Genomic DNA, 115,343 nt, shown 5'->3' on the forward strand with positions numbered 1-115,343 from the left:
CCCGCCGCTGTTTTTATAGCCCCACCCACTCCTATTGCGACTTCTACTATCATAATATGGGTCTTAAAGGCGACATTCACTTTTCCTTCCAAACTCAATTTCAAATCATTCTTATTACCGGCGTCAAAAGTCCACTGCTTTTGTTTATAAGCGGCACCCAATTGAAAGGACAGATTGCATGTCAAAATAATGCAACATTCCAGATCTAAATAGTTTTTATCATTTGAATTCCTGCGGGCCAGCGCCTTCCTGAATTTGGCTGCCACCTTCTCTATCTTGCAATACGCCGCCCCCATTTGAATGAGATCCAGCTTTGCCGTCATCCCCAAAAAAGGAGCGGCACTGAAACCCAAAAAATGGGTACGGTCATCCATCGAAGTGGTTCGGTCATAAGCATAAGCCAGTCCAATATTGATGGGGTCCACTTTGAGCTCAAGCAGTTGGTAGCTGCGGGTGCCTTTTGAATCCGGATCAGGCGCCAGGTATTCTTTGGTATAACCCAACAGTTTTTCCACCCGATTGATAGCCTCTAAATTGGGCAGGGTTTTCCTCACCTTATTCACTTCCGCAAACTTCGCCGAGTAATCCATATCCTGAACCGTTAAAGCGTATTCGACGTTAATGGCCGTCTGTCGGGTCAGATAAAATGGGTCCGTATGGGTTGTCCATCCACTGCGCAGTTTATTGCCATTTTTAGGCTTGACATTTTCCATCGCCTGACGCGCTTTTTTCTGTTCATCACGCCGCTCCTTTACAGAACGTTCTCCGTGGGAAAAATCAAAGCTCAATCCAACCGAAACCATAAAACTGACCGACGGATAAACCGCTATCGTCGCGTACTGTTGACTATCCAGACAACCCTGGGTTATTAACTTATAATAACGCGGCTCACTGTACATATCTGTCGGGTTGGCAAGATTAGATAAATAAAACCAGACACTTTCCAAGTCACTTTCAATCTCAGCGTCTTTTAGCTGATCTTTATAAAATAATGTCACCTCCTGTGGCGCATTAAATTCTAGCGTTTTCTCTTTCTGCCCCCCCGTTAGCACCGCATGATGTTTATCCGCATTATTACATTTACCTTCAATCTGTATCATCCCTTTTTGACCTTTTCCATCATCAATCAGGCCCATCTTAATTACCGGCTTTTCAGGCCAGACCTGAGTATTCTGACCAAAAGTGACGCTGATTTTATAAATACAGGGGTCCGGGTTGTCGCATGTCATGCAAGCAACACCGGCACGGGATGAAATAGTTTGCTCTACCATATCAATTACCTTTTAATTACCTAATCGGGGATAAAACCCAATTCGCTTTTTAATAATGTTTCCATCCGATAATAACCCGGCCACTGGGTGTCTCTGAGCGCGGTTAACCATGCCAGCGGGATTTGCTCAAACTGATTGATATGTCTCGCCATCAGCAAATAGAGAAACCCGCCAATGGCGCGTTCATCAGTGATTTCATTATCACGACAAAAATAAAAACAATCCTCCGCTAAGGTTTTATGTTGAATAAATGTCTCCTCATCCATATAGGCGGGAGAATAATGTGTATCAGGGAGCGTGTTTTTCAATACCCGGTCTGAATGTGCCGACAGGGAATCGTATGGCAGATCTATGGTACCGGCACCATTATGGTAATTGACTTCATTAATAAATCGCGTCAGTTTATTAATATATCGTTGTTCGAATAGCTCATTTAACTGAGCATATTGCTTTGTTGTGATCCGCAACATCTTTTGTCTGGAGCCAGCCTCCGCGGGAAATTGTTTTCTGACCGCGTGAAAATTATCCTCATGTTTAACACCCATCAGAGAAGTGCTAATTTTATTTATCGGCCCCATGAAACAGTGAATTTCCCAGTCACTGAGGACACTGAGAAACTCCCAGATATTACGCGGATCGTAAAACCGGAAAAATACCGGTTTATCTTGATCGGGTAATAATACTTGAAGATATTTGCGTAAATGCTGACGCAATGTTTTCATATCCGCTTTTGAGTGAAGACAAATTCCCCAACATGTTTGCCATTCCTCTAAATACAGTCCGACTTTTTCTGTCACCTCCACCAAGTAAGGCGCCACCTTAAGCAGTTCAGGTGATAAAGATTCGTCATAAAGACAAACCGCAGGGGGATTAAAATTTTCCAAGATAAAAAACAATCGGTATTCAATCGCACCGTCAATGACGACATAATATTTTTCAGCGGCCATCAGTCGTTATCCTCCTTCGGACAGTGTGCAACAAACAAGGAACCGGCATTGGCGGCAGCTTGCAAAATGACCGGATTCGCCGGGCGCAATAAATCCCCGGGACTTCCCCCAGAGTTCAGATTAATAGATGGACCTTTGATATCGACACCATCAGCATGAATAACGATAAAGCTATTACCTACTTTCAGACTGATTTTGTTGCCACCCTGCACCGTAATATCACCATTGGTATCGATACTGAGCATACCCTGAATTTTCTGTGCCACATTGCCGCCGGCCTGCAACGTTTTGTCACCCTCAACCTGAACAACATAGTTCCCGATGGTTTTATGTTCCTGTTGCCCATCAACAGTGACTTTACGGTTATTGGCAATCACCAGTTCGTCATCATGGCCAATGCTGGTTGTACGGTTGTAATTAATTCGTTCATCCCGGGAATTCAGCACCTGAATCGCCAGATTCTTCTGAGCATGAATAAATATCTCTTCCCGATCTTTTTCATCTTCAAATCTCAGTTCATTAAAACCTTCCCCTTTATGGGTTTTTGAGCGAATTGACATCTGAGTTTTTGCTATCGGCAGACGGTTAGGCACAACGTTAGTGGCATGATAGGTACGCCCAATAATAATTGGCTGATCTGGATCGCCATGCAGAAAATCCACCAGCACTTCCTGCCCCACTCGGGGGATAGCAATCATGCCCCAGCGATTACCAGCCCAAGCCTGACTGACTCTGATCCAACAAGAACTGTGGTCATTGAATTTGCCATATTGATCCCAGGCAAACTGCACCCGCACACGCCCGTATTCATCACAAAAGATCTCTTCCCCCTCCGGGCCAACCACTGTCGCAATTTGCAGGCCGTCAATGCGCGGTTTGGGATAAGGCGAGGGACGCCATACCCGGTTGCGATCGCCAAAGGTGAAGCTGTTCGTTAAGGTCGTCCCCATTTCACCGAAACGGGATTCATCCGCCTGCGGCTGTCTACCGTAATGGCTGATTTTAATCACCAGCCACAGGGTATTAAATTGCTCTTTCGGATGATCAGTAAGCGCAAACCCTGATGCCGGCGCCAGAGCAAAACAGTCACTTTGTGCACGGCCAAACATAGCGTCAGTGCGGAGCGCTTCCAGACGATATTGACTCAGGCGCTCGCCACGCTCATCTTTAAAGCGCCCGGGAAAATCATAGTAAGTGTAACTGGGTAAATCTGAACGCTGGTGATTAATTTGGCGTTCGTGATAGTAACAGTCAGCCCCCCACCGCGGATTTTTAAAAGTACGATCCTTCAACACAATGTTGGCAATCCCGACCTGTTCACGCCAACTGAATCGATTGATGCTGCATTGACTTCCTGTAGCATCCAATTCTGGGTGATAAGGCAATGAAAATTTGTTATTTATCCGATGAGAATCAATGAAAATAATTATCGGTTCACCTCGCTCCTCAGTGAAATCGAAATAATAAAACATCCCTTCATCAGCCAATAAACGATGGAGAAACGCCAGATCACTCTCATCATATTGCACACAAAATTCTCGTTCAGGATGTTCATAACGCAATTGGCAATAGAAGTTTCTAACGCCATTTTCTTTCAATAATATGTCAATAATCTCAGTCACAGATTGATGCTGAAAAATACGGGAATTAACCCGTAATCCCGCACGCCATAAAGCAGGTTGAATGGTCAAGGAATAATGACTGCGATGACGACCTGTCCTGCTTTGTTCAAACTGAGTCACAATCCCAGTTATACTGCGCTCAGGTTTTCCATCACGATAAACGGTCAATGTCGCAAAATTATCAAGAACATCAGCGAAATTAATATCCGGATCAGCACTGGTTAATATCGCCTCCAGACAAAATAACTCTGACAGCGCTTCATCTAGAGTAAACTCCACCACAGCAAAAGTTTTCTCCGGGAGAGAGCCCGCAGTAAGTGTAAAAACCAGCCCTGAATCTGCCATTACATTCCTCCTGATTGCAGGAGGTTGAGACTCGGGAAATTAAATAGATCATGTAAAACAACCATAATTTCACCCTCTTTTACTTAAATGATTACCGAACATATTCACCGGTAGATTCATTAACCAAACTTTTCCCTGTTCAACATATGAACGGGAGGGTAGAAGATGGAAGAAATAATCAACTTATTTTTTTGAAATAACGATATTTTATTCTAATCAAAAAGGCGGCTTTTGGTGGGAAATTTTAATATATTGAATGAGTTACGTTAAAATGAGTTATAATGATTTTATTAACCAAAATTGCTGGCCAGAATCAGTAATAAAAATATTGATAAGAGTAAATTCACTAAAAACAGAAAACAGGATTATCTAATTGAGAAAATCGCTGGCCCGAAAACCAGCGATTAAAATAAATAAGGAAAATCAAATTAACGAAATATCTCAAACAACGACATGCCTTTCATATCAACAAATGTCTTATATGATGCTTGAAGTACGGCTTGTTGTTGATAATAATTCGAAATAGCTGAGTTCCATTCTACGTCAACCAGTTGACTCAAACGGCTTTTATTCGCCAGGCTGCGTTCTGCCCCCAAGCTATCTAAGTCTTCTATTTCTCTCAGTTGTAAACCCAATACCGATTCCACCGAAGAGATATTATTCAACGCGTTGCGAGCGCCGCGGTTAGCCTTATTCAACAATTCCAGCGCATCATCACGACTCTTTTGATCTGCTTCGACAAATGGTGTTTTCAATGACTGAATCGCCATGTCTATGGTTTTAAATATATCAGATTCACTCGGGCTGCCATCCGGCTCTTTTATCGGATTACTGGTAGACGAGAGAAAGACTTGTTCCCCGGTATGCCCAATAATCATAGAGCGGTTGCTATCCACTTTCTGAGTCATTTCCTCAGAACCACCTCGATAGCTAACTGTACCGCTTGTACTCTCATCAAAAGGTTTCACATCCGTTTTATAACCGGCAAAAATATAGCGTCCATTACCATCGGTGGTATTACCCAAATTCACCAGTTGTTCTTTAAACCCTGTCAGTTGAATAGCCAGCGAGTTACGATCTTCGTCACTCAATACACCGTTTACTGTGGCTACCAAACTTTCATGAATATCTTGAACCACACCAACAGCTTTGGATACCACACTTAATTGCATGGAAATCGCGTTTTTAGCAAACGAGCGAGCCGTTATATATTGCTGGTTCTGAGCTTCAGCTTGAGCGACCATGACACCCTGAGATGCCGCCATCGGATCATCAGATGGATTTATCACCCGCTGACCACTGGATAGCTGTGTTCCCTGCTGCATCCATTTCGACTGAGCTGTAGTGATACTCGTCATTTTCTGGTCGTACAATATATTGGTACTTACGCGCACAATTTCATTCCTTTTAAATATTCAGCTAAATGCCTAAGATGTCTCAGGCTATTTTTTATTAAATGGCACGTTTATTAGCGACGGAGTTCCAAAATAGCATTAAATAGCGTTGTGGCAGTCTGGATAACTTGCGCATTCGCCAGATAATATTGCTGTAAGTTTTGTAATGCGCCATATTCTTCATCTACGTTGACGCCGGAAACCGACTGCTGTTCAGCGTAAAGTTGTTTAGTAATATTATTCTGAGTTTCTAAATCAACATTCGCTGTGCTGGTCTGGTTACCAATGGTACTGACCATTGAAGCATAAGCACCAGAAAATGACGCTTTACCCTCTACCAATTTTTTGTTCTGCAATTCAATGAGTTTTTTGGCATTGACGTTATCACTCGCTCCACCATCTTTAGTACCGGCAGCCGCCAATTTCGACGCATCTTTAATATTAACCGCCATATTGCCAATAACACCGCCGACCGTTTTCAGTGTATATCGGTCATGTTCTTTTGCATTGGTTGGATCAATGTCAACTTTTAATCCATCAAATTCCAGTGTATTACCTGTTATTTTGGCAGCAATATCCGCCTTATCAGAGGCACGCTGGATTTTCCAATTAGCCCCATCGTAGCTAATATGATAATCACTGGCTTTTACCACTGAGGTATCTGTATATTCCACGCTAAAATCAGCAGAACCTTTATTTCTACTATTGGCAACCACATCCGGGTTATTAAATGTGAAGAAATCTTCACCCGGTTTGCCTTTTAAATCAAAACCAGCACGGTGAACCTGATTAAATTGATCGCCCAATACCAACGCTAATTGGTTTAACTGATTACGGGAATTATCCAGCACTTCACTACGCGCCCTCAATGTGCCGCTTAATTCCCCTTTATCAATGAATTTTTCATCAATTTCAACAACATCACCAAAACCACGATCATAACCTAATGTAATGCGACTGCTGTCCGCATTGGATGAAATCGCTTCTACTCGGTAAGCGGTTGTTCCCTGAACCAGTGTCAATCCCCCCGCAAAAGTGACATTGTAAGAATCACTATCCTGCTGGATCACACTCACGCCAACCAATTTATTCAGTTCATTGACCAATTGATCACGCTGATCCAGTAAAGCATTCGGCTCAGCACTGCCACCGCCTTTCATACGGGTAATTTCACCATTGAGTTTAGCAATTTGCTGCGCATAGTTATTAATAGACTCAGCCGAATTAGCTATTCCCCGATTAATGTTATTTTCCATTTTACGCAGGAAGGCATCCGCACTTTGCAACTGGTTTACCAGCCCTTTTGATTTACCAATCGCTGTCGTTCTGGCTGCATCATCTTCCGCATTACTGACAACATTTTGTAAGCTGGTAAAGAAGTCATCAATGGTGTTTGACAGGTTATTCGCTTTGTCTGCCAGCAAATTATCAATCTGGGAAATTTGCTGAGAATAAGTGGTTAATGTACCTTGTTTCGCCCGAGCCTCAGACAGTTGTTGATTAATGAATTCATTATATTGACGGTTAATACTAGTGACAGTAACACCATTTCCGATAAAGCCAACGGACGTCATTGTGCCGCCGTTTTGATTGACAACTGTCGATTGCCGGTTATAACCAGGAACTTTAGAATTTGCGAGGTTATTACCCACGGTTCCCAGAGCAATTTGAGCAGCTTGCAGGCCACTCATCGCGGTATTAATAAGACTGTTGGACATCAGAAGATCCTTTTACGTTTTATTTCTGTCTCCGCTAGTGGGTGGCGGCAAACAATCTTTCAGCTAAAAACAAAGTCTGAACTGCTTTAATTTATCGGCTGAACTCAATAAAACTTGAGCAAAATAAAGATCAGAATAGTTTACTCAAATCGTAGGTATACGCTTTCACCGCCTGTTCTCCCGCACCTTTTAGCTGTTGAATAACTGAGACCAGTTTTTTCGCATATCCGGGATCGGTCGCATAACCTGCCTGTTGTAAGGAATAAGCCCCTTGTTCCGCGGTAGCAGAGCGGGCAACGTTGGCGTAACGGGGACTCTCTGTCAGTAATTTGACGTAATCCTCAATCGCTTCCACGTAAGAACCATAAACACGGAAGTTATCCTTCATTTTCTGAGGCTCACCGTTGATATATTCTGTGGTCAGGATATGGGTTACTGGCCCTTTCCAACCTTTGCCCGCTTTAATACCAAACAGATTATGGCTTGGCTTACCATCAGCGGTCAGAATCTCTCTTTGTCCCCAACCAGACTCTAATGCGGCCTGAGCAATAATCAGCAAATGAGGAATACCACTGCGTTGGCTAGCTATCCGGGCAGGAGTCGAGAGCGTGGATACAAAATTCGTACTGTTCAGCGGCAGCGGTTTAGGCGCCGTCTCGGGTTTCGGTACCGTTCGACGTATAAATTGCTCAAGCGCCTGCCTTGGCAAGGTTTGCAAAACTTCGTTATCCAGCGTCACGGGGACTTTACCCACCATTTCGCTAGGGGCAATTTTGTTGTTAGCAAGCTGCTTGAGCATCATATCGGCAAAACCTAAACCCTTCTGAGCAATATTCTGCGCGATTTGCTGATCGTATATCGAAGTATAGAGGCGTGTCTGTTCACTGCTCAACATGCCATCTTTAGGCAGAGATGAACGCATACTTTTCAGCATCATCTGAACAAAAAGCCCTTCCATTTGTTGGGCTACTTGCCGTAGCCCCTGTTGTGGATCTTTTGCCAGATTGGATTTTAATGTGTTAACCGACTGTACATCATAAGCCGCACCGGGCAGGGTTAAAAAATCATTCATCAAATGATCTCCAGTTTCGCCCGCAGACAACCTGCACTTTCCATTGCCTGTAAGATTGACATTAAATCATTCGGTGTCGCACCCAATGCATTCAATGCTTGAATAACATGGCTCAAACTTGCACTGGCGTTAACCTGCTGCAACGCGCCATTTTGTTCACGAACAGCAACAGCGGGATTACGGGTAACAACGGTACTGCCACCGGCTAACGGTGTATTTGGCTGACTAACAACCACCTGATTATCAACAATGACAGAAAGATTCCCTTGAGCAACCGCGCAGCTATCCAGCATGACATTGCGGTTCATCACGACAGAGCCGGTGCGAGAGTTGATAATCACTTTGGCATCACCGACATCAACGCGAAGAGTCAAATTCTGCACATGAGAAAGGAATTTAACCTGCTCGCTTTTATCTCTCGGCATACGCAATTGTACTGTGCGGGCATCCAGCGGCGTTGCCGTTCCCGTTTTCCCCGCACGATTGATGGTATCGCTGATCTGCTGCGCCAGTGTGAAGTCTTCGTTATTTAATTGAAGATTCAGTATGCCATTTTCACCAAATTGCGTAGGCAATTCGCGTTCAATCACTGCACCGTTACTAATCCGACCACCCGCGAGCTGATTGACTTTTACACTGCTTCCCCCCGCGCTGGCGCCGGCGCCGCCGACCAAAATATTCCCCTGCGCCAGAGCATAGACCTGATTATCAACACCTTTTAGTGGCGTCATCAGCAAAGTACCGCCACGTAAGCTTTTAGCGTTCCCCAGTGAGGAAACCACTACGTCAATATTCTGCCCGGCACGGCCAAACGGCGGTAGTTTCGCAGTGACCATCACGGCAGCCACGTTTTTCAACTGCATATTGGTTCCCGGCGGAACGGTAATCCCCAATTGGGATAACATGTTGCTTAAACTTTGGGTAGTAAATGGCGTCTGAGTCGTCTGGTCGCCGGTTCCATCCAATCCAACCACTAATCCATAACCAATCAACGCATTTTCCCGTACTCCTTGAACCGTGGTGAGATCACGGATACGTTCTGCGGATACTGTCGTTGTCACCAGAGCCAGCAATACAAGAAGAAGGCTGACAGCAAATTGTTTTATCATAACCATCCCCTGTTAAAATGGTGCGACATTCAGGAAGAAACGCTGTAACCACCCCATGTGCTGCGCTTCATTAATATAGCCATTGCCCACATATTCAATGCGGGCGTCCGCGACCTGATTGGAGCTGACGGTATTATTAGCATTAATTGTCCGTGGGTTAACGACACCGGAGAAACGGATAAACTCGGTTCCCTGATTGATAGCAATCTGCTTTTCACCGACCACATGTAAGTTACCATTTGCCAGTAACTGATCGACCGTCACGGTAATCGTTCCTCTGAAAGTGTTATTCGCATTAGCGCCGCCTTTCCCACCAAAAGTATTATCGGCTTCCATATCCAGATCGGTTTTATCTCCGCCAATTAACCCTTTCAGGAAACGGGGAGTCAGTGCTGCGGAAAATGTGTTTTTTCCATTACGGCTGGCATTAGCCGAAGAGTTCTTACTGGCGCTGACATTTTCCTGCAATGTAATCGTCAGGGTATCGCCAATATTTCGGGGTCGGCGATCTTCAAATAGCGGCTGATAACCATAATAAACCGGCTGTACTACTTGAAAAATAGCGCCATTAGGGACTGGCGCGGTTGCCGCAGAAGGTGCTGCGGTGGTTGCTCCCTCAACCAGGGATTTTTGCGGTATATACGCACAGCCCGTTAGTGACAATACCGCCAGTGCTATACTACAACGCCATTTATGCGCCACATTTTTCCGTAAATGGCGGAACTGACAAACGGCGCTGGTCTCGGCAACAGCCATTGTATCCATCTTCGATACTCTTTATTTATCCCTGAATAACGGGGAAACTGAGTGTTTCCCCGCGGTTCTGATTGACGATTAGGTTATAACTGAGTCAGTTTTTGTAGCATCTGATCAGACGTCGACACCGCCTTAGTGTTAACTTCATAAGCACGCTGAGTCTGAATCATGTTGACCAATTCTTCCGCAATATTGACGTTAGATGTTTCAACATATTTATGCTGGAGCAACCCTGCGCCATTGATTCCCGGTGTATTTTCAATCGGTACGCCAGAGCTGCTAGTCTCTACATACAGGTTTTCACCAATACTCTCTAACCCACTCTCATTGATAAAAGTTGTCAGGGTAAATTGACCTATTTGCTGAGATGCGGATTGCCCCTGTACTTTCACACTGACAATACCATCACTGCTTATGGCGAGGTCCGTCGCATTATCAGGAATAGTAATGGTAGGGAAGATCAAAAAACCGCTAGCGGTCGTCAACTGCCCGTTTTGATCTTCCTGAAATGAACCGTCACGGGTATAGGCGCTGGTGCCATCAGGTAACTGAACCTGAAAGAAACCCTTTCCTCTAATAGCAACATTATGGCTGTTATTAGTTTCAGATAAGTTTCCCTGACTATGTATACGTTCTGTTGCTACCGGGCGCACCCCAGTACCTATCTGTAAACCAGAAGGCAGGCGGGTTTGCTCCGATGACATCGCCCCTGGTTGACGAATGTTCTGGTAAAGCAGATCTTCAAAAATGGCACGCTGGCGTTTAAAACCATTGGTGCTGACGTTTGCCAGGTTGTTGGCAATCACATCCATATTAGTTTGCTGAGCATCCAGCCCAGTTTTAGCAATCCATAATGATCGGATCATCGGTTTTATCCTCTGTGTCTAAATCAACTTATTGCTAATAGCTGATTAGCACGTTGTGCATTTTCATCTGAGCTATGGATGACTTTCATCTGCATTTCAAAACGGCGGGCATTAGCAATCATACTCACCATGCTTTCCATTGGGTTGACGTTACTTCCTTCAAGCACACCGGGCATTAATTTCATCTCATCACTGGCTGGCAAGACATCACCCTGCAACCCTTGCGCCTGTTCCGTCATGTGAAAAAGGCCATCATCGCCGCGGACTAGCTGATCGCTCTCCGGTTTCACCATTTTCAATCTGCCAAGTTGCCCTAACTGTGTTGGCGGATCGCCAGGAATCAGTGCAGATATAGAACCATCCGTCGCCAGGGTTAACTCAGCCTGTGGCGGAATATTGATCGGGCCGTTGTCGCCCATCAACAAGTTACCTTGGACGGTTAACTGACCTTCCGCTGAAATCTGAATGCTACCGTTACGTGTATAAGCCTCAGAACCATCTTCAAGCTGAACCGCCAGATATCCCCCCTGCCCAATCGCCACATCCAACGGACGAGAGGTATAGTTCATCGGCCCCTGACGATTGTCAGAACCCGGCGTTGAAGCCACAACCAAAGTGCGAGTATTAAAGGCAGCCCCTTCAACAGGCACCGCTCGCAAAGCAGCCAGTTGCGCCTTAAAACCCGGTGTCGATGCATTAGCCAGGTTATTCGCCGTCACTGCTTGATGTTCTAGTGTCTGACGAGCACCGCCCATTGCGGTATAAATGACATGATCCATAATGCTATCCTGAAACTATCAGCGCAGGCTGACCAGCGTTTGTAGGATCTGATCTTGAGTTTTAATGGTTTGCGCACTGGATTGATAGTTGCGCTGCGCCACGATCATATTAACCAGTTCCTGGCTCATATCGACGTTGGATGCTTCCAGCGAACCACTGAGCAATTTGCCAAAACCGCCAGAATCCGCAATGCCAACAACAGGGTTACCAGAAGCCCCCGTCTCTACCCAAACGTTGTCCCCCTGCGCTGACATCCCCTCTGGGTTAGCAAAATTAGCCAGAACGATCTGCCCCAATAACTGGGATTGTTTATTGGAATAGGTGCCGACAACGCGGCCATCTGACTCAATACGGTAGCCACTGAATTCACCTGCGGCATAACCGTCTGCCTTGAGTGTCGATATGCTATCAGCATCAATTTTCTGCTGCTTACTGCCATTAAAATCAATAGTGATATCAGAGGCATTTGAACCATTCAGAGAGGGAACATTAAATGTAAACTGATTATTGTCACCAATCAGTTTACCGTTGCCATCAAATTTCAACGTCCCCAACGAAGCGGCTTTAGCGCCCTCTACCGCACTATCCTGAGCATGAACCTGCCATTCGTTATCGTTCGTTTTCACAAAGAAAACCTTGATATTATGTGGGTTACCCAAGCTATCAAAAGTGGTAACAGTGGTAGGGTAGTTATAAGAATCCTTATTTTCCGGCGAGAAAGCCTCTGTCGGTTTTTTATGCATCGAATTAAGGTTGGTTGTCATCGTCACCTTAGTTGTTGCCTTAGCCGCCAACATACCTTGAGGTATTGTAATCGGCTCTGGGTTAGCCCCTTTCTGAATCTCCGGCGTGCCACCATTGACACTGGCGGCGGGATAGCCGGTCAATTTCATGCCTTGCATGTTGATAATATTGCGGTTCTCATCCATCTTGAATTGACCGTTACGGGAATAGTAGATCTTACCATCACCGCCTTGCATACGGAAAAAACCGCTTTGAGTGATCGCCAAATCAAGTGGGCGATTGGTCGTCGTCGGCGTACCATCTTTAAAATTCTGATTAACACCCGATATTTTCACCCCCAGCCCCACCTGAGAACCGGCAAAAATGTCAGAAAAAGCAACCGTGCTGGATTTAAAACCATATGTCGCCGCGTTAGCGATATTATTACCAATAACATCCAAATTACCTGCCGCGGCATTCAAACCACTTACTGCTTGTGAAAAAGCCATATTATTCTCCGTTAAAATTCTTGCTGGTTAAAGAATCTGACGTATTTGATCCATAGTGACGGCACCAATCCGCCCTAAATCTAACTTAGCGCCATCCGCGTCACGAGTAACACCCTTCACCTCCGCGTGCCTCAGTTGCTGAAATACGCTCGGATAGCCTTGATAGCTGGCTGTAATGGTGAATTTATAAGCGGATTCCTCAGCTACAGCACCATCTTCTTTTATGCCATCCCAAGTGAAATTATGAACACCCGCTTCCAAGGCACCGAGATCAATTTGGCGTACAACCCCGCCTTGCTTATCAGTGATGGTGACTTTTACACTATCTGCCGGTCTTGCCAGTTCAATACCATATTGTGACGTGCTGATGCTTCCATTTTCCTTTGAACCCACCAGGATGGTATCCCCTGGGATCATCACGCCTCGCCCAATCAGAGCCGATGCCTGTACAGACTGATTATTATTTATCTGACCGACAATAGACCCCAGTGTGGTATTCAGCTTTTCGATCCCCGCCAAGGTGTTAATCTGCGCCAAATGGGAAGTCAGCTCATTGTTCTTCATCGGGTTAGTTGGATCTTGATTTTTCATTTGCGCGACCAGCAATTTCATGAAGTTGCTATTCAGCTCTTCACTATTCTTTTTCTTGCCGTTCGATGCTAACTCACCAACAGTCATGTTATTCAGTGATTCATTCACTGAACCGGTAATAGCCATGAGTCACTCCTGTTACTGACCTAACGTCAATGTTTTCAACATTATCGATTTAGTTGTATTAAGCACTTCAACGTTGGCTTGATAACTACGGGAAGCAGAAATGGTGTTAATCATTTCTCCGACCACATCAACGTTTGGCATCCGCACATACCCCTTTTCATCAGCCAATGGGTGACCTGGCTGATACTCAAGGCGGAAAGGAGTGGGATCATCAACAATTTCACTGACTCTGACGCCGCCGGTTTCTTGCCCTGCCGGTGCGGCAACACGGAAAACAACTTGTTTAGCCCGATATGGCTGACCATCAGGCCCCGCAACGCTATCGGCATTTGCCATATTGCTGGCGCTGACATTTAATCGTTGGGATTGAGCTGATAATGCCGAACTGGCAATATCAAAAACACTGAGTAAAGACATTGCCCTTATCCTTGCTGTAAGACTGACATCATGCTTTTAACCTGAGAGCTGGTCGCAGTCAGTTCAGCCTGATATTTCAAGCTGTTATCCATAAAATTGCTGCGTTCCATATCCATATCTACCGTGTTGCCATCCATCGCTGGCTGATAAGGCACCCGATACAGTAAGTCCATCTCCATTCTCTTCTGAGGCTGAATAGGAATATGCCGATCGGATGTCAGCGTCAGCCCGATCCCGTTTCCGGTGACCCGACCGTGTGCAATGGTTTTTTTCAGTTGTGTGGCGAAATCAATATCCCGCGCTTGATAACCGGGCGTATCCGCATTAGCGATATTAGCGGACAATATTTCTTGCCGCCGAGATCGCAATGACAGGGCTTCCTGCTGAAAATGAAAGGCTGCATCTAATTTATCGAGCATATTCCTCCCTCTGATGTGACTGACCTGTGTTGTGAACTTTTAATCGCGCTTTTCACGATCGCGAAATTCGCAGTAAACAGAATAAACGCAGAAGGAAAAGCCTATCGGGTGAATAGACGCTAATTGGATTGCTATTTATCCCATTGACTGATATTCGATGCAGGTACACTTACACGCGACTAAATATACGCGACTAAACAGCAGCGTATTGACCGACAGAAATAATGAGAGCGAGAAGATGCATGCTATAAACATTATCGGGCTGTTCGCATTTTTCTTTATCACTTCGATGGCATGGGGCAATAATTTACCCCAAGTTATAGAGCACTATTTCCAGCAAATACATAAGGCTAACCATCACAAAGTTTCTGTTAACATCAGAACCCCTGAACAACAATGGCCCCAGTGTGAACGGCCAGAAATTCAACCCGCTATTGGTGGTCAAAACTGGGGAAATCTCTCCTTACCTGTTATCTGCCATCAACAACGCAAATTCATTCAAGTCGCTGTCAGTGTGACAGGAAATTATCTGGTTACCCGCCGAACCATCTCACGTAATGATGTTTTATCAGAGGACGATTTTCAGGTCAGAAGCGGATTACTGGAAAAATTACCCCATGATCTGGTTATTAACAAAAATGAAATAAAAAACAGCATTACAATACGTAACATCCCAGCGGGGCAAGTCATTACACGTAATATGTTACGCCGCCCGTGGGCGATACGGTCAGGCCAGAGTGTGGTGGTGATCATTCAGGGGAATGGCTTTCAGATACGGAATGAAGGGAAAGCTATTAATAACGCCGCCATTTCTGATAAAGTCAGGGTTCGAATGAATTCAGGACATGTTATAACCGGCCAGGCATTAGAAAACGGCAGTGTAAAAATCATGTTATAAGTTCCTAAAGTTTTCTTTCTCTGTGCCGATATAACCAGCAGAGCACGATTTGCAGGTATGCAAATGGCATATAACCTGCTCCGATCCATAGGTGAACCTATGCCTGGCCATAAAGGATAATAATTATGAGTATCGAACGCACTCACCCCTTATTAGCTATCGCTGCTGTTCAACAGCGACCAACTAATGAAAGCGCCCAAGGCACCCGCAAAACCTCCGGCGTTACCTTACAAAGCAGCGATGCACAAGTAAAACTGAGCGAAGCACAAGCAAAACTGGTTCAACCAAGCAGCCAGGATATCAATATCCAAAAGGTGCAAAAGTTGAAAGAAGCTATTGCTCAAGGAACTTTAAAAATGAACAGCGGTAAAATCGCAGATGCTTTGCTCAAAGAAGCCGCCGAAAACTTTCAGTACGATAAGAAATAATTGAACCCGCTATGGAAGCACTACAACAATTACTCGAACAGCAAGTGACCTATTTGACCTCGCTGACCCAAACTATGGCGGAAGAACAGCGTATTTTATGCGAGGGTTTTATTGAAGCACGAGATTTGCACCAGATAACAGAACGAAAAAATTTTTTGTTATCTGCGCTTAGCCATTCAGAACAGCAACGTCTTAATTTGAGCAAGACATTAAACATCATTGCACCTTATGATAAACAACCTATGCTTGCCACGTTATGGCAACAGATCGGCAAAGCTGTCACCCAAATTCGTGATCTAAATACCCATAACGGCCTGCTATTAACTCAACATCTTGAACTAAATAGTCAAGCTATCGCTTTTCTAAAAAGCCACCATAGCCCTTCTCTTTATGGCTCAGACGGCCAAGCTGCCCGTCACTCTGCGCTTTCCGGCCATAGAGCTCAAGTTTAATTCAGCGCATTACCGCCTATTGCGGTAGTGCTGCTTTTTATTGTTTTGATCGTATTTGTAAGCACCACCTTCCTGTTCAAACCGAGCTTCGTATCTGCTCACAGAGTCCTCAAGCATGAATAATTCAAACGAAATGTACTGTGAAATGGTTGTTGCAATCAGGGGAGAACGGATTGGCAAAAATCACTGTTTGTAAGCTAACGTAACAATTGCGAAACAATAACGTTTTGCGTGTTGCAAAAATATACTGCAAAATAGGAATAAGCAACAACGGGGAGATTATCAAAAATCAGGCTAATGGATTAACAGCGAGAACACCCTTCATTTCATTGATCTATCTTGGGAATAACACATTGATGCACAAGAAATTAAAAAAAAGCAAATCTAGCGGACAGCAGATGCCAAAAACGCCTCAGCAACAATTCAAAGCTTACTGGACGTCCATCGAAAAATACCAGTTGAAGATCGCCAAGCTACAACAGCAGCAAGACGAACTGTTCATGCGCTTTCAACAAGAGGTCTTACCGGTAGAGCATCAATATATGCAGTCCAGATACGATAAAGCGGCGCGGTTGCTTTCATTTGCCGATAAAAAATCGTTGGGGAAAAACCAACGAAGAGAACTATTTTCCTGGATAGAAGAAGAGCTTGCTGAGTTATGTACTTACCCCTTTAACGAAAACCTTGATCTCAATAAGTTGACCGATCACTTTTCCAATCTTCATGCGTTTAAAGAAGAGGAAATTCCGACACCAGAACAGATGGCTGATATCCGGCAGACTTTTGGTGAATATTTTGATTTTAATGAAGAAATATCTGATGAAGAATTACTTGATATGATAAAAAATCCCGAAAAAATGCGTGCCACCATAGAACAGCGTTTTCAACGGGAATCAGAACATTTCTACGATGAATATGATGCAGAAGAGACCTCTGACTTCGACCCTGCGGCAGAAGACCAGAAAAAACTAGATTCTTTGTTTAAATCGCAGGAAGTGAGCCAAATGTATAGAAAAATAGCCAAGGTACTGCATCCGGATCGTGAACCGGATTTAGATGAGAAAAAGAAAAAAAACCAATTGATGGTACAGTTATCGCAAGCTAAGAAAGATAATGATGTCTGGACGATAATAAACATGTACCACAAGTACATTGATCCAACTTTCAGTTTTAACAGCCAGGATATATCCGACATCAATAAATTGCTCAAAGCACGTATAGACATATTAGCCAATGAGCTTAATCAGCTAAAACAATCTGATTCATTACCGGGCATGATTTGGCGCACACTGGGAGGTAATACATCGAAGGCAATAGAGAATAACCTCCGCGAACATTGCAAAAAATTGCGACAAAATATAGAAAACGAAATCCAACTGCGCGAAAGCCTACGCTCACTGACTGTACTAAAAAGCTACCTGGCAGAACGACGTGATGCCTTTGCCTTTGAAATTGAACAGGAAATGATCGACTATTTTTTCAGACAATATTGAATCCGCTGAGTCTGACAGAAATTTCAGCGGCTTACTTATATAGTTTACCGACCATTAGCCGCGCACTGTGTCAGAGCATTACCACCCATTGTGGTAGTCCCATTTCCTTGTAATATATACAAAAAATGGGGCTATCCTAGATTAGACCATCATTTGATATTCTCAAAAACATAAACTGCACCGGCTTTGGATTTAGAATCAACACTTTCTGACGTTGCCCCAACAGCCAAACTCGTCCCCGCCTTATTCAGGCAGGCAACCTTACCAAGACCCTTGAAATAGTCTGGAGGACCTGAAGGGTCCAGAATCTCAATAGGTGTTTCCATATTCCATTTATTATTCAGACAGGTATATACATACACACTGGAAGCCGCCCACACTACCAGACGATTTCCCACACCATTCAGTTCGATAGCGCTGCCAAAATACGTTACGCCGCTAGGAGCCGAAAACGTAATGGGATTTTCTTTATCCCAGATCCCATTTGTGCGCATATGTACACCAACCCTCTTTTCGGAACTATTGGCCCCACTACCTACCAACGCCAAGCAACCTCCCGCCGTATCCAGACAGATCAGACATCCCATGAAAATCACCCAACAACTATGCGATCTCTATCCACTCCCACCTCGATAAACTGAAAAAATCTGTAAAACAAAGCAGTACAGGGGACATCAGAAAATACTAAAATCGACGCTTTTCATATGATGGTCTGACATCAACTTGGTATACAACCAAACCAAACAACAGTCAGTACCAAAGCAAAAATTTCATTTGCAATCATTGCAAGCCCGTACTGATGGAATGCGAACCGTTACAACTTGTGTATTTAGCATACCTTAATTTATTCTCAACTAAATAGAATAGTATTACTCATCAACTATAACATGATAATAGTTTTATTAACTATGATATCACATATTTAATTATTTAAAATGTTATTAAAAGATATTTAAAATAATGAACAAGAAAGTAGCTATTGATTTTCATTCAATAATCGCGTTCTTTAACAAAAATACACTTTAAATTTATCAAAAAGGTTTTTTATGTCTAATTTTAATTTCGGCCCTGTTATTCCCCTTGGCAGTGTTTTTCCTCCGGGAAGTACAATCAATCATGGAAATGGCTGGACAACAACGACAACCCCCGTTTTTCCTGGGGTTCCGGGTGGAGGGCATAGCATTACTCATTATACAGGTATCTATAATAAACCAACACAGCCTCCAACCTATAATTGGACACCCCCCATTAATAGACCCTGGGGACAACCTGGAACTCCTTATAAAGACGTAGACCATTACTTTAGAGAAAACGATCTTGAAGTTATTGATAAAAAATTAACCAATGTAACAAAAGAATTAGAAGATTCTGAGAAAAACGTTTCTTATGATTTTGACGACTCTCTTCTAAAAGCGGAAATGTTGTTGGTCATATTAAATAAATTGGCTTCTGAGAATTCTTCCGAAGCACTAAAAACAAATGTTGTTGATTTCAAGTTATTGATTGAGCAAAAGAATAATTTAAAAAAATATATTGAAAATCAAGAGTCTTTTAGACAAGAAAAAATAAAAGATCTGGCTATTAAAAAGATGTCTTTTAATGGTCGGAATATGGGAAACTTTCTAAAATATGCAAACTCTAATAGGAAAGATATTTTTACGCTTGCATTCATTGAAAGTGCAAAAGCCGTGCTTGGATATCAGGGAGATTGGACCGGGGTTTGGAATGAATACGTTGTAGCACCAGCGATGGATTTATATAATGCAAAACATGAACTCATTAATGTATTAAATAAAATAACACCGGCAAAAGAAGAGATCAAAACAAATACTAAAAAATTATTGACTACAGATAATAGCATGAGTGGATTGGGAATGTTTTTTCATTTTACAGGAAAATCAGGTCGAGAACTCACTCTCTCTGAAATCGGTGTGCATGATAGAATTCGTGTATTAATGCAGAAGCCAGGTGCATTTGGCAGAACAGAAGGCAGTATTCAATCTCGTTTTATTTCACAAATTCAGAATGGTGAACGAATTGATTTTAAAAATGGTTATGATTTTGCTAAGGAATCAAAAATACCAGGTATCGACCCTCTGTGGGCTATTGGAGGTGCAACGATTAGTGGAAATTTGATAAATATTAAGGCAGAAAACTCAGGTGATAAATATAATATATCCGGTGTAATAAATTATAAACTATATGATAATTTTACTGATCCATATGATACATTTAACTGGAAGACGGAAGATATTAATTGGGGTGGAGAGCCATTTGAAATCACTGGGGAATGGAAGGAAAATGTAAATTTTCAGATCGATAAAAATATTTATGAAAATAAAATCAAACCATTAATTCAACAGAATAAACAATAATATTCTTAAGGTCGCGCATTAAATGCGCGACCTTATACCAAATACCCAATTAAAAAAAGTACTGATAAATAACCTGAGGAAAAACGTGACTGAATATTGCAATAACAGTCATTAGCAATGATATCAATATAGTTTTTTTAAAATTTCTTCCTAGTATAAAAAAATAATTAACCAACATAGATAACATAAAAAAAATAACAAATATCGATAAAAAAAGAGCAACCAGCATTTTATATACACTCAGTTTAAAAACTTTCTGTAATATTATCATAAATAAGATTTATTCTCAGTGCTGAGAACATGATCAATTCTAAATATTCAATAAATGTGAGATTTATCGCAAAAAAGTAGGATTTGAGTTGAAAGCCTACCTCTTAAAGATTTATTTGCTGTTATGAATGATCTGGTTCCTGACTCATTAGCCAATTCTTCGCAAAAAACGCGATAACAACGGGAATGGTGCATGCGTGATCAGGCACATTCAACTTAGAACTTAGTATTAACAATTATGGCCATCAATTGATATTTTCAAAGATATAAACTGCACCGGCTTTGAGCTTAAAATCGACACTCTCTGACGTTGCGCTAACAACCAAACTCGTCCCCGCCTTATTCAGGCCGATAGGCCCACCAAAACCATTTAAATTATCTGAATTGCCTGAAGGGTTCAAAATCTCCATAGGTGTTTCCATATTCCACTTATCATTCAGACAGGTATACACATACACCCGGGAAGCCGCCCCCACTGCCAGACGATCCCCCGCAGCATTCAGTTCGAGAAAATCGCCAAAATATACGTCACTTGTAGGAGCCGAAAACTTAATGGGGTTTTCTCTATCCCAGACCCCATTCATGCGCGTATACAGATAAATCTCCCTAACAACATTAGTGGATTGATAAGAACTTGAACCCACCACCAGACGATCTCCCTCTGCATTCAGGCTAAAAACCTTGGTAAAACGACGTAATTCATCTTTAGGGGCCATAAACTTAATAGGGTTTTCGCTATCCCAGATCCCATTCGTGCGTGTATACACATAAATCGTGCTTATTGTGAAATCATCGTAACCATGCACCGCCAGACAGTTTCCTGCGGCACTCAGGCGGACAGCCTTGCCAAATTCATAAGAACTCGAAGGGACCGGAAACTTAATGGGATTTTCGCTATCCCAGATCCCGTTCGTGCGTGTAAACATATGGAACGTAGAATGTAACGCAGATTTGAATTCGCACCCAGTCACCAGACAATCTCCCGCTGCGCTCAAGCTGACACCCAGGCCAAAGAATTCAATGCGGCTCGGAGCCGGAAACCAAACGGGCTTTCTTACATTCCAGACGCCATTTGCACGCATATGTACACCAACCCTCTGTCTGAACCTATTTGCCAACGCTAGGCAATCTCCCGCCGCATTCAGACTGACATCCCATGAAGAATCACTTTGATAAGACTCAAGCACAATAGGCGTGCTTGTATTCCACTCACCACTCTTCCGGCGCGTATATATACAGATTTTAGTATTCATCCCAACCGCTAAACGGTCTCCCACCGCATTCAAGCTAACAGAATAGCCAAAAAATTCACGCGCCTCGGGAGAGAGAGTGGTAGAAACAATACGCGTCATCATGGTGCGTTTCAAACCCAATACCCGCGTGATCTCTATCCGTTCCCGCCGCGATAAACTGAAAAAATCCGCAAACTGAACCTGCTGATCAGCATCCAATTTCAGATACCCTCCCCCATCAAAAGAGAGTCCACCTTCTGGTTTCAATGATAGCGCCAAAGCCCCTTGTTCAAGGTTTAACCCACCAGAATGGTGAGTGTTGAGGGCCAGTTTTCCTTTACCATCCCGTTTCAACCCTGCGGTCAGGCCATCACCCTGAGCGCCATCAATGATTTCATATGCTTTATATGCTTCATCAATCAAATGAGAAAAGGCTTCTGGCATAAGCCGAACGCCAGACTTAAAACTCGCTTTCAATGAGTCAACAGTACTAATTTCTTTATCAGTCATCATATGTCCTCAAAAGCCGTATGAGACAATCACTGCCATCTGCCTTCTGTCATCCGTTTTCTGTCTTCTGTCCTCTATTTGATATCCTCAAAAACATAAACTGCACCAGCTTGGGATTTAGAATCGACACTCTCTGACTTTGAACCAACTGCCAAAATCGTCCCCGCCTTATTCAGGCTGACAGATCTACCAAAAGAACCTGAATTGCCAGAAGGGTCCAAAATCTCCGTAGGTGTTTCCATATTCCACTTATTATTCAGGCAGGTATACACATACACTCTGGCAGCCGCTCCCACTACCAGACGATCTCCCGCAGCATTCAGATCGAGAGAACGACCAAAATACGGTACGTCACTTGCAGGAGCCAGAAACTTAATAGGATTTTCTGTATCCCAGATCCCATTCGTGCTCGTATACAGATAAACCTTACTATTAGTAATGGGTAACTCATTACCCCCCCCCACCGCCAGGCGATCTCCCTCTGCATTCAGGCTAAAAACCTGGCCGAAATTAGATGATCGACCGTCAGGTTGACTAAACCTAATAGGGTTTTCTGTATCCCAGATCCCATTCGTGCGTGTATACACATAAACCACCGTACTTAATGTGAAATTATGGTCATCATGCACCGCCAGACAGTTTCCCGCAGCACTCAGGTCAACAGCCGTGCCAAACCGATAAGAACCCGAAGGGAGCGGAAACTTAATGGGATTTTCTCGATCCCAGATCCCGTTCGTGCGTGTATACATATGAACCGTAGTGGATTCTTCGCTTCCAGCTACCAGGCAGTCTCCCGCTGCGTTCACGCTAATACTCGCACCAAAGATTTCATAGCTGTTCGGGTCCGGAAACCAAACGGCCTTTCTCGCATCCCAGACGCCATTTGTGCGCATATGTACACCAACCCGCCTGCGGAAATCATCGGGCCTACTATTTGCCAATCCCAGGCAATCTCCCGCCGCATTCAGACTGACATTCCATGACGTGGTACTATAATGACGTTCAAAAGAATCAATCACAATAGGCGTGCTTGTACCCCACTCACCACGATTCCGGCGCATATATACATAGACTTTATCAGCCATCCCAACCGCTAAGCAGTCTCCCGCCGCATTCAGGCTAACAGAATAACCCAAGGACTCATACTCTTCGGGAGAGGGAGAAACAATACGCGTCACTATGGTGCGTTTTAAACCCAATAACTGCGCGATCTCCATCCGCTCCTGCCGCGATAAACTGAAAAAATCCGCAAACTGAACCTGCCGATCGGCAACCAATTTCAGATACCCTCCCCCACCAAAAGAGAGCCCACCTTCTGGCTTCAATGATAGCGCCAAAGCACCTTGATTAGGGTTCAACCCGCCAGAATGGTGAGTGTTGAGGGCCAGTTTTCCTTTGCTATCTCGTTTCAGCCCTGCGATCGGGCCATCACCCTGAGCGCCATCAATGATTTCATATGCCTTATATGCCTCATCAATCAAGTGGGAAAAGGCTTCAGGCATAAGTCGCACACCAGACTTAAAACTCACTTTCAATGAGTCAACAGTACTAATTTCTTTATCAGTCATAATATGTCCTCAAAAGCCGTATTAGACAGTCACCGTCATCTGTTCTCTGTCCTCCGTTTTCTGTCCTCTGTCTTCATTTGACATTCTCAAAGATACAAACTGCACCAGCTTCAGGCGCAGAACCAACCTTGGTTAAAACCGCACCAACCGCCAAACTCGTCCCTAACTTATTCAAACTGACAGCCTTACCAAAACCATTTACATTATCTAAATTGCCTGAAGGGTCCAAAATCTCGATAGGTGTTTCCATATTCCATTTACCATTCAGATAGGTATACACATACACCCGGGAAGCCGCCCCCACTGCCAGACGGTCTCCCGCATCATTCAGTTTGATAGCGCAGCCAAAATACGTTACGCCACTTGCAGGAGCCGAAAATTTAATGGGATTTTGTGTATCCCAGATCCCATTCGTGCGCGTATACAGATAAACCTTCCCATTAATAATGGGTGAATCATCATCCGCCCCCACCGCCAAACGATCTCCCTCTGCATTCAGGCTAAAAACCTTGCCAAAACCGGGTGAGCTATCTCCAGGGGGATGGAACCTAATGTAGCTTTCACCCCAAGTCCCATTCGTGCGTGTATACACATAAACCGTGCTTCGTGCGGGATGATAAGAATAGTTTCCATACACTGCCAGGCAGTTTCCCGAGGCACTCAGACAAATCGTGGTAACCCCGTTACCAACATCCGTAAAACGAAGCTGAATGGGGTTTTCTTTGTCCCAAATCCCATTTGTGCGTGTATACACATAGAACGTATAGTCCCCCATTACCACCAGACAGTTTCCTGCTGCACTCAAGCTGACACTCACACCATAGTTTCCATAAGAACGCGCGATCGGAAACACAATGGGATTTTTTGTATCCCAGATACCATTCGTGCGCGTATACACACAAACCTCCACTTTTTGATTACCAGTTTCATCTGAGTATCCCACTGCCAGGTTATCTCCCTCCGCATCCAGACTGACATTCCATGAAGCACTGCGATATTTATCACCATAAGCCTCAAACACAATGGGCGTGCTTGTATTCCACCACTCATCCTTCCGGCACATATACAAATAGAGTACTTTCCCCATCCCAACCACTAAGCAATCTCCCGCCGCGTTCAAGCTAACAGAAGTGCCAAAGCGTTCATTCTCTTTAGGGGAAGGAGCAACAATACGCGTCATCTTGGTGTTGGTACTGCGTTTCAAACCCAACAACTGTGCGATCTCCATCCGCTCCCGCCGCGATAAACTGAAAAAATCGGCAAACTGAACTTGCCGATCGGCATCCAATTTCAGACGCCTTCCTCCATCAAAAGAAAACCCACCGTCTGGCTTTAGTGACAACGCCAAAGCCCTCTGTTCAAGGTTTAACCCGCCAGAATGGTGAGTGTTGAGGGCCAGTTTTCCTTTGTCATCTCGTTTCAGCCCTGCGGTCGGGCCATCACCCTTATCACCATCAATGATTTCATATGCCTTATATGCCTCATCAATCAAGAGGGAAAATGCTTCAGGCGTGGGCGGAACACCGGACTTAAAACTCGCTTTCAATGAGTCAACAGAACTAATTTCTTTATCAGTCATAATATTTCCTCAAAAGCCGTATTAGACAGTCACCGTCATCTGTTTTCTGTTCCCTGTTTTCTGCCTTTTGTCTCAGCATTCAATAACAACCCGGCAATTTGTTTCCGTGTCTCCTCAGGAAGCAATTTAAAAGCTTGTGCTGAAACCGCTACAGTACCATCCACCGACAACGCCCCAGATTTATCCAACATCAATCCCCCATTGGGCTGTAGCCTTAACGCAAGCCCTCCCGGTTCCACCGCGATGCCATCTCCAGTCTTAACCGCCAAACGGTTATCGATAATCTGCAATCCGACCCCCGGATGATAAGCTTGATCACCATCCTGCCAACCAAAAAGCTGTCGCCACAATGTGGCCCAATCAATCAGTGAATAAAATGCCGCCTCAGTCGGGATCTTGCCAGGGGCGAAGTGGGTACTAAGCTGGCTGACCGTTTCATCTGTTATCTCTTTCGCCATCGTCTTTTCCTCATTTAGCTAGTCGTAAAGGTAAACTTTCCCTTCTCCACTTTTCCAGCCACTGGCGCCAATCGCCAACGTATTGCCGTCACCGCTAAGACAAACACCGGCGCCAAATTTATGGTTTGATTCCCCATCCAGCTCCAGTAACCTGCCCTGCATAATCCATTGTTCATCCTGATAGCTAAACCACCATACCGCACCGGTTTGCACACCTGTGTCATTTTTACCAACAGGTGTTGACACCACCAGTATCTGGCCGTCACTACTCAAAGACAGCTCGCTGCCAAACCTTTCTCCGGCTGTCACCGCTTCTCTCAGTATCCCTATAACTTGCCATCCATTACGATGACGCTGGTACAAATAAACCGCACCAATATTGCCCTTCTCTCCCGGACACCCCACCGCCAAAATGTCGCCGCTATCGCTCAGGCTGAGACTGGTGCCAAAATCGTCATTGCTGATGGTTAAAGGCGAAGTCAGCGAATTGAGTGGCAGTTGCGGCTGCCAGTATTCCCCATGACGATGAAATATCGTCACTTCACCATTACCATTACGCCCCGTTGCCGCCACTGCCAAGGTTGAACCATCCGCACTCAAGCTTAGTTTGCCGCCAAACATATCGCCCTGTGCCGGAGAAGCTAAGGTCAGACGCTCACCAAGCTGTGACCATTTCTTCCCGTCATACTGATAAAGATACACTGCGCCGCAGTTAGCCAATAAACCCGATCTCCAGCCATAAGAGCCTACCGCTAATAGTGTGCCATCCGCGCTCAAGCTCACAGCGCAACCGAAATGCTGCTGAACGTTCGCCTCACTAAGCCAAAGTTTGGCCGATTTTTCCCACGCGCCATTTGCCAATCTGTGATAAACGAACACTGAGCCATGCCCGCCATCACTGTTTCGGTTATCAATACCCACCGCGAGAACATTACCATTTCGATTCAGACTTAGCGCTCTGCCGCCATAACCACTGACGTAATCAGCGAATTGCTGCCGCCAACCGTTATCGGTATAAGAAAATAGATATACAGGTTCCTTAGCCTCTGCCCCACTAAGCGCGATAGTTTTCCCATCGCCGCTGACACTGACAACAGCGCCAAGGTTTTTATTGTTACCATTAGTCGGCAAATCAAACGCGGGCAATTGCACCTTACTGGCTGCCATCTCCTCAGCATGAATCAGCCAACGGTAAAGTTCTCGTTGTTGTTCCTCTGTAAAACTCTCAAACAATTCCAGCGACAATTTAAAGTCAGGGCGTAACCCCAATTCGCTATTAATAAACTGTAAGCCGCTGTCCTTATCAATATTGACCGCAATTTCACGGTCTTCCCCGATATGCATCCCTTCTCCGGGATTCACTAAGAGTAAATTCACCTCATCCAGATCTCGGTTTAATCCTGCCCCTGGATTATTATCGACCTGACTAGGGTCCAGCCCGGCCAAACGCCGACCTTCCGCCGCTATTTGCACCAATTGAGTATAATTTTCACTTTTCGGCAAAGAATATAATTTAAACCAGGACTTAACTTCTTCTTTATCCAACAAATTATTTTCGCTGGATGTAGATATCTTATTGTGAGCCATTGATACCTCCAATGCAGAATGACAGATAAATTAACGTTGCCACACCTCGTTCTATTCTTTTACTTTCGAGATAAACAATATTCTGCCTTTATCCCCCACTTGACGTTTCTCTTCATTCTAACTGGCCGCTTTACCGATAAACTTTGCCGAATCGTCTGGCATAGCGATATATTTACCCCCCGAACCGGGCATTCCTTCTCTTGGTACAAACAGTACTTCTGCGGCTTTTAGCTGTTCGTAGTCTTTCTTACTCCAGAAAAGCTCTTTATCGGCAAACTTCGCCAAATCATCGGGCGTGGCAACATGTTTAATCCCCACACCGCGTATTTTTTCTGCTGGTATAAACAACACCCTCACAGCTTCCATCTGTTTGTAGGTTTTCTCATTCCAGTAACCTTCTTCATCGACAAACTTCGCCAAATTATCGGGTGTAGCGACATGTTTAACGCCCAGACCAGGTGGAGTTTCTCCCGCGGGTGTAAACAACACTTCCGCAGTTTTCATCTGTTCATAGGTTTTTTCATTCCAGAAGAGTGATTGATCGGCAAACTTCGCCAAATCACTGGGTGTGGCAACATGTATCACGACAATATCTTCTTGATATAGCGGCGGTTCAGTGGACATAATGTTTCCCCCATTAATAAAATCAAACCTTGGCTATTTATAACTGAAACTGCCCTCGGCAGACTCGCTTCCGATAACACTTATTTAATATTTAACTTGCCTACGTTTTTCGTTTTTCGTTTTTCGTACGAGAAAATCATCTATATTTAAGCATTATAGAAAAGTGAATTTTTGCCAGCTATTTAATAAGATTTTAATTTCTTTTTTTTAAAAATATCACATAAAAAGATATCGTTTAAACAATATTACACTGGTATCGCAACAACTATTAATTTAATTAGATTTAAACTAATCAACCAAAGGTTTTATTAGAGCAAACATAATAATCAATGACACTTATAAATGTTACATATTTATGCCGGACTATTTCATTGCTACATAATAAAAACATTTTACGAATTAAACCAAATACAATAATTAAAACTGATTTTTTAATATAAATTTAAATCCATTTAAATGGAGAAATTTATAGATAATTATAAAAATTAAAAATATAGAAACTTAAAACTAATAAAATATAAAAATAGAACTAACCCTCCAGATTTATATATTTGACAATAGGATTGGTAATATGGAGCATGAGAGTTACCTGGCGTTTTATTTAAGATTTCAAACCCATACCAAAACCGGTAACTCTCAATTTTTCAAGGTGCTGTATCAGCTCAAGTTGCGCTTAATACATACTAAATTAATTTAATCGATTATTTTCCAAATATCTTGGTTTTAGCTGGTATTCCATCTGAAAATTTTGTACCACTCCAGTCTATCTGATTAGGCGGTATGCCGAACTTTTTCCATGTCAAATTAACGGGTACTCCAAGTATACATGCAGCAATAAATCGATGCTGACCATCCATGATATGGGTAAGCCCCGTCCGGCTATTGTGCCAGACAACGATTGATATTGGATTTCCATTTGTGTTGAAGCTTGCTATTTTTTCGTCAACAACTTTTTGAAAAACTTCTGCTTGAGCGGGTAGTGGTGCGAAATTCCCAATATCCCTTCGTCCTACAGGGCTGCCTTTTAATATTGATGTGTCATATGTCCCCTCATTTCCTTTTAGTTGAGGTCCGTTTGCTGTTTTTCTTAATGTTACGGGATTTAACATATTTTTATACATATTTAACTCTCATCCTTTTGAATTGTTTAGGGCATCCGATATTACTGAATTTTCCTTTTTCGTCACCCAATTTTGTGTATTATTTTTTATCTTTCCTTTATCATTCTTTTATTCAACATTCGACTATTTGGCCCGTTATTTATTATTCTCGCTCCGTATGATTTGATCTGTTTTTGAGCTATTCAGAAATTTTTTTAATATCAGCCAGAATATAAAATCATCACTTGGATTCACATAATAAGTGCAACATCGTTAATCCGGAAGTAAACATGTTCGTATTCCTTTAAACAAGTAAAATCGCCTGGAACAGCTTCCTACTCTATTTTATCAGCCGATGCTTTTTCAGCTGCTACTCCTGTTCCAGCAATTAAAGATAAAAACAATCCTGCAAGAACACTCACTTTTTTATTTATCATAACAACCCCTTATTCATATTAATTAACTTTGCCAAACTTCTGCTAGATATTACCTATGCAATATCCGTTCAGCCATATTAAAATAAGGAAAATACTGATAACTTAACTCAATCAGAAGGAGACCATAAAAATCAATTAATAATGATTAGAAAAGTGATAATTATCACAATGAGATTTTAGTTAATTATTTTATTAAGCCTATTTATCCACTTCTAATTTTGCCTCTGTCATAATTAAGCTAATATTAAACTAGGGGAACCCGGCATTGATATTATTAATTTTTATGAATAAAAATAACTATTAATATCGAAAGATGATGATAGCAGGCCATTTGGGAATAAAATGGCCTGCTATTCTATTGATACCGCTATCCATTACCACCAATGGTCGCTGTCATACGAATTTGACGGTTATCGCTGATTTCAAGATTAGATAAAACCACTAATTGAGGCAAAGTTCTACGCAAGAAACGTGATAACAGCGGGCGTAATGTATGATTGACCAACAGTACCGGAGGCGCACCCAACATTTCCTGGCGTTGCAGTGCTTCCGTCGCCTGCCGTTGTAAGTTATCCGCCAATCCGGGCTCCAGACCTCCGCCATTTTGCAATGCCTGAATTAACAAACGCTCAAGACCCGCATCCAATCCGATTACCTGAATTTCCTGTGCGCTGGGGAACCACTGTTGAGCAATTGCCCGGCCAAGCGCGATTCTAACCAAAGATGTCAATTCATAAGGATCAGTTTGTCCAGGCGCATGTTCAGCCAAAGTTTCAATAATCGTCCGCATATCCCGGATGGGTACTTGTTCGGACAACAGATTTTGCAGCACTTTATGCAAGGTTGTCAGATTAACAACATCAGGAATAAAGTCTTCCGTCAGTTTCGGCATCTCCTGACTGACTCGCTCAAACAGTTGTTGCGCTTCCTGACGACCAAATAACTCATTCGCATATTGCGTCAACAGGTGATTCATATGGGTCGCAACCACCGTACTGGCGGCAACCACCGTGTATCCCTGAACCTGAGCTTGTTCTCTGAGGCTGTCATCAATCCAAACCGCAGACAGACCAAAAGCGGGATCTTTTGTGATATCACCTTGCAATTCCCCTACGGCGCCACCGGGATTAATCGCCAGCCAACGTCCCGGATGCGCTTCACCGCGACCAATTTCTACCCCTTTCATCAGAATACGGTAGCCCGCCGGAGCCAGTTCAAGGTTGTCTCGGATATGAACAACCGGCGGTAAGTATCCCATCTCTTGGGCAAATTTCTTACGAATGCCGCTGATTCGCCCCAATAACTCACCATTCTGCCGAAAATCAACCATCGGGATCAGGCGATATCCCACTTCCATACCCAAAGGATCTTCAAGCTGAACATCAGACCATGAAGCCTCCGATGCCTGTTGTTGCTCTTCTATTTTCGGTTTTTCTGTGTTTATTACCGGCGCATCAGCGCGACGATATAGATACCAGCCAAGACCTGCCAACGCCACAGTAAATAACAGGAAAACAAAGTTCGGCATTCCCGGCACCATACCCAATAATCCGAGAACACCCGCACTCAACATCATTACTCTGGGATTGTTGAACAGTTGAGTCACCATCTGCTGACCAACATCCTGATCCGTTGCTACACGGGTAACAATCACACCGGCCGCAGTAGAAATAATCAGCGCAGGCAACTGTGCAACCAGACCATCACCAATGGTTAACAGGGTATAAGTCTCTCCCGCATCCCCCAGACTCATACCGTGTTGTGCCACACCGACAATTAAGCCGCCGACGACGTTGATAACTAAAATCATTAATCCGGCAATCGCGTCGCCGCGCACAAACTTACTGGCGCCATCCATCGAACCATAAAAATCCGATTCTTGGGTCACTTCCGCCCGGCGTTTCTTCGCTTCGTCTTCACCAATTAATCCGGCATTCAAATCGGCATCAATTGCCATCTGTTTACCTGGCATGCCATCCAACACAAAACGGGCGCCCACTTCGGCAATCCGCCCTGCACCTTTAGTAATGACCATAAAGTTAATCAATACCAAGATGATAAATACCACAATACCGATAGCGAAGTTGCCACCAACCAGAAAATGACCAAATGCCTCTACAACGTGCCCCGCTGCCGCAGAACCCGTATGCCCTTCCAATAAAATGATACGGGTTGAAGCTACGTTAAGAGATAAGCGCAATAACGTGGAGAACAGCAAAATGGTCGGAAATGCGGCAAAATCCAGCGTACGCCGGGTAAACATCGCCACCAGCAACACCATGATTGATAACGCTATGTTAAATGTAAACAGCAAATCAAGCATGAATGGCGGCAATGGCAATACCATCATCGACAAAATCAAGAGGATCAATACCGGTCCAGCAAGCATTTGCCATTGCGAACCTTTCATATTGCCCGGTAAACGAAGTATAGAGGCCAGATTAGCCATGACGATTATTTTCTCCAGCAAAATCCAGTGCTGGCGGCACTGGCAGATTTTCAGGTTTCTTCGGCTTCAAGCCGCCTTCCCGTTTCCAACGTTTCAATTGATAAACCCAGGCAATGACTTCCGCGACTGCTGCATAAAGTGTCGCGGGAATATGCCCGCCGACTTCACTATGGCGATAAAGCGCTCTGGCAAGCGGCGGCGCCTCAAGTAATGGAATGCGGTTTTCTGTACCGATTTCCTTAATACGTAAAGCAATTAACCCCGCCCCTTTCGCCAATACTTTTGGCGCACTCATCGCTTTTTCGTCATATTTCAACGCAACAGCATAGTGAGTTGGGTTGGTGATAATCACATCCGCTTTCGGTACATCCGCCATCATTCGCTGACGGGCAGCCGCCCGCTGTTGCTGACGGATACGCGCTTTAACATGTGGGTCCCCCTCTTGTTCTTTAAACTCATCCTTTATTTCCTGCCGGGTCATTCTTAGTTTTTTCAAATGGCTGTATATCTGATAAACAACATCGAAAGCCACCATCGGTATCAACATGAAAACCACCACATAACCGGCGAATATCAGCATTTGCATAGCGTCATCCAGCGCCAACAATGGCGGTTGAGCTATAAGCCGTAACATGGCAGGCCAGTTCATCCAAAGGAACAAAGCAGCACCAATACCGACAAATCCCGCTTTAAGCAGTGCTTTGAATAATTCCGCCAACGCATTCATTGAAAAAATACGTTTCAAGCCAGAAATGGGATTCAATTTTTTCGGATCAAATTTGATGGATTTAGTACTGAACACTAACCCACCCAACAGCGCCGGGGCACTTAATGCAACTAACACTAATCCAGCAAAAACTGGCAGCAGAGCCAAAACAGCCTGTTGCAGCAACCTGCCAATCTGTTGCACCATCTGCTTATCATTGCTGACCATACTGTGATCAAAGCTAAACCCTTCAAATACCATCAACGACAATTCATGCGTCATTGACTGACCACTCATCCAGAGCAAACTTAAACCACTGGTCAACATCAAGATAGAACTCAGCTCTCTGGAGCGGACTATCTGCCCCTCTTTTCGGGCTTTTTCCCGCTTATGAGGCGTGGGTTCTTCTGTTTTCTCAAGATCGCTATCTTCAGCCACGGCTTTCCTTGTCAGATTTTCAAACGCTATCGATCAGAAAATATGGAATCAAATGGCGGTTAGCATGACAAAAGAGAAAAAATCCGATGGCTGGAACAATGAGAAATTTGACCGGGTATTTGCGGGATAGAGCTAGCCGCAAAAAATTCGATTTTATTTTCATTAATTTCTGAACTTTTCTATATCTCTTTAACTCAAATATATTGCATTACCGATCAATTATTACCTTTTAAGTTGTAACGATACGGTAATTATTTTAGTTAAACAAAAGATTAATGTGGTTAGTCAAAGGGGAAGTGAAGCAGATGGCAATAGGGTATTACCTGCTCGTTGGTGACAAAACCACCTGTGGCGGACAGATTATTACGGGTGATCACACCATGACATTTAACGGGCGAGCAACTGCGCGTGAAGGGGATAAAGTTACCTGTGGTAAACATCCCGGTACTTACACGATTGTCGGCGGCATATCCGACATGTTTGATATGGGGCAACGATTAGCTGGCACATTGGATAGTGTCAGCACCTGCCCTTGCCGGGCCCGGTTTATTAACTCAGTTATGGACAGCTACGAGAAGCAGGAACAGCCTCGTCAACAAGCGGTAACGCCTGCTTATATGGCGACGCAAAACTTCTCATCACCAATGAAGGAAGCAACAATAGTTCAGCCCAATCCTCCACCGGTGACACAAGCGCCGCCTCCACCGATCCCGGTATTTGCTAAATCTCGTCAACGGGGCAAAGGCTGTACCGACGCCGGTACGGAGACTGAACCGGCAGATAATTTCGGTAGAATGGGGATATATCAGGTTCTATCATCGCCCGCTCCTGTCACGGAATCAAAGCCTGAACAGCCTCCGCAAGGCAAGAAACACCCGCCAGAACCGGATAAGCCACAGGATAAAAAATTACCGTGGTATAAACGGTGGTTTAACGACAGCAAAGGTAAGGCCGAAGCCGCTGCAACTGTTGTAGCTGCAACGACCCGTAGCGCGGTAGCGGATGGCGAAGCGCTGGTGATGCGTTTCATTGGTGGTGGCGTTACCAGTGCCGGACGTTGGCTGGCGGCGCCGAATCCGTTGACAGTCGGGTTAATGGGGTTGTTTTATTCATCGGGGTTAAATGAAGGCGAAGAAGATTACTTAAACCAATATCATCTTAGTGAAATTGCCAGTCAGTATGGTAAAGCACCGACCCGTGTCCGTTTTCGCTGGATCAGAGATGAAAAAAGCGGCAGGATGACAGTTCAGGGGTATCACGTCAGCCCAGAAAGTGGTCTGGATAAAGTGCCGGTTCATATGATGAAACTGAATCCAGTCACCGGTAATTATGAGTTCTGGGAACCAGGAGAATACCGGCCGACGATTTTATGGACACCAAACGAGCAGGAATTCAAAGTTCCACCCCATACCGGGAATGAGGAACAGCCGTTTATTCCGTCGCAGATAACCGTATTGCCGATCCCGGATAAAGTCGGCAGCGATATTGAATCGTTGCCAATACCGGAAGAGAAGGATTTTCGGGATTATATTCTGGTCTTTCCCGCCGGTTCAGGAATGAAACCAGTTTATGTGATGTTTAATACTCCTCGGAACCAACCGGGAGTGGTAACTGGCCAAGGACAAAGAGTTGAAGGTAATTGGTTAAGTCTCGCAGGACAAGATATGGGGGCACCCATCCCTAGCCAGATAGCGGATAAGTTACGAGGGAGGAGATTTAATAACTTTGATGATTTCAGAAGGGCATTTTGGAAAGAGGTTGGTAATGATCCTGAGTTGTCTCAGCAATTTAATTCACATAATAAAGAGTTTTTAAAAAAGAGTTACTCTCCATATTCACCACAACAGGAACACATTGGAAATCGAGAAAAATATGAGATCCATCATGTTAAATTTATTAAAGACGGTGGTGAAGTCTATAATCTCGATAACCTTCGTGTAACAACACCAAAAAGGCATATCGAAATTCATTCAAGCAAAGGTGGAATAAAATGAAGTTAAATAAAAAGTTAGAAGATTATACAGAAGCTGAGTTTTTAGAATTTGCCAGAAAAGTATGCAATGCAGACTATGCGACGGAAGATGAAGCTAATGTTGCAGTTCAAGATTTTATCCGTTTATCAGAGCATCCAGATGGTACTGATATCCTTTTTTACCCATCGTCTGGTCAGGATGATTCTCCTGAAGGAATAGTGAAGCAAATCAAAGAATGGCGAGCCAAAAGCGGTAAACCTGGCTTTAAAAAATAGCAATTAAGTCAGTGATAAAAAGGATTTTTATAATCCTTTTTATCACGGTTAAGTAAGGTTAATACCTCACACAGCTATCATATTGGTATTGAATCGCTGACGATGCCGGAAGAGAAGGATTTTCGGGATTATATTCTGATACTCCCCATCCCGAATATGCCACCGGTGTATGTGTATTTGAGTAAGCCGCCGGTGAAATTGTTTGAGGTGGATTTTTGCGGGGAGACTGAGGAATGGAACACATGCAGATCATATGCCTTCAGATGCTGCGGTTCAGGCTTACTGGAAAAACCTTTATCCAGAACTGAAACCCAAGCAACTGGAAAGATTATCGAAAAATGTAGCAGCTATAATTATTCCTGCTGATGTCCATAGAAAACTCAGTGCGACCTATGATCTATCAGAGCGCGTTAAAGAAGTGACATTTCTACCCACCTCAGAAGTACGTTGGTGGTAGTCAAAAAGAGGAGATTTTCCTGAGAGCCAATTCATTAATCAACAGCTTAAAAGGTTAAATTGAAAATAAATTGGCTTAATTGAGAAAAGAGGTTATATACTCAAGATACTTCAAAGTGCATGTTTGAAAAACGATTATGTTGTTGAATTTAAATGTTTTTATGTCTGACGGCTCAAGCATCTTGAAGTTCATTCGGTATATAAATAATGGCGATAAATATTGAAGCATTGATTAATTGTTTGGATAAATCTTATCAGGAAATTTTTGATGAAGGGTTAATCCCTTATAAGACTAAGCCAACAGGATACCCAGGAGATCCTGATATCACTTTAGATATGATTAAAGAAGAGATGTATTTGGCTTTCAAGAGGGAAGGCAAGATTCTGTTTGCTATAGAACTTATTTTTCTTGATCAGAAAAAAACTCACTGATAGTTGGCATTTGTAATGACCTGAGAAACAATGATTCACCAATCATATAATACTATTTACCGTAGCACTAAGATTGGCACTACTCAACCATTTTGTCCCAAAGAGAACAACGTCACTGAATATTTCCTGCTTAGAAATGGATATGTTAGTAACGGCTTAACCAGAACTCAGGTTATTTAAATTAATTTCAATTCGAAAACTCATTACCACCATTCATTGAAATTATTTTCCAATTTAAATGTTAGGTTAAAGTAATTTCAATCGTTATTTCCACCTTTATTATTACAATAGCATATTATCTCTAATATATTTCTCCATTTTATTTCCAGTAAATCTAATGTTTCATAGGCTAGTACCTGATCCCCTTCATAAGATGCCCATATTATATTAATTGAAAAAATCTTATATCATCCTTTTATCACTCCAATGACTTATCCTGATTTGTAATTATCTTTATGAATATAATATCTGGCAGAATATCATGGCATTCTCGCAACTCACCAAGCACTAGCATATGCTTAATTCAATTTATCCCAAGTTAAACCTTTAATTCTTCTGGGGTTCCTTCTCTATATGGCACCAGCGTCGTCCTATCTTGCGAATCAACCGCACAATGATTATTACCGACAACCAGCATAACCAAATCGCTAGTTGCTTTAATCGCGTGATCTATTTGTCCATTCACAAAATAACAAACTCCAGGTTCTATTTTATGCTTTTCACCCGCATAAATAACATAACCCGTTCCTGAGAGGACAAATAAGATATGATGACCTAAGTGAGTATGATTCTGCATCCCTTCATCTTTGCTGAAACGAATTAGATCAGCACCAAAGCCATCAAACGAAACTAATCCCTCGCCCGTTCCCATGCTGTTTACCATTTTATGACTTCTAGCCATTGTATCGACAACGAGATGTTCACCGTTCCAGTGACAAAATCTATTTTTAATAAATTCCATATTACTTTCCTTTTATCTCTATAAATAAGATTTTATTTTAAAGTAACTATCATCTCTCTTTATTAATTGAAATAACACTATCTCTCTATCAAATAAATAATATTTCCCAGTAAAATTTCAATCATCACCAAATTATATCGATAAAGAAACTAACTGGTTATTAACAATATATCAAACAGAAATATGTAATTCCATAGTAGTATTTTACAAATATTCACTTTGTGATAACAATCACTGAAAAACGATTATTTTAAATATCTTTGTAGAAGATAACCTAAGTTTAAAATAATACCAACCAAAAGTTAGGTTAATTACATTATTAAGCCAGGACAATAATGAAACTAATTAAATTAACCTTAACTCTCACTAAAAATAACTATTTTAAAGATGTATAAACGCCATTTCTTTATTTTAGTACAGCAACTAAAATATTCATTATAAAAATACCCTTTAACTGCTTGAGCATCGTTTTAATTAAATTAAATACTAATTTCTTAGCCAAATCCGCCGAGGCTCCTCTTTCAATGCAAATCGGAACATAAGACAAACAAAACAAACCCCACAACCTCTTACGAGATTGTGGGGTTTCCACCATGCTCTTTGACTTTCCTGTTCCGCTTCACTCTCTACTGTTTTGCAACCACAGATTCATTGTGAGGCAACCAATAATGCCGATGTTCAAAAGCATATTTAGGCAATCGAATACGCAACGGTTTCTGCCCGGAAGGCCAGCAGGTACGCCAATCTATATCCTGACCTTGCAACCATAAGAATCGAGAATCATCCTCTGCCATATGCAGCTGATCTTCTTTGGTTGAAGCAGACGACGCAAAATCTCGTAGCTGCCTGAGTAGATCCTGCCGTGATGTTGCAACAAATAATGCCCGATAAGATAACGCTGCCCTGCCAAACTGTAATGTCCAGCTAACCGCTGGCAGCTCAATGTTTTCATCGTTCTCAATAAAATCCCCTAGCATAGCCACCATTTTTTGTAACGATGCCTGGCTATTAGCCGAGATGGGATAATAATACCCCTCCAAATTGGCTTTAATCTGTTGCGGCGCTTGCGTTGGCGCCTCCTCCAGAATGACGTGGGAATTGCTGCCACCCAATCCGAACGAGCTGAGTCCAGCGAAACGCTTTTGTCCTGCCCCCACCCGCCAAGGATTTTCCTCTGTAGCCAGTTGTAAGCGCGAATCCACACTATCAATTTCAGGATTCAAACGCTGAAACGCGGCACAAGGCACAATGGATTTATGCTGCAACATTAATAAAACTTTAACGATACCCGCTAACCCCGCAGCACCTTCTAAATGCCCAATGTTGGCTTTTACTGAGCCGATATAACAAGGTTGTCGCGTTTCTCTTGATTCATCGCGATTAAAGATCTCATTAAGCGCATTGAACTCTATGGGATCACCCAATGAGGTTCCTGTTCCATGTGCTTCAAGGTAACTGATTTGCTCCGCAGAGACGCCAGCCTGTTGCAAGCAATCCTTGACCAACGCAATTTGCTGTTCAGGATTAGGTGAAGTCAGTGAATTAGCACGCCCGCCATGATTGACCGCCGATGCCCGAACGTATCCATAAATAGGATCTCGATCCTCTAATGCCTGTTTTTGCGTTTTCAAGAACAGACACACGGCCCCTTCACCACGGACAAAACCATTAGCATCTGCGTCAAAAACCCTGCAACAACCATCTTTAGATAACATTCCCGCTCGGTAATAAGCAGCCATGTTGAATGTGTTGCTCAATAGGTTAACACTGCCAACGATCGCCTGTTGGCACTCCCCAGAACGCAATGAATTCACCGCGAGTGTCAGTGCTGTCAATCCACTTGAACACGCAGTATCAATTTGTAAACTCGGACCAATAAAGTTGTAATAAAATGACAATCTATTAGCCAGCAGGCAATTCAGTGTCCCTGGCGTTGCATAAGCATTTGCCATCGCCATATCAGCCGCAACCAGTTCACGATAATCATTACTGCATGAACCAATAAAAACACCCGTCTTTGATCCTGAATAGCCAAGCGGATTAGCACCACTATCTTCGATAGCTTGCCAGGTCAGCTCTAACAGCATTCTCTGTTGCGGGTCCATCATGGCCGCGACTCGCGGAGAAATACCAAAGAATGGCGCGTCAAAACCATCAATACTATCGAGCAACCCAGCTTTCAAGGCTTTTTTCGGCAACGGAATGACGTAAGGTTTTCCAGATGCAAACCGCTGCTCTGGAATCTCTTTTATTACACTGTGCCCAGCTCTTAAGATCTCCCACATTTGTTCCGGTGAATCTTCCGCCCCAGGAAGTCGGAAAGCCATGCCCACAATAGCAATAGGCATCTGTTTGGTATCACCCGCACTACTTACTGGGGGAGTAATGGAACTTAAATGTTCCAACAAGGCAGATTTAGCTATCCGTTGTTCATCCGGGCTAAGCGAATGATATATGTGGTGCAGATTATCCATGCTTTCCTCCTTCTATGAGGCGCTGTAACCTTAATGCGGCTTCGCCATCAAGACTACGCATCGCATTAATAAAGTCATCTAAGGAATGTTTATTCTCAGTCAGTTCAGTTTTGGCAGTGTCAAGATATTCAATCAATCGATGCGGTGAGCTATAACGCCAGAACAGCGTTGGCGATAATTTTCGACGAAAATGCCCTGACATCCGCTCTGCTAGTTTGACTGCCTTGAGCGAATCAATACCCAAATCAGCCCAAGTGCGCTGCATCATTGATTCAGTAAAATCTTCATCCCAATTCAGGAAATCCGCCAGCAGCGTACGTAACTGCCCAGCAACCGATTTAACCGGTTTAGCTTCTATCTGATGTGCAACTGATCGTGGCCCAGACAGAGCACGAACCTGAACAATAATCTCGGAAATAAACTCAGACGCCTCTACCCCATTGAGCAAATAGTGATTAAATGCCAGAACGAGGCTCATCTCTTTGTTGTGAGGCGCGCCAATGAACAATGTTGACTGAGATGGCGGCACAATAACCGGTACGGCAAAGGTCGCGCCATCGTTGCCGGTATAAGAGATCATCATAGGAACATCAATATCAACGGGCAGTTTTTCCGCATCTGGATCAAGTACACCATTCAGATGTTGCCTGAACTCAAAAAAGCTCATTGTCTGCGTGCTCGGTACTTTTAACGAGCTCAAATCGCCTTTTTCATCCAGAAAAGCAATCCCCAAGTTGATATCGGTATAAGTGTGATAACGCTCTTGATCAAGCGGCCTCGAACGCAACATCGGGAATTTTTTCAATGCCTGAGAAATCGCATAAGTGATGACCTGAAATGGCGTTATCCACTCCTGCTGACCAGAGGTCTCCGTTAAATGATGAATGGCGTTATCAACAAGCTCAATCGGTAATGGTTTAGCCGCCCAACAAGGCTGTACCGTAGCGCTATTTAACCGTATTGCACGATTAAGACGCTGTTGATCTCGTGACAGAAAGCCCACATTGCCATTTTCTGTAATGTCCTGTTTTGATGTCTTGGTTTCTTCTGACATCTTAGCTTCGCGGTGCTGTTGAAGGTAATCATCTATATGGCTTGGCAATAATGTGCCATATTTTTCCGCCAGTTGATTAAGAATGTGCGGCTCAATTTGGTGTTCTTGTGCGTATTGACGGGTTTTTGGCGGAATACGCGCAGGAGGAGCAGATACCTCAGGAACAGCCTCTACTTGCTCTACTTTTTCTACTTCCTCCACTCTCTCCACTTTCTCCGGCGGAGGCGTTAACTCTTCACTGACCGGGGAAGGCTCTGCCGCCTCACCGACGGCCCTGATGACTGCAATAGGCGCTCCAACAGGGATAATATCATTTTCCGCAGCCAACCATTTTTCCAAGATCCCTTCAACATCAGACTCAATGGTAAAGGCAGCCTTATCCGTCTCCATTTCATAAACAGGCTCATCACGCTTGACATGATCTCCCACCTGCTTAAGTAACTGGATGATGACGACTTCCGTGGTTCCTTCTCCCATCGGGGGAATAAACAACTGTGCCATAAGTTCTCCTTAGCTCATTACCGCATAGACGGAAGCTAAAATGTCATCCGTGCCGGGTAAAACAGCTTTCTCTAAACAAGGATTAAAAGGAATATGAATATCTTCACGCGTCACCAGGCGCGGAGGGGCCAGTAAAGAGAAGAAATTGTCATTCTCATCCAAAAGATCAGCAATAATAGATGCCCCAACACTGGCCGTCCGGGTATCCTCTTGCACAACGATAAGCCGCCCGGTTTTGCGCAAAGATTCCGCAATCCGTTGTTTATCCCAAGGTACCAGACTACGCAATTCAATCACTTCAATGTCAATATTGTCTTTTTCCGCTTGAAGAGCCGCCATCGTCGCCAGCTGAATAGTATTTCCCCAAGCAACCAGTGTAATATCCTTTCCTGCCCTGACGATATTTGCCTGCCCAAGCGACACAGGCGTCACCAACCGACGCTCATGGCGCTCTCTCATAAGGTGTTTAGGGATTAGGATCAGACTCGGCATGTCCAGACTTAACGCGGTACGGAACAATGCGACGGTATCAGCCGGTGTCGTTGGCACCATAACATTAATACCGGGAATATGCGCCAGGATACCGTCCGAGCTTTGGCTGTGCCATATACCGCCTCCTGGGAGATAAGCGCCATAAGGCGCATATATCACCACCGGACAGCGCCACTTCCCTACCGTTCTCCAACTTAAAGTGCCAAGTTGCGACTGTAACTGATTGAGACCTAACCCAACAAAGTCAATAAATTGCAGTTCGACAATCGGACGCCAACCACAGGCGGATAACCCAACAGATGAGCCAATAATCGTGGCTTCTGAAAGGGGAGCATTCATAACGCGATCAGGATAGCGAGTGGATAATCCACGGGTGAAACCAAAAACACCCCCTTTAGGGTCTTCAATATCCTCACCAAATATCAGCACTTTCGGATTCTGGCTCAACGCCTCGTCCAAAACCTGATTCACCGCTTTAAACTGCGTCTCTTCGGCTTCCATCTCAGCATGTACAACAGGAGCGCTTTCACGATTACACAAATAGGTACTGACACTTGCCGGATCAGGCTCTTCCTCGTGATAAACACGCTCAAATATTTCCGCGACATCAGCTTTAATGCGCTCTTTTTGTTCAGCCAGCGCTTGCTCAGTAATCGCCCCCTTTTCCTTCAAATAGGCGACATAATTTTCAATAGGGTCCTGTAGTGTTTCCAGTTCATCTTGGGTACGGTACAGTTTGTGAGAATCTGAGTTGGAATGAGAATCCAACCGATCCATACGACAAACCAATATGCAGGGAGTCCGCTCAAAGCGCGCCTTATTGAATACCTCTTGTGCTACAGGAAACAAAGTCTCCGGCTTGCGGGCATCAACACGGCGAATCCAACACTCGTTAAATATTCCCAATCGATACGGAGCCATCTTCTCCGTTGAGGTACTAATACCCAATTTATTATCGGAAACCACAAAAACGACTGGCAAACGCCTTTCAACCGCAAAGCTGACCGCTTCATAAAATTCTCCCTGCCGGGTCGCCGCATCGCCGACACCACACACGACAAGCCCATTTTTATTGTCCAACGCGCTTGCCCAAGCAGCGCCAGCCGCAGGAATACATTGGGTTCCCGTCAGGCTGACTACCGAGAAGATATTATGCTCTTTGGAACAAAAATGATTCGACATGGTGCGGCCGGCTGAGTGAGAAGTGGCCTTGCCCATCAGTTCCCTTGTCATTTCAGTAATAGACATACCACGCGCTAATACTAATGCCCGATCACGATAGTAAGGAACCAGCACATCATTCTTTTCCATAAGCTGCGGCAGTACTGCCAGCCCTTCATGTCCAGCAGCCGATACATGGAACCAAGCTCGGCCTTGTCGTGTGACTATCGCACTACGATTATCAAATTCCCGTGACAGCAGCATGTCATAAAGTAACTTTTGTTCATCCAGACAGTTATCCATTGAAGGGCTGTGTTCCTTAAGAGGTACTTCATTGATCTGTACGTCTATCACTCTCTTTTTCCTCACAAATAGTTAACGTGGTAGTTGTCGTTATTGCGCTTAATGCTTGATAAAAAAGCGAACACGGGGTAGTCCCGTTCATGATTACTTGAGAGACTATAGATCCCGATAAAAGAAGCGAACGTAGGGTTATTGCCTACACGAATTGCAAAAGATAGAGGTATACGGTCACAATTTTTAATTACGTTTATACCCGTCATCTTTCAAGTTGCCTCTTTGTTGGCTGCACTCGCTCACCCCGGTCACATAGTTTGCTATGCTCCCGGGGATTCGCTCCCTTGCCGTCGCGACGCATCTTGAAATCCATAGGGTATATACCCGTCATCTTTCAAGTTGCCTCTTTGTTGGCTGCATTCACTCACCCCGGTCACATAGTTTGCTATGCTCCCGGGGATTCGCTCCCTTGCAGTCGCGATGCATCTTGAAATCCATAGGGTATATACACCTAACATGGGGGGAAAAATTATCTCCATAACCATAAATGGTTCCGGCTGTCATGGTATTCCCTAAATTTTTAGCATTGTCCTGAACATAATGTGACACCATTTAAAAAACTCCAACCGATGAACAACAGCCATTCGTTAAGAGCAGGGCCAACAAACATCGGCATTTCCATGATTACAATACAGTTAATACAATACAACTAATACAATACAACTAATACAATTAAAAAACAGGCTCTTACCAGTTCTTTAAAACCCTGTCTTTAAATCCTGCAATGATAAGACATAGGAATAATTCATTACTTTGCTAAATTATTTTAGTGATCAGATTTTTTCGACAAGCTCTTCATTAGGTATTTTTATGTTTAACCAAGACATAGCCTCAATAATAACACGTATTATATCAATCGAACTTGAGACTTTATGTTCACATTAGAATTCATTATGTTTTGTGATGAATATCAATAATGACCTCCTCATATCAAACAATAGATAAAGCTGAATTGACGAAATCATCCAGCATCAATCCTGATATTTTATTAAAATTTAGCTTATTATCTCCTATGTTTTATCATAAAAAAAATTGTAGTAATGCGGGAATGATCACAAAAAGGGCACCAAAAAATTTAACTATATGATTATTATGAATTTATCATCCCAAACAGCGCTGATATTATAATGCAATTAGTAGGATATCAACATATAAAAATATATTTCATAACCCTTTGAATATATTATCAATCATTCAAATAATAAATTAAAAAAATGATAATAAAGAAATATCATTTTCACACTTTGTAAAATGATTAATTCATGCGATTATTTCCACTTCAAAAACTCTTTCTCATTTTTAAATAACAACGGCTTTGATAGTCCTCTTGTTTAACATAGATAAACAACTCCACCACTTTCACCATGCCAATCATTCCTGTCGATCTTGCAAGCTCAAACCAGAACACCCAGTGGTGAACATTCATCCCACCGTTACTTATCTTTCTACCGAATTTGCGTATTCGATCACAATAGCTTTATCCGGTAAGTAGACTTGATTGCGATCTGCCAACCAACTCAATTATCTTTTAATCTAGAAAACCAGCTTGATAATTTAACTACGATATAATAACCAATATCCCAAAAGGGTAGAGTACCATGAAAAATCTTCGCTATTTGATTGTCACACCAGGATTGATGTTTGCAACTTCTGCCCTTGCTTCACCTGCTAACAGCATCGAAGCACGTCTTGATGCACTCGAGCAGCGACTACAACAAGCAGAACAACGAGCCGCCCAAGCGGAAGCACGAGCTACAATCGCGGAGCAACGCGCACAGCGACTGGAACAGCACGCTATCGAGACCAAACAACAGGCTACTCAAGTAGCACAAAGTACCACTTCGCTGGAAAACAAAGCTTTATCAACCAGCAACTTGAAAATGAATGATTTTGGCGCTCTAAAATTGTACGGCGATGTGGAATTCAACCTCGACGGCGCCAGCCGAACCGGTCAGCTTACCTCACTTAAAACCAACGGTAATAAAGACTGGAAACCTGGCGACAAAGAACGTTGGAATGTTAATGGCCGCATTTTGGTCGGGCTGGACGGTTACCGCCGCGATCAAAACAACAATTTTGCCGGCTTTCGAGTGCAACCGTTGGCAGACATGACCGGCAAAATGAATCTCGACGACGCCGCTTTCTTCTTCGGCAATGAGAAAAACTGGCAGGTAAAAATCGGGCGTTTCGAAGCTTACGATATGTTCCCACTCAACCAAGACACTTTTATTCAGTATTCTGGTAATACCGCCAACGATTTGTATGCCGATGGTTTCGGCTATATCTACATGATGAAAGAAGGACGTGGCCGCAGTAACAGCGGCGGCAACTTGATGTTGAGCAAATATGTCGGCAATTGGTATTTCGAACTCAATACTTTACTTGAAGATGGCACTTCGCTATTCCGAGATAGCACCTACCACGGCAATACATTGGAAAATAAAAAAAATGTCGCCTATTTGCGCCCGGTAGCAGCCTGGAAAAAAGATCAATTTAGTGCAGCCGTAGCAATGGAAAGTAATATCGTCAATAACGCCTATGGCTACCAGAATAACCAAGGGCAATGGGTCGATCAATCCAGACGCAATGGTTACGGCCTGACACTCAGTTGGAACGGTCTGGAAACTAATCCTGATGATGGCATTGTCGCTAACCTGAATACCGCCTATCTGGATGCCTCAGATGAACACAATTTCACGACCGGAATTAATGTGATGTGGCATCGTTTCGAACTGGGTTATATCTATGCCCACAACAATATCGAAACGTTCAATACCGACAATATGACCGCGCGTATTAATCATCCATTCAGCGAACCGGGTAAATACGATATAAATACCATCCATATGTCATATCAGATTCCTAGTATTATGAATATGAAGAACTTTAATCTCTATCTTGGCGCCTATGTCTCCATGCTGGAGGCGAATGATAACAACAAAATTGCCAACAGTAATAATGACCGACGCTACGGCGCACGCGCAAGATTTAAATATTTATTCTAATTCGGGTCCTGTGGAAAAACCCACAGATCTGTAAACTTCTTTAAGGAAGAAAACCCGCTCTACGGACTTTCTTCAACTCATTGACAAAGTGCTGTTTTTTTTCCGGCACTTTGTCTTAATTAACCTCGGTTTCGTTTAAAAAATCATAAAAACCAGCCCATACTCGTTTTTCCTCGCTGCGCAACTCTCTCAAATACTCGATGACGGGGAATATAGAGGTTGTAACAAACGGTAATTTTGGTCGAATCAATAAAAGCGGTTGATAATATACTAGATTTAAAATCAATTAAATTTAATATTCTGATGCCTCTTTATATGTAAAATTTTTTTGCCAAATTAAAAATAAAAACCCAAGTTGACATTGTATACTTTGCGATCTATTTTCTAATTAAATTTTAGTGAAAATATTTTTATTGTTGAGCTGTTTATGTGATTGGCGGAAGCTACAGTGAAGGCGTTTTACCCACGAAAAAAGGGTTAAAATAATGATTTTTAATAATGGGTTAGAATTTGCGAGTCATGAAATGATCAATTAAGAATTTAGATAAAAAAATTGACTTTACTAATCCTTATGCGCTGCTAGCTAGGGATGATAAAGGAAAGATGAATGTCAAAGTATTGTCGGAGGATGCTATTGTTTCATCCGGCAAGAAAGACAATACTATTGAGGTCATTAATTCACTCAAAAAACAGTTATTATAATTAGTAGGTTTGTCTAATGGCCTATTTATTTAAAATTATCTCTCTCATTTATCTAGTAATATTCTTTACTATCTGATTTGTCAGAAATTGATTAATTGATTTTGTAGATCGAAAAAAAGCATGGCAATGTTGTTGCACTGAACTATGCGGAACTTCGATATTCTTATTTATAGGTGTTTTTTCAAGATCATAAAATATAACTAAATAATTTTTTGATGTAACTGATTCTCCCTAAGATATCGTAATTAATTCAATACGATGTCATTTTAGTTCACCCTAATAAAGAGATATTACAATGGGCTGGAATATATTTACTAATGCACCAGATAGTTACCATCTTACCGCCGCACATATCCGCAATAGCTTGCACCAACAAGGTTTTGCCACTTTCAATGCTGCCGATCTTGACCTTTCTGACAGTGAAAAAATTGATCTTATCTCTCTCTGTGAATTATCGAAGTCACTGCCGTTAGATCGATTTGGTGAAGGCGGTCGTCACCGCAGTTATTGTGAAGGAATATGGAGCTGGGAAACAGAAACTATTGATTGGAAAACAGGTTATCCGCAGCCTGATGGTAGCGTAGAGATTGATTATCATCAGGGAAGTGAATATCAGCCTGAATTTGGTGGTGTGGTACGCAAATTCCTGCGCATGTCTGACGAGATACTTAATAAAGGACTACTTAATAAACTCATTTGGCACGATCTGAGTCTAACCGGCATGGCAGAGCATTATTCCCATTTGCTATGTGGTGTACATCTGATCCGAATGCAGGCACTACCGGGTAAACCGGCAAAAATTACGCCTAACTGTTTCCATCGTGACGGTCAGCCGTTCACCGCTGTACATTTGATTGAACGTTACAATGTCGAAGGCGGTGCAACGCATATCGCGCCACCCTCTTATACCAATTGCCAACTTGAAGCAGTACCTGCTCATGAAATAACTCGCTTTCTCCTTAATGATCCTCTTGATAGCTACATCATTGATGATGCAGCGATTTGTCATTACATCAATCCCGTAATTTGCGATGAAAACGCCAGTGTTGGAGTCCGTACTATCATTCTGATTGATTTCACTCCACTCGAACAGAGTGACAGGCGTCCCCAGTAGCGCTTTTGCTATGAAAGCGGATGGCAATCAAGGGTGATAGTTTTTACGGCAATCACTAAGCTGCAAGAACCTTTTTATCTTAGGAAAAATTTTGTGAGTAATTATTCAAACACCTTATCAAATATTCCATTCTTATTACCAACACCCGCTCAACGCAGGCTATGGCTTATTAGCCAAGGAAATATGGACTCAGCATTATATAACGTGCCATTTTCGCTACGTTTACGTGGTACGTTAGATAGGGAAGCGCTTGAACAAACTATTATTTTTATGATTGAGCGTCATCCGGTATTACGTTCACAATTTCATGTTCTCAATGGAGAATTGCAGATAACATTGAATCCGCAGCGGCCTGAATTACGTATCAGTGATCTCAGCTATTATTCCCCGGAAGAGCGCGAAACCAAAATACAGTCAATCTGTGATAGCGAAGTCAGATATTGTTTTAATCTCAGCAGTGATTTGCCTTTTCGTTGTTTATTGCTTCGGCGACAAGAGAACGATCATCAGTTGATATTTACTCTTCACCACATTGTATTTGATGATTGGTCTACTCACGTTTTTCTTAATGATTTTAACTATGCTTATAACCGGTATAAAGCAGGTCAACAACCTAATTTGGCACCGATTACCTACCCGCATGTCAGTGATTCTATAACAGATATTCATATGAATAGCGCTCGTCGGCAACGCTTACGCAGCTATTGGGGAAAACAGTTATCGGAATTGCCTGAACTACATAAATTACCTACAGATCGGCCACGGTTATTGGAACAACAGGGATGTGGCACGGTATATCAAAAGTCACTGCCTTTATCTCTCGTTAGACGTATTTCTAAAATCTGCCAACGTTATGGATTAACACCTTATATGGTGGCAATTTCCGCTTTTGCAGTATTGCTGAATCGCTATTCACACGATGACGACATCGTTATTGGCAGTCCATTTGCGAATCGTCACAACGTTGATGAACATGTCCGCCTTGGCTTTTTTATCAATTTGTTACCGTTGCGTTTTCGCTTTAACGAAGGGATAAGTTTCAGTGATCTATTAGTCCAAGCGCGCGATATATTGCTTGATGCATATGAACATGCTGATTTGCCGTTTGATGAGATTGTCGATGTAGTACAGCCCCTGCGTTCTCTGAGCCATGCCCCTGTTTTTCAGATTATGTTTGATTATTTGAAGAGTCCGGGACAAGCATTGCAACTGGAAGGGTTAGAAACAGAAGTACAATTTATCCATTCTGGTACTGCAAAATATGATTTGACGTTATCGATAGAAGAATCTCCAAATTCACTACTTTGTCTGGTTGAGTTTGATACCGATTTGTTTGATAACCTCACCATTATTCGCATGGTGAATCACTATGAGACATTGTTGGATGCATTGTTAAGTGAACCTGAATGTTCTGTCGCCAAATGTAGCATGTTGCCGCCAGAAGAGCTGGAGACATTGGCTCGCTTCTCCCGGCCGACAGAACCTCTGCCGGTATTGGAATTTATTTCGATAGCTGAACGCATTAAGTCACAAGTGCGTAATAATCCAGATGCACAAGCTATTGTTTGGCGTAATCAACGTTTCACCTATGCTCAACTGGACAAGTACGCGCAATGTCTGCTCGCGAAGATGCGCCAGTGTGGCGTTGAACCGGGTAGCCGGGTTGCAGTATTTATGAGCTACCGGCCAGAAATTGTCATCTCTTTTTACGCAATTCTCTCTGCCGGTGCGGTTTACGTACCGTTATCCCCCTCTGATCCTCGCTTTGCCGATAAGATAAATGATGCACAGCCAGTACTGATCCTCACCAGTGAACAAGATGCTGTTGGTTTAGCTGATTTTCGTGCCACTGTGCTAGAAGTTGATGGGCTGTTTCGTCAACCAGTGCTACCGGAAGCGCAACCAATTTGGCCGGTTCAGGAGAGTGATTCCGCCTATGTTATTTACACTTCTGGTTCAACGGGTAATCCAAAAGGGGTGGAGGTAAGCCACGGTAGTCTGCATGCATCGTACCATGCCTGGTGTCGTGACTATCGTTTCACCCAACCCGGTGAGCCGATATCACTACAACTTGCCGCACCGATTTTCGATCTCAGTATAGGGGATTTCAGTCGTACTCTAGGCTGTGGTGGATGCTTGGTTATGTGTCCGCGTGAGTGGTTGCTGGATGCCCCTGAAATGCACCGCTTAATGATGCACGAAGGCGTGACCTTCGGTGATTTTCCTCCTGTGGTACTGCGTCAATTAATTCAATTCTGTCAGGATAATGGGCAACGTCTGGATGGATTATCAACACTGGTGTGTGGGGCTGATGTCTGGTTCGGTCATGAGCTGCATGCAGCGCAAGCGCTGTGCCGCCCCAATGCACGTATTCTCGGTTCTTACGGTGTGACGGAAGCCACCATTGACAGCACTGTTTTTGACCCGGAAACACATCCATTGGCAGCCGGGCGAGTCATTCCATTGGGTAGACCATTGGCTAGCTGTGAATTGTTCATTGTCGATGAACACCTGCAACAGGTGCCAATCGGCGTCAGTGGTGAATTGTTGATTGCTGGTGTCACCGTAGCAAAAGGATATCTCAATAATCCTCAACTCACGGCAGAGAAATTTATCACCGGCAAATTCGATAGCCAGGGCCGTTTTGTAGCAGACAAAGACAATAACAATAGCAGTACGCGATTCTATCGCACCTCAGATATTTGCTGTTTCCTGGCTGACGGCACTATTGATTTCATGGGGCGCAGTGATCATCAGGTTAAAATTCGCGGTTTTCGCGTCGAATTAGGCGAGGTGGAGAGTGCATTACTGGAGCACGCCGATGTGCGCCAGTGTGCGGTTGTCGCCTGTAATGACAGTACAAACAATAAAGTGTTAGTCGCCTATGTTGTGTCATCCGCTGATACTGACACGTTACGTGGTTATTTGTCCCTACGGCTGCCCGGCCATATGATGCCGCGTGCTTTCGTATTTCTCGATAAATTACCAACCACCCCCAACGGGAAGGTTGATCGTAAGCGCTTGCAGGTTCCAGATTTTTCGCTGCCAGAAAATCAGGAATCTATGACAGAACCAGCTAACGCCCGTGAAGAACAATTGCTGGCATTATGGAAAACGGCATTAGGGGTTCAGGTCATCGGTACGGAAGATAATTTCTTCTATTGTGGTGGCAATTCATTAATTGCTGCCAATCTGATTACACAAATCAATAAGACATTTGGTGTTCAGCTTAAGCTTTCCACTATTTTCAATCATCCAACTATCGCCGGATTGGCCTCGTTACTGGACAGTATTGAAAAAGATAGTATTGAAAAGGACGGCGTTGAAAAAGACGGTATTGAAAAGAGCGGCACGAAACAGAGTGTTGCTGTGCAGCACGTTTCGCAGGCCAGTGATTTACTCTCATTCGGTCAGCGCAGTTTGTGGTTGATTACGATGCAACGGCCGGATGATTGCAGTTACCACGTTCCTGTCACATGGCGTCTGCATGGTAATCTGCATTTTAGTGCGTTAATGCAGGCGCTGAATGATGTAGTACAACGTCATGATGTATTGCGTACCACATTCTCCAGTCAAGTCAGCAAAGTAAACGGACCGGATGGAACATCCAGTTTTGAACCTAGTCATCAGGTTGCATCTGAATTAACGCTAACCCTGCGCCAGCAGAATATCTCCGGCGGTGAGTCTGCGCTGGCATCGAAGTTGCGGGAAGAAATGATGGCAAGTTTCGATCTCGCCAATGGACCGCTCATCCGTGCGATACTGTTTACGTTGTCCCCGCAAGAGCACGTGCTTTGTATTACTCTGCATCACATAATTTCCGATGGTCGCTCGCTGGCAATACTTTTTGATGAGTTACGGCACTGCTATCAGGCACGTCTGGCCGGTAAAGCACCTATGCTACCCGTGTTGGAAGCAAACTATGGGCATTTCATTAGCTGGCAGCGCACTCGACTGACTGATCCTGCGGTACAGCAACAGATTCATTTCTGGCGTCAACAATTGGCGGATGCGCCAACTACTCTGCTACTGAATGATATGGCTGCACCAACTGACGAAGCGGCGGCAATAAGTTGTGTTATTCCCCACGTGTATGTTGAAGGCGTAGAGAAACTGGCTCGTGAGCAAAACTGTACACCGTTTATGGTCTGGTTGAGTTTGTTTGCCCTCCTGTTGCGTCAGCAAAGTGGTGAACAAGATCTTATCGTCGGCACACCGGTGTCGCTGCGCACCATACCTGCATGGGATGCGCTGATTGGCTACTTTGCTAATACTTTACCGGTACGTATTAATAGCCGTGAGTTGCAAACTTTTCAGCAACTACTGATGCACACGCGACAGGTTAGTCTCGACATTCTTGAAAATCGTGATTTGCCATTCGACTATTTGGTACAAGCACTTAATTTACCTCGCGTGGCGGGTAAAAATCCTGTTTTCCAAACCATTTTTTCCTGTGAACTGGATCAACCAAACGATGCAACATTCGGGGATATGAAGGGTTCAGACGTCGAATTGGGGGACTATCGCGCCAAAATTGATTTGGAGCTGGCGATTAACCGTATGAATGGTCAGGTTTACGCTCACTTTATGTCCATGCCGGGGATGTTATCTGCTGTCACTCTGGAGCGAATGAGTGAGTGTTTGTTGGCGATGTTGCCACAAGTTATTGAAAAACCAGATATGACATTGGCTGATTTGTTGACGGGTAATTCTGGCAGTAGTGCCCAATCAGAACTTGTTGTTGATAAGCCACAAGGACTGTTTCAGTTGTTTCAGCAGAGCCTGTCACAGTATGGCGAACATGTGGCGCTGGAAAGTGATGAATTGAGTCTGAGTTATCAGCAGCTTGATATATTAACGGCATATGTGGCGCAGCAACTACAACAAGCAGGTGCAGGCCGTGGTGATCGAGTTGGCATTCTGATGGGACATCATCCACATAATGTCACGGCAATGCTGGCAATTAACCGGATTGGTGCGGTGTTTGTGCCGCTGGCTCCTGACAATGCCGAACCAGCAAATCGATATGTGATTGATAATGCAGAAATAAAAGCGATATTGTGCCGAAATGAAACCGCGCCTCTGTGCCAGCATCTTGGTCTGGCGGCAATTGATATCGATGAGTTAGATATAGCCAATGTACCTTATATGGCTATGGCGGCGATCTGTCAGCCGGATGACTGCGCTTACGTTATTTACACTTCTGGATCGACGGGTAAACCGAAAGGTGTTGCTGTCTCCCACCGCAGTGCCTGCCATAACATTCTGGCAATCCGTGATGAACTGAGGCTTGAACCTTCTTCTCGCATAGTGCAGTACTCTTCTCCTGTGTTTGATGTGATGTTGGGAGAAATATTTCCAGCACTTGCAACCGGTGCTTGCGTAGTCTTCGGTAAGAAACAGCAACTGTTGCCTGGCAGTGAGCTAACAGAGTGGCTGGCACATAAACAGATTACGCATATGTGGATTGTCCCTTCCGCGTTGGCGATAGTGCCGTTAGTACCGTTGCCTCATCTCCAGGTGCTTATCGTAACTGGTGAGCCTTGTATGCCCGAAGTCGCCCAGCGCTGGTCTGTAGGGCGCAGGCTGATGAATGGATACGGCCCTACTGAATGTGCGATTGTGGTATCCCTTACCGATTATCATGCCGCAGGACAAAATCTGGTGCTGCGTCCAATGGGCGATGTTCGCTTCTATCTGCTTGATGAACAGAGAAAGCCCGTGGCGCCGGGGGAAATGGGTGAACTTTATTTAGCGGGAACCTGTGTTGCACAGGGCTATTTGGGTATGGATGAAAAAACCGCTGAGGTGTTTTTACCCGATAGCTTTGCACCACAATTAAAGGCTCGCATGTACCGTACTGGCGACATTGTGCGCCAACGCATGGATGGCGCACTAGAGTTTGTTGGTCGGGTTGACCGTCAGGTAAAAATCCGGGGTCATCGAATTGAACTGAATGCTGTACGTGCCGCCCTAAGTGCGTTACCGGGTGTACGTCAGGCCGAGGCGCTGGCGATCACCGATAACCAAGGGAATAAAGAGTTGGCGGGATACATTGTTGGCGAAACCAGCCGCAGTGAGATCCTGAACGCATTACGCCGACAAGTTAGTGAAGTGATGGTGCCGACAGCGTTGTTCTTTCTTGATGCACTGCCTACCGGCATTACGGGAAAAGTCGATCTGAAAGCGTTGGCTGAAATGAAACTGACACGTGCCGGTCAGCATCAATCTTCTCCTGTGCCAACCAAAGTTGTGTCATCACTGAGTCGCGTTGAGGCTATCTGGCGTGAACTGCTGGAGAGAGATGAGATCGATTATGACGAAAACTTTTTCGATGCTGGCGGCCACTCCCTACGGGTTATGGCGCTATTCCAGCAATTGAATGAGACGTTTGGTGGCGGCTTATCTGTAACCGATATTTTCGCTCATCCCACCATTCGACAACAGGCTCAACTACTGGACACGCTATCGCAGCAAAAAACACCTGTTGCAGTCACACCGCAGATAGTCACTGAAAAGACAACAACACCAATGTTGAATGTTCCAACTCAGGATAGCAATGCTATTGCGATTATTGGTATGACTGGCCGTTTCCCACAAGCACCAGATCTCGACGCTTTTTGGCAGCAATTACTGGCGGGTTATGATGCCAGTGTAGAGTTGTCTGACGAGGAATTGTTACAGCGTGGCGCCGATCCAACGCTGTTAAATCACCCACAATTTGTCAAACGCGCACGTTTACTGGAGGGTTGTGCGGAGTTTGATGCACGTTTCTTTGGTTATTCATCACGTGAAGCCCAGGTGATGGACCCACAACAGCGGTTGTTTCTTGAAATGGCATGGGAAACGCTGGAATTATCTGGCTATGGCAATGATAGTACACCGCGTTCAGTGGGCGTCTTTGGTAGCAGTGGCTTCAATTATTACCTGCTGGAAAACGTCATGCCAAATAAAGACCGAATGCACCTCGACCCCGGTCAGTGGCAAATAGGTAATGACAAGGATTTTATCGCTACACGTACTGCTTACAAGCTGAACCTTAGTGGACCGGCTGTCAGTATTGGCACCGCCTGTTCGTCATCACTCACCGCTATTCACTTTGCCTGCGAAAGCTTGCGACGCGGTGAATGTGACATGGCATTGGCAGGCGCTGTAGCACTCGATCCGCAACAGGTTGGCTTTGTCCATGTCAGTGGTGGAATTATGTCTCCAGACGGCCTCTGCCGACCATTTGATGCTGCGGCCAACGGTACAGCCAGCGGCAGTGGCGGTGGGATAATATTACTGAAACGTCTGTCCGCCGCTTTGGCTGATGGCGATACCATCCATGCGGTAATTAAAGGTTCGGCTGTCAATAATGATGGCGCACAAAAGGTGAGTTACACGGCACCAAGTATTGACGGCCAATCTTCAGTGATTAAAGACGCGCTGCGTAATGCTGGGGTATCGCCTGCCAGCATCAGTTATATCGAAGCACATGGTACGGCGACCTCTTTAGGCGATCCGATAGAAGTGCGTGCACTGACTCAGGCTTTCCTGGAACTATCTGATGGTGAAGTGTTGCCTGTAGGGAGTTGTGCAATAGGTTCTGTAAAAGGAAATATAGGACATATTGATGCGGCTGCCGGTATCGCGGGAGTCATCAAAACCGTGTTAGCGCTGCGTCACCAGACTTTGCCGCCAAGTATTCACTATCATCAACCCAATCCTGCAATCCACTTCGAACAGACTCCGTTTTCCGTGATCAATACCGCATGCCCGTGGCCGCAAACCAGTAAGCCACGTCGTGCCGGTGTAAGTTCTTTCGGCATTGGCGGCACGAATGCGCATCTTATTCTGGAAGAAGCTCCGCGTCAGCAAGATGACCGTATATTAGATAACGAGCGCTGGCATCTGTTGCCGATTTCAGCGAAAACGCCGCAAGCGTTGATTCAGCAAGGGGAACGCCTGGCAGTAGCACTGACTACCTGTCATGAGCCATTAGCGGATATTGCCGGGACTTTGCAGCAAGGACGCAGCGCTTTCAGTGAGCGTGCTTTTGTGATGGGAAAAGATCGGGAGCAATTAATCAATCAACTACACCGGCTATCGCCGCAGACGGTTAGTCGCAAACAACAGCATCGGCCGGTGATTTTTATGTTTCCGGGACAAGGCAGTCAGTCTATTGAAATGGGCCAGTCGCTCTATCTGCGTGATGGTGTATTCCGCCAGCAATTTGATCGCTGCGCCGAACTGCTACAGCCACACATCAAACTGGATATCAGGCAGTTAATTTATCCTCAATCGGAACGTGACAATGCTATCAGTCGGTTAAATGCTACACGTTATACCCAGCCTGCCCTGTTCACTGTTGAGTATGCTCTGGCCCGCCAGTTACAAGCTTGGGGTATTACACCTCAAGCAATGATTGGCCATAGCCTCGGTGAACTGGTTGCGGCCTGTGTAGGAGGCATGCTCGAACTGGAAGATGCACTGGCATTGGTAGCAAATCGAGCTGCAATCATGCAACGTCAACCCACTGGGGCGATGCTGGCGGTACTGGCATCATCTGAACGCATAGTTTCACTGGCGCCAGAATGTGAATTTGCGGCGATCAACGGGCCTGAACAATGCGTGATAACTGGCAGTCATGACAATATTGCGGTACTGGAAGAACAATGCAACAAGGCAGATATTTCTTGCCGACGACTAACGACATCACATGCATTTCATAGTTCATTGATGGATGATGCCGCGCAACAGATGCGGGAATTCAGCGCAGGCTTCACGCTACAATCCAGTACTATTCCAATGATATCCAATATCAGCGGCAGTTGGTTCAGTGAACAGGATCGCGATAATTCTGGTTATTGGGGAGATCATCTGCGTCGGCCGGTACGCTTCTATGATGGTATTCTTACGTTGCTGAACCATTATGACAATCCAATCCTACTTGAAGTGGGTCCGGGGAGTGCGCTGACCAGTATGCTGAAACATCTACAGCAAACAGGCCAGGCCCAGATACTGACCACAATGCGCCGTACTCACCAACAAAAACCGGATGAAGAGGTGCTGCTCAATACCATCGGGCAGTTGTGGCAACAAGGAGTTGCTATCGATTGGACTGCATTTGGTCATTCACATAAATTACATCGGGTTATGCTGCCAGCGTACCCCTTCCAACGACAACATCTCTGGTTGGAACATCCTGCCACTACATCAGCCGCTGTCATAAATACACGGCGGAGAAGAGTACCGACTTTCACACAATCATCAGATAAAGAGGGAGTCACACAGTTTACTTGTAAGCTAGATGATAATGTCTGGTTTATTGATGAACATCGCATTTTCGAAGGACAAGGTGTCTTACCGGGCACAGGTTGCCTGGAATTAGTGCGTCGTGCTTTTCACGAATTGCAACCCAGCGGCACAGCTACTTTCAGTGAAGTTTACTTCCCCTCACCTTTGGTACTACCGTCAGGTGTTGAGCGTCAGATACGCATCAGTTTGACCGCCATTGATCGCAGCTTTGCCTTTACGCTGGAGTCTTGCGGTGATGGTGATGACATGTGGCAACTCCATGCAAACGGCAATGTTACTGCCGTATGCGTTCCACCAGCAGAGATTACCTCACCTTATGAGTTACGTCGGAATTTGCAGCTTGAAGAAGTTGCAGAGGCGTCGGAGCGTTTCAATCAAGCATTTGCTGACTATGGACCGCGCTGGCAATGTATTGCTGGTGTGTGGATGGGTGATCACTGTGCGTTGGCGCAGTTGCGACTCAATCCGGCATTTATTGATGATTTGCCTGATATTGCATTACATCCGGCTTTGCTCGATTTAGGCACAGTGTTCTTACATGCCTGTCTGTTGCCGGGCGATGCTTCAATACCGTTCCATTATGGTTCACTGACGCTGCATCAGCCATTATGCGCCGAATTTTACAGCCTGGCGGTTGAGACGGCGCCTCGGACTTATGACATAACGCTATTTAGTTGGGATGAGAGTCAGAATTGCCAGCAAGTACTGGTTGAAATTCACGGTTACAATTTACGCCAGTTCAATTCCTTACCACGCCAGCCAGCACGTGAGGCGAATGTAGCCCAATGGTGTCGTCACCCTCGATGGTTGCCGAAGCCGCTGGGCGAAGCGAAACAAAATCGTGCGCCGTGGCTAATTTTTGGCGCCCAAGCCGCTGAGCTGAGTGATTTATGGCAAGCGGCAGCGCCCGGTAGTATCGTTGTTGAAGATGCTAATGAGTTTCTGCAACAGAGTACCTACCGCTTTAGTTTGCGTAAGGATCAACCCGAAGATTATCAACGACTGATAGATTGTCTGATACAGCAACAAGTGCTGCCAGAACGTATTATCTGGTGCTGGACTGCGGCAGTGATTTCTCAACCAGAGGCTGCGTTTGAACAACTGGCGGCTGCGATTAAAGCGCTTACCGGTCATCACAAAGCTTTTAATATTACCCTGCTTTCCCGTGGTCTACAGGCAGCCAGAGTGCTGGAAGCCTGTAATGCCGCACCTGCACTTGGCTTGCTGGGAATATTGGCAGCCGAGTATCCGGGGTATTCTGCACGTCATATCGATCTAGATGATGACACTTTTGCTACATATCAATCGCTGATTACGGAACTGTATACGGATATGCAACCGGAAGAAGCAGCAGAAGGAATTCCGGTTACTAGCATTACGCTTAAACAAGGTGAGCGTGAATTACAGACATTTACTGAGCTTGATGAGATACCTCGTCGGCAAATTCTGCGGGATGGCGGTGTTTACCTGATTACTGGTGGACTGGGGGGGATCGGCCAGTTACTGGCGCGTCACATCAGCGATAAATGCAGTAAGGTTAAACTCGGTATTTTGAGCCGCCGGGAAACTAACGCGACAAGTGAAGCTTTATTTGATGCGTTACGGAAATCTGGTGCTGAAATCATGATGTTGCGTGCTGATGTTGCTGACAGTGCAGCATTAAATGACGCACTGGCACAGATGCGAGCAAAATTTGGTGCTATCAATGGCGTGATTCATTCAGCGGGTATTGAAGCCAGTGGGTTGCTGGAACATGGCACGTCGCAGAACTGGCGGCACGTGATGGCGGCAAAAGTCAGTGGTACACAACAACTGATGACGGCGATTAGTCAGGACTCTCTCGACTTTGTTTTGTTGTGCTCTTCACTTGCCTCATTGGTAGGGGGAATTGGTCAGGCAGACTACGCGGCGGCGAACCGTTATCTTGATGCTGTGGCGCACTACTGGCGACAGCAGGCTATACCGGTAACGTCAGTTAACTGGGATACCTGGTCAGAAGTAGGAATGGCCGTGGATTATGCTGCCCGCCGTAAAGAAAGTGTGATTGGTCTCAGTAATCAAGAGGGCTGCGCTATTTTCGATCTGGCTATCGCCGGAATGGAAGCACAGATCGTTGTCAGTAAATTTACTACTGTTCGGCGCCCACAATTACAGAATTCATCGGCGATATCTGATTCTGCCAGCCCAGAGGAAGCGGTTCGTCAATTGTGGTATGAGCTACTGGGTGAAGAGACTATTCATTTGGAAGATGATTTCTTCGAATTGGGTGGTCATTCACTGTTGGCAACGCAGATGATCTCCCGTTTACGTGATCATTTCCAACACTGTCTGACGCTGGCGGAGTTTCTTGAACAGCCGACAATGGCACGTGTTGTCCGTTCACTATCTGACGATAAAAAGAGCCAGGCTCCCGAGAATGCCCATATCCGCTACTGCCTGGTGCCTATTAATCACGGCGGTAATGGCAATTATTCTCCCTTCTTTTGTGTGCCGGGTATGGGCGGCAATGTTACCCAATTTATGCCCCTGGCCGCGGCGTTACCACGAGAATTGCCATTTATTGGTATGCAGTATTTGGGGCTTGATGGAAAAACTGCGCCGCACCAATCGGTGGAAGAGATAGCAACGCATTACATTGCCTGTTTGCGCTCGGTACAGAAGCAAGGGCCATATCATATCGGTGGTCATTCATTGGGCGGCAAAGTGGCTTATGAAATGGCTCGGCAGCTTCATGCTGAGGGAGAAAGCATCGGTTCTCTGGTGTTACTCGACTCTGCCGCACCACCCTACGCACCGGTTCCGTATCAGGAAGATGCTGATATCGCCAAAGTTATTCTTGGTATTTTTGCTTACTACACTGACCGCCTGGAAATGATCGACAGCCTGGACGACGACTCAATGCATGCATTACCACGTGAGGCGTTACTGAGCTATATCCAAGAGCAGCTAAAACGTTTTTCGTTGATTCATGCACAGAATGATATGAGCTCGATTAGCGGATTATTCAATGTCTATCGGGCTGCGTCGGATATGTCACCGAAATATCGTCCAATACCGGTACAGTTGCCAATTCCTATGCTGTTAGTCAAAGCGCTAGAACCCTTACCGAAAGGGGTTGTTGTGCCGGAGATCCGGGAGACCAATGGCTGGGGTTGGGAGAAGTTCTCCACTCTTCCCATTCGTATCGCAGAAGTGCCGGGGAATCATTATAGCTGTCTGATGGAAGAGCACGTCGCACATGTATCGCAAGCAATAATTCATCACTTTCCATCAATAATAAAAGGAGGACAGGTATGAGTGATTCCTCCCCAACGGTTCACCGTCCTGAAAACCGCCAGCATAAACGCCGATTGGCCGTCATCCTAATGACATTGGCTGTAGATGCTCTGGGTATCGGGATTGTCCTTCCCGTTTTACCCGATCTATTGCGGGAGGTTGCCCCACAACCACCGGAAGCGGGTGTGCCGTTAATCGGGTTATTTGTCTCACTATATGCTTTTGCACAGTTCCTTTTCGCCCCACTGTTAGGAACGCTTAGTGACGCCTGGGGGCGGCGACCGGTACTGCTTGCAACACTGTTTGGAACAGCGTTGAGCTATACGCTGGTGGCGACCGCACCGTCGCTGGGATGGCTGGTGGCCGGTATATTTCTTTCAGGCGCCACCGCCGCCAGTACTTCCGCCGCATCGGCTTACGTAGCAGATGTTACGCCAGAAGCACAGCGAGCCGCGCGTTTCGGTCTGGTCAGTGGTGTTCTCGGCTTCGGCATGGTTGCCGGGCCTGCCTTTGGTGGGTTATTAGGCATGATTACACCTCGCCTTCCGTTTGTAATTGCTGGCTCACTGGCAGCAGTGAACGCTATTGCCGCCATGTTTGTTCTGAACGAAAGTCTGACCAAAGAGAACAGGCGTTCGTTCGACTGGCGCCGGGCCAATCCTGTGGGCAGCTTGAAACTACTGGCGACGGATGGGGTACTGAGACGATTGGTTTATGCTTCGGCTCTTGGCATGGTGGTTTACGGTATTTTTCTGGCCTGTTTTGTCTTACTCAATGAAATACGTTTGGGCTGGGGACCACGTGAAAACGGTCTGGCTCTCACCGGACTCGGCATCGGGATCATCATAACGCAAACTTGGTTGCTAAAAATGTTCGTGGCGCGCTGTAACGAATACCGCACGGCGATCATCGGTTACGGACTCTATATGTTGGCGTTTATCGCTTATAGCCTGGCCGTATCCCCCCTTATTGTTGCGGGGGCAATTGCTTTGCATGCACTGGCGTTGATCAGCGACTCAACGCTTCGTGCTTTGATTTCGTTGCGTGCAGGCAACGAGCGACAAGGGGAGTATCTGGGAGCGCAGAACTGTATGTTGGGTCTGGCTATCACCGTTTCACCGCTGTTGGGGGCATTATTGCTGCATTTTTCAGCTCGTCAGGGACAACCTCTCTATTTCCAAGGGCTTCCCTTTGTTATTGCTGCCATTGTTTGCTTTTGCGCCATATTAATTTTGCTACGTGGTTCTCAGGCAGACATTAAATTACGCGATTTGTATAAATAAAAAGATCACCAGCCTGTTGAGGATTAATTATGAAACAATATCAAGGAACCTATTACCCCCTGACCGCAGCACAGCAGGAAATTTGGCTGGCTGAACAATTAAATGTAAGCGCAGGAATTTATAACACAGGTTGTTATATTGATATTTCAGGCGCTATCGATATTGAGACACTTAACACGGCATTGTCTCAGTTGATAGATGAAGCTGAGTGTTTACGAGTGGTGGTTGTACAGCACCCACAAGGACCACAGCAACAGATCGTTACTAATCTGCAATGGAGCTGCCCACTTATTGATCTATCTAACCATGTGGATGCATTAACAGAAGCTGAAATCTGGATGAAGGCTGAATTGGTGCGGCCGATGGAGTTAACACAGGGGCCATTGTTTGGTTTTGCGCTGCTAAAAATCAGTGATGAACACTACTTTTTGTTTATTCGTGTCCATCATCTGGCGAGTGATGCTTTTGGTACTACGCTGCTGATTCAGCGACTTGCTGAACTGTATACCCAGAAATTTACTGGCGCTGATGAGCTGAAAAATCCTTTTGGACCTCTGAGCGATCTGTTGGCTTTTGATGAAGAATACCGCCGCTCGGAAAATTTTCAACATGACCGCCAGTGGTGGTTACAGTATATGGCTGGCCGAAGTGAGCCACAGAGCCTTGCCGTGGGGGCGAAACCCGGTCAGTTTGCCGACCTGGGTTCATTCAGTTGCACCCAATGTGAAATCCCGGCCAAGGTCAATGATATTCTGCGTACTCTGAGCGAAGAGAGTGGAAGTAGTATGGCGCAAATTATTGTTGCTATCGTTGCTTCCTGGATTTCTCGTATGACCGATAAGCAGGATATTACTTTAGGTATGCCAGTCACTGCGCGTTCAGGGCGTGCGTTACGTAGTATTCCAGGTATGATATCCAATGTATTACCTCTGCGCCTGACAATAGATCCCGCTCATTCCATAGGCGACATTAGTAAGCAGGTCAGCCAGGAAATCCGCCAGTTGCTCAAACATCAGCAGTATCGCTCTGAAGATATCTATCGTGATTTACAACGAAATGGTTCTGCTCCCCGCTTGTTTGCGCAGAATATTAATGTGATGCTGTTCAACAGCAATGTGAGCTTTGTGGGTAATTTTGGGCGTACTAAAAATTTGTCCAGTGGGCCGGTAGAAGACCTCTCTGTGACCATTTATTATCATGACGAAGGCGGCAATTTGCAGTTTACGCTCGATACCAATGATAACCTCTACACTCCCCACGATATTAACCTGCAAAAATCTCTTTTTCAGCATTTCATCACTGAATTGCTGGCGGATATATCACGCCCCATTGGTGAACTGACATTGCCAGATTGGCACATAGGAGACAGCCTATTACCTGTACGGCGCACAGAATCAAATAATGAGGAAACACTGACCTCGCGCTTTGAACAACAAGTAATTGTCACGCCAGATAGTACGGCGCTGACTTATCAACAGGAAAATGTGAATTATACGGTATTGAACCAACGTGCTAACCAACTGGCACGCTATCTGGTGTCTCAACAAATAGGCCCGGAACAGCGTGTTATGGTCTGCTTACCACGTTCTATTGAGATGATGGTGGCACTGCTGGCCATCATTAAGGCTGGTGCTGCTTACGTGCCAGTTGAAGCGGATTATCCGCAAAGTCGTCTTGATTTTATGATTGGCGATGCTGAACCCGCTTGTGTGATCACCATCAGTGAAATTGCGCAACGCCTGACAACCCATACCCCCATGTTATCGCTAGATGATCCCGAGTTGATCGCCCATCTGGAAATGCAGAGTGTTGCTGATCTGTCTGACAAAGAGCGCTTGCAACCGCTGATTTCAGCACATCCTGCTTATATCATTTACACCTCTGGCTCCACCGGTGTCCCCAAAGGCGTAGTAGTGACTCATCATAATGTGATGCGTTTACTACAAAGTACCCAACGCTGGTTTAATTTCTCTGAAACTGATTGTTGGACAATGTTTCACTCCTATGCTTTTGATTTTGCTGTCTGGGAGTGTTGGGGAGCGTTGTTGAATGGCGGAAGACTGGTGATTGTCCCTTGGGAAGTCAGCCGTTCACCTACAGATTTTTTGCAGCTTTTGGTTAGCGAAAGAGTGACGGTGTTAAACCAAACACCCTCAGCGTTTCAGGCGCTGATCCATGCTGATCGCGAAGCCCCTAATCTTGGGCAGAGTTTGGCGCTGCGCATGGTGATTTTTGGCGGAGAAGCGTTGAATGCCCATATCTTGGAGGAGTGGTATCAAAGACACGATGATAACGCACCTCAATTGATAAACATGTATGGTATTACTGAAACCACTGTACATGTGACCTATTTCCCTCTTTCACGTGAAGTCATTGCGCAGCCTGCTTCAAGCCTTATTGGTGAACCTATTGATGATCTCAGTATTTATATTCTTGATGAGGATCAGTGCCCGGTTCCGATAGGTTTTGTAGGTGAGATATACGTGGGCGGCGCGGGAGTAGCACGTGGTTATCTGAATCGTCCTGAACTCACTGCTGAACGCTTTATAGCTGATCCTTTTGTCGGCACAGATGCGCGCATGTATCGCACTGGTGACTTGGCAAGATTGCGTCGGGATGGGGTACTGGACTTCCTTGGCCGCACTGACGATCAAGTTAAAATCCGCGGATTTCGTATTGAATTGGGCGAAGTAGCGGCAGCACTGAATGCACACCCTGATATCGTACAATCCGAAGTCATTGTGCGTGAAGATGAAGGTCAACAGAAGCGGTTGGTGGGTTATGTCATTGCTCATCAAGGTATTACCCTTGAACCGCAGTCAATACGCTCCAGTCTAGCCACACGCTTGCCCGAAGCGATGATTCCAGCGGCTATAGTGCAACTTGATCACTTCCCGTTGACCATTAACGGAAAGTTAGACCGAAAGGCGTTGCCGAAACCCATGTGGAACAGTGCGGCAGTCAATGAAAGTGGCTCCTCCAGCCCACAGGAACTCTCGCTTTGTCGACTATTTGCCGAATTATTGGGATTAGAAAATATCTCTCCAGAGGATAATTTCTTTGAGCTTGGCGGCGAATCTTTGGTTGCGATGCGGGTAATAGCAAGAGTGCGTAGTGACTTCGGCGTTGAAATAACGTTGCGCGATCTATTTAACGCACCGAAGGTCAGCCAACTGGTGCAACGATTGAACGCTTTGCAGCAGGAAAATGAAGTAATCAGCCAGAGCTAAATTTTTAACGCGATTATGCTGGCAAATAAATAAAACAGAGGACAAAACATAATGAACCGAATAGATGAGTTAACCGCAGAACTTCTTAGCTCAATGAATCAGTATGACCTTAAACGACTGGATAATATTTTTTCCGAAGATATTTCACTTTATTATCCGGGTATTCCTCCAATGATAGGTAAAAAGATGTCGCTTATTTTTCTCAAGAAACTTTTCTCAAATTTTGAATATTTACATTTTAAGCAAACTGGTTTTATTGCTAATAATAACCAGGCTTGTGTTATTTGGGAAAATGAAGGACGTCGTAAAAATAGTGATATTTACAGCAATATGGGCGTGACATTAATCGAAATTATGGGCGATAAAATAACCCTCCTCAGCGATTACTTTAAATTTGAAGTACCTCATTAAGCAGGATATCGCTGTAATAAAAACTTGGTGCTTTTTGGATGTTGTATTTGGTTTAGATATTATCGCTACGCTCTTGTTTTATTAGTCAGCTTCCAAGGAGAAGGTGAAACGGTGGCTATAATAAGCTGTTTCACCTTTAGTAATAGTTGCCATATGTAACGACATGGATGGCAACAACCTGATTACCATATTTAGCAATTTTCCAATAAATTAACTTCTCCATAATACTGACAGGCGTTTCATTCAGTGCTGTCGGCATAAAATCAACCACAAATGGCAGATAAACGTCTTGCAAAGTGCCAATATTCCCTTGATATTTTCCTCAGTTGGTATAAAGAAGCTGATCGCTATTTCTGACATTATTCATTTCCAGAATTAACCTGCTTAACAACCATAAACAATTGGCTTTCATATAAAATTGCCAATTTTCCCTCAAATTGATATTTATCCACCAGCATTTTTAATCTTCCGATAAATAACTCACCGTGGGCAGCTAAAGCACGTTGCACTTGAGTCGATGAACGACTCATCCCGATAAATGCTTCGCCGGGAATAGGCATACTCCAGCAGGTATTGAGTGTAATATGGAGGGCATTTTCATGCAGGAATGCAGTATTCAATTCCTGCGCATAATCAAAATCCCGATAGTGACGGCTATAGTTAGGGCTTAATTCCTCCAGCAGATTTTCATACTCACTCAAGAATTCACTATGTCGGTAATCTCGGTTATTTTGCAGGATCGCTATGATGCCATTATCTGCCAGACTGTTTCTGACCAGATTTAATACCGTTGTCCGATCCATCCATTGAAAAGATTGTGCTGCCATGACCAGAGCGGGATTACCCACATTGGCGAGATGCTGTTCAGCGCTGCCATGTAACCAACTGACCCACGTCAATTTCTGTTTACCGGTGTCGATCATATCCTGCGAAATATCAATGGCAGTGTAGTGGTGTTGCTGACCAAGCAGATTTGCCAGCCCTTCGAGAGCAATGCCGGTTCCGGCACCAATATCGACAACAGACAATGCCCTGTCTTTAGGCAGCCAATGGCAAATTTCACGGAAAAGTGCCTGCGGGTAACGAGGGCGGTAGCGATCATAATCTTTAGCCAAACCATCAAATTTTTCTTTATGCTGTGTCATATTATCCTCTGCTACTTCTCTATTGGTGATGGGTTTTAGGGCAATTGATTAAATTAAGTGTAACGCTTGTGAGAAAAATGAGAGGTTACTCCAATACTTGTACAATCGGGAACTTCCACCATATAGATTAAGAAATATTGTAAGCTGTCAATGTTATGAATAGAGGTGAAGCTATTCTCATCATCAAACAAAAATGCGACCCCGCTCAATCCAATCGATAACACGTTATTATCTATGATCCATTGGCTGCAAGAATTACACATCGGGTGGCGAACGAAAACTCCCGTGGCCTGAAAGGAAGGGCAAAATTGCGGTACATCTGCGCACTTTTGGAGGCAGATATCGTTGGACACATAACCCACCGTCTGACGATGAAAGTTATCCGGTCTCTATTATGTAGTGGTCAACAATTTCCAGAAAATCTTTAATCCTGAGTGGCAGGTTTACCCCTGCCACGTTTATTCAGAAACCTAAGCTATCCAGTAGATCATCAACTTGAGCCTGATTAGCGATAACACCCACGCCATTTTGATTCACCTGCGGACCATTTAGCAAACTGTCTGTCTCTTTCTTGGTTTTTATCACTTGATCAGCCGGCATGTTTTCCATTAATACCATCACTAACTGTTTTTCTATTTCCTGAATAACATCCATCATCCGCTTAATAACCTGACCGGTAAGATCCTGAAAATCTTGCGCCATCATGATCTCTAGCAGTTGAGCGTTAGTGAATGCGGTATGTTCAGGTACCGTATTGAGGTAATTCCGGGTATCCATAACCAATGAACGTGCCACAGGCATCTCAACTGGGTTTTCAAACCACTCATCCCAACGTTTTTTCAGTGATATTGCCGATGACTCTAACTCATTCTGACGAGGTTGCGCCGCTTCAACGCAATTAAGCGCCCTTTCCGCCGCTTGCGCTGTCATCTGCACAACATAGTCCAAACGTTCCCTTGCATCAGGTATTGCCTCAGCCGCCTGAGCAATAGTTTTATCCAATCCCAACTCACGTAAACTATCACGCAACATGCGCGTAAGCTGACCGATACGACTGATAATTTCACTGGCGCTAATGGTCTCATCCCTTGGCATGACTGGATTTACACTCATTATGTCTCCTTAGAGGCCCAGTTTTTCAAATATTTTATTGAGCTTTTCTTCCAGAGTAGCTGCGGTAAAAGGTTTAACAACGTAACCACTGGCCCCAGCTTGTGCGGCAGCAATGATATTTTCTTTCTTCGCTTCTGCTGTCACCATCAAAACCGGTATCTTAGCCAATTGTGCATCTTCTCGAATGACTTTTAGCAACTCTAAACCATCCATATTGGGCATATTCCAATCAGAAATAATAAAGTCAAATTGGGATGAACGAATTTTAGCCAGGGCTTCAGCCCCATCTTGAGCTTCTTCTACATTATTAAAGCCCAACTCTTTTAAAAGGTTACGAACAATGCGACGCATGGTTGAAAAATCATCAACCACCAAAAATTTCAGATCCTTATTCGCCATAAAAACTCCTTGAAATTATTTATCAATCAGCGCAGAGCCGCTTAAAAAATTAAATTTATACCCGTCATCTTTCAAGTTGCCTCTTTGTTGGCTGCACTCGCTCACCCCGGTCACATAGTTATCTATGCTCCCGGGGATTCGCTCCCTTGCCGTCGCGATGCATCTTGAAATCTTTAGTGTATATCCGACAGCCGTTAAATACGGACAGCTTGCCCCGAGCTTATTTTTGCCAGCATTCTCTTGCTCATTTTGAGTATATCCATCACCTCATCCACAGCCCCCATCTGTATTGCCGCTCTTGGCATACCAAATACCACGCAACTTGCTTCATCCTGCGCCAATGTGTACGCTCCCGCTTGCTTCATCTCCAGTAAACCTGCCGCGCCATCGCTGCCCATGCCGGTTAGTAACACGCCAACAGCATTTCTGCCGGCAAATTTAGCCACTGATCGGAACAACACATCTACAGACGGACGATGACGATTAACCGCCGGTGCATCGGTAATCAGAACCTGATAATCAGCGCCATTACGGCACAGTTCCATATGGCGATCACCCGGAGCAATGTAGGCGTGCCCCGGTAAAATCCGTTCACCATTTTCAGCCTCTTTGACGGTAATTTGGCTAAGTTTATTCAGCCGTTCAGCAAAAGAACGAGTAAAACCGGGTGGCATATGTTGAGTAATGAGCAGTGCCGGGCTGGTGACAGGTAACGGTTGCAACAAATTCTTTATTGCTTCCGTTCCGCCAGTAGAAGCCCCTACTGCTATCAGTTTTTCACTGGATAACAAAGGTTTAAAACTTAATGGAGCAGAACTTATCGGCGTAGTTATTGGCACAGACAGTTTAGCCTGTGCGGCTGTCCGTATTTTCTCCGCAATAAGTTCACTGTAAGCCAGCATGCCTTCACGAATACCCAATTGAGGTTTGGTTACAAAATCAACAGCACCAAGTTCCAATGCCCTTAATGTGATTTCAGAGCCTTTGGCTGTCAGAGAAGAGATCATCACCACCGGCATTGGCCGTAAACGCATTAATTTTTCTAGAAAATCAATGCCATCCATACGCGGCATTTCAACATCCAGTGTGAGTACCTGCGGGTTATGCTTTTTAATCAGATCACGTGCCACCAGTGGATCTGGCGCACAAGCCACTACCTCCATATCTGGGTGGCTATTGATGATCTCTCGCATGATTTGACGCATCAGCGCTGAATCATCGACACAAAGAACAGTTATTTTATTCATGACCTCTCCTTGCCCGGCCTACACCGTAAACGGTCTGTCCTTGCAAGTAGAATTCCCGGCTTATTTGAGTGACATTTTCAGAATGCCCTGCAAAGAGCAATCCATCGGGTTTTAACAAAGCAACAAAATGACGCAGTATCCGTTCCTGCGTCTTTTTATCAAAATAAATCATAACATTACGGCAAAAGATGGCATCAAACTTCTCTTCAAACGGCCAATTAGGATCTAACAGGTTTAGATGCTGGAATGTCACCATGTCAGCCAATTGGGGCCGGACACGAGCATAACCTTCATAAGAGCCAATACCTTTAAAAAAGTAACGCTTTCTCTGTTGATCGGTCAGTTGACGCAATTCATCCAATCGATAAACCCCTTTGCGGGCTTTTTCCAGTACATGGGTATCAATATCACTGGCAATAACTTTTACCCGATGAAAACGCTCCCCCAATACATCGCTTAGCGTCATGGCAATCGAATAGGGCTCTTCTCCTGTCGATGCCGCCGCACTCCATACTCGATACGATCCACTCTTCTTACTTGCATGTTTAGCTAACAGAGGAAAATGATGAGCTTCCCTGAAAAAAGCCGTCAGGTTAGTTGTCAACGCATTGATAAATTCCTGCCACTCCTCACTCTCACTATTGATGTCGTTTTCAAGAATGAACAAGTATTGCCCAAAATCACGTATTCCAAGGGTACGCAAACGCCGAATTAAACGGTTGTAAACCATCTCCCGTTTATGTGCGGCCAGCACAATACCCGCACGTTGATATATAAGCTGGCAGATGCGCTCAAAATGCGCATCCGACATGGTATAACGCTGAATCATGTGATTCAGTGGCGAAGGTGGCAAATTACTTGTCGCTGAAGCAATTAAATTTGATTTCATCTGGCCTCAACGAGTCTGACTGACTGCCCCTTCGCTATCCGCAGACCTCAGCGTCAGTGAAAGTTCATTTTCAAGCCTATTTTCTGAATTATCTGGTAACTCAAACTGTGCCACTATTTGCACCAAAATATCTGCCTGATCTTCAAGTGCCGCCGCTGCCGCGGCTGACTGTTCAACCAATGCAGCGTTCTGCTGAGTAACCTGATCCATCTGTGTAACAGCTTGTGCTACCTGATGAATACCCCGACTTTGTTCATCAGATGCCGCTGCAATTTCAGCCATCAGATCCGTAACCTGGTTTACAGAAACGACCAATTCATTCATGGTTTTTCCTGCATGGCTAACTAATTCGGAACCTTGGCTCACCCGTTGAACGGATTCACTAATTAACGTTTTAATCTCTTTCGCTGCTTCGGCACTTCGCTGAGCAAGATCCCTCACTTCGCCAGCAACAACAGAGAAACCTCGGCCTTGTTCTCCTGCCCGCGCAGCTTCTACCGCCGCATTCAGTGCCAGAATGTTGGTCTGAAATGCAATGCCATCAATAACGCTGATAATGGCACTGATTTTCTGTGAACTATTGGCAATGGCATCCATTGTTTCCACCACACCAACGGTCAATTCGCCGCCTTTAGAGGCTGTTTTCGATGCAGATACCGCCAATTCACTGGCCTGGCGAGCATTTTCCGCGTTCTGACGCACAGTTGCAGTCAGTTGTTCCATACTGGCGGCTGTTTCTTCCAGTGATGCTGCTTGCTCTTCAGTCCGGGAAGAGAGATCAGTATTACCCTGAGTAATTTCCTGAATACCGCTATACATCAAGTTAGTATTCTCTTTTACCAAAGTAATGGAATTAACAAGTGAACGTTGCATTTCACGTAATTTGAAGAACACTTCACCAATTTCATCTTGGGTGAAAACAGAAACTTCTTTATTGAGTTTTCCTTCCGCAACATTCTGGAAGTGACTACGCATATTGGCAAAAGGTCTGAGCAGATTCTTTTTCAACCACCAATGAGCCGCCCAGGCAACAACCAGTACCATTAAGATCGCACCTGCAAACATGGCAACTGAAATTTGGTAATAAAGGCGACCATCTTGAACAGCGGTTGTAATCTCCTCTCCGATATACTGCATATAATGATTGAAATCAGACTCAAGTTGCTGCTGATACTTTTCTGTCGGCTGGTTTAAGAATGCATCATAATTACCACTTTCTAAAAACACCGAAAGCTCTCTAAGCGCTCCGATATATTCTTTATAACTGGTCTCTACCGAGGCCAATAATACGCTACTGCCATCCTCTTCATTTAATTTAGGTAGCGCAATAAACTCGGCAAAATGCATCTCAGCTCTATCCAAGGTCTCCTTAACATTAGCGACCATACTCTCAATGTGAGCTTCAGATTGTTGCAGCGTTTTCCCTACAGCGATTCGATTTAGTGTATTACGCGATTGCAGCAAAGCTGCCCAGCTCAACCCTAAGGAATCCCTCTTCTGTGTTCCCAGATCAATTCGTTCAATATAGGATTGATCTGCGTGAATGATTCCAAGTGATAAACCACTTGAGATCATCTGCATTACACAAAACATCATCAGTAACAGATATAAACTGGTTGATATACGAAGCCTGCCTAACATGTAATCACCTCTGTTAACGGCTGCATATGCAGCCGCAGTTATCGCTTAATGTTTTAAAATGTTTCCCAATTAGCTTGTTCTTCCACATTGTTGACTTTCTTCAACGCCGGTGGATTCGATTTAGCCGGAGGAGTCTTAGCCACAGGCAAATGTTCAATTTTCATTTCGGGTTGAGATTTATCGTCAAGGTTCGGTAATTGGAATAGAGAAACCAGTTTCTTCAATCCAGCCGCTTGATCTTCCAGTGCAGCCGCAGCCGCAGCGGATTGCTCAACTAAAGCAGCATTCTGTTGTGTTACACGATCCATTTCGGAGATAGCCAAACCAACCTGAGATATCCCTCTGCTTTGTTCATCGGATGCAGATGCAATTTCACCCATAATGTCAGTGACACGAGTGACTGAACTGACAATGTTATTCATTGTTTCACCGGCGCTCTCAACCAAGACTGAACCAGTATCCGCGCGGCTTACTGAATCTTCTATTAATGCTTTGATCTCTTTTGCCGCCTCAGCACTACGCTGTGCGAGGTTACGCACTTCGCCTGCCACAACAGCAAAACCTCGCCCATGTTCGCCGGCACGTGCGGCTTCCACTGCGGCATTCAACGCCAAGATGTTAGTTTGGAACGCAATAGCATCAATAACACTGGTAATATCGGAAATTTTCTGAGAACTGCCGGCAATTTCACGCATTGTCTGTACAACATTCGCCACCACTTTCCCACCCTGACGGGCAACGTCAGAAGCACTATCAGCCAGATTACTTGCCTGACGAGCATTTTCTGCATTTTGACGCACAGTTGCAGTCAATTGCTCCATACTAGCGGCGGTTTCTTCCAAAGAAGCAACCTGTTCCTCAGTACGCGAGGAGAGATCATTATTTCCAGCGGCAATTTCACTGGTTCCGTTATAAATACTTTCGCTGCTCTGACGAACACTGGTAACAGTAGTGATAAACTCTTTTTGCATATGTTTCAGGCCAACGGCTAACGTACTCATTTCATTCCTGCCTGAAACAGTAATATTTTGGGTCAAATCACCGGTAGAAAGCGCCTTGATATTCTCCAATAATTTGTTTAGTGGATTTATCAAACTATGCTTGATGCTAACCCAACTGAAAATCATGGCTGAAACCAGAATCAGCATGATAATACCCAACATAATCATCGCATTTCTGTAGGAGATATTGGCATCAAAGACAACATCAGAATAAAGGTGATCGTTTTGGGTCAAATAGAAGTTATATTCTTCCTCAAAAGCACTCTGATATTTACCCGTTGGCTGGTTGAAAAACTCTACCGCCCGATCATGTTCAATCAGAACAATGAGTTCATGCAGTGCTGAAATATAAACATCATAGGTTTTTTTAAGGCGATTAAGACTTTCTGATTCATGAATAGGCAATTTAGCGGTCTGTTCATATTGTTCAAAGCGCTGTTCTGCTATAGACAAGTTACTTCTGGCATCAGTCAGTAACTGCTCTAATGTGTAGTAATTATCGACACCTTCATCTTTTTTCATCATGTAGCGAATGCCAGCACGGTTCAAACTGTTACGGGCCTGCAACAAATTAACCCAAGTGTCACTTAAAAATGTCTGCTGTTCACGCATTTTATCCAGTATTTCTAGATTTTCTTTGTTACTTTTCAACTCATGGAAGAAAAGCCCTCCGGATATAAATTGCAGAGCACCAAATAATATGATGACCGCCATCAGTCCGGTCACTATTTTCATTCGGTTAAACATGTTTTCCCTTTTTACAATAGATCAGCATGGCTCTGTTATCGGCATCACCAAAGGAAACTTTACTGGTTGAATAAAAGAAATTTGAATATTTTTTCTGATCTGGACTTAACGGGAATATAGACAAAAAGTAACTGCCATCTATCGATGATGGCAGTCACATTTTATGATTAGTTTTTAGCTACTGAATCTACCAACGCCATCTCTTCACTATTAAGCAGTTTTTCGATATCCACTAAAATCAGCATGCGATCATCGAGTGAACCCAGTCCTGTTAGATATTCGGTAGATAATGTTACTGCAAATTCAGGCGCCGGACAGATTTGCTCAGCTTTGAGCGATAAAACATCCGAAACACCATCAACTACAATACCAACCACCCGGTTTAACAGATTCAAAACAATAACAACGGTATTATCATTATAGGTAACTGTTTCCTGAGCAAATTTAATTCTCAGGTCAATAATAGGCACAATAACGCCACGCAGATTGGTTATTCCTTTAATGAAGGCCGGAGTATTCGCAATACGAGTAACCTGATCATAGCCCCGAATCTCCTGTACTTTCAGTATTTCGATACCATACTCTTCGTCACCTAGGGTAAAAACCAGATAGCCTTCCCCGGCAGTTTCTCCCGACAATTTATTAAATGCTTCTATGGACGACATGATCTTACCTTTTACTGTGAGATTGACGATTTTCTTTGGGGATGCTCCCCATTCAGTGCTTATTTTTTAGCTTTGCTGAGCGCCAATTGGTCATGATTGAGTTGCTGCAAGGCAGAAACATCAATAATCAACGCCACACTGCCATCTCCCATAATTGTGGCAGCAGAGATCCCGGGCACTTTGCGATAGTTACTTTCGATATTTTTCACAACTACCTGATGCTGACCAACTAATTGATCAACCAGTAAGGCATAACGACGACCGGCACTTTGTACAATCACAACAATCCCTTGAGTTGGATCTGTTTTTGCCTCAGGAATATCAAAAACACGGTATAACTTAATCAGTGGTAAATATTCTCCTCTGACATGCAGTAATTTTTCATCACCAGCCAGTGGATAAATATCTTCTTCCTGCGGTTGAAGAGAACTGACTACCGCACTCAATGGCAAAATAAACACTTCGTCATTCACTTTCACTGACATACCGTCAAGGATTGCCAGTGTCAGAGGTAACAAAATCCGCGTCACTGTCCCTTTACCAGCCTGGAAGTTAATCTGGATTTGTCCTCCCATCTCCTGAATATTTCGCTTAACCACGTCCATCCCTACACCGCGGCCAGACACATCTGTTACCACTTCAGCAGTGGAAAACCCAGGCGCGAAAATCAACATAGCAACTTCTTCATTGCTCATATTTTCACTAACCGACAATCCTTGTGACATCGCTTTAGCCAGAATCTTTTCGCGATTTAGCCCGGCGCCGTCATCCACGACTTCAATACAGATATTTCCTCCCTGATGTTCAGCAGAAAGTGTCAAGTTGCCTGTTTCAGGTTTACCCACAGCAAGCCGAGCTTCTGGTTCTTCAATACCATGATCCAGACTGTTACGGACTAGATGAGTCAGCGGATCAATAATGCGCTCGATTAAACTCTTATCCAACTCAGTGGAACTGCCAACTAAAGTGAGATCTACTTTTTTATTCAGCTTACTAGCCAGATCCCTGACTAAACGCGGGTAACGGCTGAACACATATTCCATTGGCATCATGCGGATAGACATCACAGATTCTTGCAAGTCTCTGGAGTTTCTCTGTAACTGAACCATGCAATTTAGCAAATCACCATGTGAAGTCGGTTCAAGAGCGTTACAGTGCTGAGCCAACATAGATTGGGTAATGACCAGTTCACCAACCAGGTTTATCAGTTGATCAACCTTTTCAACCGCAACCCGAATACTGGAAGATTCTGCCCGTTGACGCGGCGATCCTGCCGGTGGTGCCGGCGCAGGGCGCCCGACAGGTGGCGCTGAACCATTTTCCGACGTGGTTGTTTTAACGACTTTAGCTGTATCTTTATTTTTAACTTTGCCTTTAGGCCCAACTACCGGCAAAAAAGTGATCTGTTCCGGTTCAATAACAAAACAGAGTACTGCGGTGATATCGTCCTCTGTGGCTGATGTTACCAATGATGCTTCAACGCTATCCCTAGTCTGTTCGGCATCATAGACCTCCCCCAGATTACTCAGTTCATCAAGCATCAGAGAAACTTCACGCTCTTTCAAACCAGAAAGGTGAACCCGAACTCTACCTTGCTGGTTTTCAGTCGCAGCAGGCTCCGATTTTAATTCCGGCTCAGATTCAGGCACCTCTGGCATCACCGCATCTATGATAGACTCAACCCCGCCTTCATTCTCTTCCTGTACTTCCAATGCAAGCTGGCGCAAAGTCTCACAGATGTAGGTAAACGCACTTTCATCCGGCTCCTGAGAACTTTTATAGGCATCCAACTGTTGCTGCATAATATCTTTCGCTTCTAAAAACAGGTTGATAATATCAGTCGTCAGACTCATTTCATCTCGTCTGGCGCTGTCCAGCAAATTTTCCAAAACATGCGTGGTTTGCTGTAGCTTGATAAAACCAAAAGTCGCAGCGCCACCTTTTATTGAGTGAGCACTACGAAAAATAGCATTCAATTGCTCCTGATCTGGTTCATCAGGATCGAGCTGCAATAAATGCTGCTCCATATCCTCCAGCAATTCGTCTGCTTCATCAAAAAAGGTCTGATAAAACGCGGTAATATCCATTGTTACTTTGTCACCTTAATCGGTATCACGATTAGGTTCAGCATTTGGTGATGCTGGCTGAACTGATACTGTGATTTCATTGGACTGTTGTGTTGGCCTGCTTTCAGCCGAATCCTTTCCAATCACCTCGTGAATTTCCTGACTATCATTAATAATCAAGGAATCGCTGCCGGTGTTTTGCTGTTCAATCCGCTCTTCCGCTTGTTTATTGAGCACTAAAATACTGATGCGACGGTTAACCGGCGCGCTGGCATCTTCTTGTTTCAGGCGAACCGTTGAAGCCATGCCAACCACCCGCAATATCTTTCCTTCATCCAGCCCACCTACCAACAGCTCTCTCCTTGACGCATTCGCCCGATCTGCGGAGAGTTCCCAGTTACTGTAACCACGTTCGCCATTGGCATATTTCAAGTCATCGGTATGACCGGATAGGCTGATTTTATTGGGAATATCGTTCAGAATTGGTGCAATAGCCCGTAAAATGTCACTCATGTAACTTTCAACTTTTGCACTACCAACCATAAACATTGGCCGGTTTTCCCGGTCAATAATCTGGATACGCAACCCCTCATCCATCATGTCAATCAACAGATGTGGACGTAATGCTTTAAGGCGAGGATCAGTAATGATCAATTGATCAAGTTGCTCACGCAGCCTATTTAATTTGCGAGCCTCATCATTAGCTTCAACGACTTCAACCTGACGCAGAATATCGCCTTCCTGATGAAGCACATCTTCCCCCCCACCCGGAATAGGATTGGAGCTATCACTGCTACGCTCCCCTTTATTGATTGCAACTTGTAACGGAGTACGGAAATATTCTGCAATTCGGGTCAGTTCTTGCGGGCTGGAAATTGCCAGCAGCCACATAACCAGAAAAAATGCCATCATGGCGGTCATAAAGTCAGCATAAGCAATCTTCCATGAACCACCATGATGTTTGATGCCATTTCTTTTACGTCTTTTTACTCTAATGACAGAGACGTTACGCGCCTTCATGCTTGTTCTTCAGTTTCTTGCTGGACTGGTGCTTTTACCCGGCGAACATGTTCTTCCAACTCAGTGAAAGAAGGACGATCTGTGAGGTACAGTGTTTTACGACCGAATTCAACAGCAATTTGCGGAGCATAACCATTCAGACTGGATAACAATGTCACTTTAATGCATTGCATCATTTTAATGTGTTCACCGCTACGTTGACGTAGCAATGTTGCCAATGGAGAGATAAAACCATAGGCCAGCAAAATACCAAGGAATGTCCCAACCATCGCATGAGCAATCAGTACGCCAAGTTCTCCTGCCGGGCGATCTGCCGAACCCAGAGCATTAACCACCCCCATAACAGCAGCGACAATACCAAAAGCAGGAAGAGAATCCCCAACCATCGTCAAACTGGTTGCCGGGATCTCGCTTTCCTGTTCATAAGTTTCAATTTCTTCATCCATCAAAGCTTCAATTTCATGAGGATTCATATTGCCACTCACAATCAACCGCATGTAGTCAGTGATAAAATCCATCAAATGCTTATCCTTAAGCAAACGCGGATACTGGGTGAAAATATCACTTTGCTGAGGATGTTCGATATCTCGCTCTAATGCTAAGACACCATGCATACGGGATTTTGCTAGCAACCGGAAAAGCAGCGCCATCAGATCCATATACATCACTTTGTTATATTTAGATCTACGCATTACCTTTGGCAAAACCCGCAATGTTGCCTTAATCGCTTTTCCGTTGTTACCCACAATAAAAGCACCGATACCAGCACCAGTGATAATTAAAAATTCAGCGGGTTGATAAAGTGCGCCTAAATGACCACCTACAATCAGGTAACCACCGATTACCGCACCAAAAACTACGATATATCCTAAAAGTACTAACACGCGATATCCTTTAGCTAAGTTGGCGAGCGGATGGGAAGTTGAACAGTCTGAATCCAGAATGGTTGCGGTTTCAATACAGGTTACAGGAGAAAAAGTACTAATCTGTAACCTGTAGGAATAATTTTCCCATTTAAATTCATACTGCGTGCTGAGCAAGTCCATCCAGCAGTTGTGAATTAGTATCGGCAGACTGAAAGGAAAGTTTACGTTTTTTTACTGCGCGTGATGGCGGTTGGCAAAGGCTACAAACAAAGCTATTCACAGGTTGATGAGCATGAGTAATAAAAGTTCCACCACAGGTACGGCACTGCGAAGGTTGTAACATGCCACTGTCGACAAAACGTACCAGAGTCCAGGCACGAGTCAACGCCAAAACCGGGGCGTCTCCTTCAACAGGGGGACATTGTTCAAGATAGAGTCGATACGCTTTAACAACAGCTTCTACACCTTCACAATAACCACTCTTGAGTAAAAAACGGTAGGCATTATAGAACATCGATGAATGAATATTCTGTTCCCACGTCATAAACCAATCTGTTGAAAAAGGCAGCATCCCTTTAGGCGGGGGACTCCCCCTCAACTCCTTATAAAGCTTAATTAGTCGCCCTCTGCTCAATTGTGTTTCACTTTCAAGCATTTGTAATCGTGCCCCCAAAGTGATGAGTTCCATCGCCAACTGTATATCCTTAGCTTCTTGAACTATACTTTTCTCGGCCATCTCTTATGCTCTTTTTTTCACTGACGTATCGTCTTTCGAAGATAACTTCTGAAACAAATGAGTAGATAACAAAATGCCTGTATGTATTTGTTGTAAATCATCCACTCGAGATTCCCTAGTAAGCTGCTGAATAGTTTCACTGTCTTCGAACCGGAAATTACAGACTAATTGATTAGTCTCAGCGAGCTTGACCAACTGAGGTAATGTCAATTCAGACAACGTATCAGCCATAGAATCACTAATACCTAAACGGAACATCGCTGATGCTTTTTCATGGTTAATTAATCGCTGAGCTAAAAGCAAATACGATAAATTTATGTCATAAATATGTTTGAGCAATTCAACCGTACTCATTTCTCTATCCCGTCCGATTACATTAAAAAATCAGTTAAGTGTTCGAAAAACCACTCGTGACAAAATTCCTAAAATAGCTTAGGGATTAATAATCTCTTACATAACTAAAATATACAGGCTTAGTCAGAGCAGTAACCATCCTTTGTATTACTTTTGATTCATCCAACTTCAAAAATATTACGGTAGTGAGCTACAAAAGTATTATTGCGTTACCTGATATAACATTTTTCATTGGCGATTAAGAATATTCTTAATGCGGAACAACTTTACTCCTGAATCATCAACTTATACAACGGAAAGAGGGCGCAATTTTAAATACTATGTGACATAACTCACAAAAACAACGGCTTTTAATATGCATTTAATCGATGAATTGCTCATTAACTATTCAAACAATTAAATAAAATCCGAATTCTCAATTTTAATAAGTTAAATTATCTAAATAAAAATATTAGATATATTTTTTGATTTTATACGATCTATTAAACTTATAAATTTAAAATAACGATAAAAAATCCTATCCTGAGTCAAACTAACACCAAAAAAGACAGTTTTATCCCTGAGTAATAAGTGTAAACAATAATCTTATTCTGAGATCCGGCATCCCCATTTGTACGATAAAGCAGATTAATTTTATGTAAAATTTGGTTGCAAAAAAGATACTGGTATGATCACTTTTCGTTTAGATTTGTACTTTTTTTAACCCAAAGGCTTAACTAAAAATGTATACCACCACGTTCAGATAACACTAACCATACAAAAATAGCATAAAATACAGTAAGATAATGAATAAAAAAACAACTATAACAACATTTTATTGATTGCATAACAATCAATATCCAGCATAGAGATGACCAGAGAAATCGGTCTATTTCGACTCCTGACAACCCAAATAGCGACAAAAAACATTAGAAAAATTTATCAAAAATCATGCCTTATAATATAACAATACGCAAAATCCTTCGATTGATTACTTTATCTTTTTCACCTTGAATCTTCGTACTTCAAATTAACCATTAATTAAATTTACACATTATCAATATATATATTTTAAAAACATTAGGCATTTTAAACGGATTGAATGTGATTTATTACCCTTAAAACCTGCTTTAAAGTTCCATAAGAGATACAATTCCAACAATAAAATTTTCAAATCACAAAAATATATAACCTTACTAAATATCCATCATAAACTAAATTACCACCATTTATATAATACAAGAAATGGATAGTTTACAGATTAATATTTAAATAAAAAACACACACCATTTCCGGACTCACATATTCTCATAATACAAAAAAAATAAAATATTAAAAGTCATTTTTTCGTCTTTCATTATTTCATATGATATTTACGATCACCATCCCAAAAACATTATTTTCACATATAAAAACATAGCTAATGACGTCATTAGTGTATATCACAAACGTCACTTTTTCATACGATATGAATATATAAAATAATTAACTGTACAGAGAAAAAACAATTAATTGATATTTATTGCAAAAATAATTAATAGGAATAGAAATAAAAACCAATATCATTTACAACCAAAATAATGAAATTAATAATTATTGGTAACAGAAATACCCTGATATTTCATGAAAAAATGGAAAAAATAGGATTTTGATAAGAAATTTATTTACCCATATAAATAGTAATGATAATTTTCCAAGTAATTATAATTATTCATCAAACATGACAGTTAATGCAACAACCGATTACAACCTAACCTAATCACAGAAAATACTCTCAGAATAAAGGCGCTAAACCCAATAATTCATCAAACAAAAATGGAATATAGCGATCGAGAATCATTATCAATTATGTAATCAATAACACTGGAAATACTCCTGTTTTTTGGACAAAACACATCCTTGATACGAGCAATATATGAACAAGAAATATTTTAGAAAGTAACAATTCAATACACTAATCTGGCAGAAATAAAACTCGACAAACAGAATTACTAACTAAAAAAATAATAAATACAAATATATATATCTATACAACCCAAAATTCACCAAGCTAACTCCTCCAACACTATATAATACCCAATATTTTTAATACCTCATTTATAATATTCTCCTCAGGAACTGTTTAATCCATTTTATCCCGATATAAAAAAGCCAAGAAATATCATTCATCAGATCTTGTACTAGTAAACGAATATTTTGTACCAGAAAGAATGGAATAAAAGCTCTGCTAATCAACATTGAAAAAACATTACCAAAGTTCAAACTTGCCGTTATATTCAAGCACTTGATAATACTCGCTCTCTTCTCTTAACTACCCCCTCATTTACCCCCTTAAGTTCTTACCAAGACTGGTAATACCTATCGCTTTTTTTTGCACTATCTGTACCTTAGCTAACAAAAACTCCTACATCAGCTGATCTCAATACCATAACATCATTAATGTTATCATCAAGAAACCAACCGTATACCCGTTCTTTTACAACACAAGATTTTTACGATGCGCAGTTTAAATACCAATTTGATTTCATTTCTCAAGATTTCAGTAGCCATCAGCTCTGTTTGTTAGAATGCTAAAATAACTTTGAATTCTAACCCTATACCACGACAAATCCTGACACTAATAGTCGTGTTACCCTTGGTAAGAACTCTTACTACCACTCCACTCTCTCTTAATACAGAAATAACAGAGACTACTCCCATCTCTACTGGCTCAAGGAAAGTTAGTAACTCCTGTAATATCATCACTCTTTCATCACCATAAAGATGACCCGCGTTTTTACTTTATCATCGGATAAATATCGAACTGTTAAATTAATGCCCTAAAATCTTGTCTGGTGGTAACCACTGGCTACTTCCATTATTTTTCCACGGCATTCTTCATCAAGCAGAATTATTATCTATTTTACTCTTATATAAGAACAAACTAAGATCATTTCTTCTACTTACCCTTTGAAAATAATTGATATTTTCACTGAAAATTCTGAACAGTAACGAGCAACTGATGGCAAACCAAATTAAATATCAACTCATCAATTTTTCTGTACCCGCGAATGATACCTATATCAGGTTTACCACGACTAAATTCTGGCATGAGGATAGCAATGTTAACAATCCATCCAGCAACAATGACCAAGGCTAAAAATACTGCATCGAATGACTTTTACTTGGTGAAGTCATTAATCAACAATATTATCCAAAATTATTACTGGTAAAAGCAAATTTTTAATCAACCAAGCTTACTCCGTACCAAGATCGGTAAAACTACGCCTAACCTGGAAAACACACCATAGGCAACGCTTGTTTGTTTCTTATGACGAAACACCATTTGTCAATGGTGATTCTGTATCAAACTAGTGATTACTGTTTTGTACAAAAGATTTTCAGATCGGTGGTTCAGAAGCCATTTTCCAGTTTATTGAGCTAACACTCTTTTCCAGACTTATACGACAAACAATTGCTTCTATCTCTTTTTGCTCTGCCAGTGTTGCTAACACTTCAGCACACACTTCAAATTTTCCAGGTTGAACCCTATCTGCGAAACTCAGTGATTGTAACCTCACAGCTACTCCATTGAGAGCCTGTAGTACCAAAGTTCTCACCAGAATTTCGTCATCACTGTCACACACTATGTGAATTTTATAGCACTGTACCTGATCAATGGCCTGCTGCCTGGGTTGTAAATTAATACGTTGAGCGGCTTCACGTAACAATATATTTGCGCAAAGAATGATGGCGGTTGCTATCGCGGCTAGCCAATATTGCCCAAGACCACACAGCACACCAATTCCAGCCGAGCACCATAGGGTTGCTGCGGTATTTAATCCACGAATATTCATGCCTTCCCGCATAATAACGCCAGCACCAAGGAAACCAATGCCTGAAACAACTTGCGCAGCAATACGACCGGCGCTATCGGGTGAAGTTGTTATTGAACTGAGGATAAAAACTGCTGCACCAGTCGCAACTAATGCATTAGTTCTTAAACCTGCCATACGTTGGCGCCATTGGCGTTCAGCACCAATTAATGCACCAAAACACATAGCCGATAATAAATGAAAGACAAAAGGAGTTATTAACATGACATTCTCCATACAACCAAATGGATAAATAATCATGTGCATTTATTTTGCACACAGAAATGTATGCTGAATGTTTAATTCAGCCCTATTTTCTGTCCATACCAGGAGGTAACAAAGCGTAAATATATAACAGCATAATAAAAACCCAATATACTATCTTGGTTACTTGACTAAGTACCAGATAACGCTATTTTTTGAGTAAGTACAGCTCAGATATTTTGAGTAGCACTGCCCGCTTTATTTGGCAAGCAGCAAATCGGAAGGAAATGAACAGCTTGCCGTTTTATTGTCTATTTAACTGAAAACTTTGACTGTCCAATGGCTATCTCTCCAATAAAATTTGCACGAAGTATAATCAGGAGTAATTAATAAGTAAAGAAAGATATGACTCTAACCAACAAAAAGCCCACCGCTATAGAAAATAGCGACAGGCTTAAAAATCATCCAAGCAATCAGATAGCTGTTACGTTTGCTGCTGCTGGACCTTTAGCACCATTTTCAATGGTGAATTCTACATTCTGGCCTTCTGCCAAAGTTTTGAAACCGTTACCCTGAATGGCAGAGAAGTGAACGAATACGTCTTTGCTACCGTCAGCTGGGGTGATGAAACCGAAGCCTTTAGACTCGTTGAACCACTTCACTTGACCTTTCATTTTGTCAGACATTGTGACTTTCCTATATATCAAAAAAATTTTGCCACCATTGGGCATGTATTGGCCAGTTATATCAGCTATTACTTATGGAGGCACTAAGAAGGAAACGCGTCAACAAAGGCTATCTGAGGATAACACTTACACATAACTCATTAACTCAAGATGTCGTACATAAAGTAGGTCTGTTTATCAGGCCGGCTGCATTAACTCATGATAGAAAAGGAATATCAACCTTTTTATGCATTGGTGTTTTAAAAAAAATATTTATGCTCATTATTAAAGCAATAATTTAACAAACAGTGTCATTAGTTATAAATTTTTTTGATTTATTCAACCTTTATCTTAATGAAAGCACTAGAGTTAATCTCAGTCAATAACAGTTGGCAGATTAAAATAAAACAACTGATCTACGTAAGATCACCTTCCCCATGCTAACCTCAAGGACAAATAGTGATGAAAATATTTCATTTTTCCTTTGCTTAATCAGATCAATATATGAATATTATTAAACAGATACTGATTCAGGATCTTAAACGAATCAACATTGAAGAACAACGTGATGGTAAACCTCGTTTTAACAGCCAGTTTATCAGTAACCATCCTTACCTTTGCCTGGCTATGGTTGTATCCTACCTGCTTCTCGCGGCACTTATTTGGTACGCTCCATATTTTAGTTCACTTTCACTGCTAGCCTTTACTGTACTCTTTATTATTATGTCAGCGGTTTTATTATTCGAAATCAAACCAATGTATCGGTTTGATGATATCGGCGTACTTGATCTACGAGTATGTTACAACGGTGAATGGTTCGTCAGCGAAAAAATCTCAGATTGCGCAATCAAAGAGCTTTGTTCCCATCCCCATGTTCCATTAGCAATAAAAGATGAAATCAAACGTATTATACAAATGAAAGGTGAAATTCATTTTTATGATGTTTATATCATAGCATTTCCTGAACAATCACTTATAGCAACATCGTTACTCATAGATAGCCGATAATGAACAAAGGTACTCAATTTCAGTAAAATAGTACAATTATAAGGCAACACGCTCATATGACAAACAAATAACAAAATAGTACGCTTTTTTGCGTTGACAATGTTTCCATTGATCGCTAGTATTCGCCCCGTTCCCAAGAACGATTCCTCCATAGTTCAGTCGGTAGAACGGCGGACTGTTAATCCGTATGTCACTGGTTCAAGTCCAGTTGGAGGAGCCAAATTTAAGTCTAGAGATGCTAAAGAGGATCTCTAGTGTGCATGAAATAGCTAGAAAAAGTAGTTAACATGCAAAAAGCCCAATTTGAATTGGGCTTTTTTCTATGTAAACAGCCACACATTCGTGAGCACCAAGCCAGTTAGTCCAAAACTACCTTGTAAGTTTTCTCTTTAGATTTATGCAATATATTCGCTTCACCAACAAATGATATTTCGTAATGAATTTTCACCAGGCCATTACCTATATAATTAAAGAAATCAATTCCACCCGGTTGACTATCGGCATTTTTTTCAGGATTAATTACAGCCAATTTGAAAACATTATCTTCACTACTTTGTAAAGAATCTATCTTTAATACCAACTGCCCTGCATCCCGATCGTCAGCAGAATATCCTCTTATATGTACTGTACCTTTTTTCAATTGTTTGTCTTTAAGTTTAATATCGCTAACCGAAATATTGATGTCATACTCAATAATACTTTCACCAATTGGTCGGCCCCTACTTTCATCATACTCTTCAATGTAAGGTACTTCCAAATCGCGATGGACCTGAACCGTCTCAGAACCTTCATCAAGTTCTACAAGTACACGTTGAACAGCCGAAAATCTAGCAGTACCGCTTTCACTAATAGTATAATAAAGGCTATCATGCTTACCTTCAGTAAGGAGAGCATTTTTTACAGGCAAACTACGAATATCACCACTATTTTGTACACCAGGAACAACTTCAACATTGTTATTATCAAAAACAAATTTCAATTCATGTTTATCTAATATATTGGAATCAGTGAAAAGTACTTTAACTCCTGCCTTTATATCATCACCACTAATGACATTATCATAATGCGCTGGATATACAGGAGCTACCAATCCTACTGATTTCAATTTAAATCGATTCAGAACCGCTTTCGCTACCACACCACCACTCGCATCCGTGACTTCAGCCTCAAAACCAATTGTAGCGTTAACCTTCTGATCTGTTTTAATTTTTACTAATATTTCAAATGCTCTACTAACAGGATTGAATGCGTTATCGCTACTTACAACTTCATATTCGCCCTCATTCAAACCATTCACTACAATTTTACTTTTGTAAGTATCTAATGGTACAGAACCATCATCATCCTGTAGAACGACATATAATCGCAATGGAACGTTAAACCAATCTTTATGTGAAACCCAGTTAGCGACATCAGTATTAATTAAAAACTTCATGACTTTTCCTCATCTGTTTTATATAAATCACCAGAAAATTAGCCACTCTTTTCGGGGAGAATATTATTTTCTTATTTTATATTTAAAACTAATTTCACCTCCTCACCAACTATTTAATTTAAGATGTTTTCTGAAATAGTTTTTATTCATTTCATTTATATGTACATACAAATATATTATTAAATTGATAATATTTTAGTGCACTAGAAGTAAATGAAATTTCATTATCAATGGCAAACCATTTAATATTCGATCTGGCGTGGATTAAATCATGATTGCCAAATCAGAGCTTAGATAACAAATTACTTTTTCAGTTAATAAGTATAAACGATAAAATCCGATAATAAATATCAAAATACAATAAGCGATCTGTTAAAACAGATAAAATAGGAAAATTACCATTAAATATAAAAAAACCATAAATAACCCAAAAATAAAATTATCTGATATATATTTGATTATATTTTCAATGCTCATGACTAATTATTTTATAAATAGAAAATATAGATGATATTTTCACCATATAATTATCATAGACAAACATCAGTTAATTCTCATACTTCTTGAACTGAAAAATTCAATCGACTAAAAAACATCACCTTGAACACCGGTTAACCAATCAAACTCAATTTTCACTTTTCCCCTTTGACAAGCCCAAAATACCCAGATATTATTCGCCTCGTTGTCAAGGACAATTCCTCCATAGTTCAGTCGGTAGAACGGCGGACTGTTAATCCGTATGTCACTGGTTCGAGTCCAGTTGGAGGAGCCAGATTCATAAGAAGCCCGCCCAGTGCGGGCTTTTTGCATTCCTAAATTCCACCATTTTCTTACAACATAATATAATAATTCTGATCAACCTGCTTCCTATAGCATACATCTCCAGCAAATCCCCCTTATTCGGCATAAAAACAGATCAATAAGTTTAGTTTGTCGGCAAACAAACCATTTTTGTTATTTTCCGCTTTGACAAAGCAAAAACATACCGTTAGTATGCACCCCGTTGTTAAGGAGTTCCTCCATAGTTCAGTCGGTAGAACGGCGGACTGTTAATCCGTATGTCACTGGTTCAAGTCCAGTTGGAGGAGCCAAATTATGAGAATCCCGCTTAATGCGGGATTTTTGCTATTCTGACCTCTCTACTTAATTCTCCACTACTATTTACTCACAACATAAGCAAAATAATTCTATTCAACTCACGTTTTCAGAATAAAATTCCATCAATCATCAATTGATTAGCATAAAAACACAACAAAAAGTGTATTTTGACAGCAAACAAACTATTTTTATCGTTTTCTACTTTGACAAAGCCGAAACATATCACTAATATACACCTCGTTGTGAAGGAGTTCCTCCATAGTTCAGTCGGTAGAACGGCGGACTGTTAATCCGTATGTCACTGGTTCGAGTCCAGTTGGAGGAGCCAACTTCATTTCTTTTTTTACCCTCATATTTTATTTTTCCCTTTGTTATAAGAAAATCCACCTCTGATTACCCTAACCTAATTGATTTAGCTGGTAATTTTGCTAAAAATTATATTCATTAATAGCTATTCGACCATTTTAGCTTTATCATCCATTCCCGGCCTGAATATGCTGAACTCAGCATCTTTCGTTCCTATCATATATACTGGAGCCGGTTTCTCATGACCACTGAATCATACACAATAAAAATCCGCCGCCCTGATGACTGGCACATTCATTTCCGTGATGGTGAAATGCTAAAAACTGTCGTTCCCTATACCAGTCATTACTTTGGCCGGGCTATCGTCATGCCTAATCTGCTTTCGCCGATTACAGAAGTGGTCAGTGCCAAGGCTTATAGAGACAGAATATTGTCAGCCATTCCCGAAGGGAATAACTTCCAGCCTCTTATGACCTGTTATCTTACTGACACTACTGAAAGTTCTCAGATAGAAATAGGTTATAAAGAAGGCATTTTTACCGCCTGTAAGCTCTACCCTGCCAATGCTACAACCAATTCAAGTCACGGCGTCTCTGATATAAAGAATATTTATCCACTATTAGCAATGATGGAAAAATTGGGGATGCCTCTGCTCGTTCACGGTGAGGTTACTGCTTCTCATATTGATATTTTTGATCGAGAAGCCCGTTTTATTGAACAAGTTATGGAACCACTACGTAACCAGTTTCCAGCATTGAAAGTTGTGTTTGAGCACATAACGACCAAAGAAGCTGCACAATATGTACTGGAAAGCGATGACAATCTGGCAGCAACATTAACTCCACAGCATCTTATGTTCAATCGCAACCATATGCTGGTTGGCGGAATTCGTCCACACCTGTACTGTCTGCCTGTGCTGAAACGTAATGTGCACCAAGAGGCTTTACGAGCAGCCGTCGCCAGTGGCTGTGATCGCTTTTTCTTAGGCACAGATTCGGCACCGCATGCACAACATAAAAAGGAGTCCTCCTGTGGTTGTGCCGGCGTTTTTAACGCCCCATCAGCGTTACCTGCTTATGCCACAGTGTTTGAAGAGATGAATGCATTACAGCATTTTGAAGCTTTCTGTTCACTTAATGGCCCTAAATTTTACGGGCTACCTGTCAATGAAGGCTTTATCGAACTGACTCGCAAGCCTTCTACCATCATTGAACACATTGATTGCAATAATGAAAGACTTATTCCATTTTTGGCTGGCGAAGATGCCCGTTGGGATGTGAAAGTAGTCGACTGATATAACATGGGGATAGTCATTATCCCCATTAATTTACATAGTTATCAATACACCAACAAATTGACTCATAATTCCTAACAAAAAACCTTCTTACTTTCATTAAAAAGCATATACTAACTAATGACTCATTCGAGAATGAGGTAGTTTGCTCTTAGTCAATGATATTAATAAATAATGCAGTGATCTGATTAGGAGGTTTTATGGGCAGTAAAGATGAGGTTATTCAAACGCATCCTGTTGTAGGTTGGGATGTGAGTACCGTTGATACATATGATGCAATGATGCTACGCCTTCACTATTTGTCCTCCCAAGATCAAACACCAGAACATGTCATGGTAGATCGCACCTTATGGTTGACAACTGACATTGCAAAGCAATTGATATACATCCTCCAGGCAGGAATTGAAAAGATCGAATCTTCAGAATACAGCGATCTAAACCATACGAAACATTAATAATCTTAAACCCGGACACCCGTATAAATGGGTGTCCGGCTAGGAGACACATCAATTCATCTCAAAGATTTTGTCTGGAATACCATATCACTATATAATAATTTCGGATTAAGTTAACTTAACCATCACAATTGCCGAGTTGACTACTAATATATGGGGCGTTTATTGTGAGTTTGGCCAAACAGGAACAGGGATGTACAATAATGAAAATCTTAGTTGTTGAAGAGTGCTATTATACCCGTTCAGGTATCAGCGAATTTTTAAAGCAGAGCGATAATGCTGAAAATCTTGAAATCGTTGACTCGCCTTCAATCAACGAGGCTATAGATATTGTAACTCATTTTTCTCCTGATATCGTTCTGGCTAATTTGACACACTATTGCCATCATGCCAGTTACTGTTCCGATTTACAGAAATTTATTACTCTTATAGATAACACGCGTATATATATATACCTTAATAGCGCTTATCCTTATTGTGACAATCATATTGCATTGAAGGATAATGCTTTTATTCTGGCAAAGAAGAATCTTACCTATCTGCTTAATAAAATTAGCAAAACTACATTGCAGGAAATTCAGAGACATAAAGCGACAGTCGACCAATGTTGCTCTATCTTCAGTCCTCAAGAGCATAAAGTTATCGATTACTGGATGAAAGAAACGCCTAATTACAAGATATCACAAAAGTTAAAGATCAGTAGTAGCACAGTCTATTCCCATAAAAGACACATTACTGAAAAGATGAATGTGCGTAATAGAATTGAACTCTGCTTTATTTACAATGTATTTAAATATCTCTATTAAAGTCTCCTTTAACTAAATCGAATAAGCTGGCACATTGCTCTCTGTGCCAGCGATTAATCACATTATTCAACAGACTGTATTGAAGTACTGCTCAATCCATCCTGTAGGCGATGCCGGGATTTATTAAATATTTTAGCTCCATTTTCACGACCGGCACGGCGAGAACGCTGTTCGGTTTCCGGTAACCTTATTTCTTCTCTGCACGCTTCGCTACAACAGCCTTCAAATTTGGTCGCACACTCTCGGCACTGAATAAATAACAAGTGGCACCCTTCATTCTTACAATTAGTATGACTATCGCAAGACGCACCACATTGATGGCAATGAGCAATCACCTCATCTGAAATACGCTCTCCCATCCGCTCATCAAAGACAAAGTTTTTACCAATAAAACGTACCGGTAATCCCTGTTCCCTTGCTTTACGGGCATATTCGATAATACCGCCCTCTACGTGATAGACGTTTTTAAAGCCATTGTGCAACATATAAGCACTGGCTTTTTCACAACGAATACCACCGGTGCAGTACATTACAATATTTTTATCCTTATTATCCTGCAACATTTCCACCGCCATTGGCAGTTGTTCACGGAACGTATCAGAAGGAATTTCAATTGCATTTTCAAAATGCCCGACTTCATATTCATAGTGATTGCGCATATCGACAAATAGCGTATCAGGATTATCCAGCATCTGGTTGACCTGCTCTGCTTTAAGGTACTCGCCGGTTCTTGATGGATCAAAAGTTTCATCTTCAATCCCATCAGCCACTACGCGGTCACGTACTTTCATACGCAGAACCCAGAAAGATTTCCCATCATCATCCAGAGCAATATTCAGCCTCAAATTATTCAATGCAGGATCAACGCTATACAATAACGCCTTGAATGCTTCCAAATTATGAGTTGGCAGACTTATCTGAGCATTGATCCCTTCTTTCGCAATATAAACCCGGCCAAATACTGAGAGGTCGGTAAATTGTTGATACAAGCTGTTACGAAAAGCCAGAGGATCTAAGATATTAAAATATTTGTAAAAAGAGATGGTAGTACGAGGCTGGGTCTCCGCCAACATACGTTCTTTCAGCTCTTTATTAGAAATGCGGTTGTGTAACACTGGCATGGTGTACTTTCCTGAATTTCAAGTCATAAAATAGGGATGTATAAATGATAGCCTCCGCTATCAAGCGTAATATGATAACGAAAATGATTTTCAACGAGTAGTCATTTGTAACGCAGCGATAGGAAATCAGTAGTAAAACGGGAGGCCTCCCTCCCATTAGTTGAGCATGCAGCTTTTTACACACAAGCAACTAGGATAGATAAGTCAAACAGCCGACAACCCGCAGGTTTAACTGGCAGTAACTTAATCCTTATCAGGGCTGGAACCAATCATCAGCGCTTTCCCATGTCTCCTGTAGAATCTCTTCAACGGCTTTCCTGTCATCAAGATTGCCGCCACGAACAGAGAGCCCATCATGGCTTGCCAGCTTTACATTGGTTTTAATATCAGGCCATCGACATCTAAGACGGTTATCCAGTTCTTCAGCAAGCGCAGGGACAGCACCTTTTGGCAGTTTTTTAGATTTATCGATGGTGACTTCTACATGCATAATTTTCCCCTCCACAAACAATACTGTTTATATAAACAGTAATATTATCTACATGAATTGTAAATAGCTCTGTAAAACTATTTTAATTTTTATTTATCAGTAAATTATGAACTATCATTCTTTCACCAATGGCAAAACGGGATAATAAATAAGCACACCACCATCGACTAAAATTGAGATCATAAACATTTCACGCTTGAAAACTTCGATATCCCGTTAAAAAATGTCACAATAGAGGAACTATTTTTTCCATCTTATTGGAACTATAAAAACCCGAGAATCCATGATACAAGCACCTTCTTTTCAACGTTCACTACTTCATCCCCGTTATTGGCCTACCTGGTTTGGTATCTGTCTGCTTTACTTACTGGTTCTGCTCCCCTATCCCGTTATTTACTGGATAGGCACTCGTCTGGGCAGGTTTTCTATGCGCTTTCTGAAAAAACGAGCCAAAGTTGCCGAAAGAAATCTTGAGCTATGTTTTCCTGATATGTCACAGGAGAAACGCGACGCACTATTAATAAAAAACTTCGAATCCGTCGGAATGGGAATATTTGAAACAGGTATGGCCTGGTTTTGGCCTGACTGGCGGATAGAACGCTGGTTTAAAGTGACTGGGCAAGAAAATATTCAGAAAATTCAAACTACCGGGCAAGGAATTATTGTTATTGGTATCCACTTCCTGACGTTAGAACTCGGTGCCCGTATTCTCGGTTTGCTCAATCCAGGCATTGGCGTCTACCGCCCGAACGATAATCCGGTTATGGATTGGTTACAAACATGGGGACGACTGCGCTCCAACAAATACATGTTGGATAGAAAAGATGTCAAGGGCATGATCCGCTGCCTAAAAAACGGCGAAATTGTCTGGTACGCCCCCGATCATGATTACGGCCCGCGAAAAAGTGTATTTGCACCGTTATTTGCTGTTGAACATGCTGCAACAACCACCGGCACTTCAATACTTGTACGTCTCGCTGATCCGGCAATGATCCCATTTACCCCCCGTCGTCTGCCTGACGGAAAAGGTTATGAATTGATTATTCAACCAGCAGTAGCAGGATTTCCAAAAGACGATGAAGTGAAAGCGGCTGCTTTCATGAACAAAGTCGTAGAACAGGAAATTTTACAAGCACCAGATCAATACATGTGGTTACATCGTCGTTTTAAAACCCGACCCAAGGGTATGCCTTCTCTGTACGGGCAAGCTGATAAAGTCCATTAAATTTATTAACGGCTGTTTCTTTATCCAGGAAACAGCCATAATCACTTTCGCATGCAACCCAATAAACCTAATAGTTGATTATTCCATTTCAATGCTGAGGTTATACTTTTTAATTTAATTTAATTTCTTTTCAATTTTTATATAAGAAACCAAGACTCATCTAAAATTTCATAATAAATACCAAGTTGACAATCAAATCACGTTACCTTTCTTAACCTTCACTATTACCAGCCTTTGAAAAGATGTCTTATATACCTGTCATCTTTCAAGTTGCCTCTTTGTTGGCTGCACTCACCCCGGTAACATAGTTATCTATGCTCCCGGGGATTCGCTCCCTTGCCGCCGCGAAGCATCTTGAAATCAATAGGATATATATTACCGTTATTACTTAATTTATTATTTTAAAATATTATTTCCATAAAAAGAGATCAAATATAAATGGAAATAAGTCAATAGGTATTATCTTCATTTTAACCTATCAATTATGAGAAATGAGATTTATGTCGGATTTTGCTCTGAAAAATGGAATATAAGTAAGAGATACCCTACTTGTTAATAAAATTGACCGAAAAATATGTTAAAAATATATTAACAAGACATGACATCATTTAATAAAAACGTGGCTTTTTTGTTTGCTCTAAACCTAAATTTGAAAGAGCTTTTTAAAAGCTTTATTTGTCACACACACTGCACTCCTAAAGTGTCGTCTTATAGGAAAACTTAGATGCAATCTTCCATTAACAATACAAAAACCAGAACTTTCTTTGGGCATCCTTACCCATTAAGTTCTTTGTTCTTCACAGAAATGTGGGAACGTTTCTCTTACTACGGCATTCGTCCACTGCTGATCTTGTTCATGGCGGCAACCATCTATGATGGTGGTATGGGTATTCCCCGTGAACAGGCCGCGGCTATTGTCGGTATCTTTGCAGGTAGTGTTTATCTGACCGCACTACCCGGTGGTTGGCTGGCGGATAATTGGTTAGGCCAACGTCAAGCAGTCTGGTATGGCTCAATCATTATTGCACTAGGGCACCTGTCTATCGCTCTCTCCGGCTTTTTAAGTCATTATTTGTTCTTTATTGGCTTATTACTGATCGTATTAGGTACAGGACTGTTTAAAACCTGTGTCACCGTCATGGTCGGCACGCTGTATAAAAAAGATGATCCACGTCGTGATGGTGGTTTTTCCCTATTTTATATGGGAATTAATATCGGTTCCTTCATCGCTCCTCTGGCTACAGGCTTGCTGGTTCGTGACTATGGCTGGCACTGGGGTTTTGGTATCGGAGGGTTGGGGATGCTGGTTGCCCTATTGATATTCCGTTTCTACACGATCCCTTTGATGCGCCAATATGATAAAGAAGGTGGTTTGGATTCAAGCTGGGACCACCCTACAGTGAAGCGTGAAAACGTCGGCAAATGGGTCTTTACCACTGTTATCGCTATCATTGCTATTATTGCTCTGCTAATCCTTGGTGTAATTCCATTCAATCCGGTAGCCGTAGCTAGCGCAATGGTCTATGTGATCTCATCCTGTGTAACACTTTACTTCGCCTATTTGTTCCTGTTTGCTGGTTTAAGCAGTAGTGACCGTTCGCGCCTGCTGGTCTGTTTTATCCTGCTGGTATCTGCTGCATTCTTTTGGTCTGCATTCGAGCAAACGCCAACGTCATTTAACCTGTTCGCCAATGATTATACTAACCGTATAGTGATGGGGTTTGAGATCCCGACAGTATGGTTCCAATCAATTAATGCACTGTTTATTATCCTGCTGGCCCCCGTATTCAGCTGGTTCTGGCCCAAACTGGCCAAAAACAACATCAACCCGAGCAGTATCAGTAAATTCATTATTGGTCTTCTGTTCGCTGCCGGTGGTTTTGGCGTGATGATTCTGGCTGCGCAAAATGTGCTGGCAACAGGTGAAACCGTTTCTCCTTTCTGGCTGATATCAAGTTCTCTGTTTCTGACACTCGGTGAGCTGTGCCTTAGCCCAATTGGACTCGCGACGGTGACGCTACTGGCCCCGTCGCGAATGCGTGGTCAAATCATGGGCTTGTGGTTTTGTGCAAATGCTTTGGGTAATTTAGCTGCCGGCTTGATTGGTGGACACGTGCGCGCTGACCAACTGGACAATCTACCTGATCTGTTCTCCCGTGTATCTTTGGCTCTGGTTATTTGTGCAGTGGTATTGATGGCGTTAATTGTCCCTATTCGCCGCCTGCTTAATAGTGCTGATAAATCAGAAGCGAAAATTCAATAATACTTATCACTCACGTAAAGCCATCTCATCATAAGATGGCTTTACGTACTTCAACGCATTCGTGCTCTTGAAAACAAACACATTAGTGCATTGCCGTTGCAACTGATGGCTCAACTATCTGTTTTACATTCAGTAGTTCCGCTTGATATGCATGATTACGCACATCCCATAGTTCAACAGCGTGTTGAATATTAAGCCAAAACTCCGCTGTGTTCCCCAAAGCCGCCGCCAATTTGATCGCCATAGGAACGGTCAACGAACCTTTATCATGCACAATCCTGCTTAATGTATTGCGGTGAACACCCATAGCTTCCGCAAGCACATTAATTTCAATATTCAAAGGCGCCAGAAACTCACTCACCAATATTTCACCCACTGTTGCCGGGCGACGTTTTGTATTCCTCATCATTTATTTCCCTCAGTTTAATAGTTATGAGGATCCAGATATGTATCAACCGCAATACCATCAATCCATTGAAAAATAAGCCTATATTGCTTATTCACTCTTATTGAGCACCATCCCCTCAAATAGCCATTCAAGTATTCAAAATGGTTCCCCGGAGGGATTCTTAAATCAGCCTCTTTAACCGAAGCATCCAAAATTTGTAGTTTTCTGTATAACGCACGCTGTAAAGATGCAGGTATGCATTTGTGCGGTAAATCTTGTTCATAAAATCTTTCTAGCCATCTATCCCTGAATTCAACAGCCATAACATCCTCGTTGTTTGTATATTACGCACAATCATGTTGTGCATCAAGTCATAAAATGCTGAAAATATCATTTGGCTTTACGCAATCTGGCTGGAGTACAACCATAATGTTGATTAAATGCAAAGGTAAAAGCTGACTGGGAGGCATAACCAGACAGAAAAGCGATGTCAGCCAAAGATCTATCACTGTAAACCAACAGATTATAGGCAAATTCCATCCGGCACGTTTTCAAATAAGCCATTGGACTCATTCCTGTTGCAATAAAAAGCTTACGACGCAAGGTACTGGCAGATACTGAGCAAATATCAGCCATATCCATTACCGTCACTTTCTCATGCAGACGCCTAACAAGCCCCTGATGCAGTTTGGCGATCAACGTTGAAGACGAACCTACTTGTGGTAGCTGAGCGAGTAATAAACGGGCAGCATCTGCGTGATTAGCGGGTGGCTGTGGGTAATCATGCAACCACTTAATAAGAGCAAGAGCAGAATCAGGTAATGGTTGCCAGAAAGAATCACTGTGTAATTGATTAAACAGTGCCGAAGGCAGCTCCAGCACCAATTGTTGATTTTCACCACCAGCGAAAAAGCTGTGTTTCGCATCCGGCGGGATCATAACAACACTTCCAAAACCAACGGTACTTTGTTGCCCTTCTACGTTTAATTCAAGTTGTCCATTATAGCCAAAAACGAACTGCCATAATCCTTGGTGGCTATGGCTAATAGTTTCAGCAGAATACCGGCGTAAATGTAATGAAGGTAATTGAACAGCCATATTTATTGTCGCTGATTAAAATACACTCCATTTATTCGACAACAAAATAGCGTGGTTTACAATAATTTATGACCATTCGGGACAGGAAGAGTAAATTCTGCGATCACCACCGCACCCTTTTCATCCATACAGCCGGTTAACAACACCTCTGATTTAACACCAGCAATCCGTTTTGGTGGAAAATTGCATACACAAAGGACCTGACGACCAATTAATTGTTCAGGTGTGTAATGCACAGTTATCTGGGCGCTTGAGCTTTTAACGCCCAACTCGCCAAGATCAATTTGTAATTTATAGGCAGGTTTGCTGGCTTTAGGATTCAATTCTACTGAAATAACTGTGCCAACCCGCATATCAACTTTTTCAAAGTCAGCCCACTCGATTTGTTCCATATATTCTTCTCCTTTAGTGCGAAGTGATTATATTCACATGCTATTGGAGAAAATTCTTTCGAAAGAGCGCCAATAATTGTCGACAAACTGCCTATTTTTCCCGACAGGTCATTCACTTCACTATCGAGTTGCTTTAAGTCACGGTTATTCCCGATCAAAAAAGTTATCTCTGGTCATACCGTTATTCTCTTTAATACGCGCCGCACGTTCAATATCCTGACGGATTTTCTCATTGACACGATCATTAAACTCTCGACTCTTCCGATTAGATTCATCTTCTCGTAACTGCCTTGCCAGTTCCCGTTTCTCCGCCGCTTGATTATCTGCAATGAGTTCATTCACATCCCAATACTCGGATTTAAGATTTTCCCGTTTTTTTAAATACTCCTCAGATGGCTTATTATCAACTGGAATATCGCTTTTATAATCAAAATTTGAGGCAAATACCTGGAAAGAAATTGCAGATAAAACAGCAAAAACGTAACACGATCCTTTAATCATCCTATTGTCCCTCTTCAAAACCATAACTTCGCACAACCATTAAATAATTATTGCCAATAGGAATCAATAGCATTTAGACACAACAAGAGGATTATCCACATCAGGTTTATATTTTATTGAAATTGAGCTTCTAGCAGCACGTTAAAATTAACCCGCCAAAATATGCGGGCTATGAGTCATTAATAAAATTAATCCAGAAATACAAGATAATTAAATCGGGTTTCCTTGCCGATAAGCCAGAGCAACTGCCAAAGATTGCACTAAACACAACGTAGCAGACTGAGAACGGAATGCATCCACCTGTGCTTCTTTAACCACAAAACAAACATCACTAAAACTAGCAAGCGGGCTAATCTGGCTATCGGTAATCACAATCTGTTTTGCCCCGGCTTTCGCCGCCCGTTCACTGACCATCAGGGTTTCTTCTGCATAAGGGGTAAAACTGATTGAAACGACAACATCTTTTTCCCCAATTAAATTAATCTGCTCCCTAAACATTCCTCCCAAACCATCCACGAGTAAAGGGCGACATTCCAAGTGGTTCAATGCATAAGAAAGATAAGCCGCCACACTAAAAGAACGGCGCAGTCCAATAATGTAAATATTCTTAGCTTGAGCCAATAAGTCTACGGCGTTCCTTAAATCTTCAGGGGCCGTCCTGGCAGCTAGCTGTTGCATAGCCTGCACATTTGAACGAGCAAATTCCTGCAAAATATGTTGAGGGTCTTCCGGCGGCTCCTGTTCGCCATCCAATTCCCGAAATAACCTGGCCCGGTCTGCATAACTGGCGGTTTCTTCCACCATATGCATGCGGAATAGCTGTTTCATTTCATTAAAACCACTGAAATCAAACGCATTAGCGAAACGAATTAATGTTGATGGAGGTACATCAGCTTCTTTGGCAATCACAGCAACAGTATCAAAAGCGACACTATTGGTATTATCCAGTACATATCGAGCTACTTGTTGCAGGCGTTTACTCAATTCACTATAGCGTGAACGGACTTGTTCTTGAAACTCATTCAGATTCGATGCGACAGACATAAATCCCCCATAAAATTTATCGCCAGCAATTGTAATCGTTTTGCAGTATAAGCTGAATCATATTTCATTTTTATAGTTAAAAATGAAACACATAATCCATTCATTGTAATGATTTATTATTATCACTATATTGATTAACAACTAATTAGTCACCTAATTATCGGTAATTCATAAAAACTTTACTCTGATCACACTAATTGCCTTTTATTCCAAATCATATTGAAAATAAAATAAATATTTCATATACCTATTATCAAAGTTTCTGATTCAGTACTAACATCAAATCCGCAAAAGAGGCTCAGAATGGAACAAGTACAGAATTACGTTAATGGGCAACTCATTCCTAGTCATAGCACCCGCTTTTCTCCAGTTTTTAATCCAGCGACGGGAAAACAGATACGCCAGGTAACATTAAGCACAGCCCATGAAGTTGAACAAGCAATTGAAGCCGCTCATCAGGCTTACAGTGAATGGTCTAAGGTTTCACCTCTCAAACGTGCTCGTGTCATGTTCCAGTTCAAGACATTACTGGAAACCAATATAGACAAACTGGCGCGATTGATTTCAGAAGAACATGGAAAAATCTATTCAGATGCCATCGGTGAATTAACTCGCGGTCTGGAAGTGGTTGAGTTTGCCTGTGGCATTCCTCATCTACAAAAAGGTGAACATTCAGCTAATACCGGAACAGGTATAGACAGCCATTCATTAATGCAGCCTTTAGGCGTTTGTGCCGGCATTACCCCTTTCAACTTCCCGGCAATGGTTCCTATGTGGATGTTTCCTATCGCATTAGCGACAGGGAATACTTTCGTATTGAAGCCTTCAGAAAAAGATCCTTCTCTCGCGATTGAATTAGCAATATTACTTAAACAATCCGGTTTACCCGATGGCGTATTTAATGTTGTCAACGGCGATAAAGAAGCCGTTGATGTACTACTAACAGATCCACGTGTACAAGCTGTCAGCTTTGTTGGCTCGACTCCTGTCGCTGAATATATCTACACTACCGCCTCAGCTCACGGGAAACGCTGTCAGGCTCTGGGTGGTGCAAAAAATCACTGTATTCTGATGCCAGATGCCGACCTTGATATAGCCAGCAATGCTATTACAGGCGCGGCTTTTGGCGCAGCCGGCGAACGTTGCATGGCATTGTCTGTTGTATTGGCGGTTGGGGATGAAACGGCAGATGCATTAATTGAAAAATTACGTCAACAGATCAGCAAAATATCTGTTGGTCCCGGTATTGTCGCAACGAAAGAAAACGATATGGGACCCGTTATCTCTGCCCAACACCAAGCTAAAATCTGTGATTACATCGATAGTGGCGAAAAACAGGGGGCTAGTCTGTTAATTGATGGCCGTCAACTCAAGGTTTCTGGTTATGAAAATGGCTATTTTATTGGCCCGACGCTATTTGATAACGTCACGCCAGAGATGAAAATCTATCAAGAAGAGATCTTCGGCCCCGTTCTATCAATTGTCCGTGTACCCGATTATGCCACCGCATTAACATTAATTAACGTCCATCAATATGGTAATGGTACCGCGATATTCACCCGCGACGGAGAAACTGCTCGCCAGTTTAGCGAAGATGTACAAGCAGGTATGGTAGGCGTCAATATTCCCATTCCGGTGCCAATGGCTTTCCACAGCTTCGGTGGCTGGAAACGCTCGATTTTTGGTCCACTTAACGTTCACGGTAATGATGGCGTTCGCTTCTACACTCGCATGAAAACCGTCACCAGCCGTTGGCCGGCAAGTATCAGATTAGAACATCATTCCAGTAGTTTTGTGATGCCAATAATGGAATAAAATGGAGTTCTGTAATATGAGCAAATCAACAATGACAACAGCTCAAGCATTGGTGAAATTCCTGAACCAGCAATATGTGGAAGCAGACGGAGAACAATATCCATTCATCAGAGGAATCTTTACCATTTTTGGTCACGGTAATGTGGTTGGATTAGGGCAAGCGCTGGAGCAAGATCCCGGTCACTTAACCGTTTACCAGGGATGCAATGAACAAGGTATGGCCCATATCGCCACAGGTTTTGCTAAACAGAAAAAACGCAAACAGATTTTTGCCGTAACATCATCTGTTGGCCCTGGCTCCGCCAATATGGTAACCGCTGCGGCAACTGCCACAGCTAATCGCATTCCTCTGCTGTTATTACCCGGAGATCTCTTCGCCTGCCGTCAGCCTGATCCAGTCTTACAACAGGTTGAACAGTTCCATGACTATACTATCAGCACCAATGACTGTTTCCGCCCTGTTTCTCGTTACTGGGATCGTATCTCCAGACCAGAACAACTAATGAGCGCTATGATTAATGCGATGCGAGTTCTAACCGATCCTGCGGATACCGGTACCGTCACAATCTGTTTGCCACAAGATGTTCAAGGCGAGATTTGGGATTTTCCTGACTATTTCTTTCAAAAACGAATTCACCGCATTGAACGCCGCCCTGCTTCTATCGCCATGATTAACGATGCCGTGGGACTCATAAGCCGCAAGAAAAAACCCTTGCTCATCTGCGGTGGCGGGGTGCGCTATTCAGAAGCACATAACGCTTTTCGTCAATTCGCAGAACACTTCAATATTCCTTTTGCTGAAACACAGGCAGGTAAAAGCGCCGTAATTGCCGACCATCCCCTTAATTGTGGCGGTTTAGGCACAACCGGCTGTCTTGCTGCCAACCTGATAGCCAAAGAAGCCGATTTGATTATTGGCGTTGGCACCCGGTTTAGTGATTTCACCACGGCATCCAAATCGCTATTTCAACATCCAGAAGTTGAATTTCTCACTATCAACGTAGCGGAATTCGACGCCTGTAAACTGGATGCAACCCCTGTTGTATCAGACGCCAAAGCAGGGTTAAACGCTATTGCAGAACAACTTATTCAATTGCATTATCGCAGTGGTTATCAAGATGAGATTCATCAAGCGCGGGAACGATGGAGAAAAGAGTTAAATCGTCTGTTCGACATTGAGTATCAGGCAGATTTCACACCAGAAATTCCCGGCCATCTTGATGATAAATTGGCAGAGTACAGCCAGACATTACAAACCCGCCTGCCACAAACCAGGGTATTGGGATTATTAGACAAATATCTTGAGCCAGAAGCGATTATTGTTGGCGCATCAGGCTCCCTTCCTGGCGATTTACAGCGATTATGGCAACCCAAACAACCGGATACCTATCATCTTGAATATGGTTATTCCTGTATGGGCTATGAGATAGCCGCTGCTATTGGCGCTAAACTAGCCTGTCCCAACCAACCGGTTTATGCCATAGTCGGTGATGGCGCTTATATGATGCTTCATTCAGAGCTGCAAACCGCAGTACAGGAAAATATCAAAATCATCGTGTTGCTGTTTGATAACGCGGGATTCAGCTGTATCAATAATCTACAAATGAGCCAAGGGATGGGCAGTTTCGGAACAGAAAATCGTTACCGGAACCCAGAAAGCGGCAACATGGATGGCAAACTGATTAAAGTCGACTTCGCCAAAAATGCAGAAAGCTACGGCTGCAAAAGTTACCGAGTCCACGATGAGCGACAACTGCTTGACGCATTACAGAAAGCCCAAAAACAGACCGTACCGGTACTCATAGATATCAAAGTGCTGCCTAAAACGATGACGCATGATTATGAATCATGGTGGCGAATAGGCACTGCGCAAGTAGCGAAAAATCCAGCTATAGAATCTGCCGCAAAGAAAATAAAGGAGATGGTTGCAACCAAAGTACGCCAATATTAAAAAGTGATGGCCTGTAAGACAGCAGGCCATTTTCCCTTTTCTAATCATTTTAATGCTAGTTTTGAAATTCTTATTCTAAAAACGAATGACTTTTTCTCTTCCCTCAATCTCTATGACCAAACGTAGCAACCACCTAGTCTAATGCATATTATAATTTGTTTTTAAAAGATAAATACCCAAAATCATCCAGCATAAATCTTACTTTACGTGATCTAATTAACACAAATTTAATATTGTTATTAACAAAATGCTACGCCGCACTCAAAAATATAATTTCCAAATATTTAAAAATTGAAATAAATGTTTTATTTGATATATTTTAAAGTATCTCATAAGCAGATACCTAGGTATCAAGGAGCATCCATGTTCAACATTGCATTATTTGGCGCCGGACGAATTGGACAAGTACACGCGGTAAATATCTCTCATCATAAAGAAACTTCTCTTTACTCCGTTGTCGATCCACATCAGAAAAGTGCTGAACTTTTAGTACAGAAATATCAAACAAAAAGACAAACTATTGAACAGGCAATGTCCGACCCTAAAATAGATGGCGTTCTTATCGCCTCAGCAACAGATACACATGCAGACCTGATCGAACTCGCAGCAAAACATCATAAAAAAATCTTCTGTGAAAAACCGGTTCATCTTGATATTGAACGTGTTCGTCATTGCCTTGAAACCGTTAAACAGTATCAGGTTCCCTTATTTGTTGGCTTTAACCGTCGTTACGATCCGCAATTCCGCCGAGTAAAAACACTATTTGACGCCGGCGCAATAGGAAAAGCCGAATCTCTGCTGATTATTTCCCGTGATCCCTCTCCTCCTTCTGCTGAATATGTCAAAGTTTCTGGTGGTATGTTCCGGGATATGACAATACATGACTTCGATATGGCACGTTTTATTATCGGTGAGGAACCCTGTTCGATCTACGCTCAAGGCAGCAATCTAGTTGATCCAGCTATTGGGCAAGCAGGTGATATCGATACCGCCTTTATCGTTATGAAATTCCCATCAGGGGCAATGGCAACCATTACCAATAGCCGCCGTTCCGGGTATGGCTATGACCAACGGATTGAATTACATGGTGAAAAAGGGCTGCTTAGCGCAGGTAATATTAAAGAAAACAGCGTTGAACTCTGGGAAAACAGTGGTTGTTTAACAGCCAAGCCAGAGCATTTCTTCTTGCAACGTTACCGGGAAGCCTACATTGCTGAATGGGACCATTTTGTCGATGTCATGGCTGGTCGCGCCACGCCAGAATGTAGTGGCGCCGATGGCGAACAAGCACTTTATCTGTCTGATAAAGCATTCGAATCTCTGCAATTAGGGAAAGAAATCAAATTATAAAACAGCCCTACATCTCTAACTAAAACTAACTGACTTACATTTATTTTCATCATAAAAACGGGAAAGGCCGCTTTCCCGTCAGCATATTGCTGCCTGAAAACAGTCAATCAGGCTTGGAGGATAGTATGTTAGCTTTTCTCTCATTTATTGGTTTTACCCTATTAGTGGCTGGCTTCGCTTATTACAAAACCCATAATGCTCGTCTGACAGAATCTACTGAAGGCTATTTTCTTGGCGGACGATCTCTCACTGGTGTTTATATTGGTAGCTCTATGTTATTGATGAACCTGTCCACAGAGCATTTAATCGGTTTGAATGGATTAGCATTCCGAGCCGGATTTATCGTTATGGCTTGGGAAGTGATAGCCGCTGTAACAATCGTTCTATTTGCTATTTATTTTCTGCCTAAATATCTGAAACTCGGTATTTCAACCATCCCGGAATACCTTGAACGCCGATTTGATAAAAATACGCTGCTTATTACCTCCATTCTTTTCTTGGCTATGTATATCATTTCACTACTCCCTATTGTGCTGTATACCGGTGCAATTGCATTGGAAAGTCTATTCCAGGTTTCCAATGTATTCAGTATTGATAAAACTACGGCATTATGGATTATGGTTTGGGGCGTTGGTGGATTAGGTGCTGTCTATGCTATTTTTGGTGGTATTAAAGCCATTGCTGCCGCAGATACTATTAACGGCATTGGCTTAATCGTTGGCGGGTTAATGGTGACTATTTTTGCCCTACTCTATGTCGGCAATGGCAATGCCTGGCAAGGATTAATTGAAGTTTATCAATCTAATCCTGATAAATTTAACTCCATCGGCAGTGAAGATTCTCTAGTTCCTTTCTCCACGCTATTTACCGGCCTAATTGTTTCCAATATGTTTTTTTGGTGTACCAACCAATCCATTGTTCAAAAAGCCCTTGGTGCAAAAAATCTAGCGGAAGGACAAAAAGGCGTCATGTTGTGTGCTTTACTTAAACTCATTATGCCGTCTATTATTATTCTACCCGGCATTATTGCTTTCCATATTTTCAAAGGACAAATAGATAATCCAGATAACGCCTATCCAGAATTAGTCCATTTAATTCTGCCGGAAGTATTGGTTGGTTTCTTTGCCGCAGTAGTCGTTGGCGCCGTATTTTCCACATTTAGCGGAGGACTTAATTCATCTGTGACGCTGTTCATCGTCAACATTTACAAACAGCGAATCAACCAAAATGCCACCGAAACTCAAACAGTCGCCATGAGTAAATATCTGGGGATCGGGTTAGCGTTAATCACTATGATCGTCGCACCGTTAGTCGCTAATGCACCGGATGGTCTGTTCTATCTCATTCAACAATTACAGGGGATTTTTAATGCACCAATTCTCAGTGTGGTATTAGTCGGCCTGATGACTAAACGAGTACCGCCTATTGCCGCTAAACTTGGCCTATTATTCGGTATGTCTGCCTATATTATCTGTAATTTCATTTTAAAAATTAATCTGCACTTTTTTCACCTGGTTGGCATTTTATTTGTTCTTAATGTTATTTTCATGTTGGCTATTGGCTACTTTTTTCCAGCCAAACCATTTGAAGATGTTTATACCGAACAGGTAAATATTACGCCGTGGTCTATGGTGAAACCGGTTGCATGGTTAATTACACTGTGCTCAATTTCTATGTATGTATTTCTCGCACATAATGTTCCCAAGGCAATCATGATTATTTATTATTCGTTCGCTGCATTAATACTATCTTATGCGCTATACCAGATAGGTAAAACACTATTTAGGAAACTTGTAATAAATAGTACGCCGCAAAAATCGAATAAAGATAATTAGCTAACTTTATGACTCCAACATTATTATCAGCATAACCCACTACCAGGATTTCCCTGCATCCCATATTTGAAAGAGGAAATCCTGGGGGGATAGCGGTTCCTTTTGCTAAAAAATACATTCATATATACCAACCCATACATGAAACAAAAATTCTAATATTCTATTTTTCCTGTTCTTACTTCTGAATAGTACCTAATTCACTAGAAAATTAACCCTATATAACGCGATGTTAGCTAAAAAACCCTTATCAGATCACAACTTGAAATTAATATTTTCATTTACATTGAAAATGAAACAAATGTTTCTTATAACAGGTATACGACAACAACCGAGGTTAACTAGCAAACACTAAAGCAACAACAAACGACTTATCCGCTTTTATTCGGAGAAACAGCTATATGGAAGAGATTCGTATCGGCCTAATCGGTACTGGTTACATCGGACGGACGCATGCCATTGCTTATGCACAAGCGCCTACTGTTTTCCCTCTAGCAGGCAAACTAGTTTGTGAAATGGTAGCGGAAGTTTCTGCTGAACTCGCAGCAAAACGGTCTGAACAATTAGGTTTCCGGCGCTTTACTGATAATTGGCGCAAATTAGTATCAGATCCCGATATTCATGTTGTTGATATCTGCTCACCAAATTTCCTTCATAAAGAGATGGCTCTCGAAGCGATCAAACATGGCAAGCATGTTTATTGTGAAAAACCACTGGCACTAAACTCAACTGATGCAAAATTAATGGTCGAAGCCGCCAAAAAAGCCGGAGTGAAAACATTAGTTGGTTTTAACTATATGAAAAACCCTACCGCACAACTGGCTAAAGAGATCATTTCAAATGGTGAAATAGGTGAGGTCATTCACTTCTACGGCACGCATAACGAAGATTATATGGCCGATCCATTCACCCCTATCCATTGGCACTGTTTCAAAGATAAAGCTGGATTAGGCGCATTAGGCGATCTTGCTGCTCATATCATCAATATGGCGCAGTACCTGATTGGTGATATCCAAACTGTTTGCGCAGACATGACCACTGTCATCAAACAACGCCCGGAAAAAACCGGCTCTAGCATTATGGTTGCCGTAGAAAACGAAGATCAAGCACATGCTATGGTACGTTTCAGCGGCGGAGCAATGGGTATTATTGAAACCTCCCGTATTGCTTGCGGTCGCAAAATGGGTTTGAGCTACACCATTACAGGAACAAAAGGCGCTTTGAGCTTCACACAAGAAAGAATGGCCGAACTAAAACTTTACCGTCACGATGAACCGGCAAACCGCCAAGGCTTTAAAACTATTCTTATTGGACCGGAACATCCTGACTATGCACCATTCTGTCACGGAGCAGGTCACGGCATCGGCTTCAATGATCAAAAAGCAGTGGAAATCAGAGACTTGATCAATGGCATCGCCAGCAATAAAGAGATATGGCCGGATTTCACCGAAGGATGGAAAGTCTCACGTATTCTGGATGCCATTGCTCGTTCTTACCAAGAACAACGTTGGGTGAATGTCACTGAAATTAATTAATCCCTCTTATCAACGCTCCACTGTCGGAGCTCATCATAGCGACACTTGATGTTTGTACTTATAAGGAATTGTTCAATGGAGCAGCAAAAAAAATTTGATGTCATCTGCATGGGACGAATCGCCGTTGACCTTTACGGCCAACAAATCGGAGCACGTCTGGAAGACATGGGAAGTTTTGCAAAATATCTTGGCGGTTCTTCCGGTAATGTTGCCTATGGCGCCGCTCGCCAGGGGCTTAAATCCTCCATGCTCGCCAGAGTCGGTGATGAGCATATGGGACGTTTCCTTAGGGAAGAGTTACAAAGTGTTGGCTGTGATACCAGCCATCTAACTATTGATAAAGAACGCCTTACGGCACTAGTGCTGCTAGGAATCAAAGATAAAACAACGTTTCCTCTGATCTTCTATCGTGATAACTGCGCTGATATGGCAATTACCCGTGACGATTTCAGTGAAGAATACATTGCATCAGCCCGTTGTCTGGCAATCACCGGAACACATCTTTCTCATCCTAACACTCGCGATGCGGTGCTGACGGCCCTCAACTACGCCCGCCGCAACCGTGTGAAAACAGTCATGGATATTGATTATCGCCCGGTACTTTGGGGATTAACTTCTCTGGGAGATGGTGAAACACGTTATATCGCATCGGAACAGGTAACAGCTCAGTTACAGGAAGTATTATCACTATTTGACCTTATTGTCGGCACAGAAGAAGAGTTCCATATTGCCGGTGGTTCCACAGAGACTATCGAAGCACTACGCAACATTCGTAAACTCACGTCTGCTGCATTGGTTTGCAAACGGGGAGCACTGGGATGCTCTGTTTTTACCGCTGAAATCCCTAATGATTTGAATGATGGCATTACCATACAAGGCGTTCGTGTCGATGTGCTTAACGTACTCGGTGCAGGGGATGCTTTTATGTCCGGCCTGTTACGCGGCTATCTCAATAACGAAGGTTGGGAAAAAGCCTGTACCTACGCTAATGCTTGTGGCGCATTAGTCGTTTCTCGTCATGGGTGCGCACCGGCAATGCCAGATAAAGCAGAGCTTGATAACTACCTATCACGCGCCAATCAAATACTACGCCCTGATTTGGATGAAACACTTAATCACCTTCACCGTATCAGCACCCGTAAAAATCAATGGGACGAACTGTGCGTCATGGCATTTGATCATCGTATTCAATTTATCGAATTAGCCCGACAAGCGAATGCCAGTATCAAGCGTATTTCATCATTAAAACAACTTCTATTGCGCGCCAGCCGAGAAGTTGCCACAGAAGCGGGATTACAAGGAAAAATAGGCCTGTTATGTGACAGCACTTTTGGTCAGGATGTTTTAAACGAAATTACCGGTCAAGGTTGGTGGATAGGCCGCCCAATTGAGCTACCTGGCTCTCGCCCGCTTTGTCTGGAACATGGCAACATCGGTTCCCAACTTATTGACTGGCCGCTTGAACACATCGTCAAATGTCTGGTGTTTTTCCATCCAGAAGACGCTCACCCACTCCGTCTGGAACAAGAGAAAAAAGTTCGGGAAATTTATGCCGCATGTTGTAAATCTGGTCACGAACTTTTACTGGAAGTGATTCTACCTGCGGAAATGAAACACTCAGATGAGTTCTATATTCGCGCACTTAGACGCTTTTATAACCTTGGCGTTAAACCGGATTGGTGGAAACTCCCACCTCTCAGTTCTGAAAGTTGGGACAACATTAACTATCTCATCCAGCAACGAGACTCCTATTGCCGTGGCGTCGTTATTCTTGGCCTCGACGCTTCACAAGAAGAGCTGGAAATAGGTTTCAATGCCGCAGCCGACAAATCTATCGTCAAAGGTTTTGCAGTCGGAAGAACCCTATTTGGTCAACCATCCCTAAAATGGCTAAAAAACGAGATTGATGATAACCGTTTGATCCAGAAAATAAAAACCAACTATCACAACCTGATTAGCCTATGGCGTCAGCGCGGATAGCAACATAATAAAGTTATTTTATTCAACTAGGAGCACCATCATGGCTGTTCAACTTGGTATCAACCCTCTGACCTGGACTAATGATGACTTACCCACTCTCGGCGCGGACACACCACTGGAAACCTGCTTAACAGAAGGCCGCCAAGCAGGTTTTGCCGGTTTTGAATTGGGCAATAAATTCCCTCGTCAGGCCAACGTATTGGGTCCCATTCTTGCCGCCCACGATCTCATGCTGGTATCTGGTTGGTACTCTGGCAAATTACTCACCCGTTCAGTAACAGAAGAGATTAAGGCGGTACAACCTCACCTGACCCTGCTACGCGAACTGGGAGCTAATGTCATGGTCTTTGCGGAAGTGACAAACTGCATTCACGGCGATCAAAATAAACCAGTCCATCTTCGCCCTCAATTTCCAGCTAACCGCTGGCAAGAATATGGTGAAAAATTGACTGAATTTGCCCGTTACACCCAAAAACAAGGTGTTCAGATTGCTTATCACCACCATATGGGAACGGTTATTGAAACTGAGGAAGATATTAATCATCTGATGGAAAATACCGGTGATGAAGTTGGATTATTGCTGGATACCGGTCATTTGACCTTTGCTGGCGCTGATCCACTGACTGTCACAGAACGCTGGGCAAAACGCATTAATCATGTTCACTGTAAAGACATCCGTCCTGATGTACTCAACGATATAAAAAACCGTAAAACCAGTTTCCTTGATGCGGTGCTGAGTGGTGTATTCACGGTGCCGGGAGATGGTTGTGTTGATTATCCGGCAATTTTTCAAGTGTTGAAAAAACAAAATTATGAAGGCTGGCTGGTAGTTGAAGCAGAACAAGATCCTGCTATTGCTCACCCATTCACCTACGCAACGATGGGTTATAACAATTTACGCAAGTTTGCCAGAGATGCCGAATTGTTTTAATTAATCACAACCTGATTCATGCAAAAATAGTACTGAGGGTAGATAATATGTCCAAATTATTATCAAAATATCATGCACCGGATCAAAACAAACGAACTCAACATATCACGCCGGAATCAGCAAACTGGAAGTATGTCCATTTTGATGTTTATGAGTTAGCTTCGGGTGAAAAAACCACCTTACCCGCATCAGAAAATGAAACCTGTCTGGTTTTGGTGGCAGGCAAAGCCACAGTGACTACGCCACATCAACGGTTTGAACATATTGGCGATCGCATGCAGCCATTTGAACGCAAAAAACCTTATGCTGTTTACATCACTGCGGGGGAATCTGTTGAAATTATTGCCGATACCGCACTTGAACTCGCGGTATGCCAAGCGCCGGGTAAAGGAAGCTACCCGACTCGACTGATTACGCCACAGGATATTGATGCAGAACAACGTGGCAATGGCTACAACCGACGCTATGTTCACAACATCCTACCGGATAATAAACCTGCTAATAGCTTGTTGGTGGTTGAAGTCTTTACCGATGAAGGTTGTACCAGTTCCTACCCTAGCCATAAACACGATACCGACAATGTGCCACAGGAAACCTATTTGGAAGAAACCTATTACCATCGCCTGAACCCTTCTCAAGGGTTCTGCATGCAACGCGTCTATACCGATGACCGTTCACTGGATGAATCAATGGCTGTTTACAACAAAGATGTGGTAATGGTGCCCAAAGGCTACCACCCAGTGGCAACCATTGCCGGTTACGACAACTATTATCTCAACGTAATGGCAGGACCAACTCGCAAATGGCTATTTACCTGGGAAAAAGACCATCAATGGGTTAATAGTGAAGAATATGCACAAAAGCATATCAATTGATGCATATCGAACAGAAAATAGGTTGCTTTTTTAGCGCACTCAATCGAGTGCGCTGCTGCCTGTGCGGCAGTGAACGATCTACAAGTCTAAATCCTTTATAATCATATTTTCTAAGCTGCCTGTGCGGCAGTGAACACGAACGTAATGTTGAATTTTTCGTTTCCTGATTTCTAAGCTGCCTGTGCGGCAGTGAACTCTCCAGCGGCGGCGACTATCCAGCTCGCATCTTTCTACGCTGCCTGCGCTGCGCGGCAGTGAACATAGCTCAGTTGGTAGAGCACAACCTTGCCAAACGCTGCCTGCGCTGCGCGGCAGTGAACGCGCTCAGGTTGGAATTGCCATTTTAAAAGATACGCTGCCTGCGCTGCGCGGCAGTGAACTGTTAGATACTACCTTTAATTTACTGATTATTAAAGAACATAATGATAAAAAGCAGAAAAACCCTTTTTATTAGCAGCGGCTAATCCCTTAAATAAATCAATAAGTTATAATTAGCCGCTAAAAAAGGGTCAAAACCAAGGGATGGTAGCTGATGAACTTAATCCATACGAACTAAAAACTCCCAGAGTTGGTTTGTCTTGTATTGGCCCTTGTTTGATAAACAACAGAAAACTTTGTCCTGATGACAAGCTTTTAAGGTACAGAAACGGTAAATGAGTACGTTGTTCCTTGCTTATTGGAATACACTGCCGAGCTTGTTCCTCCGTTAACCATCCTTTTTTAATCGAACGACGGCGAATCCTATCAACATTGCTTTTTACCTGCACTCGGCTAACACGACGATATCGAGCATCCTTAGGTACCAGCTTGATATCAATCACCTCAGTATAATCCCTGAGTCCTTTTAACCAAGATAATGTTTGCAAGTCATTCAGCGCTTCGCTTGAACCGTGAATTCTCAGCGTATCCCCCAGTGTTTTTCTCGCACACGGAAAACTGACCCCAATACGTCCGTTACCTACTTGCCCCAAAGCCCGATGCAGTTTAGCAAATAACGCTTCCATAAGGTCTTGCTGGCTAAATTCAGGATCGGGAAGAACACGGATTTCAAAGTAATAATCCATCTGATCCCCTTATTCACCTTTTTCACCAAAAACACCGCCACGAATTAGCGTCGCCATAACATAGTGTTGTTGCTCTACTTCTGGAGTTTTTCCTTTAACAACCCAGTTATCTAACAAAGTATAAAAATCCATTTTTACTTTAGGCTGACGATAAGCCTTACCACGACTGGTGACAGAACCATAGGGTTCAACCGCTATTGGGCCAAGACCCAATTCCGTAGCATCTGGATACCACGTGTCAATCGTTCGGAGCGCATTACCCACTTTCTGCGAATGCAATGCAGCGATCTCATTGACCTGATACAACACTTTGCTTTTTTTACTGTTACTGTCGAGAACCAACTCTTGAGAAGGGAAAATTTCCTGCCCATGCCCCAAACGAACAAAAGCCTCAACATTGAATAATGTTGATCTATCGCCTGCCAATCCTTCTTCAATTTCGGCAGCAAGTTCAGCTAAATCACCTTCTACCTTACCAAATTCACGTAAGCTGAAATTTTCGCAATCAAACTCCCACCATTTGCCACTCTTACCACTTACGCGAACCTTAACTTCTTCTGCTCCAACTCGGTTACGCCACAAAAACCGTCCATTAGCCAAGTTTTCTGCATAACGTGCTGCAAGCGTTTTGAAACCATGTTCAGCGATATAACCGTTAATCACGTTTGCCAGTTCAGCTTGATAATCCTGATCATTACATACTGATGGTGTTGAAAGATTGCCTAAGACCCGTAATGTAAAACTGACTTTTAGGGTATCAGCATCAAAAGGCAATGCGGCAACATCGACACGTTGCAGGTTTGCATTTTGAATCTCTGCATCCAACTTAGCAGGATCACTCGTTAATGCATTTTTCAAGCGGTTAGAGATAGTCCCTCTAACCGCTTTTTCCTGAATAGTAATAGGCTTCCATTCACCGTCGATTTGTTTCCAGTTTCCAGCAAACATTAAAGCATCAGAGTTAGAAAGTTTACGTTCAAATGCCAATACAGAAGCTGTTTTAACGATCGATTTAGACATGAGAATATCCTCTTTTAAATTAATCAGTCGATTATTCTTACTTTCTTATTAGATTTAGATTGACGGGCAATAGACTGCTGATTACAGCATCGGTAAATACCCTCTTGGTAATGATGACACCAGAGTAGCTGGCGAATATCATAAATACGGTGCAGACTCCGCCACTCTCCTACCCCATAAATTGCTTCTACAAAACTAAATGGGGTATTGGGATCACGAGTTTTCTCCACTTTCCCGGCGGGATATAACGGCGATATAGCCTGATAACCTGTCATCAGAGGAACTAAATATCCAGAAGCAGGTTTGGGGATATATTCCCAATATGCAGGATCACCAATTTCAGGTTGCTTATCATCCTGAACAGGAATAGCCTGCATTTTAATGACAGAGAAATCAAGCCAAGCATCAATCAGTTCTGCCTGCGGATTATCTTGTTTTAGTTCCTTATAGTGGCTAGTTAACAATTCAGAACGATCCAGCAAAGCAAACCCCGGTAGCAGACCGCGCATTAACTTACGAAGCTCATGTTCTTGCTCAGGAAACGCTCTAACACTCACTCTAGAAATTTCCGTAATAATGCCACCTGCCAACCGATATATTGGACATATTTCAAGCAAATGTTGTTCCAATTCATGAGCACCTTTGCCACCATTAGCAATTTCACCAGAACATTCTATTAATAAGGAAACCGTCATATGCATTCGACCCTCTTCATTAAATGCAGCGGTTTTTGCTTCTTTGGTAAGTGGGTTGCGAGTTAATGCAAAAGCGGCCTCTCTAATTGGCTCAGATTGATAAACATGTAACTGGTGGTTATGACAAATAACGCCACAATTCTCCAATCTTAGACCATGACTTTGTTGTAATTTGCGTGAAAGCGCATGAGTAAACCCAAGAAAATGGGTTATTGCTGGAAAACCATAAGTTAGTCCCGCAATAGCATTAGCATTTTCCACCCGTAGGTGGTGTAAAATAATCAGATGACTCATAGCGGCACCTTTGGTAATTCATTTTCGAATTCACGTAGTCGCTTTCTGAACACAAAAGCCCACTCACGACGCTCAGGGTAAGCAACTTCTAATTCTTTATGCTTTAAACCTGCATTCAGCCAGTAACCAAAATCTTTAGCAACCTCCTTTTTCCAGTCCCCTCCCTCACGCTCATATTGGAATATTTCATCAAACTCACAACGGTAAGGATCCAGCCAAAGTTGCTGAGAGCGTTTTAATTCGCAGTCATCACTAGCGCTCCAGCCTTTAAATGCAACAAGACTTTGAACACTAATAACATAATCAAATAGAATATCTATAATTTCATCAACAAACTCCTGCCGCCGTCGTCGAATTTCTGCATTATTTTTACAATACCGTACATCCCTTAAATAACCTTTCATCTCCCAGACAGTATTACGTGCCAATGAATCGAATTCACCACGTAAGCGAAAAATAGATTTATGTTTTATTGGAGGTTTAGAAATCGTTTTCCAGTTAGGAATAGAGCAAGGTAAAAGCCAGACTCGCCCACCTCTCACGCTATTAAGATAAGAGATATTTTGTGGCTTAGTACCACCAAAATTCTGTACCGCAGTATTAGGATAAATCACTCTAGTTCCTGGGTGCCAACTTTCTTCTTTTCTGGCTTTATTAATTTCCTTGGATAATTCACCAAAGCGGGTCTCAATAATACGCTGATGCATAGCATCTGCCAAAGACGAAGAAAATAGTGGACTTAATAAATGATATTCGTCAC

The 115,343-nt window shown here is 43.0% G+C and carries 85 protein-coding genes, 4 tRNA genes and 3 pseudogenes (1 of these 92 running past the window's edge); 34 read left to right on the plus strand and 58 right to left on the minus strand.

Annotated elements, in window-relative coordinates; genetic code table 11:
* The 14 genes from BA1DRAFT_RS01995 to flgB all read right to left on the minus strand — a co-directional run.
* Nucleotides 1–1,271, minus strand: a 1,271-nt coding sequence (locus tag BA1DRAFT_RS01995) for a hypothetical protein (RefSeq protein WP_036775722.1), incomplete at its 3' end; no start/stop codon positions are given.
* Nucleotides 1,272–1,291: 20 nt separating this feature from the next.
* Complete coding sequence (locus tag BA1DRAFT_RS02000) at nucleotides 1,292–2,218, minus strand: DUF4123 domain-containing protein (protein WP_036775723.1); 927 nt, start codon at nucleotides 2,216–2,218, stop codon at nucleotides 1,292–1,294.
* Nucleotides 2,218–4,185, minus strand: coding sequence for a type VI secretion system Vgr family protein (locus BA1DRAFT_RS02005; protein ID WP_036775724.1), 1,968 nt, complete (start codon nucleotides 4,183–4,185; stop codon nucleotides 2,218–2,220). Before BA1DRAFT_RS02005 ends, BA1DRAFT_RS02000 begins: the two co-directional genes overlap by 1 nt.
* A gap of 428 nt (nucleotides 4,186–4,613) precedes the next feature.
* On the minus strand, nucleotides 4,614–5,579 hold the full coding sequence (gene flgL, locus BA1DRAFT_RS02010; protein ID WP_036775725.1) for a flagellar hook-associated protein FlgL: 966 nt from the start codon (nucleotides 5,577–5,579) through the stop codon (nucleotides 4,614–4,616).
* A 74-nt stretch (nucleotides 5,580–5,653) separates the two neighbouring features.
* Nucleotides 5,654–7,297 (minus strand): flagellar hook-associated protein FlgK, encoded by a 1,644-nt coding sequence (flgK, locus tag BA1DRAFT_RS02015; RefSeq protein ID WP_036775726.1) that lies wholly within the window; start codon nucleotides 7,295–7,297, stop codon nucleotides 5,654–5,656.
* A gap of 130 nt (nucleotides 7,298–7,427) precedes the next feature.
* On the minus strand, nucleotides 7,428–8,369 hold the full coding sequence (gene flgJ / locus BA1DRAFT_RS02020; RefSeq protein WP_036775727.1) for a flagellar assembly peptidoglycan hydrolase FlgJ: 942 nt from the start codon (nucleotides 8,367–8,369) through the stop codon (nucleotides 7,428–7,430).
* On the minus strand, nucleotides 8,369–9,478 hold the full coding sequence (locus BA1DRAFT_RS02025) for a flagellar basal body P-ring protein FlgI (protein WP_036775728.1): 1,110 nt from the start codon (nucleotides 9,476–9,478) through the stop codon (nucleotides 8,369–8,371). Before BA1DRAFT_RS02025 ends, flgJ begins: the two co-directional genes overlap by 1 nt.
* A 12-nt stretch (nucleotides 9,479–9,490) precedes the next feature.
* Nucleotides 9,491–10,243, minus strand: a complete 753-nt coding sequence (locus tag BA1DRAFT_RS02030) for a flagellar basal body L-ring protein FlgH (protein WP_036775729.1) — start codon at nucleotides 10,241–10,243, stop codon at nucleotides 9,491–9,493.
* Between the two features lie 74 nt (nucleotides 10,244–10,317).
* Nucleotides 10,318–11,100 carry a flagellar basal-body rod protein FlgG gene (flgG, locus tag BA1DRAFT_RS02035; protein WP_036775730.1) on the minus strand — a complete coding sequence of 261 codons (783 nt, stop codon included), beginning with the start codon at nucleotides 11,098–11,100 and terminating at the stop codon, nucleotides 10,318–10,320.
* A 23-nt stretch (nucleotides 11,101–11,123) separates the two neighbouring features.
* Nucleotides 11,124–11,879, minus strand: a complete 756-nt coding sequence (locus BA1DRAFT_RS02040; protein WP_036775731.1) for a flagellar basal body rod protein FlgF — start codon at nucleotides 11,877–11,879, stop codon at nucleotides 11,124–11,126.
* An 18-nt stretch (nucleotides 11,880–11,897) separates the two neighbouring features.
* Nucleotides 11,898–13,112, minus strand: a complete 1,215-nt coding sequence (flgE, locus tag BA1DRAFT_RS02045; protein ID WP_036775732.1) for a flagellar hook protein FlgE — start codon at nucleotides 13,110–13,112, stop codon at nucleotides 11,898–11,900.
* A gap of 27 nt (nucleotides 13,113–13,139) precedes the next feature.
* The gene (gene flgD, locus BA1DRAFT_RS02050) at nucleotides 13,140–13,829 is read right to left on the minus strand and encodes a flagellar hook assembly protein FlgD (protein WP_036775734.1); all 690 of its coding nucleotides are present in this window, start codon (nucleotides 13,827–13,829) and stop codon (nucleotides 13,140–13,142) included.
* A gap of 12 nt (nucleotides 13,830–13,841) precedes the next feature.
* Complete coding sequence (gene flgC / locus BA1DRAFT_RS02055; RefSeq protein WP_036775735.1) at nucleotides 13,842–14,246, minus strand: flagellar basal body rod protein FlgC; 405 nt, start codon at nucleotides 14,244–14,246, stop codon at nucleotides 13,842–13,844.
* Between the two features lie 5 nt (nucleotides 14,247–14,251).
* Nucleotides 14,252–14,665, minus strand: a complete 414-nt coding sequence (gene flgB / locus BA1DRAFT_RS02060; protein ID WP_036775736.1) for a flagellar basal body rod protein FlgB — start codon at nucleotides 14,663–14,665, stop codon at nucleotides 14,252–14,254.
* A 157-nt stretch (nucleotides 14,666–14,822) separates the two neighbouring features.
* Between flgB and flgA the strand changes: the two genes are divergently transcribed.
* The 4 genes from flgA to BA1DRAFT_RS02080 all read left to right on the plus strand — a co-directional run bounded on the left by flgA (nucleotide 14,823) and on the right by BA1DRAFT_RS02080 (nucleotide 17,936).
* Nucleotides 14,823–15,563, plus strand: a complete 741-nt coding sequence (gene flgA, locus BA1DRAFT_RS02065; RefSeq protein ID WP_235200942.1) for a flagellar basal body P-ring formation chaperone FlgA — start codon at nucleotides 14,823–14,825, stop codon at nucleotides 15,561–15,563.
* A gap of 125 nt (nucleotides 15,564–15,688) precedes the next feature.
* Nucleotides 15,689–15,991, plus strand: a complete 303-nt coding sequence (gene flgM / locus BA1DRAFT_RS02070) for a flagellar biosynthesis anti-sigma factor FlgM (RefSeq protein ID WP_036775739.1) — start codon at nucleotides 15,689–15,691, stop codon at nucleotides 15,989–15,991.
* A gap of 11 nt (nucleotides 15,992–16,002) precedes the next feature.
* The gene (locus tag BA1DRAFT_RS02075) at nucleotides 16,003–16,443 is read left to right on the plus strand and encodes a flagella synthesis protein FlgN (protein WP_036775741.1); all 441 of its coding nucleotides are present in this window, start codon (nucleotides 16,003–16,005) and stop codon (nucleotides 16,441–16,443) included.
* A 398-nt stretch (nucleotides 16,444–16,841) separates the two neighbouring features.
* Entirely contained in the window at nucleotides 16,842–17,936 is a 1,095-nt protein-coding gene (locus tag BA1DRAFT_RS02080) for a hypothetical protein (protein WP_160169975.1), read from the plus strand.
* A gap of 149 nt (nucleotides 17,937–18,085) precedes the next feature.
* Here BA1DRAFT_RS02080 and BA1DRAFT_RS02085 read toward each other — a convergent pair.
* Nucleotides 18,086–18,433 (minus strand): annotated as a pseudogene (locus BA1DRAFT_RS02085) (hypothetical protein); the annotation flags it as partial.
* A 549-nt stretch (nucleotides 18,434–18,982) separates the two neighbouring features.
* On the opposite strand from BA1DRAFT_RS02085, the gene BA1DRAFT_RS21165 reads away from it, so the two are divergent.
* Complete coding sequence (locus BA1DRAFT_RS21165; RefSeq protein ID WP_051560622.1) at nucleotides 18,983–20,311, plus strand: hypothetical protein; 1,329 nt, start codon at nucleotides 18,983–18,985, stop codon at nucleotides 20,309–20,311.
* A 515-nt stretch (nucleotides 20,312–20,826) separates the two neighbouring features.
* Here the strand turns inward: BA1DRAFT_RS21165 and BA1DRAFT_RS02095 are convergent.
* The 9 genes from BA1DRAFT_RS02095 to flhB form a co-directional block, all read right to left on the minus strand.
* Nucleotides 20,827–22,326, minus strand: a complete 1,500-nt coding sequence (locus BA1DRAFT_RS02095) for a hypothetical protein (protein ID WP_036775744.1) — start codon at nucleotides 22,324–22,326, stop codon at nucleotides 20,827–20,829.
* A 71-nt stretch (nucleotides 22,327–22,397) separates the two neighbouring features.
* Nucleotides 22,398–23,894: a hypothetical protein gene (locus BA1DRAFT_RS02100; protein ID WP_036775746.1), complete on the minus strand. Its 1,497-nt coding sequence runs from the start codon at nucleotides 23,892–23,894 to the stop codon at nucleotides 22,398–22,400.
* A gap of 70 nt (nucleotides 23,895–23,964) precedes the next feature.
* Nucleotides 23,965–25,470 carry an RICIN domain-containing protein gene (locus BA1DRAFT_RS02105; protein WP_082303615.1) on the minus strand — a complete coding sequence of 502 codons (1,506 nt, stop codon included), beginning with the start codon at nucleotides 25,468–25,470 and terminating at the stop codon, nucleotides 23,965–23,967.
* Nucleotides 25,471–25,505: 35 nt separating this feature from the next.
* The gene (locus BA1DRAFT_RS02110; RefSeq protein ID WP_036775748.1) at nucleotides 25,506–25,928 is read right to left on the minus strand and encodes a hypothetical protein; all 423 of its coding nucleotides are present in this window, start codon (nucleotides 25,926–25,928) and stop codon (nucleotides 25,506–25,508) included.
* 18 nt (nucleotides 25,929–25,946) lie between these two features.
* Nucleotides 25,947–27,515 (minus strand): WD40 repeat domain-containing protein, encoded by a 1,569-nt coding sequence (locus tag BA1DRAFT_RS02115; protein WP_036775749.1) that lies wholly within the window; start codon nucleotides 27,513–27,515, stop codon nucleotides 25,947–25,949.
* 117 nt (nucleotides 27,516–27,632) lie between these two features.
* A complete protein-coding gene (locus BA1DRAFT_RS02120) occupies nucleotides 27,633–28,139 on the minus strand; it encodes a hypothetical protein (RefSeq protein WP_036775751.1) in 507 nt (168 codons plus the stop codon).
* A gap of 701 nt (nucleotides 28,140–28,840) precedes the next feature.
* A complete protein-coding gene (locus BA1DRAFT_RS02125; protein WP_036775752.1) occupies nucleotides 28,841–29,260 on the minus strand; it encodes a hypothetical protein in 420 nt (139 codons plus the stop codon).
* 783 nt (nucleotides 29,261–30,043) lie between these two features.
* On the minus strand, nucleotides 30,044–32,125 hold the full coding sequence (gene flhA / locus BA1DRAFT_RS02130) for a flagellar biosynthesis protein FlhA (protein ID WP_036775754.1): 2,082 nt from the start codon (nucleotides 32,123–32,125) through the stop codon (nucleotides 30,044–30,046).
* Nucleotides 32,118–33,269, minus strand: coding sequence for a flagellar biosynthesis protein FlhB (flhB, locus tag BA1DRAFT_RS02135; RefSeq protein WP_036775755.1), 1,152 nt, complete (start codon nucleotides 33,267–33,269; stop codon nucleotides 32,118–32,120). The genes flhA and flhB overlap by 8 nt, the downstream gene beginning before the upstream one ends.
* A gap of 305 nt (nucleotides 33,270–33,574) precedes the next feature.
* Between flhB and BA1DRAFT_RS02140 the strand changes: the two genes are divergently transcribed.
* The 4 genes and pseudogenes from BA1DRAFT_RS02140 to BA1DRAFT_RS02155 form a co-directional block, all read left to right on the plus strand.
* Nucleotides 33,575–35,263 (plus strand): S-type pyocin domain-containing protein, encoded by a 1,689-nt coding sequence (locus BA1DRAFT_RS02140; protein ID WP_036775756.1) that lies wholly within the window; start codon nucleotides 33,575–33,577, stop codon nucleotides 35,261–35,263.
* A complete protein-coding gene (locus BA1DRAFT_RS02145) occupies nucleotides 35,260–35,517 on the plus strand; it encodes a bacteriocin immunity protein (RefSeq protein ID WP_011146157.1) in 258 nt (85 codons plus the stop codon). The genes BA1DRAFT_RS02140 and BA1DRAFT_RS02145 overlap by 4 nt, the downstream gene beginning before the upstream one ends.
* A 253-nt stretch (nucleotides 35,518–35,770) precedes the next feature.
* On the plus strand, nucleotides 35,771–35,974 hold the full coding sequence (locus BA1DRAFT_RS24485) for a hypothetical protein (RefSeq protein ID WP_036775758.1): 204 nt from the start codon (nucleotides 35,771–35,773) through the stop codon (nucleotides 35,972–35,974).
* Nucleotides 35,975–36,180: 206 nt separating this feature from the next.
* Nucleotides 36,181–36,396: pseudogene (locus BA1DRAFT_RS02155) on the plus strand (DUF6392 family protein); the annotation flags it as partial.
* Between the two features lie 547 nt (nucleotides 36,397–36,943).
* On the opposite strand, the gene BA1DRAFT_RS02160 reads toward BA1DRAFT_RS02155, so the two are convergent.
* The 4 genes from BA1DRAFT_RS02160 to BA1DRAFT_RS02180 all read right to left on the minus strand — a co-directional run bounded on the left by BA1DRAFT_RS02160 (nucleotide 36,944) and on the right by BA1DRAFT_RS02180 (nucleotide 43,402).
* Nucleotides 36,944–37,366 (minus strand): cupin domain-containing protein, encoded by a 423-nt coding sequence (locus BA1DRAFT_RS02160; protein ID WP_036775759.1) that lies wholly within the window; start codon nucleotides 37,364–37,366, stop codon nucleotides 36,944–36,946.
* A gap of 626 nt (nucleotides 37,367–37,992) precedes the next feature.
* On the minus strand, nucleotides 37,993–39,840 hold the full coding sequence (locus BA1DRAFT_RS02170; protein ID WP_036775761.1) for a type I polyketide synthase: 1,848 nt from the start codon (nucleotides 39,838–39,840) through the stop codon (nucleotides 37,993–37,995).
* Nucleotides 39,833–41,395 (minus strand): biotin/lipoyl-containing protein, encoded by a 1,563-nt coding sequence (locus tag BA1DRAFT_RS02175; RefSeq protein ID WP_036775762.1) that lies wholly within the window; start codon nucleotides 41,393–41,395, stop codon nucleotides 39,833–39,835. The genes BA1DRAFT_RS02170 and BA1DRAFT_RS02175 overlap by 8 nt, the downstream gene beginning before the upstream one ends.
* Before the next feature lie 9 nt (nucleotides 41,396–41,404).
* On the minus strand, nucleotides 41,405–43,402 hold the full coding sequence (locus tag BA1DRAFT_RS02180) for a dehydrogenase E1 component subunit alpha/beta (protein WP_051560623.1): 1,998 nt from the start codon (nucleotides 43,400–43,402) through the stop codon (nucleotides 41,405–41,407).
* A gap of 1,601 nt (nucleotides 43,403–45,003) precedes the next feature.
* Here BA1DRAFT_RS02180 and BA1DRAFT_RS02190 point away from each other — a divergent pair.
* Nucleotides 45,004–46,410: a carbohydrate porin gene (locus BA1DRAFT_RS02190; RefSeq protein WP_036775765.1), complete on the plus strand. Its 1,407-nt coding sequence runs from the start codon at nucleotides 45,004–45,006 to the stop codon at nucleotides 46,408–46,410.
* A 149-nt stretch (nucleotides 46,411–46,559) separates the two neighbouring features.
* Here the strand turns inward: BA1DRAFT_RS02190 and BA1DRAFT_RS21605 are convergent.
* Nucleotides 46,560–46,670 (minus strand): annotated as a pseudogene (locus BA1DRAFT_RS21605) (transposase); the annotation flags it as partial.
* A gap of 737 nt (nucleotides 46,671–47,407) precedes the next feature.
* On the opposite strand from BA1DRAFT_RS21605, the gene BA1DRAFT_RS02195 reads away from it, so the two are divergent.
* From BA1DRAFT_RS02195 to BA1DRAFT_RS02215, 5 genes are all read left to right on the plus strand, one after another.
* On the plus strand, nucleotides 47,408–48,226 hold the full coding sequence (locus BA1DRAFT_RS02195; RefSeq protein ID WP_036775767.1) for a 2OG-Fe dioxygenase family protein: 819 nt from the start codon (nucleotides 47,408–47,410) through the stop codon (nucleotides 48,224–48,226).
* 93 nt (nucleotides 48,227–48,319) lie between these two features.
* Nucleotides 48,320–60,823, plus strand: a complete 12,504-nt coding sequence (locus tag BA1DRAFT_RS02200) for a hybrid non-ribosomal peptide synthetase/type I polyketide synthase (protein WP_235200943.1) — start codon at nucleotides 48,320–48,322, stop codon at nucleotides 60,821–60,823.
* Complete coding sequence (locus BA1DRAFT_RS02205; RefSeq protein ID WP_036775768.1) at nucleotides 60,820–62,085, plus strand: tetracycline resistance MFS efflux pump; 1,266 nt, start codon at nucleotides 60,820–60,822, stop codon at nucleotides 62,083–62,085. The genes BA1DRAFT_RS02200 and BA1DRAFT_RS02205 overlap by 4 nt, the downstream gene beginning before the upstream one ends.
* Before the next feature lie 29 nt (nucleotides 62,086–62,114).
* A complete protein-coding gene (locus tag BA1DRAFT_RS02210) occupies nucleotides 62,115–65,315 on the plus strand; it encodes a non-ribosomal peptide synthetase (RefSeq protein WP_036775770.1) in 3,201 nt (1,066 codons plus the stop codon).
* 51 nt (nucleotides 65,316–65,366) lie between these two features.
* On the plus strand, nucleotides 65,367–65,726 hold the full coding sequence (locus BA1DRAFT_RS02215) for a nuclear transport factor 2 family protein (protein WP_036775771.1): 360 nt from the start codon (nucleotides 65,367–65,369) through the stop codon (nucleotides 65,724–65,726).
* A gap of 136 nt (nucleotides 65,727–65,862) precedes the next feature.
* Here the strand turns inward: BA1DRAFT_RS02215 and BA1DRAFT_RS23395 are convergent, their stop codons facing one another.
* The 14 genes from BA1DRAFT_RS23395 to flhD form a co-directional block, all read right to left on the minus strand.
* Nucleotides 65,863–66,021 carry a hypothetical protein gene (locus BA1DRAFT_RS23395; protein WP_160169976.1) on the minus strand — a complete coding sequence of 53 codons (159 nt, stop codon included), beginning with the start codon at nucleotides 66,019–66,021 and terminating at the stop codon, nucleotides 65,863–65,865.
* Nucleotides 66,022–66,085: 64 nt separating this feature from the next.
* Nucleotides 66,086–66,871 (minus strand): class I SAM-dependent methyltransferase, encoded by a 786-nt coding sequence (locus tag BA1DRAFT_RS02220; RefSeq protein WP_036775772.1) that lies wholly within the window; start codon nucleotides 66,869–66,871, stop codon nucleotides 66,086–66,088.
* Between the two features lie 462 nt (nucleotides 66,872–67,333).
* Nucleotides 67,334–67,984 carry a protein phosphatase CheZ gene (gene cheZ / locus BA1DRAFT_RS02225; RefSeq protein WP_036775773.1) on the minus strand — a complete coding sequence of 217 codons (651 nt, stop codon included), beginning with the start codon at nucleotides 67,982–67,984 and terminating at the stop codon, nucleotides 67,334–67,336.
* Nucleotides 67,985–67,993: 9 nt separating this feature from the next.
* Entirely contained in the window at nucleotides 67,994–68,383 is a 390-nt protein-coding gene (gene cheY, locus BA1DRAFT_RS02230) for a chemotaxis response regulator CheY (protein ID WP_036775774.1), read from the minus strand.
* Nucleotides 68,384–68,577: 194 nt separating this feature from the next.
* Nucleotides 68,578–69,630, minus strand: coding sequence for a protein-glutamate methylesterase/protein-glutamine glutaminase (locus BA1DRAFT_RS02235; protein ID WP_036775775.1), 1,053 nt, complete (start codon nucleotides 69,628–69,630; stop codon nucleotides 68,578–68,580).
* Nucleotides 69,623–70,519: a protein-glutamate O-methyltransferase CheR gene (cheR, locus tag BA1DRAFT_RS02240; RefSeq protein ID WP_036775777.1), complete on the minus strand. Its 897-nt coding sequence runs from the start codon at nucleotides 70,517–70,519 to the stop codon at nucleotides 69,623–69,625. The genes BA1DRAFT_RS02235 and cheR overlap by 8 nt, the downstream gene beginning before the upstream one ends.
* 6 nt (nucleotides 70,520–70,525) lie before the next feature.
* Entirely contained in the window at nucleotides 70,526–72,160 is a 1,635-nt protein-coding gene (locus BA1DRAFT_RS02245) for a methyl-accepting chemotaxis protein (RefSeq protein ID WP_036775778.1), read from the minus strand.
* 53 nt (nucleotides 72,161–72,213) lie between these two features.
* Entirely contained in the window at nucleotides 72,214–73,908 is a 1,695-nt protein-coding gene (locus tag BA1DRAFT_RS02250; RefSeq protein ID WP_036775779.1) for a methyl-accepting chemotaxis protein, read from the minus strand.
* 167 nt (nucleotides 73,909–74,075) lie between these two features.
* Entirely contained in the window at nucleotides 74,076–74,573 is a 498-nt protein-coding gene (gene cheW / locus BA1DRAFT_RS02255) for a chemotaxis protein CheW (protein WP_036775781.1), read from the minus strand.
* 59 nt (nucleotides 74,574–74,632) lie between these two features.
* Nucleotides 74,633–76,660 (minus strand): chemotaxis protein CheA, encoded by a 2,028-nt coding sequence (gene cheA, locus BA1DRAFT_RS02260; RefSeq protein WP_036775782.1) that lies wholly within the window; start codon nucleotides 76,658–76,660, stop codon nucleotides 74,633–74,635.
* Between the two features lie 15 nt (nucleotides 76,661–76,675).
* Complete coding sequence (gene motB, locus BA1DRAFT_RS02265; RefSeq protein ID WP_036775783.1) at nucleotides 76,676–77,659, minus strand: flagellar motor protein MotB; 984 nt, start codon at nucleotides 77,657–77,659, stop codon at nucleotides 76,676–76,678.
* Nucleotides 77,656–78,543 carry a flagellar motor stator protein MotA gene (motA, locus tag BA1DRAFT_RS02270; protein ID WP_036775785.1) on the minus strand — a complete coding sequence of 296 codons (888 nt, stop codon included), beginning with the start codon at nucleotides 78,541–78,543 and terminating at the stop codon, nucleotides 77,656–77,658. Before motA ends, motB begins: the two co-directional genes overlap by 4 nt.
* 136 nt (nucleotides 78,544–78,679) lie before the next feature.
* Nucleotides 78,680–79,261, minus strand: a complete 582-nt coding sequence (flhC, locus tag BA1DRAFT_RS02275; RefSeq protein WP_036775786.1) for a flagellar transcriptional regulator FlhC — start codon at nucleotides 79,259–79,261, stop codon at nucleotides 78,680–78,682.
* Between the two features lie 3 nt (nucleotides 79,262–79,264).
* The gene (gene flhD / locus BA1DRAFT_RS02280) at nucleotides 79,265–79,615 is read right to left on the minus strand and encodes a flagellar transcriptional regulator FlhD (protein ID WP_036775787.1); all 351 of its coding nucleotides are present in this window, start codon (nucleotides 79,613–79,615) and stop codon (nucleotides 79,265–79,267) included.
* Nucleotides 79,616–82,595: 2,980 nt separating this feature from the next.
* On the opposite strand from flhD, the gene BA1DRAFT_RS23400 reads away from it, so the two are divergent.
* Nucleotides 82,596–82,733 (plus strand): hypothetical protein, encoded by a 138-nt coding sequence (locus tag BA1DRAFT_RS23400; RefSeq protein WP_157297572.1) that lies wholly within the window; start codon nucleotides 82,596–82,598, stop codon nucleotides 82,731–82,733.
* Between the two features lie 241 nt (nucleotides 82,734–82,974).
* Here the strand turns inward: BA1DRAFT_RS23400 and BA1DRAFT_RS02290 are convergent, their stop codons facing one another.
* Both BA1DRAFT_RS02290 and cspE read right to left on the minus strand, forming a co-directional pair.
* Nucleotides 82,975–83,673 carry an MgtC family protein gene (locus BA1DRAFT_RS02290; RefSeq protein ID WP_036775789.1) on the minus strand — a complete coding sequence of 233 codons (699 nt, stop codon included), beginning with the start codon at nucleotides 83,671–83,673 and terminating at the stop codon, nucleotides 82,975–82,977.
* Between the two features lie 452 nt (nucleotides 83,674–84,125).
* A complete protein-coding gene (cspE, locus tag BA1DRAFT_RS02295; RefSeq protein WP_010847246.1) occupies nucleotides 84,126–84,338 on the minus strand; it encodes a transcription antiterminator/RNA stability regulator CspE in 213 nt (70 codons plus the stop codon).
* A gap of 483 nt (nucleotides 84,339–84,821) precedes the next feature.
* Between cspE and BA1DRAFT_RS02300 the strand changes: the two genes are divergently transcribed.
* Both BA1DRAFT_RS02300 and BA1DRAFT_RS02305 read left to right on the plus strand, forming a co-directional pair.
* Nucleotides 84,822–85,325 carry a YlaC family protein gene (locus BA1DRAFT_RS02300; RefSeq protein WP_036775790.1) on the plus strand — a complete coding sequence of 168 codons (504 nt, stop codon included), beginning with the start codon at nucleotides 84,822–84,824 and terminating at the stop codon, nucleotides 85,323–85,325.
* Nucleotides 85,326–85,469: 144 nt separating this feature from the next.
* Nucleotides 85,470–85,545 (plus strand) — tRNA-Asn (locus tag BA1DRAFT_RS02305).
* Between the two features lie 138 nt (nucleotides 85,546–85,683).
* Here the strand turns inward: BA1DRAFT_RS02305 and BA1DRAFT_RS02310 are convergent.
* On the minus strand, nucleotides 85,684–86,760 hold the full coding sequence (locus BA1DRAFT_RS02310) for a hypothetical protein (RefSeq protein WP_036775791.1): 1,077 nt from the start codon (nucleotides 86,758–86,760) through the stop codon (nucleotides 85,684–85,686).
* A 696-nt stretch (nucleotides 86,761–87,456) separates the two neighbouring features.
* Here BA1DRAFT_RS02310 and BA1DRAFT_RS02315 point away from each other — a divergent pair.
* The 6 genes from BA1DRAFT_RS02315 to BA1DRAFT_RS02340 all read left to right on the plus strand — a co-directional run bounded on the left by BA1DRAFT_RS02315 (nucleotide 87,457) and on the right by BA1DRAFT_RS02340 (nucleotide 90,719).
* A tRNA-Asn gene (locus tag BA1DRAFT_RS02315) sits at nucleotides 87,457–87,532 on the plus strand.
* 243 nt (nucleotides 87,533–87,775) lie between these two features.
* Nucleotides 87,776–87,851, plus strand: a tRNA-Asn gene (locus tag BA1DRAFT_RS02320).
* Nucleotides 87,852–88,110: 259 nt separating this feature from the next.
* Nucleotides 88,111–88,186: transfer RNA gene (locus BA1DRAFT_RS02325), tRNA-Asn, on the plus strand.
* A 219-nt stretch (nucleotides 88,187–88,405) separates the two neighbouring features.
* Nucleotides 88,406–89,458, plus strand: a complete 1,053-nt coding sequence (gene pyrC, locus BA1DRAFT_RS02330; RefSeq protein ID WP_036775793.1) for a dihydroorotase — start codon at nucleotides 88,406–88,408, stop codon at nucleotides 89,456–89,458.
* Between the two features lie 200 nt (nucleotides 89,459–89,658).
* Nucleotides 89,659–89,913: a biofilm formation regulator BssS gene (bssS, locus tag BA1DRAFT_RS02335; protein WP_036775794.1), complete on the plus strand. Its 255-nt coding sequence runs from the start codon at nucleotides 89,659–89,661 to the stop codon at nucleotides 89,911–89,913.
* Between the two features lie 203 nt (nucleotides 89,914–90,116).
* The gene (locus BA1DRAFT_RS02340; RefSeq protein ID WP_036775796.1) at nucleotides 90,117–90,719 is read left to right on the plus strand and encodes a response regulator transcription factor; all 603 of its coding nucleotides are present in this window, start codon (nucleotides 90,117–90,119) and stop codon (nucleotides 90,717–90,719) included.
* Nucleotides 90,720–90,781: 62 nt separating this feature from the next.
* Here the strand turns inward: BA1DRAFT_RS02340 and trhO are convergent, their stop codons facing one another.
* Together trhO and BA1DRAFT_RS02350 are read right to left on the minus strand one after the other, a co-directional pair.
* Nucleotides 90,782–91,840, minus strand: a complete 1,059-nt coding sequence (gene trhO, locus BA1DRAFT_RS02345) for an oxygen-dependent tRNA uridine(34) hydroxylase TrhO (RefSeq protein WP_036775797.1) — start codon at nucleotides 91,838–91,840, stop codon at nucleotides 90,782–90,784.
* Nucleotides 91,841–92,093: 253 nt separating this feature from the next.
* A complete protein-coding gene (locus tag BA1DRAFT_RS02350; protein WP_036775799.1) occupies nucleotides 92,094–92,330 on the minus strand; it encodes a DinI family protein in 237 nt (78 codons plus the stop codon).
* Nucleotides 92,331–92,613: 283 nt separating this feature from the next.
* On the opposite strand from BA1DRAFT_RS02350, the gene BA1DRAFT_RS02355 reads away from it, so the two are divergent.
* Complete coding sequence (locus BA1DRAFT_RS02355) at nucleotides 92,614–93,555, plus strand: Kdo(2)-lipid IV(A) acyltransferase (RefSeq protein ID WP_036775800.1); 942 nt, start codon at nucleotides 92,614–92,616, stop codon at nucleotides 93,553–93,555.
* Between the two features lie 724 nt (nucleotides 93,556–94,279).
* The gene (locus BA1DRAFT_RS02360; protein WP_036775802.1) at nucleotides 94,280–95,818 is read left to right on the plus strand and encodes a peptide MFS transporter; all 1,539 of its coding nucleotides are present in this window, start codon (nucleotides 94,280–94,282) and stop codon (nucleotides 95,816–95,818) included.
* Between the two features lie 82 nt (nucleotides 95,819–95,900).
* On the opposite strand, the gene BA1DRAFT_RS02365 is transcribed toward BA1DRAFT_RS02360, so the two are convergent.
* The 6 genes from BA1DRAFT_RS02365 to BA1DRAFT_RS02390 all read right to left on the minus strand — a co-directional run bounded on the left by BA1DRAFT_RS02365 (nucleotide 95,901) and on the right by BA1DRAFT_RS02390 (nucleotide 99,241).
* Nucleotides 95,901–96,227: a HigA family addiction module antitoxin gene (locus BA1DRAFT_RS02365; protein ID WP_200868754.1), complete on the minus strand. Its 327-nt coding sequence runs from the start codon at nucleotides 96,225–96,227 to the stop codon at nucleotides 95,901–95,903.
* 14 nt (nucleotides 96,228–96,241) lie between these two features.
* Nucleotides 96,242–96,529: a type II toxin-antitoxin system RelE/ParE family toxin gene (locus tag BA1DRAFT_RS02370; protein WP_036775804.1), complete on the minus strand. Its 288-nt coding sequence runs from the start codon at nucleotides 96,527–96,529 to the stop codon at nucleotides 96,242–96,244.
* A gap of 67 nt (nucleotides 96,530–96,596) precedes the next feature.
* Entirely contained in the window at nucleotides 96,597–97,304 is a 708-nt protein-coding gene (locus BA1DRAFT_RS02375) for a helix-turn-helix domain-containing protein (protein WP_036775806.1), read from the minus strand.
* 56 nt (nucleotides 97,305–97,360) lie between these two features.
* Nucleotides 97,361–97,696 (minus strand): tRNA-binding protein, encoded by a 336-nt coding sequence (locus tag BA1DRAFT_RS02380; protein ID WP_036775807.1) that lies wholly within the window; start codon nucleotides 97,694–97,696, stop codon nucleotides 97,361–97,363.
* 144 nt (nucleotides 97,697–97,840) lie between these two features.
* Nucleotides 97,841–98,197 (minus strand): hypothetical protein, encoded by a 357-nt coding sequence (locus BA1DRAFT_RS02385; protein ID WP_036775809.1) that lies wholly within the window; start codon nucleotides 98,195–98,197, stop codon nucleotides 97,841–97,843.
* A gap of 210 nt (nucleotides 98,198–98,407) precedes the next feature.
* Nucleotides 98,408–99,241 (minus strand): MurR/RpiR family transcriptional regulator, encoded by an 834-nt coding sequence (locus tag BA1DRAFT_RS02390; protein ID WP_036775810.1) that lies wholly within the window; start codon nucleotides 99,239–99,241, stop codon nucleotides 98,408–98,410.
* A gap of 303 nt (nucleotides 99,242–99,544) precedes the next feature.
* Here BA1DRAFT_RS02390 and BA1DRAFT_RS02395 point away from each other — a divergent pair, with 303 nt between their 5' ends.
* From BA1DRAFT_RS02395 to iolB, 8 genes are all read left to right on the plus strand, one after another.
* Complete coding sequence (locus tag BA1DRAFT_RS02395) at nucleotides 99,545–101,056, plus strand: CoA-acylating methylmalonate-semialdehyde dehydrogenase (protein ID WP_036775812.1); 1,512 nt, start codon at nucleotides 99,545–99,547, stop codon at nucleotides 101,054–101,056.
* 16 nt (nucleotides 101,057–101,072) lie between these two features.
* Complete coding sequence (iolD, locus tag BA1DRAFT_RS02400) at nucleotides 101,073–103,007, plus strand: 3D-(3,5/4)-trihydroxycyclohexane-1,2-dione acylhydrolase (decyclizing) (protein ID WP_235200944.1); 1,935 nt, start codon at nucleotides 101,073–101,075, stop codon at nucleotides 103,005–103,007.
* A gap of 363 nt (nucleotides 103,008–103,370) precedes the next feature.
* A complete protein-coding gene (gene iolG, locus BA1DRAFT_RS02405; protein WP_036775815.1) occupies nucleotides 103,371–104,357 on the plus strand; it encodes an inositol 2-dehydrogenase in 987 nt (328 codons plus the stop codon).
* A 125-nt stretch (nucleotides 104,358–104,482) separates the two neighbouring features.
* Nucleotides 104,483–106,192, plus strand: coding sequence for a solute:sodium symporter family transporter (locus tag BA1DRAFT_RS02410; protein WP_036775816.1), 1,710 nt, complete (start codon nucleotides 104,483–104,485; stop codon nucleotides 106,190–106,192).
* Between the two features lie 398 nt (nucleotides 106,193–106,590).
* Nucleotides 106,591–107,724, plus strand: a complete 1,134-nt coding sequence (locus BA1DRAFT_RS02415) for a Gfo/Idh/MocA family protein (RefSeq protein ID WP_036775818.1) — start codon at nucleotides 106,591–106,593, stop codon at nucleotides 107,722–107,724.
* A gap of 75 nt (nucleotides 107,725–107,799) precedes the next feature.
* Nucleotides 107,800–109,704 (plus strand): bifunctional 5-dehydro-2-deoxygluconokinase/5-dehydro-2-deoxyphosphogluconate aldolase, encoded by a 1,905-nt coding sequence (locus BA1DRAFT_RS02420; protein WP_036775819.1) that lies wholly within the window; start codon nucleotides 107,800–107,802, stop codon nucleotides 109,702–109,704.
* A gap of 40 nt (nucleotides 109,705–109,744) precedes the next feature.
* Nucleotides 109,745–110,635 (plus strand): myo-inosose-2 dehydratase, encoded by an 891-nt coding sequence (gene iolE / locus BA1DRAFT_RS02425; RefSeq protein ID WP_036775821.1) that lies wholly within the window; start codon nucleotides 109,745–109,747, stop codon nucleotides 110,633–110,635.
* 47 nt (nucleotides 110,636–110,682) lie between these two features.
* Nucleotides 110,683–111,510 (plus strand): 5-deoxy-glucuronate isomerase, encoded by an 828-nt coding sequence (gene iolB / locus BA1DRAFT_RS02430; RefSeq protein WP_036775823.1) that lies wholly within the window; start codon nucleotides 110,683–110,685, stop codon nucleotides 111,508–111,510.
* 509 nt (nucleotides 111,511–112,019) lie between these two features.
* Here the strand turns inward: iolB and cas6f are convergent.
* The 4 genes in view from cas6f to csy1 are tightly spaced (at most 23 nt apart) and all read right to left on the minus strand, a layout consistent with a single transcriptional unit that may run on beyond the window.
* Nucleotides 112,020–112,574, minus strand: a complete 555-nt coding sequence (cas6f, locus tag BA1DRAFT_RS02435; protein WP_036775824.1) for a type I-F CRISPR-associated endoribonuclease Cas6/Csy4 — start codon at nucleotides 112,572–112,574, stop codon at nucleotides 112,020–112,022.
* 9 nt (nucleotides 112,575–112,583) lie between these two features.
* Complete coding sequence (gene csy3 / locus BA1DRAFT_RS02440; RefSeq protein ID WP_036775825.1) at nucleotides 112,584–113,594, minus strand: type I-F CRISPR-associated protein Csy3; 1,011 nt, start codon at nucleotides 113,592–113,594, stop codon at nucleotides 112,584–112,586.
* Between the two features lie 23 nt (nucleotides 113,595–113,617).
* Complete coding sequence (gene csy2, locus BA1DRAFT_RS02445; protein WP_036775827.1) at nucleotides 113,618–114,583, minus strand: type I-F CRISPR-associated protein Csy2; 966 nt, start codon at nucleotides 114,581–114,583, stop codon at nucleotides 113,618–113,620.
* On the minus strand, nucleotides 114,580–115,343 hold the 3' portion of the coding sequence (csy1, locus tag BA1DRAFT_RS02450; RefSeq protein ID WP_036775829.1) for a type I-F CRISPR-associated protein Csy1. The gene runs 592 nt beyond the window's last position; 764 of the gene's 1,356 nt are visible here — the last part of the coding sequence; its start codon lies beyond the right edge, outside the window; it ends in the stop codon at nucleotides 114,580–114,582. The genes csy2 and csy1 overlap by 4 nt, the downstream gene beginning before the upstream one ends.

The organism is Photorhabdus aegyptia (assembly GCF_000612035.1).
Taxonomy (GTDB): domain Bacteria; phylum Pseudomonadota; class Gammaproteobacteria; order Enterobacterales; family Enterobacteriaceae; genus Photorhabdus; species Photorhabdus akhurstii.

Excerpts from the sequence above, each read along its gene's own strand:
- BA1DRAFT_RS02375 (WP_036775806.1), bottom strand. The coding sequence starts at position 97,304 with ATGGCTGTTCAATTACCTTCATTACATTTACGCCGGTATTCTGCTGAA.
- flgB (WP_036775736.1), bottom strand. The coding sequence starts at position 14,665 with ATGCTCGATAAATTAGATGCAGCCTTTCATTTTCAGCAGGAAGCCCTG.
- BA1DRAFT_RS02360 (WP_036775802.1), top strand. The coding sequence starts at position 94,280 with ATGCAATCTTCCATTAACAATACAAAAACCAGAACTTTCTTTGGGCAT.
- BA1DRAFT_RS02040 (WP_036775731.1), bottom strand. The coding sequence starts at position 11,879 with ATGGATCATGTCATTTATACCGCAATGGGCGGTGCTCGTCAGACACTA.
- BA1DRAFT_RS02000 (WP_036775723.1), bottom strand. The coding sequence starts at position 2,218 with ATGGCCGCTGAAAAATATTATGTCGTCATTGACGGTGCGATTGAATAC.
- BA1DRAFT_RS02350 (WP_036775799.1), bottom strand. The coding sequence starts at position 92,330 with ATGCATGTAGAAGTCACCATCGATAAATCTAAAAAACTGCCAAAAGGT.
- flgA (WP_235200942.1), top strand. The coding sequence starts at position 14,823 with ATGCAGGTACACTTACACGCGACTAAATATACGCGACTAAACAGCAGC.
- BA1DRAFT_RS02205 (WP_036775768.1), top strand. The coding sequence starts at position 60,820 with ATGAGTGATTCCTCCCCAACGGTTCACCGTCCTGAAAACCGCCAGCAT.
- flgK (WP_036775726.1), bottom strand. The coding sequence starts at position 7,297 with ATGTCCAACAGTCTTATTAATACCGCGATGAGTGGCCTGCAAGCTGCT.
- BA1DRAFT_RS23400 (WP_157297572.1), top strand. The coding sequence starts at position 82,596 with ATGGCAAACCAAATTAAATATCAACTCATCAATTTTTCTGTACCCGCG.
- BA1DRAFT_RS02365 (WP_200868754.1), bottom strand. The coding sequence starts at position 96,227 with ATGATGAGGAATACAAAACGTCGCCCGGCAACAGTGGGTGAAATATTG.
- iolG (WP_036775815.1), top strand. The coding sequence starts at position 103,371 with ATGTTCAACATTGCATTATTTGGCGCCGGACGAATTGGACAAGTACAC.
- flgE (WP_036775732.1), bottom strand. The coding sequence starts at position 13,112 with ATGGCTTTTTCACAAGCAGTAAGTGGTTTGAATGCCGCGGCAGGTAAT.
- trhO (WP_036775797.1), bottom strand. The coding sequence starts at position 91,840 with ATGCCAGTGTTACACAACCGCATTTCTAATAAAGAGCTGAAAGAACGT.
- BA1DRAFT_RS02160 (WP_036775759.1), bottom strand. The coding sequence starts at position 37,366 with ATGGAATTTATTAAAAATAGATTTTGTCACTGGAACGGTGAACATCTC.
- cheR (WP_036775777.1), bottom strand. The coding sequence starts at position 70,519 with ATGAAATCAAATTTAATTGCTTCAGCGACAAGTAATTTGCCACCTTCG.
- BA1DRAFT_RS02110 (WP_036775748.1), bottom strand. The coding sequence starts at position 25,928 with ATGGCGAAAGAGATAACAGATGAAACGGTCAGCCAGCTTAGTACCCAC.
- iolE (WP_036775821.1), top strand. The coding sequence starts at position 109,745 with ATGGCTGTTCAACTTGGTATCAACCCTCTGACCTGGACTAATGATGAC.
- BA1DRAFT_RS02235 (WP_036775775.1), bottom strand. The coding sequence starts at position 69,630 with ATGAATAAAATAACTGTTCTTTGTGTCGATGATTCAGCGCTGATGCGT.
- BA1DRAFT_RS02095 (WP_036775744.1), bottom strand. The coding sequence starts at position 22,326 with ATGATGACTGATAAAGAAATTAGTACTGTTGACTCATTGAAAGCGAGT.
- BA1DRAFT_RS02175 (WP_036775762.1), bottom strand. The coding sequence starts at position 41,395 with ATGGCACAGTTGTTTATTCCCCCGATGGGAGAAGGAACCACGGAAGTC.
- BA1DRAFT_RS02190 (WP_036775765.1), top strand. The coding sequence starts at position 45,004 with ATGAAAAATCTTCGCTATTTGATTGTCACACCAGGATTGATGTTTGCA.
- BA1DRAFT_RS02195 (WP_036775767.1), top strand. The coding sequence starts at position 47,408 with ATGGGCTGGAATATATTTACTAATGCACCAGATAGTTACCATCTTACC.
- BA1DRAFT_RS02380 (WP_036775807.1), bottom strand. The coding sequence starts at position 97,696 with ATGGAACAAATCGAGTGGGCTGACTTTGAAAAAGTTGATATGCGGGTT.
- BA1DRAFT_RS02220 (WP_036775772.1), bottom strand. The coding sequence starts at position 66,871 with ATGACACAGCATAAAGAAAAATTTGATGGTTTGGCTAAAGATTATGAT.
- bssS (WP_036775794.1), top strand. The coding sequence starts at position 89,659 with ATGGGCAGTAAAGATGAGGTTATTCAAACGCATCCTGTTGTAGGTTGG.
- flgG (WP_036775730.1), bottom strand. The coding sequence starts at position 11,100 with ATGATCCGATCATTATGGATTGCTAAAACTGGGCTGGATGCTCAGCAA.
- BA1DRAFT_RS02125 (WP_036775752.1), bottom strand. The coding sequence starts at position 29,260 with ATGTATAAAAATATGTTAAATCCCGTAACATTAAGAAAAACAGCAAAC.
- csy2 (WP_036775827.1), bottom strand. The coding sequence starts at position 114,583 with ATGAGTCATCTGATTATTTTACACCACCTACGGGTGGAAAATGCTAAT.
- BA1DRAFT_RS02115 (WP_036775749.1), bottom strand. The coding sequence starts at position 27,515 with ATGGCTCACAATAAGATATCTACATCCAGCGAAAATAATTTGTTGGAT.
- BA1DRAFT_RS02145 (WP_011146157.1), top strand. The coding sequence starts at position 35,260 with ATGAAGTTAAATAAAAAGTTAGAAGATTATACAGAAGCTGAGTTTTTA.
- flgC (WP_036775735.1), bottom strand. The coding sequence starts at position 14,246 with ATGTCTTTACTCAGTGTTTTTGATATTGCCAGTTCGGCATTATCAGCT.
- BA1DRAFT_RS02210 (WP_036775770.1), top strand. The coding sequence starts at position 62,115 with ATGAAACAATATCAAGGAACCTATTACCCCCTGACCGCAGCACAGCAG.
- BA1DRAFT_RS02075 (WP_036775741.1), top strand. The coding sequence starts at position 16,003 with ATGGAAGCACTACAACAATTACTCGAACAGCAAGTGACCTATTTGACC.
- BA1DRAFT_RS02390 (WP_036775810.1), bottom strand. The coding sequence starts at position 99,241 with ATGTCTGTCGCATCGAATCTGAATGAGTTTCAAGAACAAGTCCGTTCA.
- flhA (WP_036775754.1), bottom strand. The coding sequence starts at position 32,125 with ATGGCTAATCTGGCCTCTATACTTCGTTTACCGGGCAATATGAAAGGT.
- iolD (WP_235200944.1), top strand. The coding sequence starts at position 101,073 with ATGAGCAAATCAACAATGACAACAGCTCAAGCATTGGTGAAATTCCTG.
- iolB (WP_036775823.1), top strand. The coding sequence starts at position 110,683 with ATGTCCAAATTATTATCAAAATATCATGCACCGGATCAAAACAAACGA.
- BA1DRAFT_RS02395 (WP_036775812.1), top strand. The coding sequence starts at position 99,545 with ATGGAACAAGTACAGAATTACGTTAATGGGCAACTCATTCCTAGTCAT.
- cheY (WP_036775774.1), bottom strand. The coding sequence starts at position 68,383 with ATGGCGAATAAGGATCTGAAATTTTTGGTGGTTGATGATTTTTCAACC.
- BA1DRAFT_RS02310 (WP_036775791.1), bottom strand. The coding sequence starts at position 86,760 with ATGAAGTTTTTAATTAATACTGATGTCGCTAACTGGGTTTCACATAAA.
- BA1DRAFT_RS02355 (WP_036775800.1), top strand. The coding sequence starts at position 92,614 with ATGATACAAGCACCTTCTTTTCAACGTTCACTACTTCATCCCCGTTAT.
- flhD (WP_036775787.1), bottom strand. The coding sequence starts at position 79,615 with ATGAGTACGGTTGAATTGCTCAAACATATTTATGACATAAATTTATCG.
- BA1DRAFT_RS02120 (WP_036775751.1), bottom strand. The coding sequence starts at position 28,139 with ATGTCCACTGAACCGCCGCTATATCAAGAAGATATTGTCGTGATACAT.
- cheW (WP_036775781.1), bottom strand. The coding sequence starts at position 74,573 with ATGTCGTCCATAGAAGCATTTAATAAATTGTCGGGAGAAACTGCCGGG.
- csy3 (WP_036775825.1), bottom strand. The coding sequence starts at position 113,594 with ATGTCTAAATCGATCGTTAAAACAGCTTCTGTATTGGCATTTGAACGT.
- BA1DRAFT_RS02385 (WP_036775809.1), bottom strand. The coding sequence starts at position 98,197 with ATGATTAAAGGATCGTGTTACGTTTTTGCTGTTTTATCTGCAATTTCT.
- BA1DRAFT_RS02030 (WP_036775729.1), bottom strand. The coding sequence starts at position 10,243 with ATGGATACAATGGCTGTTGCCGAGACCAGCGCCGTTTGTCAGTTCCGC.
- BA1DRAFT_RS02410 (WP_036775816.1), top strand. The coding sequence starts at position 104,483 with ATGTTAGCTTTTCTCTCATTTATTGGTTTTACCCTATTAGTGGCTGGC.
- BA1DRAFT_RS02080 (WP_160169975.1), top strand. The coding sequence starts at position 16,842 with ATGCCAAAAACGCCTCAGCAACAATTCAAAGCTTACTGGACGTCCATC.
- flgJ (WP_036775727.1), bottom strand. The coding sequence starts at position 8,369 with ATGAATGATTTTTTAACCCTGCCCGGTGCGGCTTATGATGTACAGTCG.
- BA1DRAFT_RS02340 (WP_036775796.1), top strand. The coding sequence starts at position 90,117 with ATGAAAATCTTAGTTGTTGAAGAGTGCTATTATACCCGTTCAGGTATC.
- BA1DRAFT_RS02290 (WP_036775789.1), bottom strand. The coding sequence starts at position 83,673 with ATGTTAATAACTCCTTTTGTCTTTCATTTATTATCGGCTATGTGTTTT.
- BA1DRAFT_RS02140 (WP_036775756.1), top strand. The coding sequence starts at position 33,575 with ATGGCAATAGGGTATTACCTGCTCGTTGGTGACAAAACCACCTGTGGC.
- flgD (WP_036775734.1), bottom strand. The coding sequence starts at position 13,829 with ATGGCTATTACCGGTTCAGTGAATGAATCACTGAATAACATGACTGTT.
- BA1DRAFT_RS02300 (WP_036775790.1), top strand. The coding sequence starts at position 84,822 with ATGAATATTATTAAACAGATACTGATTCAGGATCTTAAACGAATCAAC.
- pyrC (WP_036775793.1), top strand. The coding sequence starts at position 88,406 with ATGACCACTGAATCATACACAATAAAAATCCGCCGCCCTGATGACTGG.
- cspE (WP_010847246.1), bottom strand. The coding sequence starts at position 84,338 with ATGTCTGACAAAATGAAAGGTCAAGTGAAGTGGTTCAACGAGTCTAAA.
- BA1DRAFT_RS24485 (WP_036775758.1), top strand. The coding sequence starts at position 35,771 with ATGCCTTCAGATGCTGCGGTTCAGGCTTACTGGAAAAACCTTTATCCA.
- BA1DRAFT_RS02420 (WP_036775819.1), top strand. The coding sequence starts at position 107,800 with ATGGAGCAGCAAAAAAAATTTGATGTCATCTGCATGGGACGAATCGCC.
- cheA (WP_036775782.1), bottom strand. The coding sequence starts at position 76,660 with ATGGATATTACCGCGTTTTATCAGACCTTTTTTGATGAAGCAGACGAA.
- BA1DRAFT_RS02250 (WP_036775779.1), bottom strand. The coding sequence starts at position 73,908 with ATGTTTAACCGAATGAAAATAGTGACCGGACTGATGGCGGTCATCATA.
- cas6f (WP_036775824.1), bottom strand. The coding sequence starts at position 112,574 with ATGGATTATTACTTTGAAATCCGTGTTCTTCCCGATCCTGAATTTAGC.
- BA1DRAFT_RS02415 (WP_036775818.1), top strand. The coding sequence starts at position 106,591 with ATGGAAGAGATTCGTATCGGCCTAATCGGTACTGGTTACATCGGACGG.
- cheZ (WP_036775773.1), bottom strand. The coding sequence starts at position 67,984 with ATGAGTGTAAATCCAGTCATGCCAAGGGATGAGACCATTAGCGCCAGT.
- BA1DRAFT_RS02005 (WP_036775724.1), bottom strand. The coding sequence starts at position 4,185 with ATGGCAGATTCAGGGCTGGTTTTTACACTTACTGCGGGCTCTCTCCCG.
- BA1DRAFT_RS02245 (WP_036775778.1), bottom strand. The coding sequence starts at position 72,160 with ATGTTAGGCAGGCTTCGTATATCAACCAGTTTATATCTGTTACTGATG.
- motB (WP_036775783.1), bottom strand. The coding sequence starts at position 77,659 with ATGAAGGCGCGTAACGTCTCTGTCATTAGAGTAAAAAGACGTAAAAGA.
- flhC (WP_036775786.1), bottom strand. The coding sequence starts at position 79,261 with ATGGCCGAGAAAAGTATAGTTCAAGAAGCTAAGGATATACAGTTGGCG.
- BA1DRAFT_RS02170 (WP_036775761.1), bottom strand. The coding sequence starts at position 39,840 with ATGGATAATCTGCACCACATATATCATTCGCTTAGCCCGGATGAACAA.
- BA1DRAFT_RS02370 (WP_036775804.1), bottom strand. The coding sequence starts at position 96,529 with ATGGCTGTTGAATTCAGGGATAGATGGCTAGAAAGATTTTATGAACAA.
- BA1DRAFT_RS02105 (WP_082303615.1), bottom strand. The coding sequence starts at position 25,470 with ATGACTGATAAAGAAATTAGTTCTGTTGACTCATTGAAAGCGAGTTTT.
- BA1DRAFT_RS02025 (WP_036775728.1), bottom strand. The coding sequence starts at position 9,478 with ATGATAAAACAATTTGCTGTCAGCCTTCTTCTTGTATTGCTGGCTCTG.
- BA1DRAFT_RS02215 (WP_036775771.1), top strand. The coding sequence starts at position 65,367 with ATGAACCGAATAGATGAGTTAACCGCAGAACTTCTTAGCTCAATGAAT.
- flgM (WP_036775739.1), top strand. The coding sequence starts at position 15,689 with ATGAGTATCGAACGCACTCACCCCTTATTAGCTATCGCTGCTGTTCAA.
- BA1DRAFT_RS21165 (WP_051560622.1), top strand. The coding sequence starts at position 18,983 with ATGTCTAATTTTAATTTCGGCCCTGTTATTCCCCTTGGCAGTGTTTTT.